This is a genomic window from Micromonospora sp. NPDC127501, assembly GCF_040302185.1.
Lineage (GTDB): Bacteria > Actinomycetota > Actinomycetes > Mycobacteriales > Micromonosporaceae > Micromonospora.
Window position 1 is genome coordinate 53,974 of the sequence record NZ_JBEORJ010000014.1, and the last position, 110,490, is coordinate 164,463.

The window sequence follows — 110,490 nt, forward strand, 5'->3', positions numbered from 1 at the left end:
TCAACACGAAGAACGCGAGGAGAACCAGCGCGCCCGTTGCTTGCCGACGTCGCATCGTGAACCCCCTTGATCCCCTGCGCATATCTGTGGCTTCCTCAGTCCCTCTGCTGCTGCCGGCGGCGCAGCACGTGCACGAGCACGGCAGTCAGGACCAGGATGATGATCACGGCGGATGTGCCCACGAACGCGTCTGGATAGCGCTCACCGATGGTGCTGGCGAGCACGTACCCGATGATGGTGCCCAAGACGATGAGGAGTACGCCGAGAGTCGGTCGTTTCACTGGCCTCACTCCTAAGTGGCAACCGGACCTGACCCTGTTGGTTGTGCTCGAAGTTGTCGTCGGCCAAACCTGTGGGATGGCGGGCGCGTCGAACAGGCTCGTCAGGTGGTCAAGGAGTTGTCGTTCGAGCCTTACGCCGGACGAGTGTGTCGCGGATGGAACTCGGCCAGAATGATCCGCCGCCGGCGGACAACCTCCAGGGTTGCGGCCCAACCCGAAAGACTTGTTGCGAAAGTAGGCCGTGAGGACGTATAAACGAAAGCAGTCTTTCGCTAAGGGGTGCCGATGGAGCAGAACGAGCCAGAACGTCGGGTGCGCGTCCAGGACGCCACCGCGCTGCGCGCCCTCGCGCACCCGTTGCGCCTGCGGCTGCTGCGCTACCTGCTGGCCGCCGGCCCGAGAACCGCCGCGCAGTGCGCCGACGCCCTGGACGACACCGGATCGAACTGCAGCTACCACCTGCGTCAACTGGCCCGGCACGGCCTCATCGAGCGGGTCCCCGCCGAGGGGGCCAACCGGCGTGACCGACCGTGGCGCGCCGCCGCCACCGGGCTCGAACTCCTCCCGGACCCCAATGATGCCGAGGGGCAGCAGATCACCGACGCGCTGACCGCCCTGGAACTCGACGAGGTGTTCCGATCGTTGCAGCGCTACCAGCAACAGCAGCGCAAACTGACCGACGAGTGGCGGGAGAGCGCCACCTTCCACAGCTACACGCTCTCGCTCACTCCGGAGGAGCTGCGGCACCTCGCCCTGACCCTGGACGCCGTCATCCGGCCGTACCTGCGCCCGTTGCGCACCGCACCCCCGAGCGACGCCCGGCCCGTCAGTCTCAACCTTCAGGCGTACCCCACGCCGGAGTTCCTCTGAGATGGTGACTCTGCTGCGACACCGCGGATTCGTCCTGATCTGGGCTGCTGGGCTCTTCTCCAGCGTGGCGAGCTGGTTGCTGCTCACGGGGCTGCCGATCTATGTGTTCGGGGTGACCGGTTCGGCGCTCACCACCTCCGCCGTCTTCCTCGTCGAGCTTCTGTGCGGCATCACGCTGGGATCGTTCGCCGGTGCTCTGGCCGATCGTTTCGACCGGTTCCGGCTCATGAGCTGCGTCGCCGCGTTGCAGGCCGCCGTGGTGGTCCCGCTGCTCGGTCAGCCCGACCACCACCTGTGGCTCATCTCGCTGGTCGCCGGGGCCCAGGCGGTGCTGACGCAGACGTTCGACTCCGCCCGCAACGCCGCGCTGCCACGCCTCGTCGAGCCCGCGCACCTGGTGCGCGCCAACAGCGTGATAGCGCTCAACATGAGTGTGGGACGGCTCATCGGAGGTTCGCTGGGCGGGTTCGCGATCACCCGTGACGGCACCCGTTACCTGGCTGTCGGCGCCGCCGTGGCCTTCGCGATCACGGCAGCCCTGATCGCCGCCGGCCGCCGCGCCGCCCACCACGCAACTGCGCAGCCGGCGCCCCCGGACCGTACGTCGTCGTTCTTCACCGCCTGGCGACACGGCCTCACGGCGATGCTGCGCAACCGTGCCGTGCGGATGACGCTCATGAGTGTGGCGTTGGGCGGCATCGCGCAGGGCCTGTTCGTGGTGCTCTTCGTCGTCTTCGTCAGCCGCGCGCTGCACGCCGACGGCACCCTCACCGGTGTGCTGCGCGGCGTGCAGGCGATCGGTGGCGTGGCGGGTGGGCTCATCGTCGGCATGCTGGGCGCCCGGCTCAGCCCTCGGCTGCTGATGAGCCTCGGGGCGACCACCTTCGCCCTGATCAGCCTGGTCATCTGGAACGGACCGGCGGTCACCCGTCAACCCGAGTGGTACGTCGTGCTGTTCATCCTGGTCGGCGCGCCGGGCATCGCGTACGCCAGCGGAGCTTTCGCGCAGATCCAACAGAGCGTGCCCGACACCGAGTTGGGCCGGGCCTTCGGCGTCTACTACGCGATCTTCAACGCCTCTCAGGGGCTGGGCATGGCGGCTGCCGGCCTGCTCGGCGACGTGCTCAGCGTCGTGCTCGTGCTCAACGTGCAGGCGCTGCTGTACCTGGCTTCGGGTGCGGTCGCCCACCTGGGCCTGCGCTCAGTCCGGCAGCAGCGTCACGCCGTACGGCGGCGCGCCACCGTCGACGTCGGGTAGACCATGCTCGCGGCGGTTCGGCGGCAGGCGTGGTCCACGGCCTCAATCCGGCCGCTGTCGTCGGCGGCCCCGCAGCGGCCGCCGACGCAGCCGCGCCTATGCGGCCGAGATGGCCTTGAGTGCCGTGTCGAGCGCCAGGTCCGCCGGGACGGGTACGTCGGGGACCACTCCGACGCCCTCCCAGTTGGTGCCGGTGACGCTGTTGATGGTCCGGGCGGTCGGCACGGTCACGAGGATGTGTTTGGTGACCGGGTGGCGGGCCGTCGGATGCGCGCCGCCACGCGTCGTCTCACCGACGACGACGGCCCGGCCGTGCGCCTGGAGGGTGTACGCCACGTCCTCGCCCCCGGAGAAGGTCACCGCGCTGGTGAGCACGTGGACCGGGCGGTCCGCGTAGCGCGGCGCGGGCAGGTGCGCTGTCGTCCAGAACTGGCGGGTGGCGCCGGTGGAGCGCTCGTAGAAGTCGTTGAGGTGCACCTGGTCGTCGCGAAAGAAGTAGCTGCACCACATGGCGGCTCCCTCCGGTGTTCCGCCGGAGCAGGCGCGCAGGTCCAGGATGAGCGCGGAGCTGAGGGCGACCAGTTGCATGGCCGCGCCGATCGCGGCGGCGCCTTCGTCGGCGTACGCGATGCGTCGCACGTCGATGAGGCCGACGTTGCCGTCCAGGTGCTCGACCCGGCGGATCCCCTGGTTCTCCGTCCTGAGCAGCGCGAGGAACGCGGCCCGCCCGCCGTCCTCGTCGGCTGGATCCAGCGACTGCGGCTGGTCCGACCACAGCAGCCGCAGATGCTTGTCCGGGCACACCTTCTGAAGGTGAGCGGTCACCGTCTCGCAGAGCGCCGGCCCGTCCAGGTTGTCGTACTCGCCGGCCGCGAGACGCCCTCGGATCGCGGTGTCGATGTCCGCGACCTTCTCAGGAAGGACGTACCCGGCCTCGATCCGGTCCAGGGCCTGCTCGATTATCTGTTCGTTTGAGAGCACGGCGGGCAACGGTAGACCGGAAACAGCCTCACGACGACCGAGTTTCCCGGGGTTCAGGAGCGCGGCAGCATGCCCACGAGCGACGTGATGATGGAGACCCGCAGGGCTGTCCGTAGATCGACATGGTGGATCGCGAGCGCCGGCTCGGACTCGTAGACGGCGAGCAGGCTTGGCGGCGGCGAGGTGTAGGCGGACAACGCGCCACCCATGATCAGGGTGTGCAGGCAGAACAGCTCGGCGTTGTCGCCGAGCTCGGGCAGGTGCCGCCGGACGAGGTCGGCCATCACGGCGAGGTTGCCCAGTGCGGCCCGCTTGTGCCGGCGGACCACCTCGACCGAGACGTTGTGTTCGAGCACCCCGCCCTGCGCGCCGAAGAGATCGCAGAGCACCGTCTGGGCGGCGAGCGACCGGCTGAGCACGTCGGCCGTCTGCTCCGCCCGTTCTATCGGGGACCGGCTCAGGTCGACGCCGTGGGCCAACTCCTGGTCCAGCTCCGCCAGCCAGGTCGTCGTCCGGTCGTCCAGCAGGTCGAGCAGCACCGCCTCGCGGGACTCGAAATAGCGCAGCACCGCCGTCTTGGCCAGGCCGACCCGGCGGCTCAGCTCGTTCAGGGTCACCTCGGCCACCGGCATCTCGTCGAGCATCGCCGAGGTCGTCTCCAGGATGGCCCGGCGTCGGACCTCACGCTGCTCCTCGCTGCGTGCCCGCTGGAACGTCATGACACCAACCCTAGCTTAGGTACCGGCGGTCCCTTGACAGCGTACCGCCGGTACCTTACCGTTTCAGGCATAAGTTACCGGCGGTACCTAAGGAGTCCGAGATGAAGTGGACCGAGCAGCAGATCCCGCGCCAGGACGGCCGGGTGGCAGTGGTCACCGGTGCCAACACCGGGCTGGGCTTCGAGACCGCCCGGCGGCTCGCCGAGCGCGGGGCGTCGGTCGTGCTGGCCGTTCGTGACACGAAGAAGGGCAAGCTGGCCGCCGCCCGGATCAACGGCGACGTCTCCGTACGGGAACTGGATCTGACCTCGCTGGAATCGGTGCGCGCCGCCGCAGCCGGCCTGCGCGCCACCCACCCGCGGATCGACCTGCTGATCAACAACGCCGGCGTGATGTACACCCCGAAGCAGCGCACCCGCGACGGCTTCGAGATGCAGTTCGGCACCAACCACCTGGGCCACTTCGCGCTCACCGGCCTGCTGCTCGACCTGCTGCTGCCCGTGCCCGGCTCCCGGGTGGTCACTGTCAGCAGCGTCGGCCACCGCATCCGCGCCGCCATCCACTTCGACGACCTGCAATGGGAACGGTCCTACGGCCGCGTCGCCGCCTACGGCCAGTCGAAGCTCGCCAACCTGATGTTCACCTACGAGTTGCAGCGCCGACTCTCGGCGCACGGCACCACCGTCGCGGTGGCCGCACACCCCGGCATCTCCAACACCGAACTGGCCCGCAACGCCCCGGCCGTCGTCCGCCGGCCGCTCACCTTGCTCGCCCCGGTGATCACCCAGCCCGCGACGGCGGGCGCGCTGCCCACCCTGCGGGCCGCCACCGACCCGTCCGTCCTCGGCGGGCAGTACTACGGCCCCGACGGCCTCGGCGAGGCGCGCGGCTACCCGAGGCTGGTCACGTCCAGCCCCGACTCCTATGACGTGAGCGTGCAGCAACACCTCTGGGCCGTCTCGGAAGACCTCACCGGCGTGCGGTTCCCGGTGGGCCGGGCGGCCATCGCGGCGTGACAGTGCCCGGGGGCACGCAAATGGTCCGGACGCGGGCAGGGGCCGGCGACCGTGGTCGATCACCGACGGCGGCGGCCCGGCGGGAGGTGTGGCGGTGGTCAGGTGGTCAAGGAGCTGTCGTACCTGCCCTCCGCCGGGTCAGTGCGTCGCGGATGGTGAAGACGACGAGCGAGAGCGGCACGAAGACCCACAGCTGGAGCACGGTGTAGCGGCGCAGCTCCCGGTTGATGTCGGCGCCAGCCAGTTCGGCGTCGAGAGCACCGGGTCGCATCAGCATGAGCGCGTACGTGGACAGCGGTGCGTAGTTGAGACCTGCGCCGGTCAGCCACAGGCCGAACGCCCTGCTGCCGAGGTCGTTCGAGGACGACAGCAGCCAGACGCCCGACGTCACCATGACAACCACGCCGACGAGGAATTCGGCCAGAATGATCCGCCGCCGGCGGGTGGTTCCTCGGCTGCCGTACATGTCGACGGCCGCCAAACGACGAACGTTCATCAGAACGATGGTGCCACCGGCGGACAACCTCCGGGGTGCGGCGGCACAGGCAGCCCGACCAGGCGATCCACTCGCGTTCACGGAAGTCGGGGTGTCCCAGGAGTCCGGGACACCCCGACTTCACGAAACCCGAGTCGATCTTCTGCCACCGGCCGGGAAGCGGGACCCGCGCTGCGGCCAAAGGGCGTTGCCTGCGGGGCGAACCAGGTGAAGGCCTGGTTGTTCGAGGTCGTGTAGCAGGCGGTCGGCGGCTGGCCCCTGGGGCGGGGTTGTCCCGGGCGCTTACGGCTGCGACGGCTCGGGCAGGTTGTGGCGCGCCCAGGCGGCGAAACTCGTGAGGGGAATGCCGAGGGCCCGCGCGTACTCCGGGCGAGCGGGTTGGCCGACAACGTTCATCTGCTCGTGGGAGATGCCGGCCCACTCCGGCATGCCTGCGGCGACCGCCTCCTCCTCGGTCATGTCGGGCGCGGTCAGCTCGGCGCCCAGAGCGTCGGAGAGCGCCTTGGCGATCTCCGTCATCGTCAGGTGGTCGCTCGCCAGCTCCAGCTCGACCCCATGGAACCGATCGGGTTCGGCGATGGCCGCGGCGGCTGCGCGGCCGATGTCGTCGACAGCGACGAGGGAGAGCGAGGTCTGCGGCTTGATGACCGTCGCCAGGCCACCGGCGACGCCCCGGGGGAGCAGGTACGCCACCGAGGGTAGGAAGTTGTCCATGAAGAAGCCCGGCTTGATGAGCGTCCAGTGCGCGAAGCCCGCCTCGCGTACCCGATCCTGGATTCCGGCCTTGGTCGTGTAGTAGGGCTCCATGGTCGCCCAGCGGCCCTCGGCCCAGCCGGGCGCCCCGGTGTGCTGGCCAGCGCCACTGACGGAGGTGTGTACGAACTGCGGCACCTTCGCGGCCAGCGCGCTTTCAATCAGGTTGACGCCCTGGGCCAGCTCGCCGTCGAAGTTGATGGTGTTGCCGTCCATCGCGGGCATCTGCACCGAGAAGACGGCCCGTGCTCCTTGCGCGGCCCGGACCAGCGAGTCGCGATCGTCGAGGTCGCCGGTGACCAGTTCGGCCCCGAGGGCCGCGACCGCCCGCGCGCGGTCGGTCGCAGGATCACGGACCAGTGCCCGGACGGGTACGCCAGCCGCGAGCAGGGCGCGAGCGGTGGCACCGCCCTGCCTTCCTGTGGCGCCGGTGACCAGGACGGGTGCGGGATTGGTGGCCATGCGGGGTCTCCTGTCACAGGGTGAACGATAAACGGCGGGGCCCGCCGTTTATGCTTCGCTAAGATACGGCGGACCCCGCCACTTAGCAACCGTGAGGTGACGCGATGTCCAGCCAGCGTGCGGACGCCCGGCGCAACTACGCGCGCCTGCTGGCCGTGGCCGAGCAGGAGATCGCCGCGCACGGTGCCGACGCGTCCCTGGAGCAGATCGCCCGCATCGCCGGAGTCGGCTCGGCCACGGTGCGCCGACACTTTCCCAGCCGCCACGCGCTGCTGGACGCCGTCTTCCGCGGCGTGATCGACAACCTCGGCGCCCGCGCCCGCGAGCTGTCCGACGCCGCCGACGCGCAGGCCGCGCTGCTGGACTGGCTCGCCGCCGTCAACGGGAACGTCGCCACCATCAGAGGGCTGGCCACCGCGCTGACCCGCGACTGCACGGCCAGCCCCACCGAGGCGCACGAGCACTGCGCCACCGCGCAGCTCACCGAGGCGGGCGAACCACTCGTACTCCGGGCCGCGACGGCCGGCGCGGTGGCACCAGACGTGACCATCGCCGATCTGCTCGCGCTGATCACCGGCATCGCCTTGGCAACCGAGCACCATCCGGATCCCGCCGCCAGCGCGGCCCGACTGCTTGACCTGACGGTAGCGGGAATCAGCCCGTCGTCCTGCTGAAGTACCACCCCGCCCAGCTGCTCACAGTTGGGCGACGACCACCCTTGTGGCCTGGGCGATGACGGCGTCGTCCGGGGTGGCGTCCTTCTTGTCGCGGCTGGACAGCAGGGCGAGCACGATCGGGGCCCGGTCGGGCGGCCAGATCACCGCGATGTCGTTGCGGGTGCCGTACCCGCCGGTCCCGGTCTTGTCCCCGACCACCCAGCCGGCCGGCACCCCGGCGCGGACCAGCGCCGCGCCGGTGGTGTTGCCCCGTAGCCAGCCGATCAGCACGTCGCGGTCCGCCGGTTGCAGGGCAACCCCCACTGTGTACGCCCGGAGGTCGCCGGCCAGGGTCCGCGCGGTGCTGGTGTCCCGCTTGTCGCCCGGCGTTCCCTCGTTCAGCGCGGTCTCGTAGCGGGCGACGTCGGTGACCGTGTCGCCGAGCGCGCGCAGCTTCGCCTCGAACCCCGCTGGCCCGCCGAGGTGGCGCAGCAGCAGGTTGCCGGCAGTGTTGTCGCTGTAGCGCACGGCGGCGTCGGCGAGGGCGCGCAGGCTCATGCCCTCGCCCACGTGCTTCTCGGTGACGGGGGAGTGCGCCACCAGGTCCCGCGCCGAGTACCGCACCACCCGATCGAGTTGGGCGTCGGTGGTGCCGTCGAGCACCTCGGCGGCAGCGAGGGCCTTCCACGTCGAGGCGTACGCGAACCGGTCGTCGGCGCGGTACTCCACAGTGCGGCCGGTGCCCGTGTCGACGGCGTAGATCCCGAGTCGTGCCCCGAACTGCTCCTCCAGCCGCCGGAAATCCTGATCGGCGGCCGGCGACGGGGCGATCGTCACCTGCGGGCTCGGCGTCGTCCGCGCCTCGGTGGCGTCGTCGCCGCCGCTGCCGCACCCCGCCAACGACACCACTGTCGACGCCGTGGCCACCACGATCGCCAGCCGTCGGACCGAAACCGCCATCGTCGTTCCTCCTGTAGCCCCGTCGGTCAGGGCAGGATCTCGACGTACCCGTCGCTGCCGTGTACGCGGATCCGCTGCCCGTCGCGAATCAGCCGGGTGGCGTCGAGCACGCTGACGACAGCCGGCAGGCCATACTCCCTCGCGATCACCGCACCGTGCGTCATCAACCCGCCGACCTCCGTCACCAGCCCGGCGATACCGACGAACAGGGGCGTCCAGCTCGGGTCCGTGTGGGCGGTGACGAGGATGTCACCCGCTTCGAGGTCGGCCTGCGCCATGTCCAGGATGACGCGGGCGCGTCCTTCGACGGTCCCGGAGGACACCGGCACACCGGCCAGGGCTCCGGCCGGCACGTCGTCGCGTCGGTACGCCCCGGTGATCGCCTCGCCGTCGGAGGTCAGCACCCGGGGCGGGGTGAGCGCCTGGTACGACCGGAACGCGTCCCGGCGCTGCCGGATCAGCTCGTCGTCCACCCGATGCGTGCGTACGGCGTCGTGGAACTCCTGGAACGTGAGGTAGAAGACGTCGTCCCGCTCGGCGAGCACACCGGCGCGCACCAGGCGCTCGGCCTCTGCCAGCAGGGCCTGCTTGTAGATGAAGTAGCGGCGGATGATGTCGTACTTCGGGTACTCCCGGTAGCCGATGAAGGTCCGAACCCGGTCGATCATCCGCGCGGTCTCGTCGGCCTTCTGCTCCCCGTCCGGCAGCGCCCGCAGGCGCGTCAACACCTCCTGCGCCTTCTGCTGTGCCTGCTGCTGGCCCTGCTCGAAGCGCTGTCGGGCCACCCCCGGCTCGAAGAGCTTGATGTTGTCCAGGAGCACGGGTACCAGCGTGCCGGGGCGTTCGCTCCACCGCGGCCTGGTGATGTCGATCTCGCCGACGCAGCGCATGCCGTACCGGTCGAGGTACGCCTCGATGGCGGCGCGCGCCTCGGCCCCGCCCGCGACCTTCGGCAGCTCGTCGAGGAAGTCGTCGTGCGCGACGTCGTCGTGCGCGACGTCCTGGAGGAACGCCACCACCTCCGGATACGGACGGAGCACGTCGGCGACGTCGAGCAGCGCCAGCCCCATCTCCGACGTGACGTTGCCGGGGGCGGAGAGGGTGAGGGTGTCGGCGGCGTTCTTCTCGCCCAGCCACTCGTGCAGCCGGTCGTTGAGCCACCAGGTGGCCTCCATGCCGGCCATGATCGCCTGGATGTTCAACGGATCGCCGAGGACCCGCTTGTGCTCCTGGAAGGCATCCAGCAGGAAGTCGAACAGCGCCGTACCGGTCACCGTCGCGATGTCGCGCCGCAGGGCGGCGATGGACGCCTCGCTGCGCTCGATCAGCTCGGTGACGATGGCCGGGTCGGTTTCGATCGAGGTGGACGCGCCGCCGGTCGTCAACCTCGCGGGACCGGCGTCACCGGTGAGCGCCGGGATGAAGTCGGGGCGGTCGAGGAGCGTCTGCAACGCGTCCTTCATCAGTGGATCGGACTTCCCGACCATCTCCAGGAAGCTGCCGCGGCCCGTGGGCGAGGCCAGCAGTCGGGTGGCGTCGACGAACAACCTCCCGCCTGCCTCCCGCATCGGAGCCATCGCCGTCAACTGCCACAGGGAGAGACCCAGCGGCCGCATGGCGTCGGTCATCATCTGCTGGTGACCGACCGACAGGTAGACGTGGTTCTCCTGGTCGTCGGCCGCCGGGATGGGGAACAGCGTGGTGATCGGCCGGCTCTGCACGATCTGGAAGTCGTCGTCGACCAGGCACCACTCGATGTCCTGCGGGCGACCGAAGTGCGCCTCGATCCGTCGCCCGAGCCGCACGAGTCGCACGACCTGCGCCTGCGTCAGCGCCGGCTGCTCCTGCCGCTGCGGGTCGATCGCCACCTCCCGCGTTCCGCCGCCGGGCAGCGCGGCGACGGCACGCTGCTTCGCGGCGACCGTGCCGGCGACGACCTCGCCGTCGCGCACAGTGAAGACGTCCGGGTTCACCAGGCCGGACACCAGGGCCTCGCCGAGGCCGAAGCTGGCGTCCACTGTCGCGACCTTCCGGTTGCCCGTCACCGGGTCCGCCGTGAACAGGATGCCGGAGGCATCCGGAAAAACCATCTGCTGTACGACGACGGCCATCTGAACGGTGCGGTGGTCGATGTCATTGCGCAGGCGGTAGATGACGGCCCGCTCGGTGAACAGCGACGCCCAGCACTGGCTGACGTGCCGCAGGATCGCCTCCGGCCCCACCACGTTCAGGTAGGTGTCCTGCTGACCGGCGAAGGACGCCGTGGGCGTGTCCTCCGACGTCGCGCTGGACCGCACGGCGTAGGCGGCCCGCTCGCCGAACCGGGCGAGCGCGCCGGTGATCGCGACGGCCAGATCGCCCGGAACCGGGGTCTCCTCGATGCTGCGGCGGATCTCCGCGCTGAGCGTGCGAATCGCCTCCCGGTCGTCCGGGCTCAGGCGCGACAGCTGATCGAGCCGATCGTCGATCGACGGCGTCTGCGCCATGATCCGCCGGAAGGCGGCCGTCGTGACGCAGAACCCCGCCGGCACCCGGATGCCGTCGATCCGGGACAGCGCGCCCAGGTGCGCGGCCTTGCCGCCGACGACGGACACCTGCGTCTCGTCGACCTCTCGAAGATCCAACAGCAGTGCCTGGTCGCCGCGGTCCCTGTCCATCGACAACACACCCACGTCTTGCCCCCGTTACCTCGTTTGTGCTGGTCCGGCCGCCGATTCTGCGCCACGACCGGGGTCTTGCCGCAAGCCCCCAGGTGCGGTATACGTTAGAAGTGGCAGGGAGAGTGATCTCCTTGCCGCTTGTTTTCTGTCGGGGCGATCGGGCCCCGTTCAGTCGTAGGGGAGTCGGCGCGGCTCGAATCTCAGCCCTCGGCCGAGCTGCCACGAGGCGGTGGGCCAGGCCGCGACGAAGCCGGCTATCAGCCCGAGCTGACCGGCGAACCAGAACGTCGGGCTGTCGGGTCGCAGGTGTGGCTCCGGAAAGACCACCCGATGCGCGAGGGTCAACCACAGGAACAACGCCACCTCGAACACGGTGATGGTCAGCAGCTCGATCCTGCCGACGCTCGACAGTGCGTGCCATACCTTCGTCAGGGTGCGACCCGGCCCGGCGAAGTACCGGAAGAGCACGGCGATCGTCACCGCCATCAGGTAGTCGCCGGCGTAGGCGACCCACAGCGGGTCCTCGGCCGGGTCGAATCTCACGGCGTACAGGGCGACCTCGGCGATGATGAACCCGAGAGCACAGTGCGCGCCACAGCGGGACACGTGGGTGACGACGATGCCCCGGCGCGGCCGTCGCGGTTGACCCTCCTGCCGCCGTTGCGAGAACGCCTCGGGCCTGCCCCAGTTCCAGTAGAGGCGGACAGCGGCCGGGCCGATGTAGAGGACGGTCACCAGCCAGACGATCTCCATGACCCGGACCGGCTGACGGTTTCCGCGGAGATAGGTGTCGGCCAGCACGACCGCGCAGCTGACGACGCCGACCGTGAGCGAAGCCCACGAGAGCGCTACGAGCCAGGTTGGTTGCATCCCCGCCCCTTCCGCCAGCCGGGCGAGTCTTTCATGGCGTCCTCGTCCGGATCGGCGGATCGGGCGTTCCCGCGTGCCGGCACGGACGGATTCACCCTGCCCGGCCCTGCCCGGACGGAGGAGTGAACCAGCCGGCCGCCGCACTACGTCCTCGCACCCGCCGATGCCATCTCGATCGCGACAACCACGGACCGACTCACGGGTCGTAGGGGCGTCGCCGCGCTGGCACACTCTCGGGCATGGTCGACTGGTATTCGCGGGCCGAAGTGGACGGCGACGTCGTCCGAATCTCGGAACCGCACGTCAACGAGCTGTTGTCGGCGAACTTCTGGTGGTTGCGGGGCAACGATCGGGACATCGTGATCGACGCCGGGCTCGGTGTCGTCGCCCTGCGGCAGGCGATTCCGGGCCTGTTCGAACGCGATCCGATGGTCGTGCTCACCCACGCGCACCTCGATCACGTCGGTGGGGCGTCGGAGTTCGGGGACCGGGCCGCCCACCCCGCCGAGGCGGGGATCTTGGCGGCGGGCGTACCGGCGAGCCTGTACGGCGCGGAACTCTTCGACAAGCTGGGCATCGACGCCGCCGGGGAAGCCGTCCCGGAGCTCATGATCGACGTCCTGCCCGAACCCGGCTACGACCCGGCTGCCTACCGCGTCGCACCCATGACCCTGAACCGCCTGCTCGACGACGGCGACCGGATCGACCTGGGCGGACGGGTGCTGACCGTGCTGCACCTTCCCGGCCACACGCCGGGGAGCATCGCCCTGCTGGAGGAACACACCGGGACCCTGTACCCGGGCGACATCATCTACGAGGGCGCCCTGATCGACGATCTGCCGAACTCCGACGTGACCGCGTACCGGCGAAGCATGGAGTTTCTCGTCGACCTCGACGTGTCCGCCGTCCATCCCGGCCACGGGGACAGCTTCGACCGGACGCGCCTTCGCCAGTTGGCCGAGACCTACCTGCGCAGGACGGCGTAGGGCGCGCCTGCCGATCTTGACAGCGGGTGACGCGGTTAGGGTGTTCGCCATGATCGAGGACGTCGTATGCCGTTGACGAATCCGTGGCTGTCGGAGCCCACGCCAGCGAAGCGTCTCGATCGCGAACGGCTTGAAGAGCGCCTGCTCAACCTGTTGTCGTCGCAGAACATGTGTGTACTCGCGACCACGGGTCCGGACGGGCCGCTGGCCACGCCGGTGCGGTACTACCCACTCGGTTTCGCGGTGCTCTTCACCGCGGCGCCACGGTCGCCGAAGATCCGCAACATCGCCGCCGACCCGCGTGTGTCCATCGGCATCTTCGCGCCGCTGGTCGGGTTGGCCAGCAGCCGCGGTGCCCAACTGTTCGGGACGGCCAGGGTGCTTGCGCCGGAGCATCCGGACCGCGCGCACTACTGGGCGGCGGTTCGATGGGAGAACGAGCACGCCGAGCGGGGGCGGGCGCTGTCCGAGCCGCCCAAGGACACACTCGTGGTCGTCGAGGCGGATCGGATCGTCTACACCGAGCACTGGTTGCGCCGTGAGGGTTTCGCGCCACGCCAGTTCTGGCGTCGCTCCGTCAATGACGAAAGCTGACCTATTGCATAATTCGGTACGTGCCTCCCAAAAGGGAAACTTCACGGCTGACCCGTAACCCGGGCCGCTTGCTGGCCTTCAGCGACGGCGTCTTCGCGATCGCCGTGACGATCCTCGTGCTGGAGATCCAACCGCCCCACGACTTCGGGAACCTCGTCCAGGGGCTCGGTGCGCTGTGGCCGTCGTACCTGGCGTACACGCTGAGCTTCCTGCTCATCGGGCAGGTGTGGGTGAATCACCACGTCATGTTCGACCGCGTCCGGCATGTCGACCGAGGGGTCCTGTTCCTCAACACGTTGCTGCTGATGGTCATCGCGTTCCTGCCGTTCTCCACGTCACTGCTCGCCGACGCGCTGCGCGCCGAGCAGGGGCTGCGCGCGTCGGTCGTCGTCTACGGCGGCACACTGTGGACGGCCGCGGCCCTCTTCAACATCGTGTGGGCGCACCTCCGCCGGGCCGAACTGCTGGACCCCGGCCTCGGTCGCTTCGGTGCGCGAGCCATCGGCCGCCGGTTCGCGCTCGCGCTGGTCTGGATCGGCTCCGGCATCCTCGTCGGCGCGATCGTGCCGATCGCCGGTGTGGCGATCATCGCCGCGTTCCTGCCCGCCTACCACCTGCCCATCCGCGGCGAGTACGGCGAGAACGACGACACCGCCGAGCAACCGGCCGACTAACTAGAGTCGGTGGAATGCGGATCAGGATCGACGGCAGCGATCTCCCAGGTCGGCGTGCCGGTGCGGAGGCCGACGCGCTGCGGCGGGGCAACGTGCACGTCGGGGTTCAGCGCAAGGCCGACGTCGTCGACCAGGTGCCGGCCGACGCGACAAGCGCCACCTGGTCCTTCGAGGTGTCCAGCCGCGAGATCGACGGAGCGCTCGACGTCGGTGGCCCCTGGGTACACGGCCGCCCCGGGGCGCGGTTTCTCTATCTGAGCTGGGGCGCGGTGACCCAGGACGGCTTCGCGATGTTCCGACGAGCCAAGTTGATGTTCACCGACGTGCCGACCGAGCTGCTGCGCGCCGCCCACGAGGGCAACGGGACGCTGGTCGGCCGGCTCGGGTTGACCGATGCCGCCGGTGGGCCGATCTGCGCTCGGGTGCACCCGAGCGCCATCGCCTGGGTCGTGGAGTGAGTGGAGTGGCGGCCATTAATGACACCGGAGGCAGGGACCGCGTCAGTCAGACTCCTCTCTGATGATCTGGCGCGCCACCTCGGTCGACAAATGGAGTGCAGCGGCTGCGTGCGGGACCATTTTGGTGGGATGAACCGTGCCATGTCGATCAACAGGTTCGAAGTTGCGATCGAGATCGAGTTGGACTGCTGCCCGTCCGGTGCCAGGCCGGTATTCCCAGTTGAACGCAAATGGATGCTTGTCCTCATGCTTGGCGCGACCGATCTCAGCGTCGAACCACTTGCTGTCGCGAATGAAAATCAGCACGCATATTTCAGTCCGAAGAGTTAAGAGCGGCACGGTTATTCCGCAGTAGCGCATTTCTACAACGCCGCTCCGGACGGCGTCGCGGAGTCGTCGGATTGGCGGCACGAAGTCGAGCGCCGCATCGATGTGTTGGGTGCTGTCCTCTAGGTCTTTGTATCCGAATAGCTCCTCTGCGTACTCCCGGACGACGGTCTGTTCGATCGAAAATTCGTCCCCCCACTTCCGCCAGTTGCGACTGATGGGTGCGAAGATCCCAGACGGCGCGACGTGCGCGTACCCGGGATGGGTGAGGACCTCCTTGGAGCGAGGTACGAGCAGCGCACTGTAGCTACCGTCGGCGTGGGTGAATATCATTGTGGTTGCGACGGAAAGAGCAGCGGCGCGGAATCTGCCGTCAAAGATTATCGATTGGTCGTGCTCGTCGGTCGTATCATCCCGGGGATGACTGGCAACTTGGTTGTGAAGCCACTCCCGGCGATGAAGCTGAAAGAGGTCGATCTGGTCGTCGGGGGAAGCGCTTTGGGCGTTGATGAATTCCCGCTCAAGCATCTCGGAGGTCGCGACCGAGTCGAAATATGTGCCGGATCGCGCATCGATCCGTAGGTGGCCGTCGACCCGTTTGATGCGCTCGAAGGCGTAGGCGGCACCGTTGTGACTCGACCTCGTTGTGGCCCTACGTTGCAGGTAGTAGTACTCCTCGGCACCTCTTGGGTCGAAGCCGCGTGAGCAAGGCTTGCCAGCGGAGTCCGAACCGAGGTCGTAAGTCGCAAAGGACGGCTCGATCTCATCATCGAGTCGGTCCATTGGGCCATTGCTTTCGTCTAGTCGAGGGCTGCGCTGGCGATCCGTAGATTCCGCCAGGCTCGCCCAAATCGGGAATTCGTGACCGCCGAAGGTCACCAGGTTGTGATCCGGGTACAAGCCGCGCAGCGTCTTCTTCCACCCGTCCGCGGAGAGGACGCGGTGTTCCTTCGCAGGATCAGGGGCGAAGCGCAGAGCGCCGAGGTCCGTCCCGCCCAGGTGTTGGCCCCGCCTAAGTTGGTTATCTTCGGCCTGGCGGGCCACGAGAAGGTCGACCTTTCCCTCCAGGCGAGCGAGGTGGGGTGGCCGATGACGGTCGATGATAAGATGATATGCATCGATGAGGCGCCCGATATGGTCATCGACCGATGGCGGCAAGTGCCCAAAGTCTCCGTTGTCACGATTTCTTTCAAGGCCGTTTCGTACTTCCTTGCGGAAAGCATCCCAGCCCACCTTGGTCGATGCGGCATCTCGAAAAGCTGCCTTAACGTACTGGTCGCGGAACAGTGCGAGAACTGCCTCGGGCTCATCGCGGAAGCACTCGACCAGAGCGGCGACGTAATACTCTTCGTATTCTCGTGAGGGTTGAGTGGGATCATATCCCACAATTTTGGCCACCCGAATGATCGTTTCATTTCGCCGGGCGGCGTTCCCTAGCGGTACGGCAGATGCTTTGGCGAGTATTCCGGCGACTGTCTCCAGGAGGGCCATGTCGCTTCCAAAAGGTCGAGGGGCATGACTGATTCAAGGTATCGGACACGCCACCCGGAGCGGTCCTACGGATGGGGGACTTGACGCACCAACGGGACAGTGATGGCGAACGCAATGACCAGGGTCGCCTACTTCGTTGAGTAGTTGGATCATAACGAAGACTGCGTCTGGTGGATCCTCGGCGAGGCGTTGTTCGAGGCGGCGCCCCTGGTGCGCGCCGTGTCACCAATGGTTGTGACCCGTTCAAGGCACGTCTTAGCTGCCGAAGTCGACGCCACTGAGGGAGACGGAGCGGTACGCGGCGAGGTGTTCGGCCTGCGCGGTGATGGCCTGACGTGTGGCGTCCGACAACCGGTGCCACGGCTGGACCGCGACGGTGAACGTCCTGCCGGACTTGCGGGGACGCCAGGTGCCGACCACCTCGCCGTCGACCAGGACGGCGCCGGGGCGACCCAGCACCGGCCACAGCTCCTTGGCGTGGGCGGTGTCCGGCACCAGCGTTGCCCGGTCCTTGGCCTGCAAGAACAGGTCGAACGGGCCGAGCAGGCGGGTGCACCTGCCCTCGGCGGACTCCAGCGTCTCCTCGTCGGCGACCAGCAGTGAGCGCACCTCGCGGTCGACCGTCACCTCGATCACATCCTCGGGCCAGTGCGCCTTCACGTCCTTCACCGGCGCGTCGAGGTAGTCGGCGACCTGTTTCGGGGTGGCCGGACCGAGCAGGCGAAGATACGCGCGGATGAGGTCGAAGCGGTCACCCGCGGTGGCTGCCTCCCTGAACCCGGTGATGCGGCGCAGGACCGGGGGTGAGGTGTCGAGCTGCAACTCCAGGCCGGCCCGCACGGCGGCGAGCCGGAACGGCATCTCGTAGAGGTGCGTGGCGTCACACGGACGGCAGAACCGCAGATAGGGTTCGGGCAGCATGGTGGCCAGGCGGCCGGAGACCTCGCCCTTGACCGTCGGCGTGCTGACGATGGCACGCATCCGGTCGGCGATCTCGTCCAGGGCTGCCAGGGTGTCGATGCCGGCGGCCCTCAACGGTTTCGCGGCGTCGTAGATGCGCTTGCCCGCGTCGGCCTCGGAGAAGGGTTCCACGGCGGCCGCCACCTTCGCCACGTCGGCCCGGCGGTAGAGGTGGGGAGCGCCCCGTACCGTCCACAGCAGGGCCAGATCGGTGGGGGCCAACCCGGTCACGTCGACCCCGCGTACCGCCAGCGCCCACCGGGCGCCGTCCGGACCGGTGTTCTGCACGCCGAGGTCCAGGACGGTGGTGTCGGCGAGCGTGCCCTCGTCCCGGTCGAGCTGCTGGGCCTGGACCCGGAAGTTCATCACCTGGTGCCGATCGACCATGTCAGCACCCTAGTTGGGGCGGCGCTCCCGGTGGGTCCAGGCGCGCAGCGCCCATTCGACGGGGCCGTACCGGAACCGCCGCAGCCACCACGAGCTGACCATGAGCTGCACCGCGAAGATCACCAGTGCGATCAGCAGTGTCTGTGCCGGTGAGGTGCGGCCGACCAGGCCCCACCCGAGGCCGGTGAAGACGAGCACGCACATGAGCGACTGGGCCAGGTAGTTCGTCAGGGCCATCCGCCCAGCGGGCGCGAACGCGCCCGCGAGGCGCGGCCGCCGCGTGAACAGGCGCAGCAGGGTCGCGGCGTACGCGGCGGCCAGGAACGGCGCGGTGACGATGCTGACCATCAGTCCCGTCAGGTCTGCCGTGGAACCACCGACCGCGAACACGACGGCACCGGCCAGACCGATCGGATACCCCACCCGTTCGCACCGGCGCAGCAGGCCCTCGTGGGCGGGCACGGTGGCGAGAAGCCGGTGCTTGCCGGCGGCGAGGCCGACGAGGAACGCCGCGAACGCCAGGGGCCCCTGCACGGCCAGACCGCCGATCATCGCCGGCATCGACCGCAGGTGCTCCAGGACGACATCGCCGAGGCCGCCGCCCAGGGCCAGCGTCGAACGCGCACCGGCGCTGACCGCGGCGGCCTCGTCCGGAACCAGTGTGGCACCGAGGACAGCGGCGATCCCGACCACGACGGCGATGCCGCCGATGATGGTCGCCGCCGCGACCAGCGCGGTGCGGGGTTGGATCCGCCGGACCGCGAGCAGCACGAGACCGAGCAGCGCGTACGTGGTGAGGATGTCGCCGTGGAACAGCAGCACCGCGTGCAGCGCGCCGAGAACGAACAACCCGGTGAGCCGGCGCAGGAACGCCGGGCGGAACGCCACTCCGCGCCGAGCCGCTGAGTCGAGTTGCAGGGTGAAGCTGTAGCCGAACAGAAAGGCGAACAGCAGGTACGCCTTCATCGCGAACAACAGCTCCACCGCGCCGGCGATCAGCAGGTCGACTGTGCCGTGCGTCGGATCGTCGACCAGGTGGAAGTCGTAGCCGGAGCTGAAGAACGCGATGTTCACCAGCAGGATGAGCAGCAGCGCGCTTCCGCGCAGCGCGTCCACGACGGTGATTCGGGCGAGGGCGTCCCCGGGCGAGGGCTGTGGGTGGCCGTCGCCCGGTCGGTCGAGCCCTGTCACATTCATGGTGTCCAGCCTCCGGAGGGCGACCCGGCGCCGTGAAGTGTTTCCGTCACACGGACTGTCGTGACGAAAAGATGCCATCCCTGCGGTGGGGGAGGCGATGTCCCTCCGCGCGGCGATCCGTCCGTGCCGCCGTTCGGCGACGGTGATCTCGGACGTACCAACGCCCGCCGCTGATGGAGACGACGCCGTGACTCGAACACCACACACGAAGACCATGCCCGCACCACCGCCGTCCTGGGCCCGCCGTGCCGGGCACGTGGCATGGATCGCCCCCGTACTAGGGTTCATCCCGCTGCACGTGCCATGGATTCTCGGCATCCCGCTGTTCGCCAATCCCGACCCGTTCCGCGAGTGGTACCACGGTCGCGGGCCCGGGGTGGGGGATCACCCCGTCGACGGGTTCCTGGGCCTGCCGGCCGGCGCGTTCTACCTGGGCCTGCTCTGCGTCCTGGCCGGGCTCGGCGGCGTTCTGGCGCTGGGACTCATCAAGGACTGGGGGGTGGTCTTCCCCCGGTGGGTGCCGTGGCTGCGCGGACGTCGGGTGCCACAGTGGTTGCCGCTGACGCCAACGGTGCTGGGGTCCGCCCTGATGATCGGTTATTCGGCGACCCTGCCCTGGCAGTTCGCCGCGGACCTGGGGGAGTCCAGCGCGGATGACATCTTCACCCCGACCGGCGTCCTGATCGGCCTCCCACTCCTGCTGGCCTGGGCGGTCGCGTTGCCGCTGACCGGTTGGTCCTACTACCGCCGTACCCGTCGGCCGCGACGCGACCGGCGGCGCCGGTCGGCGGATGACCGACCAGCGTCGCAGGCCGGGTGGCCCAGCATCGGGTGACGGCCTCAGGCCACCAGGGAAACCCGCCCGTTGTCCAGGTCGTAGCGGGCGCCCACCACCCGCAGCGCACCCTCGTGCACCTTCTCGGAGATGATCGTGCTGCGTGCGCTGAGCGCCCGCACCTGGGCGGCGATGTTGGCCCGCACCCCGTTCTCCACGGGGTCGCCGGGCTGATCGAGCACCGGCTCGACGACCGGGCGCAGGGCATCCACGATGGTGCCGATGTGCCCGGGCGCCGTACCGCCGGTGTGGATGGCGTCGATGGTGGCGGTGATCGCGCCGCAGCGTTCGTGGCCGAGGACGACGATCAGCAGGCTGCCGAACTCCTCCACCGCGAACTCGACGCTGCCGAGCAGCAGGTCGTCGACGATGTTGCCGGCCACCCGGTTGTCGAACAGGTCACCCAACCCCTGGTCGAAGAGCACCTCGGGAGCCACCCGCGAGTCCGCGCAGCCGACCGTGATGGCGAACGGGTGCTGCCCGGCGGCGAGCCGGTGCAGGTCGGTCAGGCCCTGGTGCGGGTGCCGGCCGTGGCCGGAGGTGAACCGCCGATTGCCGGCCTGTAGCCGACGCAGCGCCTCCGTCGGCGTGTCGACCGGGTTGTCGGCTGGGGCGGCGGAGGCGGCGGACGGGCTGGCTGCGGCCGCGCCGAGCGCGACGGCGGCCGCGCCACCGGCGGTGAGCAGCGAACGGCGGGACAGGTGGGAACGTGCCACGATCATCTCCCTGAGGTGAGGCATCTCGCCTCTTCCTACCAGCCCGCCGTCCACATAGGTGGTTGCCGTGCGGTGGCCAGTGGGCGACGGTGAAACGCCGCTGACCGCACGCGCAGTGGCGGACGCCGAGCAAATTGATCATCGTCTGGGCATCGGCTATCGTGCGCGTCCGTGAAACCTTCCCGTCTTGCCTCAGCCATGTTGATCCTTGCCGTGTCGACGGCCCTCGCCGCCTGCGGCGACACCGACAAGGCGACGACCGCCGGATCCACCACGCCCGCTCCCACCTCCGCAGCCCCGTCCGCGGCGGCCACCTCCGCTGCCGCCACTCCCGCCTCGCCACCCGCCGGGGGCGCGGCGACCGACAAGCAGCTCTGCGAGGCGGTGAAGAAGGCCAGCGACGAGATGAGGACCGAGATGGTGAAGGTCGTCACGACTGGCGACGCGTCGGCGGCGGACTTCAACAAGATCCTGACTGGGCTGGAGCAGAAGGTGAGCACGGTCGCCTCCACCGGCGGCGGCAAGTTGGCCGACACCCTGCGGACGTTCGCCGCGGAAGCGGCCAAGGCTGCGGCCGCGGCGGACCCGGCGACCGCCGCCGACAACCCGGCCTTCGAGAAGGCCGGCAAGGAGGTCAACGCCGCATGCAAGGCGGCCGGCGTCAGCGTGAATCTCTGACTGACGTGATGTCATGACGGACGGCCCCCACGTCTGAACGTGAGGGCCGTCCGTCGACGACGGAAGCGGTGGTCAGCCGCCGGCGAAGGTCGTGTCGACGCCGCACTTGGCGTTCTGGTTGAGGCAGGACTTCACCAGGTCGCCGAGACGCTCCGGCTCCCAGGCGTTCATGAAGTCGCCGTGCATGGACGACGGCTTGCCGGAGGAGAGGCTGAGGCCGTCACCGCCCAGCGACTCGTAGTTGACCATGAAGGACAGATCCGGCACGGCCACCGGGTACTTGCCGGTGCAGACGCCGTTCACCGGGTCGCCCATGTGCGACTTGTGGTCGGGCGAGTCGATGTTCCTGCCGTCCCAGCAGTCCTTGAACACGAGCTGGAAGATCAGGTTGCCGCCGGGGGCGCACTTCGGCCAGTTGCCGTCGGCGCTGCGGCCGATCTCGGCGCTGCCCGCGCACCAGAACTGGTTGCTACCGGCGTTCTTCGGAGTGTCGACCTGCCGCTTGGCGTCGCCTTCGACCACTACCAGGCCCGGCGGGAAAGGCTTGACCGTCGACGGGTCCTTGACCCGCGAGCCGTAGTAGACGCGCATGCTCTTGATCGGCACGGCCTTGCCGTCCTTGCGCAGCTCCGGGGTCCAGTAGGCGCTCTTGTCCCCGGGGGCGTTGCAGGTGTTCGCCGCGGCGAACAACTTGTCCGTCGTGGTGAAGGCGTCGATCTTCGGGCCGAAGAAGGTGTGCATGTGGGAGGCGCCGGACAGGCCAGGCAGGACGATCGGGTCGTCCGGGGCGGAATTCGCGACGCCGCAGTCGGTGTGGAACTCCGGCACCCGGGTGGTGCCCGGCGGCACCGCCTTCGGCTTGATGGCGTCGAAGGCCGCCAGTTCCTTGCTCCACTTGGCCTGGTCGACGGGCACCCAGCCGCCGGCCGGTGCGCTCGGCGGGACGGACGCCGACGGGGACGCGGTGGAACTCGGCGTGGCCGAAGGGGTGGCCGACGTGCTGGGCGCGGCCGACGTGCTCGGCGAGGTGCCCGTCGCGGGGCCGAACGTGAACCAGTTCAGGTTCACGAAGTCCGACGTCGAGGCGCTCGTCATGACCGCGAAGACGGTCTGCGCGCCGGCTGGCACAGCGGACGCCTCGGCGGTGACGGTGGTCCACTTCTGCCAGCCACCGGTCTGGGTGATCGGGAAGCTGGCCAGCAGTGGACCGTTCTGCGCGCCGAGGCGCAACTCGACTGTGCCGCCGGCGGCGTTGTGCGAGGCGACCCGGGCCGTCAGGTCGACGCCCGTCACCGACACACCGTCGAAGCGCAGCCAGTCGCCGCTGGCCAGCCAGCCAACGTTCCGGCCGCCGTCGGCGTCGCCGGTGCCCTCGGTCTGCGCGCCGGACTGTGCCGCGAAGGCCTCTGCCTGCACCCGGCCGGGCACGGCGACCTCTTCGGCCTGGGCGCCGGCGATGTAGATGCCGCTGCCGGCCAGCGCGGCGACGACCGCTGAGGCGAGCGTGATGCGAGTGAGGCGACGCCGCTTTCGTGCCCGGTCCGGCGGTGCGACGTGCGCGGGGGGAGTCCGCATTGCCAGTGGTTTCCTTCGAGTCGACGATGAAGCTCTGTCGGAAGGAGTATGTGCACGTCAGAGGCCTTCATCAACTCGCCGGAAAAGAATTAAGGAGGCATGTCGACAAGTGTCCTGGCAGCCAGCGTGGCGGCTCCGGATGACAATTTTTTGCCCCCACAGCCTTAAGTTTCTTTTAAATCCCGCCACCCCCTTCTGGTTCGATGATTACGAGTTTTGAGTAACAAATTATGGCCGAATTATCGGCTTCAGTCGCTCACCGGTTCGACGCGGATGGCCGGCGACAGGGCGCGCAGGAAGTCGGGCGCGTCGAACATCTCGCCGGCGGAGGCGACGCCGCTGGTCCTCGTCCGACCATCGAGGACGCGCCGAACCGCCTCCACGGCCAGGGGCGCGCTGACGGCGTAGATGTCCCGGCCGGTGGCCACGAGGCGGCGGCGCGCGTCGCCACGACGCACGATGACGTCGACCGTGAACGTCTGCGCTGACCGGCCCAGCCCGTCGACCGCGACCGGCGCCGCCGCGGCGGCCAGGTCGGTGGTGGCGTCGACCGTCATGTAGGTGCGGACCTCGGGGATGAGCAGGTGACGGGGGATGGTGACGACGTCGGCCATGGTGAACTCACCGAGGACGGTGCGCCGGCCCAGCGGCGCGGGGAAGTCCCAGTCCATTCTCGGCAGCTCCCCGCCGGAGTGGTACTCCAACCGGCCCCCGGTGTAGCGCACCCGACGGCCGGCGCGGCGCTCGCGGGAGACGACTCCCGCGGCGACCGTCCCGGCCGTCGGGTGCCAGCTGCTCAGTCCGTACGCGACGTGTGCCTCGTCGGCCGACGTCCAGTCGCCCATCGCCGTCGTCGCGAGCAGGTCACCGAGCCCGCCGAAGAAGGCCATCGCCGGGACCACCGCGACACCCGCCGCCCGGGCGCGCTCGGTGAAGTGCGTGAACGTGTCGAGGTTGGCCTCGATCTCGGCCGCCACGTCCACGTACGGGATTCCGGCGCGCAACGCTGCCTCGATCACACCGGCGGCGGTCGACGCGAACGGGCCGGCGCAGTTGATGACCGCGTCCACGCCGGTCAGCGCCGCGTCGAGCGAGGCCGGATCGTCGACCGACGCCACCCGGTAGTCGAGCCCGAACGCCGCCAGCTGACGCGCGTCGCGGCCCACCGGCAGGGCCCCGAACCCGCGCTCGACCAGCTCCGCCATCACGAACCGCCCGGTGTGCCCGTACGCCCCGAACACCGCCACGCTGTGGCCCATCGTTGCCTCCTCGAAAGATCGACTGGGACCAGCCTCGCGCAGCGGCCGGCGGCCGACCAGTGTCGGGAACGCCAACCCCCGTACAGTTTCGGACATGGCCCTTGTCGCGATCGCCGCCACCGACGGGATGCTGCACTTCGAACTGGCCCTGGCCTGCGAGGTCTTCGCCCACGACCCCTCCGGCCTGGCCGACCCCTGGTACGACGTGGCGATCTGCGGCCCCGGCCCGGTCCTGGTCGGGCGCTTCCTGGTGGCACCCGACGACGGGTTGGACCGCCTCGCCCGCGCCGACACCGTGATCGTCCCATCGGTCGAGGACGTCGACGCGGACGTACCCCCCGACCTGATCGACGCCGTCCGCGCGGCCCACCGGGCCGGCGCCCGGATGGTCTCGCTGTGCACCGGCGCGTTCGTGCTGGCCGCTGCCGGGGTGCTCGACGGGCTGCGGGCCACCACGCACTGGGCCCACACCGAGGCGCTGGCCGCCCGCTATCCCCGGGTACGGGTCGACCCGGACGTGCTCTACGTCGACAACGGCACCGTGCTCGCCTCCGCCGGCAAGGCCGCCGCGATCGACCTGTGCCTGCACCTGATCCGCCGCGACCACGGCTCGACGGTCGCCAACGCCGTCGCTCGCCGCCTGGTCGTGCCACCGCACCGCGCCGGCGGTCAGGCCCAGTACGTCACCACCCCGGTTCCGGCCCGTGACGACCACCCGCTGGCCGCCCTGTTTCCCTGGGTGCTGGCCCGGCTGGACCGGCCGCTGGCCGTCGAGGACCTGGCCCGGCAGGCGAACATGAGCTCCCGCAACCTGGCCCGCCATTTTCGGTCGGCCACCGGCACCACTCCACTGCTGTGGCTGTCGACGCAGCGGATCCGCCGCGCCCAGGAGTTGCTGGAGCAGACCGACGACAGCATCGACGCCATCGCCCGGGCGGCCGGCATGGGCACCGCCGCGACGCTGCGTCGACACTTCCACCGCACCGTCGGCGTGCCGCCGGACGCGTACCGGCGCACCTTCCGGGCCGCCGGGCCGGCCGTCGGCTGACCGTGCCGTCAGCGCTGGTCGGGGCGTTGGCGGGCGAACGCGTCGCGCTTGCCCCAACGGCCGGGGATGTCCAGGAGCGCGATCCGCCCGAAGGCGGTGGGCAGCGCCGGGTCCACGGCCAGATGGTCTTCGTGCGGGTTGATACCGAGCATGGTGCGGATCAGCAGCATGGTGGCGCCGCTGGACCACGCCTGCGGACTGCCGGCGGTCGGGTACCGGATCGGAAACTTGGTGGTGTCACGGTCGAACCCGCCGAACGCCTCGGGTAGCCGACCCTCGAAGTAGGTGGCGGCGGAGAGGATGCCCTCGGCGATGCGGGCCGCCTCGTTGCCGAACCCGTAGCGGCGCAGACCCCAGGCGATGAACGAGTTGTCGAACGGCCAGACCGTGCCGTTGTGGTAGCCGAGCGGGTTGTAACGGCGCTGCCCCTCGGCGAACGTCCGCACCCCCCAACCGGAGAAGAGCGCCGGACCCATCAGGTGCTCGACCACCCGGGGCGCCCGCTCCGGTGGCACGATGCCGCTCCACAACAGGTGCCCGATGTTGGACGACAGGCTGTCCACGGGGGTGCCGTCGTGGTCGAGCGCGAGGGCGTAGAAACCGCGATCCTCCAGCCAGAAGTCCCGGTTGAACCGCTCGTACAGGGCAGCCGCCTCGCTCTCCAGCCGCTCGGCGAAGGCAGGATCACCCCAGAAGGTACGGGCCAGCCTGGCCCCCCGGATCTTCGCGTCGTAGGCGTACCCCTGGGTTTCGCAGGTGGCCCTCGGGAAGCCCGGCAGCCGGCCGTCGGCGTAGGAGATGCTGTCCCAGGAGTCCTTCCAACACTGATTGTCCAGGCCGGTGGCCCGGTTGCGTCGCTGGTACCAGATGTAGCCGGTGGAGTTCAGGTCCGCGTACAGGTCGATCCAGGCCAGGGCAGCCCGGGCCTCCTGCTCCAACTCCGTCACCAGCGCGGTGTCGCCGCTCCACCGCTCGTACTCGTCGAGCAGCACCACGAACAGCGGCGAGGCGTCCACGGTGCCGTAGTAGGGGGAGTGTGGCTGCTCCTCGAACGCGGCCGACTCCCCGTAGCGCAGCTCGTGCAGGATCCGGCCCGGGTCCTCCTCCAACACGTCGTCGGTCCGAGCGCCCTGCAACGACGCGAGGATCCGCAGTGTCGGTGGGGTCAGCGACGGGGTGACCGGCAGGGTTTGCAGGCAGGTCAACAGGCTGTCGCGACCGAACAGGGTCATGAACCAGGGCAGGCCGGCCGCTGGCACGCTCGCCCCGCCCAGCGAGAGCGGGGCGAAGCGCAGCGCGGCCAGGTCCACCAGGCTGCGGTGGTACACCTGCTGGAGGCCGACGCTGTCGGTGTCCAGGGTCGGGGCCGCCGCGACCCAGGCCTGCACGCTCGTGGGCAGGGTGGAGTCGTCCGGCCGTAGGGCCCGCAGGGCGGACCGCAGGTCGACGCCGTCCGGGCGCAGCGCCAACATGACGGCCTGCAACCGGGTGGACCACTGCTGCCCGGGGCGCAGCCGGACCGCGAAGCCAAGGCCGTCCGGGCCGAACTCCGCGGGCTCGCTGGCCGACACGACGACCTCACGCCGGTAGGTGCCGCGCCGGTAGCCCAGGCGCAACTCGTTCGGGCCGACGTGCGTGTAGTGCGCGCCGCTCTTCTCGCCGACGTCGAACTTGATCTCGAAGATGTCGGCGAAGTCGGCGGCCACCTCCAGACGCACGTCGAGCGTCATGTCCCGCTCGCCGTAGTTGAAGATCGTCAGCGACTCGGTGAGGTCCGGGCCGATGCGCCTGCGCCGAATGGCCGACACGTCGGCCTCCACGTAGTCCACCGCCGCGCCCGGCACCGCGAAGAACGTGACCTCGAAGTACTGGCTGTCGTCCACCGACAACGCGGTCATGCACTCGCCGTTGACGGTGAGCCTCCAACGGGACAGGAAGCGCGTGTCAGCGGCGAAGAGGCCGACCGGGGTGCTCGGGGATGACTGCACGTCGCCGCTGGCGTCGGACACCATGAAGGTGTTCCCGTCGATGCACGCCACGGTGCCCGCGATGTCCCTCACCGGTCACGCCCACTGTCGGGATCGTCGCCCTGAAGCCGCCCTGGCTCTCGCGGAAACAGCCGCCCGATGCGCAACGCCAGGGCGAGATCACCGTCGACCATGATCTCGCCCCGGGTGATCGCCGCCAGCCCGTTCACCTCGCCCCGCGCCATCGCCTCCGCGAGCTGCGCGGACACCTGGATCACCGTGGTGGCGGGGGCATCGCTTCGGGTCACCCGCATCCGGCCATGATCGATGTCCAGCAGCCACTGCTCCAGGTTGCCGTCGTCGCGGATGTCGAATCGCACGCTGCCACAGACCTTGCTGAACCGTGGATCCTGGCCAGCGACCGTCAACCGCTCGAAGAAGGCGCTGGTCTCCGACATCCCACCTCCTCGGGCGCTGGTAAGAGCGCATGCCGGCTACCCGCTGCCGCGTACTCCTAACGCCGGGTGGTGCCCCCTTGTTCAGGGTGCGAGCGACAAGCGGGTCCAGGTGGTCGCGTCCGTGGTGACGAGGACGTGGTCCGGCTCGCCCGCCGACCCGTCGTCACGCCCGAAGAGCCAGGCGTAGCCGGGTGCGACACTGACCGAACCGACGAGCCGGCCGTACTCCCGGGCGACAGTGAAATGCCGCCCGTCGTCGCGGCTGACCAGCAGCCGCGCCCGGCGGTCGGGTTCGGTGCCCCCACCGGGAGTGATGGCCAGCAGGGACCCGTCCAACCCCACCGTGAGGTCGTAGTGCGGCTGCGCCGGCAGCGCGGCACCGGTGTCCGTCCAGGTCTTCGCGCCGTCGGTGGTCCGCAGCAGCCGCACCTCGCCACCCGCCGTCGACGACTGGGTCAGCGCGTACCCTTCCCGGTCGTCGAGCCCGACCGCCGTGATCACCACCGCGTCGTCGCCCGCCTCCCAGGTGGTCCAGGTCGCGCCTCGGTCGGCGCTGCGGGCGACGGTCGACCCCTGGGAGCCGCCTGTCTGGTACGTGGCCCAGATGCTGCCGTCCCCTGCCGGGTAGAGACTGAACAGCGACCGTGACGTGGGCGCCGGGGTGGTGAGGCGGTACACCGTTCCACTCGACGGGTCCACCGCCAGCGGCTCCGACACCGGCGCACAGCCGAATCCGCAGGGGACCGGTCGGGCCGTCACCGGAAACGTGGGTACGGCGACGATCGCGGAATCCGCGTCCCGCCAGGTGCGGCCGTAGTCGGTGGAGAGGTAAGCCAGCCCGGAGTCGGTGACCAGGTAGGACCGCTCACCGAGTACGGAGAAGTCCGTGCTGCTGCCCGGCGTCCCGGCGGCGGTGCCAGCCGCGCATCGGGTGCCCTCGAAGCGCGCCGCGTCCCAGTCCGACCAGGTGCGGCCGTCGTCGCCGGTGTAGGCGAAGCGCAGGACGCAGCCGTCCTGCCGCACGTCGACTCCGGAGTCGGGCCCGGTCAGCGTGAAATCGCTGAACTGCGTACCTGACGGTGTCGGCGGGTCGGCCGGCGCGGCCCGGTCCGGCTCGGCCATCAGCGGTACGACCGTCAGCCCGGCCAGTACGACCAGTGCGGTCGTCATCGTCGCGACCGACCGGCGCTGACGGGATCGGGCGGTGGTTCGCAGCTCGTCGAGGGGCGGCTGCGACACCGCCTCGGTGACGGTGTCGAGGTCGAACCCGGAGAACTCACGACCGGACATCGATCCTCCCGGTTTCCGTAGCGTCGGTGTCGGCGAGCAGCGCCGCCAGGGCGACCCTGCCCCGCGACAACCGGGACTTCACCGTCCCGGACGACACGCCGAGCGTCGCGGCGACCTCGTCCACCGGCAGGTCGACGAGGTAGTGCAGGGCCAGTGCATGTCGCTGCCCCTCGGGCAGCACGCGCAGCGCGGCGAGCAGGGCGAGGTGCTCCGGGGAGTGGTCGGCGACGGCCGGCGGCGGACCGATGCGGCGCAGCAGCCCGTCGAGCACCCGACGGCGGCGGTACCGGCTGCGGGCCCAGTTCACCGCGACCCGACGCAACCAGGCCTCCGGGTTCTCCAGCCCGGCGAACCGCCCTGGCGCCATCAGTGCTCGGGTGAACGCCTCCTGGACCGCCTCCTGCGCCTCGGTCAGGTCGCCGGTCACCGCGTACAGCTGGACGACCAGGCGTCGGAAACAGCTGGCGTAGAGCTCGGAGATCGGATCGCCGTCGGACACCGTCACCTCCCTTCTCCACCACTTCCACCAACGGGCCCGGGAGAAGGTTCCGGCGGCCGGCCAGAATCCGGGTCAATCGAGGACCGGCGGGGTGTACGCGGCAGTCGCAGCGCGGCTTCACCCGCTGCCCGGGGAGGGTAACGGCGTACAGGTAATCCAAATCGGCCAATGTAGCGATGTCGACCGTTGCCGCAGGCGGTCCCGCCCACACCGCCCGCATCGGACGTTCTGCCCCGAACCCGACCCGCGCGGCACCTGTTCGACATAGCGTCACGGTGGCGGCACCGCCGCCCCGCCGGTGGACCGGCGGCGACGCCCACCGGAAGGGACCGGACATGAGTCGTGTCGACACTGTGCTCCTGCCGGAGCTGGACGGGCCGGTGCCGGCGACGCTGCCGAGCGCGCTCGGCCTGCTGAGCCTGGCCCTGGGAGTGGGCGCGCTGGTCGCGCCCGGACCCATCGCGCGACTGACGGGGGTGGACGACTCCCCGGCCGCGCGGTCCGTGCTTCCGGCCATCGGCCTACGAGAGTTGGGCAGCGCCGCCGGCCTGCTCAGCGGCCGCCGCCCGGCCGGCTGGGCCTGGAGCCGGGTGGCCGGCGACGCCATGGACCTCACCCTGCTCGGCCGCGCCCTCGCTGACCGAAGCGGTGAACGCCGCCGCCGGGTCGCGCTGACCACCCTCGCCATCGCCGGCATCACCGCCGTCGACGTGCTCGCCGCCGTGCGCGTCGGGCGGGCTCGACGCGCCCGCGCCCGGGTGATCCGGATGCAGATCGCGGTGACGGTGAACCGGTCGCCCGCCGAGGCCTACCGGTTCTGGCGGGACATGGAGAACCTGCCCCGGTTCATGGCGCACCTGGAGTCCGTCCGCGCCGACGACCTGCGCCGCTCGCACTGGATCGCCCGTGGCCCGGCAGGGCACCGCGTCGAGTGGGACGCCGAGATCATCGACGACCAACCGAACAAGTCGATCACCTGGCGGTCCCTGCCGGGGACCAGGGTGCCCAACGCCGGCCGGGTCTGGTTCGTGCCCGCGCCCGGCGACCGGGGGACCGAGGTGCGGGTGGAGCTGCGCTACGCGCCGCCGGCCGGCGCGCTCGGCCGAGCGGTGGCGAAGCTCTTCGGCGAGGAACCCGAGCAGCAGGTCCGCGACGACCTGCGCCGGTTCAAGCAGGTGCTGGAGACCGGCGAGGTCGTCCGCTCCGAGGGCAGCCCCAACGGCATCTCCGTACGCCAACAGGCCATGCAGCGACCGGCCCAGCCGCTGCCGGCGTCCCGCCGCTGACCGCCCGAGCTCTCCGAAAGGGACCGAGAATGAAGGCCACCGCCTGGATGGGCACCGACAGCGTCAAGGTCATCGACGTACCCGACCCGAAGATCATGAACGCCCGGGACGCGATCGTGCGGATCAGCACCACCGCGATCTGCGGCTCCGACCTGCACCTCTACCACGGCTACATCCCCGCGATGCGCAAGGGCGACATCCTCGGCCACGAGTTCATGGGCGAGGTGGTGGAGGTGGGCCCGCAGGTCCGCAACCTCGCCCCCGGCGACCGGGTGGTGGTGCCCTTCCCGATCGCCTGCGGGCACTGCTCGTCGTGCCAACGCGGCCTCTACTCGGTCTGCGAGAACTCCAATCCGAACGCCGGCATCGCCGAGAAGATCATGGGGCACTCGCCGGCCGGCATCTTCGGCTACTCGCACCTGCTCGGCGGCTACGCCGGTGGTCAGGCCGAGTACGCCCGGGTGCCGTTCGCCGACGTCGGCCCGGTCAAGGTGCCCGACGAGATCAGCGACGACCAGGCGGTCATGCTGGCCGACGTGTTCCCGACCGGCTACATGGGCGCCGAGATGTGCGACATCAAACCGGGGCAGGTGATCGCCGTCTGGGGCGCCGGGCCGGTCGGGCTGCTCGCCGCGGCCAGCGCCCGGTTGCTCGGCGCGGAGCGGGTGATCGTCATCGATCGGTTCCCCTACCGGCTGCGGCGGGCCGAGGAGCACATCGACGCGGAGACGATCAACTACGAGGAAGTCGACGTGTTGGACACCCTGAACGAGATGACCGCCGGCCGGGGCCCCGACGCGTGCATCGACGCGGTGGGCCTGGAGGGCCACCACGGCAACGCCGCCATGTACGCGTACGACCGGGCCAAGCAGGCCGCGCGAGCCGAGACGGAACGACCGTTCGCGCTGCGGCAGGCGATCCTCGCCTGCCGCTCCGGCGGGGTGGTCTCGGTCGTCGGCGCGTACGGCGGCTTCGTCGACAAGTTCCCGATGGGCGCGTTCATGAACCGCTCGCTGATCATGCGGACCGGTCAGTGCCACGTCCAGCGCTACACCCGGCCGCTACTGGAGCGCATCCAGCGCGGCGAGATCGACCCGAGCTTCATCGTCAGCCACCGGATGCCGCTGCGTGACGCCCCGAAGGGCTACAAGATCTTCCAGAAGAAGCAGGACGATTGTACGAAGGTGCTGCTCAAGGTCTGAGCGGCGGCCAGGTCTGCCGGCGGGGGAGTTTCTTCGCGCGCTGCCTTTGGAGCTGATGTCGCAAACGATTCAGCCCGGCTGGCTCGGCTGCCTCTGCCGGAGAGTCCGGCCGCTGGGCCGGGCTGGGCCGGGCTGGGCCGCGCTGGGCCGGGGTGGGCCCGGGCGGGCCGGGGTGATGTCGTTAACGATTCAGCTCCAAAGGAGCGGTCGCGCGGCATGGAGACGACCCCCCGGTGGTCCTCGCCGCCGTCCCGGAGACCCGACCAGAACCTCGGCTGTCACCGCCGGTCGCTCTGTGTGCCCACGGCGCCGAACCCAGCCTTGGCTCTGCGCGAGCTAGCGTGTCCGCCATGGAAAGTGGCGGTATGTCGGTGCCCGTCTCGGTCGACAGCACTGTCCGGCTACGGCCGGTTGCCGAGCCCGACCTGGCGATGTTCCGGAGGTTCTGCACCGAGCCGGGCCTGATCGGTCTGGACTGGGCCGGCTTCCGGGATGCCGGGGTGCCGGCGCGGCGGTTCGCCGCCGACGGCTACCTCGGCGACGACGACGGACGGCTCGTCGTGGAGGTCGAGCAGGAGCAGGCCGCCGCCGGCGTCGTCAGCTACACCGCTGGGCGTTACGCCGGACGGGCGTCGTACTGGGAGATCGGCATCGCCCTGCTGCCGCAGTGGCGGGGGAGGGGCATCGGCTGGCGCGCCCAGGCGTTGCTCTGCGACTACCTCTTCCACCACAGCCCGGCCCAGCGCATCCAGGCCGGTACGCACCCCGAGAACGTCGCCGAGCAACGGGCGCTGGAAATGGCCGGCTTCCAGCTCGAGGGCGTCGTGCGGGCCAGCGAGTTTCGGGCTGGCCAGTGGCGCGACGGCTACCTGTACAGCCGGTTGCGCGACGACCCGTCCCCCTGGGGCCCGACGCCGCAGGCCTGAGCCCCTAGCGCGGGCGGACCCCCGGCTCCACAGTCAGGGTCCCTGCCGTGGCGTCGATCGTGGCGCGCGAGCCCAGCGGAACGGTGAGCTGCCCCTCGCCGTGCCCCAGCCGTAGCCCGCCCAGGACCGGCACGCCAAGGTCGTACAGGCGGTCCTTGAGCACTGCCGCCGCGTCCCACTCGCCCGGTTCACCGACACTGTTGGTGATCTGGCCGATGACCACACCGGCGACCCTGCGCAGCACGCCCACGCGGCGCAGTTCGGTCAGCATGCCGTCGATGCTGTAGGGAGCCTCGTCCACGTCCTCGAAGAAGAGGATCGCGCCGTCGAACTTCGGGGAGTCCTCCGCGCCGAGCGAGGTGGAGATCAGCGTCAGGCAACCGCCGAGCAGGGGCCCCGATGCCCGCCCCGGCACCACCACGGAAGCGGCTGTCTCGGCCGGGTCCCGGGAGATCGTGACCGATGCGGTGGTCATCACCGCCCTGCGGAGCGCCTCGGCCGACTCGGGGCCGGTGCGGTCGTCACTCCAGTTGACCATGGGGCCGTAGAAGGTGACCAGGCCCGTTTCGCGCCAGAGCTTGCCGTGGATGCTGGTGATGTCGCTGAAACCGACGACCACCCGGGGGTCTCGGCGCAGAACGGACACGTCGATCTGATCGACGATCCGTTGTGTGCCGTAACCACCTCGGGCGGCGAAGACAGCCCGGACGCCCGGGTCGGTGAGTGCGGCGTTCAGGTCGGCCAGCCGCTGCGCGTCGGTGCCGGCCAGGTAGCCGTACTTGGTGAAGACGTGCCTGCCCAGCTCGACCTCCAGGCCCCAGCTCCGCAGGATCTCGATGCCGCGGGCCATGTTCGTGGGGTCGGGCGTGCTGCCGGGCGACACGACCCGGACCCGGTCACCGGGCGCCAGCGCCGGTGCCCGCAGGACGCGCTTCGCACCGACCGGCGCGGCCTGCGCGGACGTGGCCTCCGCCGAGCCGACGAGCACCGCGCCACCGGCCGCCGCCGCTCCCATCCGCAGCATGTGTCGACGGGACAGGGGCACTCGCGCGGGCCCCTGGATCGCGGCTGGGTCTGTTCCGGAAGTGGCCACGGGCGTCCCCTCATCGTGATCAGACGATGTGTGCGAGCTGCCACAGCCTACGACAGTCATCGATCGATATGGGGGTCCACAGGGACGAGGGCCCGATCCGGCTCACCTGGCAACCCGGGTGGCGCTACTGGCATGTTTTGCGAGGCCTCGCCCGCCGACGGCGGAAAGTCCGGGTCCGCGCGCGACCCCGTTTGTCGCCAGGGAGCCTGGGAACTCGCCCCGTTCGTCCGCAGGCAGGCCCGACGGCATGCCGACGAGACCGAAGGAGCAGGGCATGGAGTACGAGCAGATGATCGCCACGGTACGACAGCGCGCGGGCCTCGGTGAGAACGAAGCCGTACGGTCCATACAGGCCGTCCTGTCGGTGCTCGGTGAGCGGCTCGCCGGACAGGAGGCGGACAACCTGGCGGCACAGCTACCGGAGCGGCTGAACGGGTCCGTCACCCGCAACCCGCAGGGCCGCCGGTGGGACGTCGGCGAGTTCCTGAAGAACGTCGGGGACCGCGAACAGGTCGCGAATGCGGACCAGGTGCGTCAACACGCCCAGGCGGTGTTGCGTACCGTCGCCGAGGCGCTGAACGACGACGAGCGACACGACCTGCTCGCCCAGCTTCCCGGCGGCATCATCGATCTCTTCGGTGTTCCCACTCCGCGAGGCTGAGCCCCGCGCCGATCGGGCTACCCGTCCGGAGTGCTCACGGGATCGGCCACTCGTGCACCGGTCGGTTGCTGTGCATCAGGTCGACGTAGTGTCGGACCACTTCGCGCAGCGCCTCCGGCCGGTCCAGGTGGTCGGCCGACTCCAACCGGTGCAGCGTCTCCACCTGCCAGGTCGCGCCGTTGCGGCCAGTCAGGCAGCGCTGCTCAATGATGCCGAGCAACCGGTCACGCTCGGCCGGGTCGAGCCCCCACCGGTCCAGGCCGTGATGCGCCATCGGCAGCAACCGGCGCAACACCAACTCGGTGACGGGCAGGTAACCGAGACCGGGCCAGAAGACCTGCGCGTCGATGCCGTGCCGGGCGCAGCTGGTGAAGTTCTCCTCTGCGGCGCTGAACGACATCTGCGACCACAGTGGCCGGTCCGATTCGGCGAGGGCGCGCACCAACCCGAAGTAGAAGGCGCCGTTGGCGATGGTGTCCAGCACGGTCGGGCCGGCGGGCAGCACCCGATTTTCCACCCGCAGGTGCGGCCGGCCCCGTGACACGTCGTACACCGGGCGGTTCCACCGGTAGACGGTGCCGTTGTGCAGGCGCAACTCGGCCAGATTGGGCACCTCACCGGCCGCGAGTGCCTGCGCCGGGTCCTCCGGGTCGCAGACCGGCAGCAGCGCCGGGAAGTAGCGCACGTTCTCCTCGAACAGGTCGAACACGCTGGTGATCCAACGTTCGCCGAACCAGACCCGGGGGCGTACCCCCTGGGCCTTGATCTCCTCAGACCGGGTGTCGGTGGCCTGCTGGAACAACGGAATGCGGGTCTCGCGCCACAGCTCCCGGCCGAAGAACAGCGGCGAGTTCGCGCCGACCGCCACCTGGACGCCGGCCACCGCCTGGGCGGCGTTCCAGTAGTCGGCGAACTGGGCCGGGCTGACCTGGAGATGGAACTGGGTGCTGGTGCAGGCCGCCTCCGGGGTGATCGTGTCGGCGGTGACCGCCAACCGTTCCACCCCGCTGATGGCGATCGGCAGATCCTCGCCGCGGGCCGCGAAGATCTGCTCGTTGAGCAGCTTGTAGCGGGGGTTGGCCGACAGTGTCTCGGCGGTCAGGTGCTCGGGGCGCAGCGTCGGCAGGATGCCGATCATGACCATGTGCGCACCGATCGCCCGAGCCTTCACCTCGGCGGCGTTGAGGCTGGCCCGCACGTACTCCTCGAAGTCGGCAGTGCCGCTGCCGGTCAGCCGGCGCGGCGGCACGTTGATCTCGATGTTGAACTGGCCCAGCTCGGTCTGGAAGCTCGGATCGGCGATGGCCGCCAGCACGTCGGCGTTGCGCATCGCCGGATTCGACGCCTCGTCGACCAGGTTCAGCTCGATCTCCACGCCGGTCATCGGCCGGTCGAGGTCGAAGCGGGACTCGCGCAGCATCTCGGCGAAGACATCCAGGCAGCGGCGGACCTTGTCGCGGTAGCGGGCTCGATCCTCTCGACTGAAGGTTCGTACGCCGACGTCCTCGCCCATGGTCACCACCCCGTCACCGCTGGTCCCCCTAACCTCGCACGTGATCGGCGGGCGGGGGAAGACCCGAGGACCCTTTCCTACCCAACTGCCCGCCCCGTTAGCCCAGCCAGAGCGGACCGATAGCATTGCGGGCCGAGAGGTGGTGGCGTGCGGATGCGCGAGAAGGTGACCCGGCTGTTCGTCGCGGCGGCGATCGCCGAGGCCTGCTCCTGGCTGGCCCTGCTGGTCGGCATGCTGGTCAAGTACGGTCCGCCGGACAACGAGCTGGGCGTCAAGATCTTCGGGCCGATCCACGGCGGCTTGTTCGTCGCGTACGTCCTGCTGGTGCTGGCCGTGGCCCGGCTGCACCGGTGGAGCCTGCTGGCCACGGCGGTGGCCCTGGCCAGCGCGGTGCCGCCGTTCGCCACCCTCGCCTTCGAGCGCTGGGCCCGCCGCCGGGGCATGCTCGGCGTCGACCGGCAACCGGCCCGCGAGCCCGCCCCGGTCGGCTGAACCACCGACCCGCCCGCACGCCCGCCCCGGTCGGCTGAACCACCGACCCGCCGGGGCCGGTCAGGTCAGCGCGGAGCAGGCCGCGATGCCGGCCACCAGCAGCGTGCCCAGGAACGCCTGCAACAGCAGTGGCGGCCCGAGATGCGACCAGAGGGTCGCCGTACGCGGGGTCAGCAGCTGCCCGGTGGTGAGGTTGACGATCCGCTCGATCCGGGGCGGCAGGTCCGGGTCGCGTTGCGGGCGCAGGGTGAGCTGCACCTGGTCTGCCGGGTGCAGGGCGCTCTGCGGCAGGTGGCCGTGCAGTTCCACCTCGCAGAGCTGACCGGCGGTGTTGCGTAGCCGCACCGGGGTGACCAGGTATTCCGGGCCCTGCTTCAGCTCCTTCCAGCGACGGCGGGTGCCGCCGCCGCCGAACGAGAAGAGCGAGCGCAGCAGCAGGGCGGGCAACCGGGCGAAGGCCGCTGCCGCGAGCACCGCCACCAGCACCGGCTGACCGATGCGTACCTCACGGGTGTAGCCGTCGAGCAGGCGGACCAGCCGCCCGGTGACGATTCGTTCCGTCGGGTGCACGATCCGTCGGGTATCGAGTCCGCTGTCCATTCCCACCACCGAGAGTCCGCTTGTGTTCACAGATCGTATCGACGTCCTCGGTTGAACGACGTGAATGAAACCTGGTCACGGGCTCACGACCGCGAGGTGACATCCCCGGCGACCCGGGTAAGCGGGGGGCCGAGCTGGAAAGGGGTCGAGCATGCAGCTGTCCTTCCTGCGCCCGCTCTACGACCGTCCCGGGCCGTGGTGCTCGGTGTATCTGGACGCCTCCGCGGACACGGAGGACGCCCATCCCGCGTTGGATCTGCGCTGGCGCGCCCTGGAGCGCAGCCTGGCCGAACAGGGGGCGGACGAGGCGAACATCGCCGCGCTGGACCGGGTGGTCCGAGGTCATGATCCGATGGTCGGGGACTACGGCCTGGCGGTCTTCGCCAGTCACGGCCGGGTGGTGCTCTCCGAGTTCCTGTCCGCGCCGCCACTGCGGGACCTGGCCCACGTGGGGCCGTTGCCGCACGTGATGCCGTTGCTCGCTCAACGCGGCGAGCAGGTGGCCTGGGTCCGTGTGGTCGCCGACCGGCTCGGTGCCGACGCCATGGCGGTCAGCGCCGGGGGAGTGCCCCGGCGGGCGCACGTCGCCGGCCGGGACGAGTTCCCCCTGCGGCGGGCGAAGCCCGGCGGCTGGTCCCAGTCGCGCTACCAGCGGGCGGCCATGGAGGCGTGGCACCAGAACGCCGGCGACGTCACCGCGGCGACGGTGCAGCTGGCCGACCAGGTCGGCGCGGACGTGGTGGTGGTCGCCGGTGACGTCCGGGCCACCGGAATGATCGCCGCCCAGATGCCGGAGCGCTGGCAGAACCTGGTGGTCCGTACCGACGCCGGGTCGCGGGCCGGCGGCGCCGACCAGACCATGCTGGACGACCTCACCGTGCAGACCATCGCGGAGGTCGCCGACCAGCGGATCAGCGCCGCGTTGGACAAGTTCGGCGTGCAGGAGGACGTGGGCGGCGGCCTCGACGCGGTCGTCTCGGCCCTGCAACGCAACCAGGTCGACACGATGATCATCGTGGACGACCCGTCGGCCAACGGTGAGCTGTGGATCGGCGCGCAGCCCACCGAGATCGCCGTCGACCCGGGGCAGCTGGCCGCGATGTCGGTCGCCGACCCGCAGCGGGTACGCGCCGACGCGGCGCTGGTCCGGGCGCTCGTGGGTACCGACGCGGAGTTGACCGTGCTCGGCCCCGACGAGGCGCCCGACCTCACCGACGGCGTCGGCGCGGTACTGCGCTACGTCGACCCCAGCACACCGGGGCGCGGCAATGGTTGACCGAACGGTCGCGGACGTCGTGGTGGAGCGGCTCCTGGCCTGGCGGGTGCCCCGCGCCTTCGGGTACCCCGGCGAGGCGATCGCTCCACTGGTCGACGCGCTGGACCGCACCGGCGGCGAGCCGGCGTTCATCCCGGCCCGGCACGAGGAGACCGCCTCGTTCATGGCCACCGGGCACGCCAAGTTCACCGGCGGCATCGGGGTCTGCCTCGCCACCCAGGGCCCCAGCGCCGTCCAGCTGCTCAACGGCCTCTACGACGCCAAGCTGGACAGCAAGCCGGTGGTGGCCATCGTCGGGGAGGACATCTCCGGGCCGCTCGGCGGCGCGCACCAGGAGATCGGGCTGAGCCGGCTCTTCGGGGACGTGTGCAACCAGTTCGTCCGGTACGGGCGCAGCCCCGATGAGGTGGGTGCGCTGCTGGACCAGGCGTTCCGGACGGCGGCGGCGACCCGCAGCCCGACGTGCGTGGTGCTGCCGCGACAGTTGCAGGAGGCGCTGGTACCCGACCTGCAGTCGTACGGCGCGGGGGTGATCACGGCGACCCCCGGCGAACCGCTGGCCCGGGTCCTGCCGCACGAGGTGGACCTGGACGCCGCCGCGCAGCTGCTCAGCGGCGGCCAGCGGACCGCGATCCTGGTGGGCCAGGGGGGTCGGGACGCGGCCGCCGAGATCATCGAGATCGCCGACCGGCTGGGCGCCGGTGTGGCCACCTCGCTGCTCGGCAAGCCGGTGCTCGACGAGCGGTTGCCGTTCCACACCGGGGTGCTCGGCGAGGTCGGCACCCCGGCGGCGGCCGAGCTGATGGGTGGGTGCGACACCCTGCTGATGGTCGGCACCAACGACCCGTGGACCGACTACTTCCCGATGCCCGAGCAGGCGCGCACTGTGCAGATCGACATCGACGGCCGCCGGATCGGCACCCGTTACCCGGCCGACGTGCCGCTGGTCGGTGACGCCGCCGAGACGCTGCGGGCGCTGCTGAGCCGATTGCGCGGCCGGCCCGAACAGCAGTGGCGCGCCACGGTGGAGAGTTCGGTGGACCGCTGGCGGGAGGTCGCCGCCGAGCGCGTCGCCGCCGCCGCGGACCCGGTCAACCCGCAGCTCGTCCTGCAGGAGTTGTCCGCCCGGATGCCGGGCACCGGCGCGGTCGCCGTCGACGTCGGCTCGGTCCTCTACTGGTACGCCCGGCACCTCACCCTGCCACCAGGGGTCAACGCGCAGCTGTGCGGAACCCTCGGCTCGATGGGCTGCGCCCTGCCGTACGCGGTGGCGGCCAAACTCGCCGCGCCCGACCAGCCGGTGATCGCGCTGGTCGGTGACGGGGCGATGCAGCTCAACGGGCTCGCCGAACTGATCACGGTCTCGCACCTCTGGCAGCAGTGGCGCGACCCGCGGCTGGTGGTGCTGGTGCTCAACAACCGGGACCAGAACGGCATGGGTGGCGGGCGACAACCGTCGTCCGACCCGACCCGCCGCCGCCCCGACGTGCCGTACGCCGGGTGGGCCCGGCTGCTGGGGCTGCACGGGGTGCGGGTGGACCGTCCGGAGCTGGTCGGCGCGGCCTGGGACGAGGCACTCGCCGCGGACCGCCCCTGCGTACTGGAGGCGGTCGTCGACCCGGCGGTGTCGCTGGCGCCGCCGGAGCCCGCCTTCGCCGACCTGCGGGGCCTGTACGCCGAGGGCGCTCCGGCCCGGAAGGTCCGCGAGCAGGTGGAGGTCACCGCGAACGCGGACGACTTCGTTTAGCCACCCCGGACCAGGGCATGAGTAGCGGCCCGACGACGCTGGAGGTCCCATGTCCGAGCCCGCCGACCGCCGCTACGGTCCCGCGACCCTGCCGACGGCACGAGGTCCGCTCTCCGCAGCGGTCGTGGAGGCTCTGCGGCACCCGCCGCACGACCTGCCGGTCGATCTCGGCGTCGACCTCCACCCGGCGGACCCGATCACCGACGAGGACCTGCAGCTGACGCTGTTCCTCTGCTACGAGCTGCACTACCGGGGCTGGCTCGGGGTGGACGAGTCGTGGGAGTGGCAGCCGACGTTACTGGCGCTGCGTGCCCGCTGCGAACGGGTCTTCGAGGCGGCGCTGCGTCGGCTGGTCGGCGCGCCGTCGGTGCCCGCCGCCGGGGTGGCGGCCGGCCTGGCCGAGCTGGTCGCGGCCGACGACGGTCCGTCGCTGGCCGCGACGCTGCAACGCCGCGCCGACCTCACCCAGTTCCGCGAGTTCGTCACCCACCGTTCCGTCTATCACCTGCGGGAGGCGGACCCGCACAGCTGGGCGCTGCCCCGCCTCGGCGGCCCGGCCAAGGCCGCGCTCGTGGAGATCCAGACCGACGAGTACGGCAACGGGCGGCTGGACCGGATGCACGCCGAGCTGTTCCGCAGCACCCTCGACCGGCTGGGCCTGGACACCGCCTACGGCGCCCACATCGACGTGGCGCCGGCGGTGACGTTGGCGACCAACAACCTGATGTCGCTGTTCGGGCTGCACCGACGGCTGCGCGGCGCGCTGCTCGGGCACCTGGCCGCGTTCGAGATGACCTCCTCGCTGCCCAACCGTCGCTACGGCAAAGGGTTGCGCCGGCTCGGCTTCGACGAGGTGGCCACCCGCTTCTACGACGAGCACGTCGAGGCCGACGCGGTGCACGAGCAGATCGCCGCGCACGACATGTGCGGCGGCCTGGTCCGCGTTGAGCCGGCCCTCGCCTCCGATGTGCTCTTCGGTGCCGCGGCCGGGCTCGCGGTGGACCGGCTGTTCGCCGCGCACCTGCTGGACAGCTGGGCCGCCGGCCGCAGCTCGCTGCGCGCACCGGCCCCGCCGGCCGTGCCGCCCAAGGTCTCGCTTGTCGCGGCGCCCGCGGTCGCCCCGCCCGCGCTCGTCTGATCCGAGGGGCTTGTCCGCCCTTGCTCTGCACCCGCCCGCGCACCACGCGGTCCGTAACTGGCGCGTCGGCGGGTGCAGAGCTAGGGCGGCTTGCCTCTGGTGCGGTCCTCCGCGTCCTCCCGCTGCGTGACGCGGCGACCTGGGGTCAGCCCTCGCGGGTGGTGCCCGCGCGGAAGTTGATCGCCTTGTGAGTGCCGTCGCAGAACGGCTTGAGCGCCGACTTGCCGCACCGGCACAACGCGACGGTGCCCCGCCGCGCGTCGATGCGCTCGCCGTCCGGGGTGACCAACGCGAAGTCGCCGCGGACCAGCAGCGGTCCGTCCTCGTACGGGGTGATCGTGGCGGCGGCTGGCTCGCTGGTGTCGTCGGTGCGCATGGCCCCGGAAGTGCCCGTCCTGGCCCTGGCGAAACCCGAGCCGCCGAACGCCGGTGATGACCGGGGCACTCCGCTGACCAGCGGAATGTGCCGCCGGGTGGGTGATGCCCCGTTTGAACCCCATCGGGACGGGAAGCCGGGCCGCGTGGTGAGCGAACGAGGCAAGGTGGGGCCGGTGCACAAGGTGCACAAGGGGCTCACGGCCGATGGCGCCGGTCTGGCCGGCGACCGGGTCGTGGCCGCGGGCAGCTCCGCCCGGGTGCTGGTCGCCGCCACTGCCCGGGCACTGCGCGGGGTCGACTGCGCCGACCTCGGGCACACCGGGCCGACGTCGCGGTTCCCCGGTGCCCCCGAGCCGGTACGCCGTGCCGCGGTCACCCGCGCCGCCGGCCGGGTCGCGCTCACCGTCGCCCAGATCGACGAGGTGGACGCCGCGAGGGTGGCCCGCTGGTTCGTCGACCAGTACCCCCGCCGGCGTTACCCCGGGGTGCTGATCGGCTCTCCGCACGGCGCGGCCGCACACCTCGCGGTGGCCCTCGGCGTGCCGTGGCTGCCGGCGGGCTTCGAGATGACCGTGCACTGGTCCGACGGCGGGGTGGACCGCCCGGCGGACGCCGCGGAGCACGGCGCGGCACTCGCCAGCCGGTTGCTCGCGGGCAACGCCGACCTGCACCTGCGCCAGGTGCACTGCCCGGCCAGCCGTGGCGCGCTGGCCGGGGCGACCGTGTCGCTGACAGCCGCGTGGAGGGCCCTACCGGCCGCGTACGCGCGGTTCCTGGCCGACCGGCTGGTGCCGGGTGCCCCCGTGCTGCTGGTCCGCGACGCGCGCACCTGGCCGGCGCTGGAGCGTGGGCCGGGGCACAGCTTCCAGGTCGGCTGCCCGGGCAGTGGGCTGGACCCGGTGGACTTCCACCCGGACAGCCACGCGCTGCGGCAGGTGCTGCGCTCCGTCGGGGGCGACGCGACCCGGTGGGAGCCGCCGGAGGTGTCCGTGCCGTCGGCGTACGCCGAGCACGGCGTCGAGTCGGGCTTCGAGTTGGCCGCGCGGGACTGGTCCACCCGGAACCAGCACCCGCTGCACCGGGTGTTGGTGCCCCGGCCGGCGGCGCTGAGCGCGGGCGTGGCCGACCTGTACCGGCGGTGGCTGCGGCGCGCCGGCAAGACCGGTGACCGGTTGGTGGTGGAGTGCGGTCGACTGCTCGACCCGTGGCAGGTGGTGCGGGCGGGGCTGGTGCCGTACTGGTGTGAGAACGCCACCCGCCGCAGCGTCGACGAGGCCGAGTGGTGGCTCGCCGGCAGCGAGGCGTTCAGCTCGGTGGACGTGTTGCCCGAACCGCCCGGGGTGCGCTCACCCGCGCTGGCCGGGTTGCCGCAGTGGCTGGCCGTCGCCGGGTTCGGCCGGCGGCGTCGGGCGCTGGACCGCACCACCGCCCGGGGTTACCCGGTCACCTCGGTGCCCACCCGCCGCGCCACCGAGGTGCTGCGCGCCCAGCCGTACGACCTGCCCGCGCCGCCCCCGCTGGGGGTCGCCGAGGCACTGGCCGTGCTCCGCGACAGCGGCGGCCACCAGGGGTTGTTGGTCTCCTGAGACGGAGGACGCCGAAACATCCTCGCGAACCCGGGGTCTCGTGATTGAGTACCTACGGAGCGGGAACATCGCTGGCTGCGACGGCCTGATTGCGCTGCGTAGAGGCGGTGTCGCCCGCTGGCATCCCAGTCACTGACCCACTTTCCGGCCCGGTGCGTGGCTCGACCACGCGCACGACCGGTTTCCCGATCCGGGCGGGGGACCTTCCTGAGGGAGGCGCGGATGTTCGGACAGACGAGCACGACCACGACCACGACCCCACCACCACCCACCGATCGAGGTCTGGAGGATCTCGACGCGGCGGCGATGGCGTACGCGGCCCGGATCGCCGGGCTGCCGCCGGAGCGGCGGGGGGAGGCCCGGGACGATTTGGTGCGCTTCGCGCTGCCGTTCGCCGGCCGGCTGGCCCGCCGGTACCGGGGGCGGGGGGAGCCGCTGGAGGACCTGGAGCAGGTGGCCCGGCTGGGCCTGGTCAACGCCGTCGACCGCTATGACCCGGAACGGGGCTCGTTCACCGCGTACGCCGCGATCACCATCGTGGGCGAGATCAAACGGCACTTCCGGGACCGTACCTGGGGTGTGCACGTGCCCCGCCGGCTGCGGGACCTGATCCTCGAGGTGGGTCAGGCGACCGCCGCACTCACCAGCGAGCTGTCCCGGGCCCCGTCGGTGGCCGAGCTGTCGGCCCGGCTGGAGACCCCGGAGGAGGAGATCCTCGCCGCCCTGGAGTCGGCGGCCGGCTACAGCCCGGCCTCACTGAACGCGCCGGTGGGTGGGGAGAGCTCCGCCGAGTTCGGGGACCTGGTCGGCGAGTCGGACAACGCGTTGGAGTCGGTCGACGACCGGGTGACGGTGAGCGGCCTGCTGCACCGACTGCCCTGGCGTGAGCGACGGATCCTCGCGATGCGCTTCTACGGCAACCAGACCCAGGCGGAGATCGCCGCCCGGTTCGGCATCTCGCAGATGCACGTGTCCCGGCTGCTGTCGCGGGCGCTCACCTGGCTGCGCCAGGCGATGCTCGCCGACGCGCCGCCGCCGTGGCAGAACGGCGCCGCCGAACCCGACCCGGGCAAGACCCGAATCTCGGTCAAGCAGAACGGCGACTCGGTGGTGGTCGAGGTCGGCGGCGAGATCGACCGCGACGGCGCGGACCAGCTGCGCCGGGCCATGCTGGAGGCGGTCACCGGTCAGCCCAGCGAGGTGGTCGTCGACCTGGTCGGCGCGGGTGGCTTCGACGCCGGTGGGATCGCCGCGCTGATGGCCGGTCGGGACGCGGCCGAGCGGACCGGGGTGCCGCTGCGGCTGACCCGGGTCCAGCCCGCGGTACGCCGTTCGCTCACCGCCGCCGGCCTGGCGCCGGCCCGGGACTGACGCACACTGACGAGCGAAGGGCCGGCACCCCGCTGGGTGCCGGCCCTTCCGCGCGTACCCCTGGTCAGTGCTCTTCGGGGTTGCCCTCGCTGTGCGGGTGGCGCCAGCGCTCGTGCGGCTTCGGCGCGTCCTCGGCGTCCTTCGGTGGGTCGCTCTGCTCGAAGCTCGGCCGGCGGACGCCCTCGGGCTCCGGCACGTCCACCGGTCGGGCGCCGGAGCGCGGCGCCGGTTGGTAGTCGACCGCGTCGCGTGCGCCGTGCGCGCCCTCGGCGGACGGCGACTCCGGGGCGTGGTGCTCCATCCGGAACTCCTCGGCGAGGTGCTGTGGCGGCTTGGTGGTGCGCTGCGGCAGGTCGCGGCCCAGATCGGCGACGAGCGGGCCGTACTTCAGGTCGAACGCCGGACGTTCGGAGCGGATCCGGGGCATCCGGTCGAAGTTGCGCAGGGGCGGCGGGCAACTCGTGGCCCATTCGAGGGAGTTGCCGAAGCCCCAGGGGTCGTCCACCGTCACCATCGCCCCGTACCGCCAGGACTTCCAGGCGTTGTAGATGAAGAACAGCGTGGACAGGCCGAGGATGAACGAGAAGATCGTGGAGATGGTGTTCAGGGTGGTGAAGCCGTCGGTGGGCAGGTAGTCGGCGTACCGGCGTGGCATGCCCTCGTTGCCCAGCCAGTGGTGCACGAGGAAGGTGCCGTGGAAGCCGATGAACATGGTCCAGAAGTGCGCCTTGCCGAGCCGCTCGTCGAGCAGCCGTCCGGTCATCTTCGGCCACCAGAAGTAGTAGCCGCCGAACAGGGCGAACACCACGGTGCCGAACACCACGTAGTGGAAGTGCGCCACCACGAAGTAGCTGTCGTGGGTGTGCCAGTCGACCGGCGGGCTGGCCAGCAGGACGCCGGTGAGGCCACCGAGCAGGAAGGTGACCAGGAAGCCGATGGCGAACAGCATCGGCGTCTCGAAGGTGAGCTGACCCTTCCACATGGTGCCGATCCAGTTGAAGAACTTCACACCGGTGGGCACCGCGATCAGGTAGCTCAGGATGCTGAAGAACGGCAGCAGCACCTGGCCGGTGGCGAACATGTGGTGCGCCCAGACCGTCATCGACAGCACGGTGATGGCGATGGTGGCCAGCACGATCCCGGTGTAGCCGAAGAGCGGCTTGCGGGAGAAGACCGGGATGATCTCGGTGATGATGCCGAAGAACGGCAACGCGATGATGTAGACCTCGGGGTGGCCGAAGAACCAGAAGAGGTGCTGCCAGAGCATCGGGCCGCCGGTGGCCGCGTCGTAGACGTGCGCGTTGAGCAGCCGGTCGGCGGAGAGCGCCAGCAGCGCGGCGGCCAGCAGCGGGAAGACGAGGATCACCAGCACGCTGGTGAACAGCATGTTCCAGGTGAAGATCGGCATTCGGAACATGGTCATGCCGGGGGCGCGCAGGGTCAGGATCGTGGTGATCAGGTTGACCGCGCCGAGGATGGTGCCGAGCCCGGAGACGACCAGGCCGAGCACCCACATGTTCGCGCCCACCCCGGGGGTGTTCTCGACACTGCTGAGCGGGACGTACGCGGTCCAGCCGAAGTCCGCCGACCCCTGCGGGGTGAGGAAGCCGCCGATCACCATCAGCCCGCCGAAGAGGTACAGCCAGTAGGCGAGCGCGTTGAGGCGGGGGAACGACACGTCCGGCGCGCCGATCTGGATCGGCACGATGTAGTTGGCGAACCCGAACGCCGCAGGCGTGGCGAAGAGCAGCAGCATCACCGCGCCGTGCGAGGTGAAGAGCTGGTTGTACTGCTCCGGGGAGAGGATCTGCATCCCCGGGCGGGCCAGCTCGGCCCGCATCACCATCGCCTCCAGGCCGGCCAACACGAAGAAGCCGAAGGAGGTCAGCAGATACAGCAGGCCGATCTGCTTGTGGTCGGTGGTGGCGAGGAACTTGATCAACGAGTTGCCGGGGACCGGTGCGCGTACCGGTCCCGGGAAGCCCCCGAAGCGGGCCGGTGCCAGGATCGCCGGGCCCCGATCTCGACCGGGTTCTGTGGTTACCCGCTTGGGCATGGCTGCTCACCCCGTCGTGACGGCAGAAAGGACGGGCGTGCTCTACCCACCCTCACACCATGTAACCAGCCAACGACGGTAATTTCGGTCAGATCGCCAGGACCGGGGCAAGCACCTCGAACGCTCAGGTTGCCGGCAGCATCGCCCAGACGGCCTTGCCCTGACCGGCCGGCACGCTGCCCCACCGCTGGGTCAGCTCCCGGACCAGCATCAACCCTCGCCCACCCTCGGCGTGCAGGTCCGTCCCGCCCGCACGGGCCTGGGCGCTGCTGCCGTCCACCACCGCCAGGTGCAGGTACGGCCGGCGCAGGGTCACCGTCACCTGCATCGGCGTGCCGGCGTGGCGCACCACGTTTCCCACCAGTTCGCTGAGCACCAACGCGGCCGGGCCGGACGCGTCGGGCAGGTTCCACCGCGCGCACGCGTCGGTGACCAACTCCCGGGCCCGCCGACAGGCCCCGGCCACCGGCTCCAGCCGGGCCCGCATCCGCAACGGGGACGTCGTGCCGGCCAACCGGGTCGCCTCCGCGCAGTCCGCGGAGACCGGCAGCACCCGGCACGTGGTCGACTCGGCCAGCCATCGTGCGGCGACCGGCGACGGGGCGCAGAGCAGCACCGGCACGGCCGGCCACTCCTCGGCCCGGCGGGCGGTCGCGGCGAACACGGACAGCGCCAACCGGTCCTCCACGCTCACCCCGGCCATGTCGACCACCAGCGCCTCCGGCTGGTCGACCAGCGCGTCACAGAGCGCCCGGTGCACCGAGCGCATCGTGCCGAGGTGCAGCGGACCGGTGAGCCGGACGACCGCCACCGGTGCTGTGGCACGCACCTCGCAGGTGATCCCGCTCGACATCGGCGCCTCAATTCGCTGCTGGGTCGGGATCTGCCAACTACCCGAGGCCGTACCCGATCAAACCGGACCGACGGCGGGGCGAGGCAGGTCACGTCCCGCAACCCCAGGTCAGGACGGGGCCGGCCGGTCAGGCCGGGGTCGGCGGTCAGCGACGGGGCCGGCCGGTCAGGACGCCCAGTGCGATCATGCCGACGCCGAGCCCCAGGTGCAGCCAGTTGTCGGCGTCGTTGACCGGCAGCACGTTCGCCCCGGTGTCGTGGTCCACCGCCAGCCCGTAGAGCCAGAGCACCAGGTAGACCGCGCCGCCGCCGATCAGGAACGCCCGAGCGCCGGTGACCGTCCGGGCCAACAGCAACCCCACCACCCCGTACGCCAGGTGCACCAGGTTGTGCAGCACCGACACCTGGAAGACGCCGAACAGGTACGCGCCCGAGTCGTGGCCGGCGAAGCGCAGCGCGTCCATGCCGGTGGTGATCCCCGGCACGAAGCCGAGCACCCCGACCAGCAGGAACAGCACCCCCACCGTCGCCGCCGCGCGACGGACCGGCGGTTTGCCGTCGGCCGGGTTGGGTCGGGCCCGGGAGTGCGCCATCGGTCCGACCATTCCCGGCTCCTCGTCGCGCGGCGGGCATGAGCGCTGCCGCCTACCCGCTGACGCGACCGGCAAACCGGCCGGCCCGCTGTCGGTCAGGCCGGCAGCAACCTCGGCGCGCTCGCCGACTGCCGGACCCGCTCGTACAGTTCGACGTAACGCTGCGCCATCACCGCAGGCGTGAACCGCTGCGCGGCCACCCGCCGACACTCGTCGGGGTCGAGCAACTCGGCGGCGAGGACAAGGTCACCCAACTCCTCCTCGTCGGTGGTGAGCAGCCCGGTACGGCCGTGCTCGATCAGCTCCGGCAGGCAACCCCGGGCGGTGGCCACCACCGGCGTACCGAGGGCGAGCGACTCGACGACCGCCGTGCCGCCCGGCTCCTCCCACCGCAGCGGGAACAGCGACGCGCGGGCGCTGGCGAGCAGGTCGTCGCGCTCCTGGCCGGCGACGGTGCCGATCCAGCGAACGAGGTCACCGTCGACGTGCGGCGCCACCTCGTCGAGGAAGAACCGCACGTCCGGATTCTGCCGGGCCTCGTCGCCGGCGGCGGCCAGGTCGGCCGGCCGGTGGTACGGACCGACGGGGCCGGCCAGCACCAGCGGAATACCGACCCGGTGCGCGAGCCGGGCACCCACGTCCTGCCCCTTGCCCGGGTTGATCCGGCCCAGGATGAGCAGGTGCTCGCCCTTGTCCGGTCGGGGCCGCCGGTCGGCGTCGACGGCGAGCGGCGTGGACAGGTGCACGTGCCCCACCGAGTGCTCCCGCAGAGCCAACGGGGCGCGGGCCAGCTGCGACGCGGAGACACCGTTGACCCGGACCCGGTCGCCGCCGTCCAGGCTGCCGTAGAGAGCCGGGTGCTTGGCCAGGTCCCAGTGCAGGGTGTGCAGGGTCGGCGGTCCGGCCGGCCCCATCGCGGCGAGGGTGGCCAGCCCGACCGCCTCGACGTGATCGTGCACCAGGTCGATGTCGTCGCGGGAGTGCAGCTCCCGGACCACGCCGGCCAGGTGCGCCTGGGCGATGCCGCAGACCTGGTTGTACGGCCGCTGCAACGCGGCGAACTGCCCGTCGGCGAAGACCGAGATCTGCTCGTCCACCGGCAGGGTGCTGCTGCCCACCGAGGCGAGCACCACCCGTACACCGAGTCGCCGCAGCTCCGGCACCAGCGTGGCGATGACGTTCTCGATGCCGCCGTAGCCGGGCGGTGGCACCGACAGCCACGGGCCGGCGTTCATCAGCACGGTGAGGCTCATCGGTCTCGTCCCTTCCGGCCGGTCGCTGTGCCGCAGGTCAGCGACTGCGGGGCTCGCAGAATCGGCGCACTCCTCGCGCTCACGCGGCGGCCACCCGGCGACGGGGCACCCGGTGGCGCAGTTCGGCCAACGGTGGGCGCTCCTCGATGGACACGTCGCTGACCACGATCTCGCGGTCCAGGTTCGGCAGGGTGTCCGAACCACCGCGCCGAAACTGGGTCAGCAACGCCTCCGGCGCGAAACCGGGGGTCGCCCAGCCGCGCCGTTGCAGCCGGGACCAGGCGGTCAACATGATCTGCGCGGACATCCGGCCCAGGGCCGCGGTGTCCTGGTGGCGGTGCTTGCGCTCACCGAGGTCGACCTGCGCCAGCGCGTCCAGCCCGACCAGCTCGAGCAGGTCGATCATCATGGCCGTCTCCACCCCGTACCCGGAGACGAACGGCACCTGGGCCAGCACCTCCCGGCGAGCCGCGTACTCGCCGGCGAGCGGCTGCACGAAGCCGGCCAGCTCGGGCCAGAAGAGGTTGAGCAGCGGTCGGGCCATCAACTCGGTCACCCGACCCCCGCCGTCCTGCTCCACGCTCGCGGTGCCGACCAGGGGCCGGTGGTAGAAGCCCTTCACGAAGTCGACCGACGGGTCGGTCAACAGCGGGCCGAGCAGCCCGCTCACGAAGTGCGGCCGGAACTCCCGCAGGTCGGCGTCGATGAACGCCACCACGTCCCCCTCGGCGGCGGCCAGCCCGGCCCAGAGCGCGTCGCCCTTGCCGGTGAGCCGGGGCAACCCCCGGGTCATCGCGTCCTGACTGACCACCTCCGCGCCGGCGGCACGGGCCACCTGGGCGGTCCGGTCCGTCGAGCGGGAATCCACCACGATCAGTTCGTCGACCAGGGCCACCCTATCCATCAGGTGCTCCCGGATGGTCGACACGATAGCGCCGACGGTGGCCTCCTCGTTGCGGGCCGGCAGCACCACGCTGACCCGGGTCTCACCCTTGGCACGCAACAGCCGACGGGTCGGCCAGTCCGCCGCCGACGTCGTCCGGTACGTAGCCCACGCCTCCACCACCGGCGACACACTCGATGTCGTATCCCGCACGGGCACCCCTCCGTTCGTGCGTGGAAAAACCAAATTTGGTTGTTCCCATTCCTCATCGCGCGCTAACCGCATTCTCGGCAACAGCTTGATCACAGTGGTGACGACAATGCGTTCCCGGGTGATGAACGTTTGATTGCGCACAGCCCAGGGGACTGCTCCCACCGCAGATGAAAAGTCTTCGAAGGGGTGTCGGAATGCGGAACTGCCGGGTGGGTCTGGTCGGAGCCGGCGGCGTGGCACAACGCCACGCGCGGGTACTGGCCGGGTTCGACGACGTCGAGGTGGTGGGCGTCACGGACGTCGCGCCGGAGGCCGCGTCCGCGCTGGCCGCACAGCACGGCGGGCGGGCCTGCGCCGACGTCGCCGAGCTGCTGGCCACCGAGCTGGACGCCGTGTACGTCTGCGTGCCACCGTTCGCGCACGGTCCCGCCGAGGAGGCGGTGATCGAGGCCGGGTTGCCGATGTTCGTGGAGAAGCCCGTCGCGGTCGACCTGAGCACCGCCGAGCGGATCGCCGACCTGGTCGCACGGCGGGGGCTGCGCACCGCCGTCGGCCACCACTGGCGTTACCTGAGCGTGCTCGACCAGGCTCGCGACCTGCTCGCCGACCGGCCGGTGCGGATGGTCAGCGGGGCCTGGCTGGACAAGGTGCCCCCGGTGGCGTGGTGGTCGCGGCGGGACCGCTCCGGCGGGCCGGTGGTCGAGCAGGCCGCCCACGTGCTCGACCTGATCCGGGTGCTGGCCGGCGAGGTCACCGAGGTCACCGCGTACGGCAACGGCACCCCACCGCCGGTCGACGGCGCCGACATCGACTCGGTGACCACCGCCGCGCTGCGCTTCGCCGACGGCGCGGTCGGCACGCTCAGCGCCGCCTGCGTCCTCGGCTGGAAGCACCGCGCCGGCCTGGAGATCCTCGCCGACGGGCTGGCCCTCGCGATCACCGAGGACGGGCTGTCGATCCGCGACGCCGACGGCGAACGACACGTCCCCGCCGACCCGGAAGCCGCCCGGGTGGCGGTGGACCGCGCCTTCGTCGACGCCGTCCGCGGCATCGGCGACGACGTGCGCGTCCCGTACGCCGAGGCCCTCGCGACCCAGCGCCTGGCCCTCGCGGTGGCCGACTCGGCCCGTACCGGCGCCACCGTGCGGCTCGCCGCCGCGACCGCGCCGACGGTGCTCGCCACCGGGGTGACCGTCGATGCGTGACAAGGTCGTGGTGGTCACCGGCCCCGGCCGGGTCGACCTCGTCGAGCAGGACGCCGCCCCGCTGCGCCCCGGCACGTTCCGGGTCGAGACGCTGTTCAGTGGTGTCTCCGCCGGCACCGAGCTGAGCTACGTCAAGGGCACGAACCCCTACCTGAACGTCACCTGGAACGCCGACCTGGGCCTGTTCCAGCCGGGCGAGGCCAGCACGCCCTACCCGGTGACCCGACTCGGCTACATGCAGGTCGGCCGGGTGGTGGAGAGCGAGACCCCGGCCATCGCGGTGGGCACGGTCGGCGCGATGACGTACGGGCACCGCACCGGCTGGCTGGCCGACCCGGTCGCCGAGCGGTTCGTGGCGCTGCCCGACGACCTGGACCCGCTGCTCGGTGTCTACGTCGCGCACATGGGCCCGATCTGCGCCAACGGTCTGCTGCACGCCGCCGCCGACCTGCACGGCACCGACGTCCGCGCGCTCGGCGACGGGGTACGCGGCCGACGGGTCGCCGTCGTCGGCGCTGGTGTCGTGGCGCTGCTGACGGCGTTGTTCGCCCGGCGCAACGGCGCCGCGTCGGTGGTGGTGCTCGACCCCACCCCGCAACGCCGCCAGGTCGCCGAGGCGCTCGGTCTGGAAACCCTCGACCCCGACGCGGACGACCCGGCGGTGGTGCTCAAGACCCGTTGGGCGCACACCGCCGGCGACCGGGGCGCCGACGTGGTGTTCCAGTGCCGGGGGCAGGCGTGGGCGCTGCACCTCGCCCTGCGGCTGCTGCGGCCCCAGGGCACCGTCATCGACCTCGCCTTCTACCAGGGTGGCGCGGACGCGGTCCGCCTCGGTGAGGAGTTCCACCACAACGGGCTGTCGTTGCGCTGCGCCCAGATCGGTCGGGTGCCGCGCGGGCTCGCCCCCACCTGGGACCGCGAACGGCTCTCCGCCGAGACCGTCGACCTGCTCAGGACGTACGGCGACGCGATCCGCAAGCACCTCGTCTCGGCGGTGGTGCCGTTCGACGAGGCGCCCACCCTCCTCACCGACCTGGCCGACCGTCGCCGCCAGGAGCTTCAGGTGGTGCTCGCCGCCTGACCCGCCTTCGCCGCGTGCCGGGGGCGGCTACCGTTCGCGCCATGAGCACCGTGCAGGACCGGCCGCTTTCCGGCGACACCTCGACCGACCGACCGGCCGGCGGCAACCCCGCGGGCCGGTCGGTCGGCCTGTCCGCGTTGCTGCCCTACCTGCGGGAGCACCGCGGCACCCTGGTGGTGGTGGGCGCGTTGTCGCTGATCGGCTCGGCGGCGTCGTTGGCGCAGCCGCTGCTCACCCGGTCGGTGCTCGAGCGGATCGGCGCCGAGCAGGGCGTGTCCCGGCTGGTGGCGGTGCTGGTGGCCCTCGTGGTGCTCGGCGCGGCGATCGGTGGGCTGCGTGACTACCTGCTGCAACGCACCGCCGAGGGAGTGGTGCTGGGCACCCGGCGCCGGCTCGCCGGCCACCTGCTGCGGCTGCCCATCGCCGAGTACGACCGCCGACGCACCGGCGACCTGCTCTCCCGGGTCGGCTCGGACACCACACTGCTGCGCGCGGTCGTCACCTCCGGGCTGTTCGAGACGGTCACCGGGGCGGTGACGGTGGTCGGCGCCGGCACGGCCATGGTGCTGCTCGACCCACTGCTGTTCGGCGTCACCCTGCTCGGGGTGGCGCTGGGGCTGGCCTTCGCCGCCACCTTCGCCCGCCGGGTGCGGGCGCTGGCCCGAGTCGCCCAGGAGCGCATCGGCGAGATGACCTCGGCGGTGGAGCGGGCCATCTCGGCGGCCCGGACCATCCGGGCCAGCCGCGCTGAGACCCGGGAGACGGAGACCGTCACCGGCAGTGCGCGGGAGGCGTACGCGGCGGGGCTGCGGGTGGCCCGGGTGCAGGCGTTGGTCGGCCCGATCGGCTCGGTCACCGTGCAGGGCGCGTTCCTGCTGGTGCTCGGCATCGGTGGCGCGCGGGTCGCCGCCGGGGCGATCTCCGTCGGCGACCTTGTCGCGTTCGTCATGTACCTGTTCCTGCTGGCGCTGCCGTTGGGTCAGGTGCTGAGGGCGTACACCCAGTTGCAGTCCGGCCTGGGCGCCCTCCAGCGGATCGAGGAGATCCTGGCCGTACCCGCGGAGGGCGCGGACGACCGACCGGCGCCCACCGCCGCGACGGCGACCGCGCGCCGCCCGACCCCGATGATCGAGTTCGACCGCGTCGGCTTCGGCTACCCGGGCGGCGAGCCGGTGCTGCACGAGGTCAGCTTCGCGGTCCCCGCCGGCACCCGGACCGCCCTGGTCGGTCCCTCCGGCGCCGGCAAGTCCACAGTGCTGGCCCTGGTCGAACGCTTCTACGAGGTGAGCGCCGGCGCGGTCCGACTCGACGGCACCGATGTACGGGACCTGCCCCGTGACGCGCTGCGGGCCCGGCTCGGCTATGTCGAGCAGGAGGCTCCCGTGCTGGCCGGCACGCTGCGGGAGAACCTGCTGATCACCACCCCGGACGCCACCGACGACCGGTTGCGCGACGTCCTCGACGAGGTCAACCTCGGCCACCTGGTGCAGCGCACCCCGCTGGGCCTCGACGTGCAGGTGGGGGAGGGCGGCGTGCTGCTCTCCGGAGGTGAGCGGCAGCGCCTGGCCATCGCCCGCGCGCTGCTCGCCGGCCCGCCGGTGCTGCTGCTCGACGAGCCGACCAGCAACCTCGACTCCCGCAACGAGGTCGCGCTGCGCCGCGCCATCGACGCCGTGGCCGTCCGCCGGACCCTGTTGATCGTGGCGCACCGGCTGGCCACCGTGGTCGACGCCGACCAGATCGTCGTCCTCGACGGCGGCCGGGTGGTGGCCGTGGGCACCCACGCCGAACTGACCGCCACCGACCCGCTGTACCGGGAACTCGCCAGCCACCAGCTGCTGGTCGGCTGACCGCGCCCCAGGAAGGCCAACTTGCCGGCCGGCCGGGCCGCGCGCACCGCCCGGAATCGCGTACCGTTGCCGCTCATGGGTGTGTCGCAACGGTTCAAGAGCAAGTTCCGGCGGTTCCTCCAGCGCCCCGGCTCGACCGTGGATCTTGCTCCGCTGGAGAAACTGCTCCCGGCGATCGAGGCGCGCGAGGCTGAGCTCACCGCGCTCGACGACGCCGAGCTGACCGCGGCCGCGGGTGCCGCCGCCGGTTACGAGGAGATCTGCGCCGTCGGCCGTGAGGCCGCCCGCCGTGGCCTCGACCAGCGGCCGTACGACGTGCAGCTGCTCGGCGCGATGTCGCTGCTCTCCGGCAAGGTCGCCGAGATGGCCACCGGTGAGGGCAAGACACTGACCGCCACGATCGCCGCGTACGGGCACGTCCGGCTCGGCAACGGCCCGGTGCACGTGCTCACCATCAACGATTACCTGGCCCGCCGCGACGCCCAGTGGATGGAGCCGGTCTACACCCTGCTCGGCCTCACCGTCGGCTGGGTCAACGAGGCCTCCACCCCGCAGGAGCGGCGCGACGCGTACGCCTGCGACGTCACCTACGTCTCGGTCAGCGAGGCGGGCTTCGACTACCTGCGCGACCAGCTGGTCACCGACGTGGAAGACCGGGTGCAGCCGGCGCTGACCACCGCCATCGTCGACGAGGCCGACTCGATCATGATCGACGAGGCCCGGGTGCCGATGGTCCTGGCCGGCGCGGTGCCGGGCGAGCAGGACCCGGTGCACGCCGCCGCCGCGCTCGTTCGCGGCCTGCGCAAGGGCAAGCACTACACGGTCGCCGAGGACGGGCGCAGCGTGGCGTTCACCTCCGCCGGCCTGGCCGCCATGGAGGCCAAGCTCGGCATCGACCTGTACGACGAGGAGCACGTCGCGCAGCTCTCCGCGGTCAACGTGGCGCTGCACGCGCACGCCCTGCTGCACCGTGACGTGGATTACATCGTCCGGGACGGCTCCGTCGAGCTGGTCGACGAGATGCGCGGCCGGGTGGCCCAGCGCCGCCGCTGGCCGGACGGTCTCCAGGCCGCGGTCGAGGCCAAGGAGGGGCTGGACGCCACCGCCGAGGGCGAGGTGCTCGGCACCATCGCCATGCAGGCGTACATCGCGCTCTACCCGAAGGTCTGCGGGATGACCGCCACGGCGGTGCTGGTCGGCGACCAACTGCGGGAGTTCTTCGACCTCGAGGTCGCGGTGATCCCGCCGAACACCCCGTGCATCCGCGAGGACGAGCCGGACCGCATCTACGCCACCCGGGCGGAGAAGGACGAGGCGCTGATCGACGAGATCCAGCGCTGGCACGCCAAGGGGCGGCCGGTGCTGGTCGGCACCCTGGACGTCAAGGAGTCCGAGGGGCTGGCCGCCGGGCTGAACGCCGCCGGCGTGCCCTGTGTCGTACTGAACGCCAAGAACGACGACGAAGAGGCCGCGATCATCGCCGAGGCCGGCGCGTACGGCGCGGTGACCGTGTCCACCCAGATGGCCGGCCGTGGCGTCGACATCCGCCTCGGCGGCAGCGACCAGACCGACCAGGAGCGGGTCGCCGAGCTGGGCGGGCTCTACGTGATCGGCAGCGGCCGGCACGACAGCCGCCGGGTGGACGACCAGCTGCGCGGTCGGGCCGGCCGCCAGGGCGACCCGGGCGGTTCGGTCTTCTTCGTCAGCCTGGAGGACGACCTCGTCGTCCGGCACGCCGCCGACTCGGTGCCGGCCTCGCCGCGGATGAACGCCGACGGTCTGGTGACCGACGAGCAGGTCGACTACGCGGTGGAGCACGCCCAGCGGGTCGCCGAGGGCGTCAACCACGAGATCCACCGCAACACCTGGCGCTACAGCGTGGTGATCGAGCAGCAGCGCAAGGCCCTCGCCGCACGCCGGGAGCGGCTGCTGACCAGCGACGTGGCCGCGGTGATGCTGCTGGAGAAGGAGCCCGAGAAGGCCGGCGAGATGGACGAGGACCTGCTCGCTCGTGCCGCCCGGTCGATCGCGCTCTACCACCTGGACCGGCTCTGGGCCGAGCACCTGGCCGAGCTGTCGGAGGTCCGCGAGGGCGTGCACCTGCGCGCGCTGGGCCGGCTCGACCCGCTGGACGAGTTCCACCGGGCCGCGGTGCCGGCCTTCAACGACCTGATCCCGGAGATCGAGGCCCGCACCATCGCCACCTTCACCGAGACCGAATTTGATGAGGACTGGCAGCCCGACGACGGCACCCTGGTCCGGCCCACCGCCACCTGGACGTACCTGGTGCACGACAACCCGTTCGGGTCCGAGCTCGACCGTCTGATCGCGTCGATCGGGCGGCGGCTCAGCGGCGCCTCGCGCTGACGTATCGACCGTCGGGGCCCCGATCGCGCCTCCGTGCGCGACCGGGGCCCCGATTTACGCCGTTTCGACCCAGGATTCCCAGGGTAGTAGGGCTGGTCGGTCGAGTCGGGAGAGAGCAGACGATGACACAGGTGACGATGCGCGCCGGGCAGGCGCGAGGCGGCACGGAGGCTGCGAACCGGTGAACCTCGACACGCGGGAACCGGTGGTGCACACCCTCGGCGTCCTGGAAGCAGCGGCACTGTTACGGGAGCTGACCGCCGGGCTGATCGCCCTGACCGACTTTGATGAGGCGCTGCTGGCCCTGGTCCGGGTCACCCGGGACGCCGTCGCAGGGGTGCGCTGGTGCGGGTTCACCGCCCTGCGGGCCGGCGAGCCGGCCGGGGTGGCCGCCTCCGACGAGGGGCTGGCCGGGCTGGACGACCTGCGACACGGGCCGGACACGCCCGCGATGAGCGCGATCCACCGCCGCGAGATGATCCTCGCCGCCGACCTGACCGGTGAGCTCCGCTGGCCGGCCTGGACGGCGCACGCCCGCGACCTCGGCGTACGCGGGGTCATCTCCGCACCGGTCGACATCGACGACCAGGTCATCGGAGCGATCAACCTGTACGCCGCCGCGCCGGACCTGCTGACCCCGCAACACCAGTTGACCGCCATGCTGCTCGCCGAACACGCCGGTCTGCTGCTCGCCGCCGTCCGCGACCGTGGCCGGCAGATGACCCTCGCCGGTGAACGGGACGCCTCGCTCCTGCACGACGGGGTGGTGGGCCAGGCCGTCGGCGTGATCATGACGCAGCGCGGATGCCTGCCGGCCGAGGCCCTCGACGTGCTGCGGACCGCCGCCTCGTCGCTGGACATCCCGCTGCGCGAGGTGGCCGAGCGCCTGGTCCGGACGGTCTCCCGCCAACGCGACAACTGACCCCGGCCGCCAGGGCCGCTTGGATCGCTGGCCGCTGGGGTCGGGTCGTCCGCTCGGGCCGTGCGGTCGATCACCCGTCGGTCTGGCCGTCCGGCCTCGGCGGGCGCGGCCACGGTGCCCGTTCTCCCTGCCGGCGGCGAGTCGGGCGGCATCGTTTCGTCTCGACCGGCCCCGGGTAGCACTCTGGTCACGTGAACTGCGCCGACCTGGGGGAGGACCGATGCAGAGCCGGCTGCGGGTGCAGGGGCACCCGATCCAACCGATGCTGGTGACGTTCCCGCTCGGGCTCTTCGTCAGCGCCACCGTCTTCGACCTCACCGACGTGATCGGGGGGCCCGCGTTCCTCGGCGAGGTCGGCTACTGGACCGGCGTCGCCGCCCTGGTCGCCGCCGCGCTGACCACCATGGCCGGCATGGTCGACCTGTGGGACGTGCCGGGCGACCGTACCCGCCGCACCGCAGTCGCCTTCAACCTGGTGAACGCGGTGATGGCCGCCATGTTCCTGCTCACCTGCCTGGTCCGGTCACACTCCCCGCAGCGCGGCGCGTCGGTCGCGATCCTGGTCACCGAACTGGTCGCGTTGGCCGTCGGCGGGGTCGGCGTGCACCTGGGCGCCCGGCTGATGCGTCAGTTCGACAGCGGCCGCGCCGAGGCCGGCGGCCTGGACGCGCTCGCCGGCTCCACCGGCGAGATCGCCCGCCCCTGACCCACCCGTCGGGCCGGCCCGCCGTCACCCGACCGCCGGACGCGCCCGACCCGCTGGGCGCGTCCCCCGACTCGCGAGGTACGCACCCGACCCGCCGCACCTGACCCGCCCGACGCGCCCGACCCGCCGGACACGGCGCCCGGCCGGCGAGTGGCCCTGGTCTGCGGGGCCGGCATCCCTGCGACTGGTCGGTCTAGCATCCCGGGATGACCTCCTCTCTGGACACGCTCCCGAAGATCGGCGCGCCCGCCACCAGGGCACTGCACGGCGCCGGCTACACCGCGCTGCGCCAGCTCGCGGGCGTTCCCCGGGCGGACCTGGCCAGGCTGCACGGCATGGGCCCGAAGGCGCTCGGAATCCTCCAGGCCGCCCTCGAAGAGCACGGGCTCGGCCTCGGCTGAGATCCACCCCGGACACCCCCGGCCGGGCGGCGGCAAATGGGTTGCCGGCCGGGTGGCCGGCCGCGAAGCTGGCCGCCATGACCGCTGAGCGTGACGCCGAGGACCTGATCGCGGAGGCCGCCGCCGCGCCCGTCGATGGTTGGGGCTTCGGCTGGCTGGCCGGCCGGGCCACCGAGGAGCGTCCACCCTGGGGGTACGCCCGGCTGGTCGCCGACCGGATGGCGCGGGCCGACGCGGCGCTGGACGTGGACACCGGCGGCGGGGAGGTGCTCGCCGAGGTGCCGCGTCCACCGAAGCTGCTGACGGCGACCGAGGCATGGCCGCCGAACGTGGAGGTTGCCCGCCGGACCCTACGTCGGGTCGGCGCGTCGGTGGTCGCGGTCGCGCCGGACGGGCCGCTGCCGTTTCGCGACGCCTCGTTCGACCTGGTGGTCAGTCGGCACCCGGTGCGTACCGACTGGGTTCAGACGGCGCGGGTGCTGCGGCCGGGCGGGACGTTCCTGTCGCAGCAGATCGGGGCCGGCACCATGCGGGAGCTCAGCGAGGCGATCCTCGGGCCGTTGCCCCCGCCGACCCAGCGGCACCCCGAGCACGCGGTCGCCGCCGCCGAAGCCGCCGGCCTGCGGGTGGTCGACCTGCGCCGGGCCACGCTGCGGGTGACCTTCGCCGACATCGGCGCGGTGGTCTGGTTCCTGCGCAAGGTGATCTGGACGGTGCCCGGGTTCACGGTCGACCGCTACCGCGCACCACTGCGCGACCTCCACCACCGCATCGCCAACGAGGGTCCCTTCGTTGCCCACGCCCAACGCTTCCTCATCGAGGCCACCCGCCCCTGACGGCCACCCCTGACGGCCACCCCCTGACGGCCACCCCCTGACGGCCACCCGCCCCGGACGGGCACCCCCACCCGTCGATCTTGCACTTTCGGTGCCGGCGAAAGCCACCAACCGGGCAACTCGACCGCCGAAACTGCAAGATCGGCGAGGGCGAGGGCGAGGGCGAGGGCGAGGGCGAGGGCGAGGGCGAGGGCGAGGTGCGGGCTAGGGCGGGCGCGGGGTCAGTGGGGGTGGGTTTGGTGGTGGGTTGCTAGGACGTCGGCGCCGAAGTCGCTGGCGGGGCGGCGCAGCACGGTGTGTGCGTGGTTGCCGTCCGCGGTGGTGTTGTCGTACTCGATCAGCAGGTCGTCGCCCTGCACCCGGTAGTAGTGCCGTCGCCCGGGGTGGGTCGGGCCGGCCCAGGCGAAGTGCAGCGGGCCGGCGTCCAGTCGGGTCGCCTCCCGGATGGCCAGCTCGGGTGGCAGCCGGTCGAGGTAGAGGGCGACCACCTGGTCGAGCAGCGCGCGGCCGGTCGGTCCCAGCCGCTCCGCCGGGACGCCGAGGGGCTCCAGCGGCGCGTCGACCCGCCCGCGGGTGGCGCTGATGATGTCCGCCGGTGCCTCGTCGGCGATGATCGCGGCCGCCCGCTCGGCGGGGCCCAGCGCGTCGAGCAGGGCGCGGGCCAGGTCCTCCTCGACACCGAGGGGGCGGGAGACCGGACGGCCGGCGTAGCGGACCGCGGCCGGATTGGCGCCGAAGAAGATCGGCGCGGGGGAGACCTGACCGTCCACCACTGTCATGTTCACCGACAGGTGGTGCCCTTCGAGTCGCCACGCCCAACGGTCGTCGCGCGCCGGGTCGCCGAACACGGCCACCCAGTAGTCGGCGCTGTGCCGCCCGCGCTGCCAGCCCTCGGCCCGGTCCAGCACCTCCTCCAGCGAGATGATCGCCATCGCCTGTGCGTACGCCGAGGGGCTGAGCGCGGTGGCCAGCAACCGGTGGGCGGCCTTGCGGGCGGTGACGTCGAGCTCGGCGAGGCAGACGCCCGGTCGAGGTCGGGGCCGGTACTCCAGCCAGCGTCGGGCCGCCTCGTCGTCGAACGAGTGCACGGCGCTCTCGCGGGCGGCGGGGTCGAGCGCGGTCAGCAGCGCGGTGGCGGCTGCCCGCATCTGCTCCGGCAGAGGATCTTCCACCGACCCTGTATACCGGCCGGGCGTGCCGGTGTCAGCCGACGCGCAGCAGCTCGGCCATCTCCGGCAGGTCGAAGAAGCGCGCGGTCTCGACGGCCGACGGCTTGCCGTGTGCCGGATCCGCGCCGGCGGCGAGGAGCGCGCGGACCGCTTCGGTGCTGCTGCGGAAGACCGCCGCTGCCAACGCGGTCTGACCTCGGTCGTTTGCCCGGGTGTGGTCGGCGCCGCGGCTGAGCAGGGCGGCGACCGTGTCCGGGTGGGCGTGGTACGCGGCCAGGATGAGCAGCGTGTCGCCCTTGTCGTTGGTGAGGTTGACCGGCAGGCCGGCGTCGATCTGCGCCGCCAGTTCGTCGGTGGCGCCGGCTCGGGCCAGGTCGAACATCCGGTGGGCGAACGCCAGCGTCTCGGCGTCGAGGTTCTCGGTCACCGCTCCAGGATAGGGCGTGTCTCCCGGATCTTCGCCGGCCTACGACGGGCCCGGAGGACGCCCGGCGGCGTTGGCTGGACGTCCGGATACCGGTGTTGTATCCGGACGTCCAGCCGCCTTGCCGGATCGCCGTCGGGGCCTCGTCTCGGCTCGACGAGATCCGGGAGACACGCCCTAGCCACACCGGTCCTGATAGGTTGCTCGGCCGGCGCGCTGGGGGAGGGGTCCGATGGGTGAGACGGTGTACGTGGGCAACGCGGGCGTCGACGGCGCCACCAACGCCGGTTGGCTGCTCGGGCACTTCGCGCCGCCGGGGGAGATCCGGCACAGCACCGACGTCGAGGTGAAGTGGGGCGTGCATCCGCCCGGGGAGGCCCGGTCCCGGTGGGCGACCGGCGAGGTACGCACCACTCTGCTCGTACTCGTCGAGGGGTGTTTTCGGGTGGAGTTGCCGGACCGGACGGTACGGCTGGCCGCGCCGGGCGACTACGTGGTGTGGGCACGTGGGGTGGACCATTCCTGGTTCGCCGAGCGCGCGTCGGTGGTGTTGACAGTGCGCTGGCCCTCGTTGCCGGGCTACCGCGCTGACCCGCCCGTCCTGCGCTGATTCACCCGAGCGGCTGACCTGCGTCCCACCAGACGGAATTACCTACTAAACCTATAGGGTTTGCCGTCTAGAGTACGAGGGCACCCCGCCGAACGACCCGCGAGGAACCGCCATGACGCACCACCGTCCGGAGCCCGACCTGCTCACCGTTGCCGCCGGATGGGCCGACCCGGCCGGCTGGCCGGTCGCGCTGCGTTTCGACAGCGCCGAGCGCTGGTACGCCCGCCTCGCCGTCAGCGACGAGCACGAGGTGTGGGCGCTGAGCTGGCTGCCCGGGCAGGGCACCGACCTGCACGACCACGGCGGATCCTCCGGAGCGTTCCGGGTGGTCAGTGGGGTGCTCACCGAGGAGACGGTCGGCGCCGGTCGACTACGCCCCCGACTGCTGCCGGCCGGCGCGGGCCGCCGTTTCGGCCCCCGGCACGTGCACCAGGTCACCAACCGGGGCTCGGCGCCGGCGGTCAGCGTGCACGTCTACCGGCCGGCGCTGCTGCGGATGACCCGCTATCACCTCCTGGACGGGCGGCTGCGGGTCGCCGAGGTCGCCGAGGCCGGCCGGTCCTGGTAGCCGCGCCCACCGAGAACCCCTGTCACCGGAAGGAACCGAGAATGCAGACAACCGCCGAGCACTGTCCCGCCCCCGTGCCACCACCGGGCTCCCGGGGCATCGACGAGATCCTGGCCGCCGCGCGGGCCCGGCTGCGCCGGCTGGACCCGGAGCGGGCGCACCTGGCGTACCGGGCCGGAGCGCTGCTGGTCGACATCCGCCCGGCTGCGCAGCGGGCCGCGCACGGCGTGGTGCCGGGCTCGCTCATCGTCGAACGCAACGTGCTGGAGTGGCGCTTCGACCCACGCTGCCCGGCCCGGCTGCCGCAGGCCGTCGACTACGACGTGCCGGTAATGATCCTCTGTCAGGAGGGATACACCTCGTCGCTGGCCGCCGCCGCGTTGCAGGACGTCGGCCTGCACCGGGCCACCGATGTGGTCGGTGGGTTCGCGGCCTGGCGGATCGCCGGGCTCCCGGCCCTCGGCCCGACCCCACTGCACCACCCATCTCCCCTCGCGTCCCCGGTCAACGCCGGCTGGGCGCGCCGCTGACCGTCACGCCACACCCGGCGTGGCGCGCGTACCGCCACTCAGGAGGCACCATGTCCGTCGTCGCCATCCCCACGCGCCGTCACCCCGGCGTGCGCCCGCCGGCCCGTCCGCGCACCAGCCCGACCCTGACCATCACCCTCGATCTCGTCCCCGGGCCGCTGAGCCCTCGGCTGGCCCGGCTGGTGCAGCTGCTCGGCGAACTGGCCGAGTCGGGGGAGGGGCAACTGCGTGCCGTGGAGGAGCCCGCGTCGGGGCCGCGACCGGCCCCACGCCCCGCCGCGCCGCCCGCCGCACCGGACCACGTCCGCATCCTGGCCGGCTCGCGGATGGTCCGCCAGGGCGACCGGGTCATCGCGCTGACCCGCATCGAGTACGAGCTGCTGCTGTTCCTGGCCGAGCGGCCCCGCCGGGTCTTCACCCGCCTGCAACTGCTCTCCAGCGTCTGGGGCTACGAGCACGCGGTGGCCCGGACGGTGGACGTGCACGTCCGCCGGCTGCGCGCCAAGCTGGCCGGCTCGGAGGTGGTCACCACCGTCTACGGCGTCGGCTACCGGCTGGCCGACGAGGCCCCGATCAGCGTGGATCACAGCAGCTGAGCCCTGGTCCGGCGGCGATGTGACCGCCTGGTGAACCGGTCGGGGACCCCCGTAACGGGGCATCTCGACGACTCTGCTGTAATCATCAGGCCTCGTACGCAGAGCGAGCATCTGGCTCCGATGTGTTCGTCAATTGTCACATTCATGCAACGCAGCCGCCTCTTGACCCTCGCCCAGGCGCCGGGAAGCATCGATGAAGCGGCGTCCCGGGCCGTGGGGAGATACCCGGACCAGCCCAAGGAGGACCATGTCGGTCAGCCCCGCCTCGTCGCGCGCCGGATGGCATACGTCCCAACCCGCGGTGCCCGGTCGACCTCCCGGCGGTCAGCGTCGCCCGGCGAACACCGCCGCGCCCGTGCTCACCGTGACGCTGTCCATCCCGCTGGCCTGTGAGGAGTCGCTGACCCCGGCTGCGCGCCGGCTGTTGGAGGCCGCTCGCGAGATGCTGGAGCGGGGCGAAGGCGTGATCATCGGCTCGGTTCCGGCCGAACGCCGCCCCGACCAGGCGCCCGCCAACCGGTCGCCGGCCCGCCCGATCAGCCCGACCATCCCCGCCCTGCACATCCTCGCCTCGTCGCGCTCGGTGCTGCGCGACGAGGAGCCGCTGCCGCTGACCCGGCTGGAGTTCGACCTGCTGCTGCACCTGGTCGCGCACCCGCGCCGGGTGTTCACCCGGCTGCAACTGCTCAACGCCGTCTGGGGCTACGAGCACGCTGGCGTGCGCACCGTCGACGTGCACGTGCGTCGGCTGCGCGGCAAGGTCGGCGTGGACGTGCCACTGGTCACCACCGTCTACGGCGTGGGCTACCGGCTGGCCGACGACGCCCGGGTCACCATCGACCGCAGCGGCTGACCGGCGGCACCCACGTAGCCGGCGCGGGGCAGGATGGTCCGGTGCGCATCCGCCCCATCTCGCCCGACCTGCTCGTCACCGAGCTGACCGGCCGGCTGGCCGACGCGGCGACCCGCGCCGCGAGCGCCGCCGCCGGGCCCGCGCGGCTGCGGGTGGCCGTGGACGGCGCCCCCGCCGCCGGCGCCGACGAGCTGGCCGCGGCGCTGGTCGACCCGCTGCGCGCCCAGGGCCACCCGGTGCTGCACGTCCGCGCCACCGACTTCCTGCGCCCCGCGTCGCTGCGCTTCGAGTTGGGGCGCACCAACCCGGACTCCTTCTACGAGGCCTGGGTCGACGAGGCCGGGCTGCGCCGCGAGGTGCTCGACCCGGCCGGTCCGGGCGGCAGCGGCCGGCTGCTTCCGTCGCTCTGGGACGCCGACGCCGACCGGGCCAGTCGCGCCCGCTACGTCGACCTGGCACCCGGCGGCGTCGTTCTGGTCAGCGGCTCGCTGCTGCTCGGCGGCGGTCTGCCCTTCGACGTGACCGTCCACCTGGAGTTGTCCCCGGCGGCGCTGCGCCGGCGCACCGAACCGGCCCAGCAGTGGGCGCTGCCGGCCTTCGACCGGTACGCCGAGGAGGTCGTCCCGGCGAGCTTCGCCGACGTCGTGGTACGCGCCGACGACCCCCGCCGACCGGCGCTCGTGGAACCCGGCGGCGGCGACTGACAACAACCGAGAATTCGTCGGTTTGCGCGCCTGATCCGGCGGGTACTCGCCCGGCTCACAGAGCGCGGGTGATCGCCCGCGCACCGAACGCGACCGTGACCGGGGCCCCGCGCCGCCGGCACCCGGTTCACCTTGAGCCACAGGCCCAGGAAAGGCAGGCAGCGATGCTCGTCCACGACACGGTCGGTACGACCCGGTCCCAGACGGAGATCGATCAGATCCGGCAGTCGCTCCAGGCGCGCTACGACGAGCTGACCGCGGAGTACGACCAGGCGGTGCTCCAGAGCCAGGTGCTGCGGCTGGTGGAGGTCGGCGACACCGCCGGCGACGACCAGGCCGACAGCGGCACCAAGACCGCCGAGCGGGACACCGCCCAGTCCCTGTTGCGCACCATCCTCGACCGCCGCGCCCAGTACGAGCACGCCCTCGGCCGGCTCGAGGAGGGCACCTACGGCTGGTGCGAGGGCTGCTCGGCGGCGATCCCGGTGGAGCGGCTGGAGATCTTCCCGTCCGCCACCACCTGCGTGACGTGCAAGCAGACTCGCGAGCGGCGGGCGGCCTGAGCCACCCCAGCGGTTGCCGGTCGGTCCGCGACGCGATGGACTTCCACAATGGGTGACATCCTCGTGGGCACCGCGTCCTGGACCGACCGCACACTGCTGGACTCGGGCTGGTATCCGCAGACCGCCGATACCCCGGAGAAGCGGCTGGCCTACTACGCCCGGCAGTTCCCGCTGGTCGAAGTGGACGCCACCTACTACTCGCCGCCCGCCGAGGCGACCGCGCGGCTGTGGGCCGAGCGCACCCCGGCCGGCTTCACCTTCAACATCAAGGCGTTCAGTCTGCTGACCGGGCACCCCACCCGGGTCAGCGCGCTCTACAAGGACCTGCGCCCCGAGACCGACAAGAAGAACGTCTACCCCGACGACCTGCCCGCGCAGTCGTACGAGGAGGTGTGGACGCGCTTCTTGTCCGCGCTGGACCCGCTGGTCGAGGCCGGCAAGCTGGGCGCGCTGCTGTTCCAGTTCCCGCCCTGGTTCACCATCAAGCGGGCCAACAAGCAGTACCTGCTGGAGGTGGCGAAGCGCTGCGCGCCGCTGCGCCCGGTGTACGAGTTCCGGCACGCCTCCTGGTTCGACGGCGACAACGCCGACGAGACCCTGGCGTTCCTGCGCGAGCACAAACTGCCGTACGTCTGCGTGGACATGCCGCAGGGCCACCGCTCGTCGCTGCCTCCGGTGCTGGCCGCCACCGCGGACCTCGCTGTCATGCGCTTCCACGGGCACAGCGACAAGTGGACCAGCAAGGACATTCACGAGAAGTTCGGCTACCACTACTCCAAGCGGGAGTTGGCCGACTGGGCGCCGAAGCTGCGCGAGCTGGCCGACGAGGCCGGGCAGACCCACGTGCTCATGAACAATTGCTACCGCGACTACGCGCAGACCAACGCGAAGACCCTCGCGGGTCTCCTCGACGCCGGCTGACCTCACCCGATCCGGGTGGGGACGACTCACCCCACCCGCAGGGAGTGTGGACGCGGTGGGTACGGCCGCCCGAGGACGGCCGACGCCGGAGACGACACGGAGGTGACGGGGATGACGGTTCGAGTGGTGACGGATCGACGGCGTGGTGCCGTCCTGCACGTGGTCGGCGCGGCCGACAACGCCCGGCGCGCCCCGCAGGGCAGCCCGGTGCGGCCCCGCCGTGGCCCGGTGGGGCCGCCGCGCCGCGCCGACGACCGACGGTGGGACACCACGGAACGGGGGTCGACCGATGGCTGACTCGATGATCTCAGCGTTCGAGTCCTCGCTGGACAAGACGAACCTCATTCTCAAGGACATCGAGAACGCCTACGGCTGGCCGAAGGAACGGCGCAACCAGTCGTACGCGGCCCTGCGCACGGTGCTGCACCTGCTGCGCGACCGGCTGCCGGTGGACGAGAGCGTGGAGTTCGCCCAGCAGTTGCCGGTGCTGGTGCGGGGCATCTACTTCGACGGCTGGGTGCCGTCCGACGTGCCGATCAAGCTCAACCGTGACGACTTCCTCTACGAGGTGCGGCAGGGCTTCCCGTACGACGCGGAGGGTGGTCCGGAGCGGGTGACCCAGGTGGTGTTGGACACGCTGCGCCGCCACGTCACCCAGGGTGAGTGGCAGGACGTGAAGGACACCATGCCCAAGGACCTCGCGACGATGATGCCGTGACGGCCTGACAGCGCGAGCCCGCCCGATCGCCGTCGGGCGGGCTCAGTCGTCGGCAGCCTCGGCGGCGGTGGGCACCCGCGACACCGGGTGCCCGGCCCGACGGGCCAGCGCGGCGAACGCCACGGCGTCCACGATCGCGGCCCCGCCCGGATCGTTGTTGAAGTAGACGTACGCCGGCTCGTCCGCGCCGAAGGCGTCGGTCAGCCGACCCACCCAGGACCGCAGCGCGGCCCGACCGTAACGCGGCCACGGCCGCGCCCGCCCCTCGTGCAGCCGCAGGTAGCCGAAGTCGGTGGTGCGCCAACGGGGGGCGACCGGGCGGCCCAGCCGGTCCGCCCAGACCAGCGCGGCCCTACGCCGCTCCAGCACCGCCCGGGTGGCGTCGGTCCACCAGGAGGGGTGCCGGGGCTCGACCGCCACCCGCACCTGCGTCGGGAACAGTCGCAGCGTCGCGTCCAGCGCCTCGACGTCCGCCCGCAGGTTCGGTGGCAGTTGCAGCAGCACCGGGCCGAGCCGGTCACCGAGCGCGGTGGCGCGGTCGAGGAACCGGGCCACCGGCTCCTCCGGGTCACGCAGTCGCTTGATGTGGGTGAGGTAGCGGCTCATCTTCACCGCCACGCAGAAATCCGCCGGGGTGCGCGCCCGCCAGGCGGCGAAGGTGTCCCGCTCGGGCAGCCGGTAGAAGGCGTTGTTGACCTCGACCGTGGCGAACCCGGCCGCGAAGTGCTCCAGCCAGAGCCGGTGCGGCAGCCCCTGCGGGTAGAAGCGGCCGCGCCAGTCCCGGTACTGCCAGCCGGACGTGCCCACCAGGATCACCACCCCATCCTGGCACTCTCCGCCGCCGCTCGCGAACTGCCCGTGTCGCCCCGGTTCGGCGTCTACGGTGAGGGTTAGAGAAGATCGCGCGTGGGGTACCACCCGCAGCACGACGGACCCCGGCGTACGGCGGGGCGGCACACCCGAGGGAGTACCGATGGCACTCAACGATGACGACATGCAGACCACCGGCGGCGGCGGCGCGGAGGGTCCGGCCGACGGCGGCGCGACCCCCGGTCAGCACGACGGTGGCGCCGATGGCGGCGCGGAAGGCCCCGCCGACGGTGGTGCCACCCCGGGTCAGCACGACGGTGGCGCCGACGGCAGCGCGGAGGGTCCCGCCGACGGCGGTGCCACTCCCGGTCAGCACGACGGTGGCGCTGACGGTGGTGCGGAAGGCCCCGCCGACGGTGGCGCCACTCCGGGGCAGCAGGACGGTGGCGCTGACGGCAGCGCCCGGTAGCGGCTCGCCATGACGTATCTCGACCCGCCGGGCGGCCACCACGGCCGCCCGGCGGTTCCGTCCGCCGAGGCCACCGCGGCGCTGGCCCGCTGCGTCTCGGTCGAACCGGCCAAGTTCGCCGCCGCGCACTGGGGGCACACCCCGCTGCTGTCCCGCGCCGCCGAACTGCCCGACCCGGCCGGCTTCACCGACCTGCTCAGCCCCGCCGACGCCGACGAGCTGCTGAGCCGGCGCGGCCTGCGTACCCCGTTCCTGCGCGTCGCCAAGGACGGCCAGTTGGTCGCGGCGTCGCGCTGGACCGGCGGCGGCGGCGCGGGCGCCGAGATCGGCGACCAGGTGCTCGACGAGCGGGTCCTGGAGCAGTACGCGTCCGGCGCCACCCTTGTGTTGCAGGGGCTGCACCGGATCTGGCCGCCGCTCGTCGACTTCGCCCGCGACCTGGGCCTCGCGCTCAACCAGCCGTTGCAGATCAACGCCTACCTGACCCCGGCCGGCAGCCAGGGCTTCGCCACCCACTACGACACCCACGACGTGTTCGTGCTCCAGGTCGACGGCCGCAAGCACTGGCGGATCCACCCGCCGGTGCTGCCCGATCCGCTGGAGAAGCAGCCGTGGGGTGGGCGCGCCGACGAGGTCGGTGCCACCGCGCAGGGCCCGGCGGCGCTGGACGTGGTGCTCGCCCCCGGTGACGCCCTCTACCTGCCGCGGGGGTGGCTGCACAGCGCGCAGGCACAGGACGCCAGCTCGCTGCACCTGACCGTGGGGATCCGCGCGCTCACCCGCTACGCCCTGGTCGAGGAGTTGTTGGCGTTGTCCGCCGAGGACCAGCGGCTGCGGGCCAGCCTGCCGTTCGGCACCGACGTCGCCGACCCGGACGCCATCGAGCCGGAGCTGACCGAGACCGTGGAGGCGTTGCGGGACTGGCTGCTGCGCGCCGACCCGGGCGCGGTCGCCGCGCGGCTGCGTCAGCGCGCCTGGCCGGCAGCCCGTCCGGCACCCATCCGACCGCTCGCCCAGGCCGACGCGGTGGCCGCGCTGGACGCCGACGCCCGGGTCACCCTCCGGCCGGGCCTGCGCTGGCAGTTGGTACCGCACGGGTCGGACACTGTGGCGCTGCGGCTCTTCGACCGCACCATCACCCTGCCCGCTTCATGCGAGGCGGCGGCTCGGGTCCTGCTCAGCGGCGCCGTCACCCGGGTCGGTGACCTGCCCGGCCTGCCCGACGACGCCGACCGGGTCACCCTGACCCGCCGGCTGCTCCGCGAGGCCGTGCTCGTCCCGGCCTGAGGCCGGCGGTTGATCGACTCGGTTTTCAGGAAGTCGCGGTGTCCGAACGGCGAGGACAGCGCGGTTTTCAGAAAGCCGAGTGGATCACCTCGTCAGCGCGCGGCAGGGCCGACCCGGCGGGGGCGACCAGTGCACCGGCCGGGTCGGGCGCAGGGTCAGCGGCCGAGGATGAGCAGCAGCACGGTGGTCAGCAGACCGGCGCCGAGCACCACGGTGATCGGCCGGGGGCCGAGCACCGCGTGCCGGCGGTCGGCCAGCACCCGGGCCGGCACCAGGCCGACCAACGGCCCGAGCAGCGTCACCACCAACGCCAGCACCGGTAGTCCGACCGCCAGGTCCCCGCCGTATCCGACGCCGAGCGCGCGGGCGCCGGCGCCCAGCGCGTACGCCAGCACACCGCCGGCCACCCCGCAGAGCGCCAGCAGCGGGTTGACCGAGCCCGGCAGCTCGCCCGGCTGACCGGCCCGGTCCAGCAGGTCACGAGCCTTGGCGAGCAGCAGCACCGGGTCGGTGGCCCCGACGCCGTTCGCCGGGGCGGGCGGGCCGCCGAGGCGGCGGGCACCGAGGCGCGAGCGGACCTGCTGCCACAGGTGGGCCACCTCGGCGTCGACCCGTTCCTGCTGCTCGCGGGCGGCGACCAGCTCCTCCTCGGCGCTTCGGAGCTGCTCGGCCGCCTCGGCGACGGCCCGCTCGGCGGCACCGCACTGCCGCTCGTGCCAGGTGTGCGCCTCGGCGCGCTGCTCGCGCACCCGCGCGGTGAGGTCGGCCAGCCGCCGCAGCTGCGCCGCGTACGTCTCACTGGTCACCGGTTCGTTCATCGTGTCGGTCCATACGGGATGATGACCTGTCCGGTGCGGTGCACCGCCCGGTCGAAGAAGAGCCCCCGCCAGGGGCGGGGATACCAGTCCGGGCCCCCGGTGCCCGGGTAGAGCGACGAGCCCAGCTCGCCGCCGTGCGCGTCCAGGGCCACCCAGGCGCCGATCTGGTCGGTACGGGCGGCCGGCCCACCGAGATCGGCGCGCATCCGGGCCACACCACGCCACCAGGCCAGCACGTGCGTGCGTCGTTCCGGCCCGTCGTGCATGATCCGGCGCAGCTGCTCCAGGCCGGTACGCCGACCCGCGCGGGCGGCCAGCGCACCCGCTGCCGCGTCGACCGCGAACAGCAGCAGGTAGTGCGGGCTTCCCGGGCCACTGAGCCCGTCGGCCGTCTCGGCCATCAGCTCCCCGACGGTCTCCTCGTCGTACCAGGCGGCGTCGTCGGCCAGGTCCTCGTAGAGGGCGCGGGCGATCGGGTCGGCGTCCGGGTCGAGGCAGGCGATGGAGAACCGGGCGGTGCCCGGCGGGTGCTGACGGGCCAGCGACCGGGCCGCCGCGTCGAGCACCGCGCACGCCTCGTCGACGCGGGTGCCGAGCACCGCGAGGTTGCGGCCCGGGGCGCGCGGCAGCCGCAGCGACGCCGAGCGGGACTGCACGTCGATGATCTCGCCGAGCAGGGCCACCGGGTTGCGAGGCACGGTCCCGTCCGGCGGTACGGCGAGCGCCCGGAAGTCCGGGGCGTCGGCCAGCCGGGGGATCGCGTCGCCGTCGAAGAGCCGGGCGGGTGCCGCGTCGGGGGCGCGCATCCGCCACAGCCGGTGCTGCAACCCGCTCCAGGTCTCCCAGTCGCTGGCCGACGGGATGCGGGCCACCTCGTTGCCCTCCACCATGCCCGACTCGGCGTTGACCACCGCGTGCCAGCGCGGCAGCGACTGCGCGGCGTCGTTGCGCTCGGCGAGGATGCGCAGCGCCTTGGGCAACGCGATGCGCAGAGTGAACTGGGCGACCAGCGCGGGGCGGCCCCACAGCGCCTCGATGCCCCGCACGTCCTGCGAGGCGAGGACCAGGTGGATGCCCTGGGACCGGCCGCGGCGGGCCAGGTCCTCCAGCAGGTCGGCCGCCTCCCGGGCGACCACGTCCCGGCCGGCCAGCAACATCTGGAACTCGTCCACCACGGCGACGATGCGTGGCCAGTGCCCGGTCGGGTCGACCGCCCGCAGCTCGGCCAGCTTGGTCACCTCGTGTTTCTTGGCCGCGTCGGCGCGTCGGCGCAGCTCCTCGGTGAGGAAGCGCAGCAGCGCCAACCCGAACTCCCGGTCGGTGTTGACGTTGATGCCGACCAGCCGCATGTGCGGCAGCCAACTCGGATCGCGCCGGCCCTGCGCGAACCGCGCGAAGGAAACCCCCTCCTTGAAGTCCAACAGGTAGAACTCCAGCTCGGCGGGGGAGTACCGGGCGGCGAGGGCACCGATCCACGCGAAGATCAGATTGGTCTTGCCGGTGCCGGAGGGCCCGCCGATCAGCGCGTGCGGTGGATAGTCGCCAAGCGTCAACCGCACCGGCCGGCCCTGGGGGCCCTCACCGATCGGCGCGGTCAGCCCGTCGGCGGAGTCCTCCCGCCACATCAGCTCGGGCGGAGGCAGCAGGTCGGTGAAGGGGGTCGGCGGCGGGCCCGCGTTCACCCGGGCGGCGACGTCCCGGCAGGTCTCGGTGACCAGCGCCGCCGGTGGTGGTGGATCCAGCCGGACCGGCAACCCGGCCGAACCGCCGATCCGCGCGCCGGACACCCCGGCCACCACCCGCGTCACCGTCGGATCCTCCGGCAACGGCACACCGTGCACCACCAGGTGTACGCCGCAGGCCGCGCCAGCCCGCACCACCCGGTCCAGTTGTCCGCGCTCGTGCCGGTTCAGCTCCTCACCGCCGAGCAGCACCGCCACCCGCCACGGCTCGGGTCGTCGGCCGGTCGCCGCCGCCAGTTCGCGCAGCGACGCGTACTCGCCGGCCAGGACCGTCTCGTTGATCCGGCGGATCTGCTCCACCAGGTCGTCCAGCAACGGTCCCAGCCCACCCGGGCCGACGAAGGTGAGCAGCCCCGCCGTGCCCAACGGGGCGAACCCGGCCAGTCCGCCGCCGAGCTGGTCCGGGTCGTACCCGATCAGTCGTACCGCCCCGGGGTCGGCGCGGCCGACGGCCCGCAGCAGCAACGCGGACACCACCGCGTCGCAGCCGGCGCGGTCGTCCCCGGAGAGGTGGACGTGCCCGGCGTCGAGCAGCGGCACCAGCGCGGGCACCGGGTCGACGCCGTCGATGCCGACCGTGCCGACCCGCAGCGCGCCGGGCGGCTCGGCCCGACGGGCGGGCGTCGGCGTCCACCCGGCCCAGTCGGCCCCCGCGCAGCCGGGCGCCTCCTGCCGGGCCGCGTCGGCGGCCCGCCGGGCCAGCTCCGCGATCCTTGTGGAGTAGCGGGCGTCGATCTCGGCGATGCGGCGGTCCCGTTGGGCGCCCACCCGCTCCGGTACGGCGGCCGCCGCCCGCTGGACCCGGGCCAGTCGTTCCCGACCGGCGGTCAGGTCGGCCTGGGCCGCGGACAGCCGGGAACGGGTGGCGCCCAACGCCTCGGCGAGGGTTTCCCGGACACGGCTGGCCAGCTGACCGCGCCGGTCAGCCATCGGAGCCCCGGCGCGTCGGCGCGTCCCGCCAGGGGCTGCCCGAGCGTGGGGGCAGCCCACCGGAGCGCTGCGTGGTGGTGCCCGGCCGCTGCACCGCACCGTTGGCGCGGGGAGCCGCGCCCGGCCGCCCGGCCCCGCTCGGTTGCTGCGCGCCCGCCTGCTGCCCGGCCCGCGCCGGCTTTCCCACGTCGCCTCGCTGCCCCACGCTCGCCGGTTCTCTCGCGCCGGCCGGCAGGTCCCGGCCGAGGCGGGCGAGCAGCAGCCCGGTCGCCACCCCGGCGGTGACCGCGGAGTCGGCGGCGTGCGGCGGCTCCCCGGAGGCGCGCGGCGGCGGCATCCGGCACACCCGGGTCAGCAGCGTCTCCAGCACCGGCGGCGGCAACCCGGGAAGCAGGTCACGGACGCGCCCGTCCAACTCGCCGCGCAGCCGCCCGAGGTCGGTGGCGCGCGGCGGGTGCCCGAGCAGCTCACCGGCCAGCTCGCGCAGCAGCGGCGGCGCCAGCGCCGCCATGCCCAGCCCCACGTCGGCCGGGGCTCGGCGCAGCTCCTTGCGGAGCCGGTCCCGGTCGCCGGAGCGGACACCACCCACCACTCGGCGCAGCAACTCCTGGGAGTCGTCCACCCGCTCGTCGGGTTCGTCGTCGGTGCCCTCGCGCCCGCCGGTCAGCTCGGCCACCCGCACCGACCACCAGCGGCGCATCCGCACCTGCTCGACCGGCTCCGGCGCGACCGCGGCGGGCCCGGACGCCGGTGGCGTGTCGTGTCGGGGAGCGCGTTGCTCAGGGCGGGGTGCCGGGGAGCCGTCCGCGCCGAGCCCGATCGCCGTCAGGTAGGCCGACAGCTGTTCCTGGGCCACCCGCAGCGCGTAGCCGGCGCTCTCGGCGTGCTCGGTGGCGGCGGACAGCTCGGGCACCCCCATCGGGTTGGCCGACTCCTGTCGTACCCAGCGCAGCCGCTCCGCGGCCAGGCCGAACTTCTCCAGCGCCTGCCCGAGCAGGGCCACCGGGAACTCCTCGGTGGCGGCACGGACCTGAGCGCCGACATCCTCGATGATGGACATGGCGGCCTACAGGGTGGAGACGTAGAGCTGCGCCTGCTCCACCGCGACAAGTGTCGCGGCGAGACACTCCTCCAGTTCCTGGCTGGCCTGGGTCAGCGACGCCTGGGCCGCCTCCACCGTCTCGTGCCCGCTGCCCTCCAGCGCCCCGGCCAGGGTCTGCTGGGCCTCGGTGAGCTTTTCGCCGGCCGCCTGCACGGCTGTCTGCCCGTCTCCGATCTGTTGGAGGGCGACATCGATGGCAGCCTTCAGCTCGGCGACGCTCGCCACGGCGGAACCTCCTGGGGGCGGGGAGATCTCCATTAGAGCCTATCGGCGGTTCCGAAAGAACATCCGCCCTGTCGGTGTTCCTGCCCGCCTGTCCGGAAGACCCTCGGAAGTGCCGGGAGTCCGATCTGTGGGAGTCCCAGTGCGAGAATTTCTCAGTTGCTGGTCGGGTTCTCGCGGAGCCAGCGCGGGCCGTACACCTCGGCGCCCAGCGCCGTCACCCGCCCGCGCAACTCCCGGTCGGCGGTGATCACCAGCCGCCGACGCCGCGGCGCGCCCTCCACCAGCTCGACCACCGTGTCGTCGCCGGAGCCGGCGGCGGAGACCACCCGGACGCCCTCGGTGCCCGGCACGTCCCGCGCGGCCCCCTCGACCACCAGGACCACCTCCACCGGGGCGGTCAGCCGGGCCGGCAACCCGATGGTCGCCACCGGGGCGAGCGAGTCGCGCAACCGGGCAGCGGCCCCGGCACGGTCGCGCCACCACCCGTTCGGGCGCGAGCCCACCACGTTGGCGCCATCCACGATCAGCAGCGGGGTCTCATCCATCCCGCCAGCCTGCCACCATCGGCCGGCCCTGACCCGACGCCACTCCCGGAATGCCGGTCCTCCGCCACCTGCGGCGTTTGTCGGGGCGCGCGCCGGGTAGCCCCTGCCGACCGTGCCGAGCCCTACTGCGGAGGACAGACATGATGGGACCCGGTGACATCGGCTCCGACCCGTGGGACGAATTCCTGGCCAGGTACTTCGGCCGGGGCGAGGGAGGGCGCCGACCGCCGCACCGGGTCGACATCACCCGACTGATGACGGCCGACGCCCGGGAGATGCTGGCCGACGCGGCCCGGCGGGCCGCGCAACGGCAGAGCAGCGACCTGGACACCGACCACCTGCTCTGGGCGGCGCTGCAACGCGAACCGCTGCGTGACCTGGTACGCCGTGCCGGGGCTGACCCGGACACCCTGCTCAACGCCCTCGGCGGTAAGGGCGACGGTGCGCCGCGCGGGGAGGTGCCGCCCAACCTGTCGTTGACCCCCGCCGCCAAGCGGGCGCTGCTCGACGCCCATCAGCTGTCCCGGGCGATGGGCGCCAACTACATCGGCCCCGAGCACATCCTGATGGCGCTGCCGCTCAACCCGGAGTCGCCGGCCGGGCGGATGCTGGCCGCCGGCCGGATCCAACCCGAGTCGTTGCAGGCCGCCAACGCCGAGCGGGGGCCGATGACCGGGCCGAAGCCGGACCGCGGCACGCCCACCCTGGACCAGTACGGGCAGGACCTCACCGACCTGGCCCGCAACGACCAGATCGACCCGGTGATCGGGCGGGCCGACGAGATCGAACAGGCCGTGGAGATCCTGTCCCGGCGGACCAAGAACAACCCGGTGCTGATCGGCGAGGCCGGCGTCGGCAAGACCGCCATCGTCGAGGGTCTGGCCGAACGGATCTGCGACGGCGACGTACCGCAGACCCTGCTCGGCAAGCGGGTCGTCCAGCTCGACCTGGCCGGTCTGGTCGCCGGCACCCGCTACCGGGGCGACTTCGAGGAACGGCTGAAGAAGGTGATCGACGAGATCAGGGCGCACCGGGACGAGCTGATCATCTTCATGGACGAGATCCACACCCTGGTCGGGGCCGGTGGCGCCGGCAGCGAGGGCGGGATGGACGCGTCCAACATGCTCAAGCCCGCCCTCGCCCGCGGCGAACTGCGGGTGATCGGCGCGACGACGCTGGACGAGTACCGCAAGAGCATCGAGAAGGACGCCGCCCTGGCCCGGCGCTTCCAGCCGGTGCTGGTGCCCGAGCCCAGCGTCGACGACACCATCGCCATCCTGCGCGGGCTGCGCGACCGGTACGAGGCCCACCACCAGGTGCGCTTCACCGACGAGGCGCTGGTCGCCGCCGCCGAACTGTCCGACCGGTACGTCACCGACCGGTTCCTGCCGGACAAGGCGATCGACCTCATCGACCAGGCCGGCGCCCGGGTGCGGCTGCGTACCCGCACCCCCGCGTCCGACGTGCGGGAGCTGGAGCAGGAACTCGACGAGGTACGCCGGGACAAGGAACAGGCCGTCACCGACGAGCAGTACGAGCGGGCCTCCGCGCTGCGCGACCGGATCGCCGAGTTGGAGGAGGACATCCGTCGGGCGAACGGCGAGGACGGTTCGTCCGGCTCCCAGGTGCCCGAGGTGGGCCCGCAGGAGATCGCCGAGGTGGTCTCCCGGGCCACCGGCATCCCGGTCAGCCAGCTCACCGAGGAGGAACGCGACCGGCTGCTGCGCCTGGAGGGTCACCTGCACCAGAAGGTGGTCGGTCAGGACGACGCGGTCACCGCGGTCGCCGAGGCGGTGCGCCGCTCCCGGGCCGGGCTGGCCGACCCGGAGCGGCCGATGGGCAGCTTCCTGTTCCTCGGCCCGACCGGTGTCGGCAAGACCGAGTTGGCGCGGGCCCTGGCCGAGGCGTTGTTCGGCGAGGCGGACCGGATGGTCCGGGTGGACATGAGCGAGTTCCAGGAGCGGCACACGGTCAGCCGGCTGGTCGGCGCGCCGCCCGGATACGTCGGCTACGAGGAGGCCGGTCAGCTCACCGAGGCGGTGCGGCGCCGCCCGTACGCGGTGGTGCTGCTCGACGAGATCGAGAAGGCCCACCCGGACGTGTTCAACATCCTGCTCCAGGTGCTCGACGACGGGCGGCTCACCGACAGTCAGGGTCGCACGGTGAACTTCAAGAACACCGTCCTGATCATGACGAGCAACCTCGGCTCCGAGCTGATCACCGGCGCCCAGCGCTCGGTCGGCTTCGGCACCGGGGACGTGGGCAGCGAGCAGGAGAGCAACGAGCTGCGGGAGCGGCTCATGCGCCGCCTGCAGGAGAACTTCCGCCCGGAGTTCCTCAACCGCATCGACGAGGTCATCATCTTCCGCCGGCTCGAGGCCGAGCAGCTGCGCGACATCACCGCGCTGCTGCTGGAGGAGACCCGCCGCCGGATGCACGCCCAGGACCTCCAGGTGGAGTTCACCACCGCCGGCATCGACTGGCTCGCCGAGCACGGCTACCAGCCGGAGTTCGGTGCCCGCCCGCTGCGCCGGGTGATCCAGCGGGAGGTGGACAACCACCTGTCCCGGATGCTGCTGGAGTCGGCGATCTCGCCGGGGCAGAAGGTCACTGTGGACGTCCGCGACGGCGCACTCACCTTCGACGTGACCGCGGGCGAGCGGGGGTACACCGCCGCCACGACCACACACCCGCGATGAGCGGGCCGGCGCGGAAGGACGAACACGAGGACCCGCACCAGCCCGCGGAGTCCGCGAAACCCCGGGACGAGGACGACCATCCCGACCCGATCCTGGCGCCGCCCACCGCGAACCCCCGCCGGACGCGGGTGCCCGCGGAGGGCCTGCATCCGAAGACCGACCAGGACGACCCGGAGACGTCCGGGCCGCCGCCCGGAGAGGAGACCTGATGGTACGCGAAGCGCGGCTCGACCCCGAGGTGGAAGTGCTCTGGGAGGACTTCCACGCCGAGGTCAACGTCCCGTCGGAGCAGCTGCGGACCTGGCTGCTGACCCGGGGTTCGGGGGAGGAGTCGTTCAGCCCGAACCCGAACCTCGACCTGCCCCAGCCCGGCCGGGAGATCCTCAAGGTGCTCAACAAGCGCAAGGTGGACCTCACCCCGGAGGACATCGAGGTGATGCGGGAGGCGGTCGAGCGGATCCGCGAGCTGATGGACGCCAAGCCGTCGCGCGGAAACGCCGACGACAGTTGGCGGCACTCCCTGCTGGACCTGGGTCACGACCCGCTCGTCGAACGCTGAGCGACCGCACGACGGTGCCGTCCCGGGCAGGGACGGCACCGTTCGGCGTCCTGCTACTGGCCCTTGTCGGATTCCAGGCTTGCGATGGTCAGGCCCGCCGCGTCGGCGGCGGCGTCCCGGTCACCGCGGGTCTGGTCCTCCCGGGTGAGCAGGTTGGCGTACTCGGTCACGTCGGCCGGGTCGGGCACCGCCGGTAGGCGGCGCAGGAAGGCCTCCACCTCGCGGGTGGCGGCGGTGTGCGCGGCAGCCGCCTGGCGCAGCAGTTCGCGGTCGTCGGCGGGCGGGTAGAGGTCGGTCATGTCCGCCAGATACCCGGCCCACGGCGGTTCGCACCGCCAGCGGCCGGGAATACCGGCCGCTCACGGCCGTACCCCGGTGGGGTGCCGGACGCCGAACCCCGGGTTGCGGGGCAGCCAGGCCAGGTAGGCCGGGTGCGGCGCCAACGAGTCGACGTACGCCGCCTTGGCCGTCTCCAGCACCAGCTCCGCACCCTGGGCGGCGGGAGAGTCCGGATGCCAGCCGAGGAGCAGCCGCCAGCGCAACGGCGTCCCGGCGAGTTGACGGGTGACCAGACCGCTCACCGGGCGAAACGTCGCCTGGCACAGGGCCACCGCCACGCCGGCTTCCACCAGGTCGACGCAGCCGCGGATGTCGGTCTCGTACACCTTGCGGGGGGTGAAGCCGGCGCGGGCGCAGGCGGCGGCGAAGCAGTCGGCGAAGCAGCCGTCACCCGGCGCGGCGACCCACTGCTCGTGGCGCAGGTCGGCCAGGCGGACCTCGTCCTGCGCCGCGAGGGGATGGGTCTCCGGCAGCAGCACCAGCACCGGGTCGACGGCCACCTCCTGCCAGCTCAACCCGAACCCGGCCGACGGGCTGGCGTCGCCGCACACGCCGGCCAGCGCGAAGTCCAGCCGACCGCCGGCCACCAGCTGCGCCAACTCGTCCACCGACCAGGACGCGTACGTGGTGATCTGGGCGGGCGGCTGCTCGGCCGCCAACCGGTGCACCAGCCGACCCAGGATCGGGCTGTTCACCCCACCGAACCGGTAGCACGGCGGCGTGTCGCCCGACCCGGCCAGCCGGGCGGCCTCGTCCTGCAGCCCCTTCATCGCCGGTAGCAGCACCCGGGCGCGGGCCAGCACCAGCTCACCGAGCGCGGTGGGTCGAGCCCCGCGCCGGTCCCGGTCGAACAGCGGGCCGCCCAGCGTCCGTTCGATGCGTTGGAGCTGGGCGGTGAGCGCCGGCTGGGCCAGGCCGAGCGCCGAGGCCGCCTTCGTCACACTTCCCGTCTCCGCGATCGCGCAGACCACCCGCAGGTGACGCAGCTCCAGGTTCATAGGGTGACGGTAGGACTACGCGTCTGCTGGCGGAATAGCCCGAGCGGATCGGTGATAATGAATGCATTGCCGGCGGCCGCCGGTCACCTGTCGCGCGGTGGCTCCGGCAGGTCCGCCAGGTACGTCGGCCGGCGGGTCACCGCGTCGAGGACCTTGTCGACCACCCCGACCGCCGGCTCCACGATCCGGTTCCACGGAGGGGTGGCCGGCGTGCCCGGGTGCGGTCGGGTCGGCGCGGCCTCCTCGGCGATCTCCAACCGGTTGCCCAGCCGGATCAGCTCCTCCTCGGTCGCGACCGCGCGCAGCTCGGTGACCAGCGCGCCCACCCCGTCGACATGCCGGCGGACCCGCTCGGCGATCTCGGTCAGCGCCTCGTCCGTCAGCCCCTTCAGGGCGCTCAGCAGGGCCGCGTCGGCGTTGATCTCCGCGTCCACCCGCTCGGTGGCTGTCGGCAGCGCCGCGCGGACCGCCGGCAGCAGGTACTGCTCCTCGGCGGACAGGTGCCGCGACAGCGCGGCGGTGAGCACCGCCAACCCCTCCTGCGGCGTGGTGTCCGGGCCGGAGAGCTGGTCCAGCAGCGCCAGCAGTTGCCGGTGCTCCCGGTCGACGATGTCGGCGATGCTGCGACCGGCGGGTCGGTAACCATCCTCGGATGCGGGCGCGGGCGGCAGCGGCGGCAGGGGAACAGCGGACATGGTGCCCTCCTCGACTGGCGGGCGGAAGCTCCGGCAGGGACGTACGGTCGTGGGCGGCGGTACCCGAACGCGACCAACGCGAAACCGGCCCGTCGATGCGTCCACCCGCGCCGGCCTGTCGAGCGGCCCGGGCTGGTATGAAGAGGCGATGACGAGCGATGCCGCCTCCGCCCTGCCCGACCCCACCGCAGAGGTCGTGGACCTCTGCCGCGACCTGCTGCGCATCGACACCACCAACACCGGTGACAACGACACCAGCGTCGGCGAGCGCCGCGCGGCCGAGTACGTGGCGGAGAAGCTCGCCGAGGTGGGCGTGGAGTCCGTCCTGCACGAGTCCGCGCCGGGCCGGGCGAACGTGGTGGCCCGCATCCCGGGCACCGACCCGAGCCGGGGCGCGCTGCTGGTGCACGGCCACCTGGACGTGGTGCCCGCCGACGCCGACGAGTGGTCGGTGGGCCCGTTCTCCGGCGAGCTGCGCGACGGCTACCTCTGGGGCCGGGGCGCCATCGACATGAAGGACTTCGACGCGATGGTGCTCGCCGTGGTGCGGCACTGGCAGCGCACCGGCGTACGACCCCCGCGCGACATCGTGCTCGCGTACACCGCCGACGAGGAGGCGGGCAGCGACTACGGCGCGCGCTTCCTGGTGGACAACCACCGGGGCCTCTTCGACGGTTGCACCGAGGCGATCGGTGAGGTCGGTGGCTTCTCCTACTCGGTCAACGACAACCAGCGGCTCTACCTCATCGAGACCGCCGAGAAGGGCATCGACTGGCTGCGGCTGCACGCCAAGGGCCGCCCCGGGCACGGCTCGATGATGCACGACGACAACGCCGTGACCGCGCTCGCCGAGGCGGTCGCCCGGATCGGCCGGCACCGCTTCCCGGTGGTGGTCACCGACACCGTGCGGGCCTTCCTGACCGAGGTCTCCGACCTGCTCGGCATCGAGTTGGACCCGGACGACCCGGAGACGGCCATCGCGAAGCTCGGCCCCATCGCCAACATCATCGGCGCGACCATCCGTAACACCGCCAACCCGACCCGGTTGAGCGCCGGCTACAAGGACAACGTCATCCCCGGCCGGGCCACCGCCACCATCGACTGCCGCAGCCTGCCCGGCCAGTCCGAGCTGCTGGAGCGGCAGCTGCGCGAGTTGGTCGGCCCGGACATCGCGATCGAGTACGTCCAGCGGCAGCCGGCGCTGGAGACCACCTTCGACGGTGACCTGGTCGAGGCCATGTCGGCGGCCCTGCGCGCGGAGGACGCGGGGGCGCGGCCCGTCCCGTACATGCTCTCCGGGGGCACCGACGCCAAGGCGTTCTCGCAGCTCGGCATCCGCTGCTTCGGGTTCGCCCCGCTGCGGCTGCCCGCGGACCTGAACTTCTCGGCGTTGTTCCACGGCATCGACGAGCGCGTTCCGGTGGACGGACTACAGTTCGGCGTGCGGGTTCTCGACCGGTTCCTCCGCACCTGCTAGTCGTGTCCGGCGGTTGCCGCCGGCGCGCAACCTCCCCATCGTGAAGGGACTGCCCCACATGACCGACCAGCATGGTGAGCTGGACGCCGCTCTCGAGCGGGTGATCGAAGCGGCCCGCCACCACCTGGCCGCCGTACGCGCCGCGCAGGGCCGCGTCGACGACGACGACGTCTGGCAGGCGTACGTGGCGTTGAACAACGCATCCTTCGCGTACGACGAGCGACTGCTCGACGCCTTCGGCGAGGTGACGCCGTGGGATGTCGACTCGATCGACCCGGACGAGGCCGACGAGCGTTTCGGCGGCGGCGAGGGTGCCGAGGCCAGTGATCCGCACCCCCGGGTGATCTCGGTGCGTCAGCGTCGTGACTACCGGGTGCCGAGCGTCGCCGCGCTGCTGCGGGTGGCCGAGGCGGCGCGCCGCGAGGGCACCCCGGAGGACGACGAGCCGGCACCGGTGGAGGGCGTCGGCGAGGCGGTGCTGGAGCTGCTGCAGAGTGGTGACGGCTCGCTCGGCGCGTTGGACGTCCCCGAGTTGGAGCCGCTCGACGGGGTGGTCATGGTCAGCGAGGTGGGTACCCCGGTCGATCTGGAGTCGTTCGACGACGACGACGCGGTCGGCCCGTTCCAGCCGGCCGCCGACGACCGGCTGGTCGGTCGGCTCGACGAGCACCCGTTCCTGGAGCTCGACGACGACCACGACCACGCCGGGCACCAGCACTAGGCCGGGTGCCGCCCGGGGCCGGCTCCGGCCTCGGGCGGCACCGCCCGGTCCTCAGTACGACAGACCCGGCTGCGGCTGGTTGACCCGCCGACGACGCAGCACCACCTGCCGCGTGCCGTCCCGGTACAGCCGCACCCGGGCCAACTCCCATCCGGAGAACTCCGCCTGGATCGCCAACTGCGCCGCGGCGGTCAGCCGGTCGACGTTCGGCGGCAGCCGCAGTGGCGCGTACTCGTAGTCCATGCCCTCCATGCTGCCCAGCCCAGCGGCCGTCCGCCACCCCCTCGGCGGTGACCAACGACGCCACCGCGGCCGGTTCGTGCCGCCCCGTCCCTCCGTGCCGCCCCGCGTCCCCGTCGCGCCGATCTTGCGGTTTCTGTCGCCGAGATGAGTGGAACGCCCCCTTCTGTCGCGACAGCAACTGCAAGATCGCGGGAGAGGGGGCGTCGTCGCGGCTGGGCAGGGGCGTCAGGCGGTAGGGATGTTCGCCGTCAGCAGGGCGGTGAGGGTTGGCGCGGACAGGGCGACCGCCCGAGGGCTGCCCGGGTCGACAGTCAGCCCCCAGGACGGGTCCGGCCAGTCCTCGAACAGCTCGGCGCAGGGCAGCGCGACGAACGGCACCCCGTCCCCGGCGAACGCGGCGAGCGCCCGGGGTGAGGTGAAGACCGGCAGCAGCGGCGCGCCGGTCGCGTCGCCGACCACCGTCCACGGGAAGTCGGCGTCCGGCGCCGGCTCCCCGGAGAGCGGGACGCACACCGTGGCACCGGCCAGCGCTCCGAGGTAGCCGGGCAGGTCACGCCGGCCGACAGCCGCGGCGAGCTGCGTCACCACCGCCGGCTCCGCGTCGAGGGGTGGCGCCTCGGCGGGTGCCGCTCCCGTCGGAGTCGCCTTGGCCGGAGTCGCCCCGGCCGGAGTCGCCTCGACCTGGGTTACCTCGACGGGCGCCGGCCGGTCGATCGACAGCGCCGCCGGGCCGGGACGCGCGGCCGGCGGCAGCGCCCGGCAGGAGAGCGTGCCGGGTTCGTCGGTCAACACCTCGGCGGCGGTACGGATCACGAACACACTGAGCCGCTCCACCTGCTCCGGAGTGCGCGCCGCCTCGTACCACCAGCCCTCGTCGCCGGTCGGGCGGTGCCAGCCGAGCGCGGCCAGGCGTGCCTCGTCGTGGTCGGGGCAGATCACCCGCACCACCTGGCGGCGCACCAGCAGCCGGATCGCGCGCGGACCGGCGGAGAGCTCCAGGTCGGTGTCCCGGTCGCAGCGGGCGACGGTGTCCCGCAGTCGAGCGGCGATCTCCGGCCAGGTCGGCGACGGCGACGTCACGCCGGCGCGCCGGGAAGGCGGTCGTCCAGCCGCCCGAGCCGGGCCACGGTCTCCTCCAGTCGGCCCAGCGCGGAGAAGTCCCCCGGAGTGCCGAACAGGTCGCCGAGCCCCGCGCCGAGCGCTACGTCCAAACCCTCGGTGTGCTCGTCGACGTGCCCGGAGGCGACCTCACGAGCCCGCCGGTACGCGTCGAGCACCAGCTCGGCCACCCCCTCGGTGCCGGCGCGCAGGGCGGCGGGCGCGAGGGTGAGGCCGGTCAGCGCGCCGGTGGCGTCGACCGTCGCCGAGACCAGCCCGCTCTCGTCGACCGCGGTGCCGGACAGCTCGGCCAGGTCGTCGCGGAGGCCCGCGAACCGGCGTTCGATGTCGGCGATCCGCCCGGCGAGCGCGTCGAACGCGGACGTCGGGTCCGTCATGAGATTCCTCCCCGTGGATCGTGCGACCGGGTGGTGCCCGGCGGCCGGGAGATCGTATCGTCGGTGCGCTCGACTCATGGGGGAGGAACGGCATGCCGCCGGATATCGATGTCGACGTGCAGGCGGTCCGTCGACTGGAGACAGCTGCCCAGCAGGTCGCCAGCTCGCTGGCCGCACTGGAGCGGCAGATCGTCTCGGCCGGCGACGTGCCGTCGGACGCCTTCGGCCACCTGCCGTTCGCCAGTGACATGCTCCGCGACAAGTACGCCGAGCAGGTCACCGGCGGCAAGGAGTTGTTCGCCGCCGCGAACGCCGCGTTCGGCCGGGTCGCCACGGCGCTGGGCGACACGGTCGAGGCGTACGAGCACAACGAACGGGACCTCGACGCCGGGTTCAAGGCCATCCAGTCGGGGCTGCCCGGATGAGCGGCCCGGCCGGCAGCGCCGTCCAACTGTGGAACGGCCTGGACAGCGCGCTCTCCGGGGTGCAGGACGCCGTCGACAGTGTCTGCCGGACCCTGGCCTGGCCACTGATCCAGCTCGTCGACCTGGTCGACGGCGAGCCCGCCGTGCTGCGGGCGAAGGCCGCCGAGTGGGACGCGCTGGCCGGGCAGGTGCGGGAGCTGGCCCAGGGCCACCGCGGCACCCGGGAGTCCGCGCAGGCCGGCTGGCGCTCACCGTCCGGTGTGGCGTACGGCCAGCGGTTGGCCGAGGTGGAGCAGCAGCTCCTCGACGTCGCCGAGCAGTTCGCCGCGACAGCGGAATACCTGCGCAGTGTCGCCGACGGCCTGCAGACCGTGCACGACGTGCTCGTGGACCTCTGCGTGGAGTTCGTGAACTTCCTCCTGGTGACGCTGGTGACCGCGTTGCTGATGGCGCCGGTGACCATGGGGGCGTCCTGGGCGGTCGGCGTGGGCGTGACAGTGACCAGGGCCCTGGTCGTGGTCACCCGGATGTTGAAGGTCATCCGGCCGCTGGCGGTGCACCTGCAGAAGGTCATCCGCCTGCTTCAGCGGGTCATGCTGTACCTGCGCAAGCTGCAGGCACACCTCGACAAGCTGGTCACGATGCAGGACAAGCTGCGCACCGGCAAGAAGTACGCCGACAAGCGGCACGCCGCCGGCAAGGCCGACAAGTGGTTCCACAAGATTTTCGACCCCACGAAGGGCACCTACAAGCTGGGCAAGTCCGGTTCCCCGTTCGACATGGGCGCCCTCGACCGGGCCGCCGCGCTGCGGGCGCACGGGGTCGCCGACGGGGCCCGGGTGATCGCCCGGGACTGGGCGACCCACCTGCCGTGGAACGTGCCGAACTCGGTCGTGCACGGTGTCACCTGGGGGACTGTCGCGTTGACCAGCGGGCTCTCCGTTCCCGGCAGCGAACAGGTCGGCGACCAGATCGACCAGGCGGTGCAGGGCGGCGCGGACTGGATCGACCAGAATGTCTTCGGGCAGCCGCCGGCGGGTCAGCCGGCGGGTCGCTAGGGAGGGGCGCGTGATGTCAGGGGAGCGAGGTCGGCTCGGTCGGTTCACCGACGCGGTGCTCGGCGGCGCGCGGGCCGCCCGGGACAAGGCCCGTGAGCTGCGCGACGAGTTCCGCACCAGCGACGAACCCGAACGTGCTCTCGTCGCGCCACTGCTGCCCGGGCAGGAGCTGCGCTATGTGGGGCTCGGCCCGGTCCGCGTCCCGCAGACCCACAAGGCCGGTCGTCAGCTCGCCGATGTGATGGCCGACGAGTTTGTCGACTCGCTCGACCCGAAGGTGCTGTTCGGGCTGCTCAACATCGTCAACCCGGTGGTCTGGGTGGACGCGGTGCTGACGCCGGTCCGGCTGGCCGCGGGCGTGCTGCTGCTGCCCGGCAAGGCCGGTGCCATCGCCGCCGGTGTGCCGGAGGCGGCCGAACCGGAGCCGGCCCCACCACACCAGCGGGTGCAGCGGGATCCCATTCCGCTCACCGAGGAGCAGGAGGCGTTCCGCGCCCTGTTCCGGCTCAGCCTGTACCGCCCGCTCGCCGAGCAGCTCGCCGAGATCGCCTACCGTCGCCGGTTCGTCTTCAGCGGCGACCTGGCCACCCTCGCCGGCAGCCTGCTGCTCTTCCTGGAGCGTTACAGCGGCACCCCGCTGGCGGTGACCGACACCCACCTGCACCTGCTGCGGATGGGCCCCCGCCCGGACGCCGACCGGCCCGACCGACGGCAACCGCGGGTGCTGTGGAGTGTGCGACGCGACCGGGTGGCCCGGGTCGACTCGGAGCGCGGCGCGACCGGGCTCGTGCAGCTGACGTCCACGATCGTCTTCGACGACGGCTCGTGGATCCGGCTCACCCAGCCCGCGCTCCGCGACGACCAGTCGCGCTTCCTGACCGCGATCCACGACCTTCCCGGACAGCGCCCAACGCCGTGATCCGGCGCGCGGGGCCAACCGTGAACCCGCACGCGGGGCCAACGGTGATCCGGCGCGCGGGGCCAACCGGGACCCGGCCCGCCGGTCAGCCGTCGCGCTCGGGGTAGCCGACCGGTACCGCGGAGACGTCGTCCAGCGCCGTGGTGATCTCCTCGGGCAGAGTGATCCGTTCCACTGCGAGCGCGCCGAGCAGCTGCCCGACCGTCCGCGCGCCGAGGATCGGCGCGGTCACGCCGGGCCGGTCCCGGATCCACGCCAACGCCACCTCCAGCGGCGACACCCCCAACCCACCGGCCGCGGTGGCAACCGCTTCCACGATGCTGGAGCAGCGCGGCTCCAGGTAGGTCGAGACGAACCGCTCGAAGTGCGGCGACGCGGCCCGGGAGTCGGCCGGGCGGCCGTGCCGGTACTTGCCGGTGAGCACGCCCCGGCCCAGCGGCGACCAGGGCAGCACGCCGAGGCCGAGCGCGTCGCACGCGGGCAGCACCTCGCGCTCCACGCCCCGCTCCAGCAGCGAATACTCCACCTGGGACGCGACCACCGGCGCCCGCCCCGGCCAGGCGGTCTGCCAGGCGGCGGCCCGCGCGGTCTGCCAGCCGGAGAAGTTCGACACCCCGACGTAGCGGACCTTGCCGCTGGCCACCGCGTGGTCCAGGGCGGCCAGGGTCTCTTCGAGGGGGGTGTCCGGGTCGTACCCGTGCACCTGGAACAGGTCGACGTGGTCGGTGCCGAGCCGGCGCAGCGACGCGTCCAACGTGCGCAGCAGGTGCCCCCGGGAGCCGTCCCGACGTCTGCCACTGCCGGGGCGCAACCCGGCCTTGGTGGCGATCAGCAGCTCCTCACGGGGGACGAGGGAGCCCAGCAGCGAGCCGATCACCGACTCGGCGTCGCCGTCGCCGTACACGTCGGCGGTGTCGATCAGGTTGCCGCCCGCGTCGAGGTAACTCTTCAGCTGAGCGGCCGCATCGTCGGCGTCGGTGTCCCGGCCCCAGGTCATGGTGCCGAGCGCGAGCCGGGAAACCGCCAGCCCGCTTCGGCCGAGCGGTCGCTGTTGCATGGGTGAACCTTATTTCGAACCTGCCGCCACGGATATCCTCGCTCCCGTATCTCTGCCGGTTCTGCCGGTTCCGCCGCCCCGGGCTGCCCCGATGGAGGGGGGATCAAAGGGGTCGAGCCGGTGATCGAGTCCGTTATCGGCATTGCGTAACCTGGGGCGACCTGTGCCACGGATGGGGGAGGACCAGTGCGACTCGGGCTCAGTCTCGGATATCAGACGGCGTGGAGCACACCGGCCGACCACCTGGCGCTGGCCCAGGAGGCGGACCGGCTGGGCTATTCGGTGGTGTGGGCGGCGGAGGCCTACGGCTCCGACTCGCCCAGCATGCTCGCCTGGATGGCGGGGCAGACCGAACGGATCGACGTCGGCGCCGCGGTGATGCAGATCCCCGCCCGTACGCCGGCGGCCACCGCCATGACCGCCGCCACGATCGACGCGCTCTCCGGCGGTCGGTTCCGCCTCGGCCTGGGTGTCTCCGGCCCGCAGGTGTCCGAGGGCTGGCACGGCGTGCGCTTCGCCAAGCCGCTGGCCCGGACCCGCGAGTTCGTCGACATCGTCAAGCTGGCCATCGCCCGCAAGGAGGTGGCGTACGACGGCGAGCACTACACGCTTCCGCTGCCGGACGGCCCGGGCAAGGCCCTGCGGCTGGGCTTCCACCCGCCCCGCGAGCACATACCGATCTACCTGGCCGCGGTCGGCCCGAAGAACCTGGAGCTGGCCGGCGAGATCGCCGACGGCTGGCTGGCCGTGTTCTACGCCCCGGAGTTCGCCGAGGAGCAGCTCGCCTCGGTGGCCGCCGGACGGGCCAAGGTCGGCAAGGAGTTGGCCGGGTTCGACGTGGTGCCGTCGGTGCCCGTGGTGATCGGCGACGACGTGGCCTCCTGCGCCGAACTCGTCCGCTGGTACGCCGCTCTCTACGTGGGTGGCATGGGCAGCCGGCAGCAGAACTTCTACAACCAGCTCGCCACCCGGATGGGTTACGGCGACGCCGCCCGCGAGGTGCAGGACCTGTACCTGGCCAAGCGGCAGCGCGACGCCGCCGCCGCGGTGCCCATGGAGTTCATCGACCGCACCTCGCTGCTCGGCCCGAAGGAGCGCATCGCCGAGCGGATGCGGGAGTACGCCGCGGCTGGCGTCACCACGCTGTCGGTGACCCTCTTCGTGGCCGACCGGGACAGCGGTGTGCAGACCCTGCGTACCGTCGCCGAGGCTCTCGACCTCTCGGGAGTCGGCGAGTGACCTGGGTCGAGGCCATCGTCCTGGGCATCGTCCAGGGACTGACCGAGTTCCTTCCGGTCAGCTCGTCGGGGCATCTGCGGATCACCTCGGCGATCTTCTTCGACCGGGACGCCGGCGCGTCGTTCACCGCGGTCACCCAGCTCGGCACCGAAGCGGCCGTGCTGATCTACTTCGCCAAGGACATCTGGCGGATCACCCGGACCTGGCTGGTGGGCATCCGGGACAAGTCGGTCCGCTCCAGCCTCGACTACCGGATGGGCTGGTACGTGATCGTCGGCTCGATCCCGATCGGGCTGTTCGGTTTCGTGTTCAAGGACCAGATCAAGACCGCCGGGCGCAACCTGTGGGTGGTGGCGACCACGCTGATCGTGTTCGCCTTCGTGTTGGCGTTCGCCGAGTACTGGGGGCGGCAGACCCGCACCCTGGAGAACTTCCGGATGAAGGACGGCATCGTGATGGGCTTCGCCCAGGCCATGGCGCTGGTTCCCGGGGTGTCCCGCTCCGGCGGCACGCTCACCGCCGGTTTGCTGCTCAACCTGACCCGGGAGGCGGCGGCACGGTACTCGTTCCTGCTGGCCATCCCGGCGGTGGTGATGTCCGGCGTGTTCAGCCTCGGGGACGTCTTCGAACCGTCCGCCCCGGGCACGTCCGTGCCCTCCGTGGCCCAGACGATCGTGGCCACCCTCATCGCGTTCGGCATCGGCTACGCGGCCATCGCCTGGCTGCTGCGCTACGTCGCCCACCACACCCTGTACGTCTTCGTGCTGTACCGGGTCGCGCTGGGCACCCTGGTCCTGGCTCTGCTGCTGACCGGCACGATCAGCGCCACCTGAACCGCCCCGACCCTGGCCCTCGTCCCTCGCAGAGGGGGCGGGGGCGGGTCCGTGTCCGGGGCGGGACGAGTCGGTCGTTCCCGCTCTCCCGCACAACAGGGACTTGACGGTTCTATCCTCCTGATATCGGGCTGTCTCTCCGGGTGGGATCTGTCGGTGGCTCGCGTCGGAGGAGGCGACCGTGACTGGCAGTGCGGGCCTGAAGCGCGGCCGGGGACGTCCACCGAGACGCAACCTCGTCGCGGTCATCTCGATCGTCGTGCTCTCCGGTGCGTTCTTCGGCTACGACCAGGGCGTCATCAGCGGTGCGCTCCGTGACATTCGCCAGACCTTCCACGCGGACACCTTCGCCGTCGAGGTGGCGGCGAGCTGGGTGACCCCCGGGGCGCTGGTGGGTGCATTACTGGGTGGTCACCTGGCGGACCGGATCGGTCGTCGGGGCGCGCTGTGGGTCGCGGCCGCCACGTTCGCGGTGGGCACGATCTTGCAGGCGACCGCGCCGGTGATCGGGGTCATGTTCGGGGCGCGGTTGATCCTGGGGCTGGGCATCGGGGTGGCCTCGGTCGCCGGGCCGATGTACGCGGCGGAGGCCGCGCCGGAACGGATCCGTGGCAGTCTGCTGGCGGTCTACCAGTTCTCCACCACGTTCGCCATCTTCATCGGTTACCTGGCGGACGAGTTGTTCGAGGCCGGCAACTCCTGGCGTTTCCTGCTGGTGGCGGCGGCGCTGCTGGGTGTGGCCCTCGCCCTGGTCACCACCGTGATCCCCGACTCGGCCTTCTGGTATTTCGGACGGGGGGACAGGCGCCGGGCGGAGGCGTCCCTGCGGGCGACCGTGCCGGAGCGGAAGGTGCCCCAGCGGCTGCACGCCATCGAGGAGAGCCTCTCGGCCGGCAAGGCGGGTTGGCGGGAGGTGCTGACGCCGCAGTGGCGGCGCCCGTTGGCGCTCGGTGTCGGCATGGCACTGTTCCAGCAACTGACCGGGATCAACGGGATCATCTACTACGCCGATGAGATCTTCGCGTCCGCCGGGTTCCACACCCCGCAGGCGCAACTGGCCGCGACCACCTGGGCCATCGGCGGGGTCGACTCACTCTTCACGCTGGTCGCGGTCGCCTTCCTGGATCGGCTCGGTCGCCGGCCGCTGCTGCTGGTCGGGCTGCTGGGCATGGCGGTCTCGCTCGTCGTGGTCAGCGCCAGTTTCGCCAAGCTGGAGCCGGCGGCGCGTACGGCCGCAGCGGCCGGGCACCATCCCACCGACGCGGGCATCTTCCTGCTGATCGGCGTGGTCATGTTCGTGGCGTTCTATGCGATGTCGATCGGACCGACCGCCTGGACCGTGATCAACGAGATCTTCCCGGGCCGCATCCGGGGCCGGTGCGTCGCGATCGCCTCCGCCACCCACTGGGGGACCGAGTACCTCATCACGCAGTTCTTCCTGAGCATGCTCGACGCCCTGGGGAGATCAGGGGTGTTCGCCCTCTTCGCCGGCACCTGTGTGCTCGGCTTCCTGTTCGTCTGGCGGTACCTGCCGGAGACCAAGGGCAGGACCCTCGAACAGATTCAGCAGATGTGGCAGACCGACGCTCGTGCTCGGCGCCCTCACCGCGCCGACGACCGGTCGTCCGGTACGGCCTGATTCTTGGCTTCTGACCCGCGACGCAGCGGGCCCGGCGTACCGTTCGCTTGAAGTCGCCTAAACCGGATCTATTGGATTAATAGCCTCATTCGGGTCGAGCTTGGTGCTCACCCTGTGGCGAATCCGCTCAGCGGGCTGGCGGCTCCCGACCGACAGTCGCGAAGGACCAGGACGTGCATCTGACACCAAGGGAATTCGACAAGCTGACGATCCTCTCGATGGCGATCGTCGCCAACGCGCGCAAGGCCAGAGGGATCAAGCTGAACCACCCCGAGGCCGTCGCGGTGATCTGCGCCGCGGCCCTGGAGGGGGCCCGCGAGGGCAAGACCGTCGAAGAGGTCATGAACGAGGCCCGCAGCACCCTCAGCGCCGACGACGTGATGCCGGGCGTGCCGGACATGCTGCCCATGATCCAGGTCGAGGCGGTCTTCACCGACGGCTCACGACTGGTCACCGTGCACTCACCGATTCGATAGGCGCAGCCAGCCCAGAGGTGACCCCAGGAAGGTGGAGCAGGAAATGGCCAAGCAGCATCCCGGTCCCAACTCGAAGCACGTGCGACCCATCGGGGGCTACGTGCTGAGCGACCAGCCCCTGGAGTTGAACGCGGGGCGGCCGGTCACCGAGGTCGTCGTCCACAACACCGGTGATCGACCGATCCAGATCGGCTCACACTTCCACTTCTTCGAGGCCAACCGGATGCTCGCCTTTGATCGTGAGGCCGCCTTCGGCCGGCGGCTGAACATCCCGGCGACGACCTCCATCCGCTTCGAGCCGGGCGACAAGAAGACCGTCGAGCTCATCCCCTTCGGCGGGCAGCAGCGCGTGTACGGGTTCAACGGCCTGGTGCAGGGGTGGAGCGGCAGCGAGTCGACTCCCAGCTACCGACCGGACCGCACCGAGGCGATCCACAACGCCAGGACCCGGGGATTCAAGTTCGGCCCGGAGCAGCAGGACGACCCCAAGGGCAAGAAGAAGTAGATCGACTAACCCGCAGGGCTGCGCGCCTCGGGCAGGAGAGATGAATCGATGAGCCAGATTTCCCGGCAAGAGTATTCCGGCATGTACGGCCCGACGACGGGCGACCAGATCAGGCTCGGCGACACCGACCTGTACATCGAGATCGAGAAGGATCTCCGGGTCCTCGGCGACGAGGTGATGTACGGCGGGGGCAAGACGCTGCGCGACGGCATGGGGGTCAACAACCAGTACACCAACGCGCAGGGTGGCCTGGACCTGGTCATCACGAACGTGACGATCGTCGACGCGACCCTCGGCGTCATCAAGGCCGACGTCGGTGTCAAGGACGGCAAGATCGCTGGTATCGGCAAGGCGGGCAACCCGAACATCATGGACGGGGTCACCCCCGAGCTGGTCACCGGTCCGGGCACCGAGGCCATCTCCGGTGAGCATCTCATCCTGACCGCCGGGGGCATCGACACGCATGTGCACCTGGTGACGCCGCTACAGGCGTACGCCGCCCTGAGCAACGGCGTGACCACCCTCTGGGGCGGCGGCACCGGCCCGACCGACAGCACCAACGGCGTGACCATCACCCCGGGTCCGTGGAACATCCACGCGATGATGCGGGCCTTCGAGACCATCCCGATCAACATCGGCCTGATGGCGAAGGGCAACAGCACCGGCCGTGCGCCGCTGGTGGAACAGATCATGGCCGGCGCGCCGAGCTTCAAGATCCACGAGGACTGGGGCGCGCCGCCGGCGGTGATCCGGGCCTGCCTGGACGTCGCCGACGAGTTCGACGTACAGGTCAGCATCCACACCGACACCCTCAACGAGAGCGGATACCTCGAGGACAGCATCGCCGCGTTCGAGGGCCGGACGATCCACACCTTCCACACCGAGGGCGCCGGTGGTGGGCACGCGCCGGACGTCATCAAGGTCGCCAGCCAGATGAACGTGCTGCCGAGCTCGACCACGCCGACCGTTCCGTACGGCATCAACAGCCAGTCCGAGCTGTACGACATGATCATGGTCTGTCACAACTTCAACCCGCAGGTCCCCTCGGACGTGGCCTTCGTGGAGAGCCGGATCCGGACCGAGACGATCGCGGCCGAGGACGTCCTGCTCGACGAGGGCGTCATCTCGATGATGCAGAGCGACTCGCAGGCCATGGGGCGGGTGGGTGAGACCTGGCTGCGGACCATCCAGCTCGCCGGGCAGATGAAGACCGCGCGCGGCAAGCTCGCCGAGGACTCCAGCGCCAACGACAACTTCCGGGTGCTGCGGTACGTCGCCAAGATGACCATCAACCCGGCGATCACCCAGGGGATCTCGCACGTGCTGGGCTCGGTCACGCCGGGCAAGATGGCCGACCTCGTGCTCTGGGAGCCGGCCTTCTTCGGGGCGAAGCCGAAGCTCGTCCTCAAGGGCGGCATGATCGCCTGGTCGATCATGGGTGACCCGAACGCCTCGCTGCCGACGCCGCAGCCGGTCTACTACCGGCCCTCGTTCGCCGCGTACGGCAGCCAGCTCGCCCAGACCTGCGTGACCTTCGTGTCCCGGGCCGCGCACGAAGCTGGCATCGCCGAGCAGCTCGGCCTGCAACGGCAGGTCATGCCGGTGTACCGGACCCGGGGCCTCACCAAGCGGGACATGGTCCGCAACGACCGGCTTCCCAAGCTCGAGGTCGATCCGGAGACCTTCGCCGTGAAGATGGACGGCGTCCACGCGACGGTGCCGCCGGCCCGGAACCTGCCCCTGAGCCAGCTCTACTTCTTCAGCTGACCCGTCGGGACCGTCTCGTACACGTGCCTGGTCCCGGCACACCGACCGAAAGGAGAGGCCCGTGCTCGTCGAGACGGTGCTGGGCAACATGAACGAGCCCGACTGGACGCTCCGCCTGCGGGAAGCGCGCATCGACGACCTGGTCCTCGACCAGTGGGACGCCCAGAAGAGCCGCATCCGCAAGATGACCAGCTCCGGGGCGGAGCTGTCGGTGGCGCTGGCGCGTGGCGTCCGGCTGCGCGACGGCGACGTCCTGGCCTGGGACGACCTCACCGCCACGGCGGTGGTGGCCCGGGTGCAGCTGGGCGAGGTGATGGTGGTCCACCTCGACAAGCTGCGCGGCGAGTCAGCCGAGCTGCTCATCCGCTCCGCCGTCGAGCTCGGTCACGCCATCGGCAACCAGCACTGGCCGGCCGTGGTCAAGGGCACCAAGATGTACGTCCCGCTGACGGTGGACCGCAAGGTCATGGACTCGGTGATGCGCACCCACGCCTTCACCGGGATCACCCACGAGTTCGTACCCGGCACCGAGGTCATCGCATACCTCGCGCCGCACGAGTCGCGGCGGTTGTTCGGTGGCGCCGACTCGACGCCGCACTCCCATCTCCCCGCCGACCTCAACTGAGCGGGGCGGCACGGTGCGCACGATGGCCGAAACCCTGAAGCTGCTGCAGTTCGGTGACTCGGTCTTTCCGGTCGGCGCCTTCTCCTTCTCCAGCGGCCTGGAGATGGCCGTCCAGCACGGTGTCGTCCACGACCGGGCGACCCTCCAGGACTACGTCCGGACGGTCACCCGGCTCGCCGCCACCGGCGACGGCGTCGCCCTGCTCGTCGGGCACCGTGCCGCCACCGCCGGGGACCTCGACCGGATCCGGCGCGCCGACGAGGCCGTCCACCTGCGCAAGATCAACGAAGAGATGCGGACGATGTCCGTACGCATGGGGCGCAAGCTGGCCGAAGCCGCGACCCGGATCGTCGGGGAGACCCTGCTCAAGAAGCGGCTCGTCGAGTCGGCGATCGGCGCGCCGGTCACCTACCCGGTCGCGCTCGGGGTGGTCTTCGCCGACCTCGGGGTGCCCGAGGAGGACGCCTTCGCCGCCCACCAGTACGGCGCCGCCTCGACGGTGCTCAGCGCCGCCATCCGGTTGATGCGCGTCGACCACCTCGACGCGCAGTCGATCCTCTTCGCGGTCAACGAGAAGGTCACCGACGACTACCGCGACGTGCGCACCGCCGACCTCGACGACATGCAGACCTTCGGACCGCACATCGACGTCCTGGCCGGCGCGCACCAGCACATCCACGTGCGGATGTTCATGAGCTGAGGGCTGACCTCCGCGATTCACACGTTTCTGACCCTCAACACGTCTCCCAGAAGGACTGGTCACATCATGAAGTCGGCAAGTCGTATCGGCGTAGGCGGCCCGGTGGGCAGCGGCAAGACCGCGATCATCGAGGCTGTCGTGCCCCGTTTCGTGGACAACGGGCTGCGCGTACTGGTGATCACGAACGACGTCGTCACCACGGAGGACGCAAAGCACGTGCGACGCGCCCTGACCGGGGTCCTCGTCGAGGAACGGATCCTCGGGGTGGAGACCGGGGCCTGCCCGCACACCGCCGTGCGTGAGGACCCGAGCATGAACCTGGCGGCGGTGGAGGACATGGAGTCCCGGTTCCCGGACAGCGACGTGGTGCTCATCGAGAGCGGCGGGGACAACCTCACCCTGACGTTCAGCCCCGCCCTGGTCGACTACTTCATCTACGTCATCGACGTGGCGGCCGGCGACAAGATCCCGCGTAAGAACGGTCCGGGGATCTCCAAGTCCGACATCCTCGTGATCAACAAGACCGATCTCGCGCCCTACGTGGACGCCGACCTCGACCTCATGGCGCGGGACGCGGACATGATGCGCAACGGCAAGCCGGTCGTGTTCACCAACTGCAAGACCGGCGAGGGTATCGACGAACTGGTCTCGCTGATCCGCCGCAACGCGCTCTTCGACGCCGAAGTGGTCGCATGATCACACTGGACAGCGCGCGGGAGCTGGAGGCGTACCAGGACCAACCGGCGCAGCTGCCCGCGGCGTCCAACGGCAAGGTCGGCATCCTGCGGCTCGGGTTCGAACGCCGTGGTGACCGGACGATCCTGCACGACCTCTACCGGCAGTCACCGCTGCTGGTCCAGCGGGCGCTCTACTGGGACGAGGAGATGCCGCAGCTGCCCTGCGTCATGATCCTCACCACCTCCGGCGGTGTGCTCCAGGGTGACCGCCTGCACATGGACGTCGACCTGGCACCGGGCAGCCAGGCGCACCTGGTCACCCAGGCCGCCACCAAGATCCAGGAGATGGACGCGAACTACGGCTCGCAGATCCAGCGCTTCACCCTGGCCGAGGACACCTACCTCGAATACCTCCCGGAGCCCGTGATCCCGTACCGGGGCAGCCGGTTCGTCACCGACACCCGGGTGCGGCTCCCGGAGAGCGCCACCATGCTCTACGGCGAGGTCCTCCAACCCGGCCGGAAGTACTACCGCGACGGCGAGCTCTTCGCCTACGACCTCTTCTCCTCCTCGCTGCGCGCGGAACGCCCGGACGGCCGGCAGTTGTTCGTGGAGAAGTTCGTGGCGGCTCCCGGGCAGTTTCCGGTGGCGCGACTCGGCGTCATGGACCGCTTCCACATCTTCGGCAACGTCGTACTCCTCACCAGCCCGGAGCGGGCCGCCCGCGTCTTCGAACGCACCTCGACGCCGGTGTGGGACGAGGAGACGCCGCTGGCCAGCGCCGTCAGTCGGCTGCCCAACGACGCGGGCCTCGTCTTCAAGGTCCTCGGCCAGGAGACCGAGCCGGTGCGTGCCGCGGTCCGTGCCTTCTGCGTGGCCGCCCGCGAAGAGGTGACCGGCCGGACCTTCCCGCCGGCCTTCAGCTGGCGATGACGGACTGAGGAGATGCCGTGCCGAGCGTGACCCGCAGCTGGGACAGGCTGAGTGACCACAACCCGCTGATCGGGTTCGTCGACGCCTGCCTGCGCGGGCCCGCACAGGTCGTCCTGCAGAACAACCCGCTCACCGGGCTGCTCGTCCTCGTCGCGATCGCCTGGGGAGCGTTCGAGGACGGGCAACCACGGATCCTCGGGGGAGCGGTCCTCGGTCTCGTCGTCGGCACCGCCACGGCGGTCGCCCTGCGGGTGGACGAGCCCTCGTTGCGCAAGGGACTGTTCGGCTTCAGCCCGCTGCTGACCGGGATCGCCGTTCCGACATTCCTCGACGACCGGCCGCTGATGTGGCTCTACCTGGTGCTCGGCGCAATCGCCACGACGGTGGTCACCCTGGCCCTGAACGCGATCTTCAAGACCTGGGGCCTGACCGCCTTCACCATGCCCTTCGTGCTGACCACCTGGGTGCTGCTGCTGGGCGCGTACCAGTTCGACCGGTTCACCGTGCTGACCAACCTGAAGCCGATGTTTCCCGGTGAGGGGCAGTTGACCGATGGTCGCTTCAACTGGGACCTGGTTCCCACCTTTCTCCGCGGGGTGTCCCAGGTCTATCTGATCAACAGCTGGGTCGCCGGGTTGATCATCCTGGTCGCGCTGCTGGTCAACTCCCGCTGGTCCGCGCTGTTCGCGGTGATCGGCAGCGTCGGGGCGACCCTGCTCGCGCTCTGGTTCGGCGCCGACGCGACCTCGCTGGACAAGGGCCTGTTCGGCTTCAACGCGGTGTTGACGGCGATCGCCGTGGGCGCGGTGCTGCACCGCCCCGGTGCGCTGGTGACCGTGTACACCCTCTTCGGCATCGCCCTGACGCTCTTCGTTCAGATGTCCCTGACGAGCATGCTCACCCCGCTGGCCATCCCGGTGCTGACCGCGCCGTTCAACATCGCCACCTGGCTGCTGTTGCTGCCCAAACGGCACTTCGCCCCGGTGGCCAACCACGAACGCGCCAAGGAGACCGTCGTGTCGACGGTGAAACACACCGTCTGACCGTACCGAGAGGAGAGGTGAGCTTCCGTGCTCGCTCAGGACGCGGTGAACCCGGGCGACACCGCCTGGGTGCTGGTGTGCGCCGGCCTGGTGTTGTTCATGACGCCCGGCCTGGCCGTCTTCTACGGCGGAATGGTCCGCACCCGCAACGTGCTCGCCATGCTCCAGCAGAACATGGTCGCGCTGGGCGTCGTCAGCCTGACCTGGGTGCTGGTCGGCTACACCATCGCCTTCGGAGACGACGCCGGCACCGGCCTCTTCGGCAACCTCGAACTCTTCGGGCTCAACGACCTCCGGGTCCCGCCCGCGCCGCACCTGCACGTGGTCACCGGCCAGGTGACCATCCCGACCCTGGCGTTCGTCGCGTACCAGATGATGTTCGCGGTGATCACCCCCGCGCTCATCACCGGCGCCACGGCGGGCCGACTGAGGTTCGCCGGCTGGGTCGCGTTCCTGGCGATCTGGTCCATCGTGGTCTACGCGCCGGTCGCGCACTGGCTCTGGCACCCCGACGGCTGGCTGGCCAAGTTCGGCACCCAGGACTGGGCCGGTGGAATGGTCGTGCACGCCTCGGCGGGAGCCGCGGTGCTGGGCACCCTGCTGGTCGTCGGACGCCGCCGTGGTTGGCCACGTACCGCCTCCCCGCCGAACTCGATCCCGCTGACCATCCTCGGGGCGGGCATCCTCTGGTTCGGATGGTTCGGGTTCAACGGCGGCGACGGACTCCAGGCCAACGGTCTGGCCGCCCAGGCGTTGATCAACACCCACCTCGCGGCCGCCGCCGGCATGCTCGTCTGGCTGGTGGCGGAGCGGTTGAAGGACGGTCACAGCACCGTCGTGGGCGGCGTCTCCGGTGCGGTCGCGGGGCTCGCGACCGTCACCCCCGCGGCCGGGTACGTCAACGCGCTCTCCGCCGTCGCCATCGGAGCGATCGCCGGCATCGTCTGCCACTTCGCGCTGCGGTTGAAGTATCTGCTCCGGCTCGACGACGCGCTGGACGTTCTCGCGGTCCACTTCGTCGGCGGCATGCTCGGCTCGCTGCTGGTCGGCTTCTTCGGCGACAGCGGTGTCAACCCGCTCGGCAAGGACGGCCTCTTCTTCGGCGGCGGGGCATCCCTGCTCTGGCACCAGATCGTCGGCGTGGTCGCCGTGGTGGCCTTCTCCTTCGTGCTCAGTTGGGCGATCGCGGCCGCCGTGCAGGCCGTCCTCGGGCTCCGTGTCCCCGCCGACGAGCAGGACAACCTCGACCACACCCAGCAGGACGCCGACGCGTACCACCTGGGCGGCGTGGCGGGCCTCAACGGCACCGGCGCACCGCAGCGTCGGCGCGAACCCGGGCGGGAACGCGGCGCCGAACGGCCCGCCCGGCCGGTCCAGGACGCCCGGCTGGTCACCGCGACGGTCAATCCGACGCTGCTGCCGACGACCCGGGAGCTACGGGACGCCCTGGTCGGTGCGGGAGCCACCTCGATCGTGCTCTTCGACGCCACGGTCTCCACCGCCGAACCGACCGCGCGTTCGCTGCCTCGGGGCTACTGGCAGGACCAGGACCTCGTGGGCCGCGCCCGGGTCGAGGTCGTGGTGGAACGAGAGGCGGTGTCCGCCGTGCTGGACGTGCTGGTCCGTTACGGTGCCGAGCGCTCGGAGTGCTTCGTGCAGGACGTCCAGGTGGCGACGGACCTGCGCTGAGCTGGTGCACGTCGGCGGGGGCGATTGCGGCCTCGGTCACCTCCTGGAGCGGCGGGACCGGACCAGGAACGACAGTGTGGACAGGGCGAGCGCTCCCCAGGCCGGCACCCACAGTGGTTGTTCCTGCGCCACTGTTCCGATGCCGCCCCCGGCGGCGTAACAGATCAGCGCCAGGAGCCCGAGGAAGGTCCCCTGCCGGGCCTGCTTCCGGCGGGCGTCCGGTCCGGCGAGCCAACGCCCGACGCGTTCGCCGATCTTCGCCACCGTGCCCGACTGGTAGGTGATGGCGGTGGTGATCCCGGCCGTGCGGACGAACAGGGTTGCCAGCGCGCCCATGGCGAAGCCACCCGCGGCGGCCAGCGCGATCCGCGACGGCCCGCCCTGCCGGCCGTGGTGGAGCAGGACGTTGAGCACCGCCCAGAGCGCCAGCGTGACCACGGCGCAGGCGAGCCCTCGCAGCGACGGCGACCACAGGCTCCGTGCCGCGCGTACCTGTGAGACCACGCCCGTCCCGGCGGCGAACGCGACCAGTGAGGCCGCGGACTCGGGCCAGGCGGCGTGTCGTCCGGCCAGTCCGATGCCCAGGAGGACGGCGTTGCCCGACTGGTTGGCGACGAATGCGCCGTAGCGCAGGAAGGCGAAGGCGTCCACGAAGCCGGCGATGCCGGTGGTGAGGGCGAGGACCAGGAGCGGCTGCCGGAACTCCCGGTACACGTCCTGCGGGTCCGACGTGATCGAGGGCCGCGCGGATGCCGCCGAGTCGCCCATCGTGTTCCACACCCTCCCAGCGGAACCCGGACAAGCCAGGCATCGGGAATTTTACCGATCCACTGGTCCGCCGTGCCGCTTTCGCTCCGGTACGGCGCCCGGCGCGGACTGTGCGCACACCGGAGCGCCGCGCTCCCGGTCGGACGCAGGTCATAGGGTGGTCCCCGTGGCGACCCTTCTGCTTCTGCGACACGGCCGGACGACCGCGAACGCCGACGGCGGCCTGGCCGGCCGCCAGCCGGTCGAGTTGGACGACACCGGGCGCGCCCAGGCCACCGCGGTCGGCGAGCGGTTGCGGGCGGTGCCGCTGGCAGCCGTGGTGACCAGCCCGCTCATCCGGTGCCGGCAGACCCTGGAGTTGGCGCTCCCGCAGGCCGCCCCGGTGGTCGAGGACGGGCTGATCGAGTGCGACTACGGCAGCTGGGAGGGGCAGCCGCTGAAGAAGCTGGCCAAGGAGCCGCTCTGGCCGGTGGTCCAGCAGCACCCCAGCGCGGCGGTCTTCCCGGGTGGGGAGGCGATGGCGGCGATGGCGGCGCGTGCCGTGGCGGCGGTGCGTACCTGGGACGCCCGGGTGACCGCCGAGCACGGGCCCGAGGCGGTCTGGTTGGCGTGCAGCCACGGCGATGTGATCAAGGCCATCGTGGCGGACGCGCTCGGCGTACACCTGGATGCCTTTCAGCGGATCCAGGCCGACCCGGCGTCGGTGACGGCGATCCGGTTCACGCCGCTGCGTCCTTTTCTGGTGCGGCTCAACGACACCGGTGGCGACCTGGCGGCGCTGGTGCCGCCGCCGGCCAAGCGGCGTCGGCGCGCGAACCGCGTGGCCGACTCGGACGCGGCCGTCGGCGGTGGGGCGGGTGCGTCGCGGTGAGGCGCGTCACGACACCGCCCCCGGCCGGAGCGTCGGCGCACGCCAGAAAGGCCGCCACGCCCGGGTTTAGGCCCTGGTACGCCGGGCGCGCCGCTGCTGCGGCGATTCGCGTCGGTGGGGTGCGCGATGCCAAGGCGGGCCGGATAGGGTCGTGGGTATGACCCACCAGGTGCACGCCTTCGAACCGCCGGAGCGGTTCGTCGCCGGGACTGTCGGGCCGCCGGGGGAGCGCACGTTCTTCCTGCAGGCCCGCGGCGGCGGCAGGCTGGTCAGCGTCGCGCTGGAGAAGGTCCAGGTGTCCCTGCTCGCCGAGAAGCTTGAGGAGCTGCTCACCGAGGCGCAGCGTCGCTTCGGGGTGGACCTGCCCGAGCTGGCGCCGGTGATCGGCGACAACGAGCCGCTGGACACTCCGGTCGACGAGGAGTTCCGGGTCGGGACGCTCGGGCTGGCCTTCGACGTGGACACCGCGACCGTGGTGATCGAGGCGATCGCGGCGGGCGAGGTGGAGCCCGAGGTCGAGCTCGGCGACGAGGACGACGACGAGGACGACGACGAGGACGACGACGAGGACGAAGAGCCGGACGAGGACCTGGATCGGCTCCGGGTCCGGCTCACTCCGCAGGCGACCCGCCAGTTCATCGAGCGGGCCCGGCGAGTGGTCAACGCGGGCCGGCCACCGTGCCCGCTCTGCGGCCAACCGTTGGACCCCGCCGGGCACCTCTGCCCGCGGCACAACGGTTATCACCGGTGACCTCGTCCGGCCTCCAGCCTCGCCAGGACGGCGACGCCGCGCTGCGGCTGCTGCGTGACGGCGTCCTCGACCTGGAGGGTCGGCTGGTCGACGCGTCGAACACGACGCTGCGCGGCATCCTGACACTGGACGGGTTAACCGCCCGCTGCGTCTACAAGCCGGTCCGTGGCGAGCGCCCACTCTGGGACTTCCCCGACGGCACCCTGGCCGGTCGGGAGGTTTCGGCGTACCTGGTCTCCCGGGCCACCGGATGGGATCTGGTGCCGCCCACCGTGCTGCGGGACGGCCCGTTCGGCCCCGGCTCCTGCCAGCTGTGGATCGACGAGCCGGAGGACGCCGAACCGCTCGTCGGGTTCCTGCCCGCCGGGGAGTTGCCGCCGCGCTGGATCCCGATCGCCGCGGCCCGCGACGACGACGGGGCCGCGTACGCCCTCGCCCACGCCGACGACCCGCGCCTGGCCCGGCTCGCGGTGCTCGACGCGGTGCTCAACAACGCCGACCGTAAGGGCGGTCACGTGCTCGTCGGTGCCGACGACCGGATCTACGGCGTGGACCACGGAGTGAGCTTCCACGTGGAGGACAAGCTGCGCACGGTGCTCTGGGGCTGGGCCGGTAAGCGGCTGCCCGCGGACGCCGTGGAGATGCTCGACGCGCTGGCCGGGCAGGTCGCCGGTGCGCTCGGCGCGGAGTTGGCCGAGCACCTGACGATCAGCGAGGTGGCCGAGGTGGCCGCCCGGGTCGACCGGCTGCGCGAGACCGGCTGCTTCCCCCAGCCTCCCGAGGACTGGCCGGCGATGCCCTGGCCGCCCATGTGACCCGCTGTCATCTTGATCACCCGTGGGGCGCTCCGGCGTCGTCGTCGGGCTGGCTAGGCTGATCCCATGGAGTCTTGGGCGGGACACGAGGTGCCACGGCTGCCGGGCAGGGGCGAGCCACTGGCGTTGTACGACTCGGCGCGGCAGGGTGTCCACCCGAGTGAGCCGGCCGACGCGGGAAGCATGTACGTCTGCGGCATCACCCCGTACGACGCCACGCACCTCGGTCACGCCGCCACCATGATCACCTTTGACCTCGTGCAGCGGATGTGGCGCGACGCCGGCCGCCCGGTGCGCTACGTGCAGAACGTCACCGACATCGACGACCCACTGCTGGAGCGGGCCGCCCGCGACGGCGAGGACTGGGTGGTCCTGGCGATGCGCGAGACGGCGCTGTTCCGGGAGGACATGGAGGCGCTGCGGATCATCCCGCCGGTGCACTACGTGGGCGCGGTCGAGTCGATCCCGGACATCGCCGACAAGGTCGAGGTGCTGCTCAAGGACGGCGCCGCGTACCGGCTCGACGACGGCACCGGCGACGTCTACTTCGACATCTCCGCCACGCCCCGCTTCGGCTACGAGTCGAACCTGACCCGTGAGCAGATGCTGGAGATCTTCCCCGAGCGCGGCGGCGACCCCGACCGGGCCGGGAAGCGGGACCCACTGGACCCGCTGCTGTGGCGCGGCGCCCGCGAGGGCGAGCCGTCCTGGCCGGGTGGCGAGTTGGGCCCCGGCCGCCCCGGCTGGCACATCGAGTGCGCGGTGATCGCGCTCAACCTGCTCGGCGACCGGATCGACGTGCAGGGCGGCGGCAACGACCTGCTGTTCCCGCACCATGAGGCCTCCGCCGCGCACGCCGAGCGGCTCACCGGCCAGGCGCCGTTCGCCGAGCACTACGTCCACGCCGGCATGATCGGTCTGGACGGCGAGAAGATGTCCAAGTCCCGCGGCAACCTGGTCTTCGTGTCCCGGCTGCGCGCCGACAAGGTCGACCCGATGGCGATCCGGCTGGCGCTGATCTCCGGGCACTACCGCAGCGACCGCACCTGGACCGATGACCTGCTCACCGCCGCGTACGAGCGCCTGGACCGTTGGCGGCGGGCCGCCGCCGCGCCCGCCGGGCCGTCCGGGGCTGAGCTGCTGTCCGAGGTACGCGCACGCCTGGCCGACGACCTGGACACCCCCGGAGCCCTGGCCGCGGCCGACCGCTGGGCCGAGGCGACCCTCGCCGGTGCCACGGACGACCCCGAGGCGCCCGCCCTTTTCGCGAAGACGGTGGACGCCCTCCTGGGAGTCCGCCTCTAGGGCTTGTTGGGGCAGACGGGGTGGCGGGCTTTCAACGCTCGCCGTTGGCTGCGAAGCGACTTCGATCGACGAGTGGCGGTGACCAGCGGGCTTAAGCCAGCTCCGAGGACGCGCGCTCGGTCCCGGCATTACGCCGATGGACCGCCCCTTGCCTCGCCGTCGATCTTGCAGTTTTTGTCGTTACGAAAGGCGCTAATCGCGGCGAAGCGGTGACAGAAAGTGCAAGATCGCCGAGGCGAGGCGAGGCGAGGCGAGGCGAGGCGAGGGGAGCCGGAGCGGAGCGGGGCTGGCCTTAGCCCAGGACCAGGCCGGAGTCGGGTTCCGGGTCGGGGGTCGGGCCGGGGATCTTGTACTCCTCGGTGAGGGTGGTCATGGGGCCGGGCCAGGTCGCCTGGGACACCTCGATCGGCTTGCGGTGCGCGTCGTACGCGACGTGCAGCAGGTGCAGCACCGGGGTGTCCGGCCGGATCTGGAGGGTCTCGGCCTCCTCCCGGCTCGGCTGCCGGGCGCTGATCGTGTCGGTGGCCGAGACGTAGCGCCGTCCGGTCGCCTCCTCGGCCTCCTGGTAGAGCGGCCGGCCGAACGCCTCGGCGCGCTCCAGCGAGGTGCCGGCGGTGTCGCGGGGCAGGAACCAGGAGGCGCCCACCTCGACGGGGGAGTCGTCGGTGCGGACGAGGTGCCTGCGGCAGAGCAGGTTGGTGCCGTCGGACACGCCGAAGGCGTCGGCCACCTCGGCGGGGGCGGGGGCGAGCCCGACGGAGACGAGTTGCTGCCGGTACCGGGCGGCCAGGTCGGTGTGGTAGCCGCGGAAGCCGCCGTACCGGCCTCGGGAGAGGCGGTTGAGGCGGCGGCGGGTGCCCCGGACGTACGTACCGGAGCCGGGCTTGGTGATCAGGATGCCCTCGACCCGCAGCTGGTCGACGGCGCGTTGCACGGTCTGCTTGGCGACGCCGAACATCTCGGCGATGGCCGGGATGGACGGAAGCCGCTCACCCGGCCCCCAGTCGCCGCGGCGGACCTGGGCCTTGAGCTGCGCGGCGATCTGTCGATGCGGGAACTCAGCGGCCCCGGGATTGATCTGCACACCCGCCTCCTTGATCACATCTAGGTTCCTAGGATGCCCTAGCGGGTGTGACGGCGCCACCCTGGACACGCGAAAACGGGCCCCCGGACCACAAAAGGTCCGAAGGCCCGCAACGAACGGTTGCTACCAGGAGCCAGCGGTGGGGCCGGCCGAACCGCCCCGGCGGCGCAGGTACTTCTCGAACTCCTGGGCGATCTCGTCACCGGTCAACGGAGTGATCCCCTCGTCGCCGACCCGTTCCTCCAGCTCGCGGACGTACTCGCCCAGCTCGGCGTCCTGCTCGGCGGCGCTGCGCACCCGCTGCTCCCACTCGGCGGACTCCTCGGCCAGGTCGGCCATCGGCACCGGCAGGTCGACGACCTCCTCGACCCGGTGCAGCAGGGCGAGGGTGGCCTTCGGGCAGGGCGGGTTGTTGGCGTAGTGCGGCACGTGCACCCAGAACGAGACGGCGTCCACCTCGGCGCGGGTGCAGGCGTCGTGCAGCACGCCGACGATGCCGGTCGGCCCGTCGTACCGGGTGGGGGTGAGCTGGTAGCGCTCGGCGGCCTGCGCGTCGGAGGCGCTGCCGCTGATCGGCAGCGGCCGGGTGTACGGCACGTCGGCCAGCAACGCGCCGAGCAGCACCACCCGTTCCACCTCCAGGCTGTGGCAGATCTCCAGCACCTGCTCGCAGAACGTCCGCCAGCGCATGCTCGGCTCGATGCCACGGATCAGCACCACGTCACGGTCGGTGCCCTCCGGGCTGGCCACCATGAACCGGGTCGTCGGCCACTCCACCCGGCGGGTCTCCCCGTCGGCCATGGTGATGGTGGGCCGGCTGACCTGGAAGTCGTAGAAGTCCTCCGGATCCAGCTCGGCGATCTGCCGGGCGTTCCAGACCTGCTCCAGGTGCTCGACCGCGGCGGTGGACGCGTCGGCGGCGTCGTTCCAGCCCTCGAACGCGGCGATCGCCACCGGGGACCGCAGCACCGGCAGTCCGTCGAACTCGGTCACGCCGTCACCTCACCCTGCTCGTCGCGGCTGGCGCCGGGACCGCGCCCGGTCGTCATACCGTGTGGCACGGCGGCGTCCCTGTTGTCCTTCACGTCCGTCAGCCTACGTGCAGGGCGAGGGTGCGGCCCGTCGGCCGCGCCGGTCGGCCGCTCCGGCAGCAGGTCATACCCGAACGAACCAGACAGGGTGATCCCCGTGACACAATAGGGGATCGCTCGAGGATGGTCGTGGAGTCCGGCCGAATCGCACTAACCTGAACGGGTGCGGACTTCATTGATGGATGTGCTGGCTGATCGCATTCTCATCGCCGACGGCGCGATGGGCACGATGCTTCAGGCCGCGGACCTCACGCTCGACGACTTCGACGGGCTGGAGGGGTGCAACGAGATCCTCAACGTCACCCGCCCGGACGTGGTGCGCGGGGTGCACGACGCCTACCTGGCCGTCGGTGCCGACTGCGTGGAGACCAACACCTTCGGGGCCAACCTCGCCAACCTCGCCGAGTACGACATCCCGCACCGCATCCGCGAGTTGTCCGAGGCGGGTGCCCGGATCGCCCGGGAGGCCGCCGACGCGGCCAGCACCCCGGAGCGGCCCCGGTTCGTGCTCGGCTCGATCGGGCCGGGCACCAAGCTGCCCACCCTCGGGCACGCCGCCTACTCGACCCTGCGCGACGCCTACCAGGAGAACGCCGCGGGTCTGATCGTCGGCGGCGCGGACGCGCTGATCATCGAGACCTGCCAGGACCTGCTCCAGGTCAAGGCGGCCGTGGTCGGGTCGAAGCGGGCGATGGCCGAGCTGGGCCAGTCGGTGCCGATCATCTGTCACGTGGCGGTGGAGACCACCGGCACCATGCTGGTCGGCAGCGAGATCGGGGCGGCCCTCGCCGCGATCGAGCCGCTCGGCGTGGACCTGATCGGGCTCAACTGCTCGACCGGCCCGGCCGAGATGAGCGAGCACCTGCGCTACCTGTCGCAGCACTCCCGCATCCCGCTGTCGGTGATGCCGAACGCCGGCCTGCCGGTGCTGACCGCCGACGGGGCGTACTTCCCGCTGACTCCCGTGGAGCTGGCCGAGGCCCTGGAGCGGTTCATCACCGAGTACGGCGTGGGGCTGGTCGGCGGCTGCTGCGGCACCACCCCGGAGCACATCCGGGTGCTGGCCGAGCGGCTGCACGGCGTCACCGCCCCGGCCCGCGAGCCTCGCCACGAGGCGGGCGTCTCCTCGGTCTACCACCCGGTGCCGTTCGCCCAGGACGCGTCGGTGCTGATGGTGGGGGAGCGGACCAACGCCAACGGCTCGAAGGCGTTCCGGGAGGCGATGCTCGCCGGTGACTGGCGGGCCTGTGTGGAGATCGCCCGCAGTCAGGCGCGCGACGGCTCGCACCTGCTCGACCTGTGCGTGGACTACGTCGGTCGCGACGGCACGCAGGACATGCGGGAGCTGGCCGGCCGGTTCGCCACCGCGTCCACCCTGCCGATCATGTTGGACTCCACCGAGCCGAACGTGGTGGAGGCCGGCTTGGAGATGCTCGGCGGCCGCTGTGTGGTCAACTCGGTGAACTTCGAGGACGGCGACGGCCCCGAGTCCCGGTACGCGCGGGTGATGCCGATCGTCCGTGAGCACGGCGCGGCGGTGGTGGCGCTGCTCATCGACGAGGAGGGCCAGGCCCGTACCCAGGAGTGGAAGGTCCGGGTCGCGGCGCGGTTGATCGACGACCTGACCGGCCGGTGGGGCATGGACCGCTCCGACATCCTGATCGACGCGCTGACCTTCCCGATCGCCACCGGCCAGGAGGAGACCCGCCGCGACGGCATCGAGACGATCGAGGCGATCCGGGAGATCTCCCGCCGCTACCCCGGTGTCAACTTCACCCTGGGCATCTCGAACATCTCGTTCGGGCTCAACCCGGCGGCCCGGCAGGTGCTCAACTCGGTGTTCCTGCACGAGTGCGTGCAGGCCGGCCTGACCTCGGCGATCGTGCACGCCAGCAAGATCCTGCCGATGTCGAAGATCCCCGACGAGCAGCGCGAGGTCGCCCTGGACCTGGTCTACGACCGGCGTCGCGAGGGGTACGACCCGGTGCAGCGTTTCCTGGAGCTCTTCGAGGGCGTCGACGTGACCAGCGCCCGGGCCAGCCGCGCCCAGGAGTTGGCGGCGCTGCCGTTGGACGAGCGGCTCAAGCGGCGGATCATCGACGGTGAGCGCAACGGCCTGGAGGCCGACCTGGACGAGGCGATGGCCGGCGGCCGGTCCCCGTTGTCGATCATCAACGACATCCTGCTGGACGGCATGAAGGTGGTCGGTGAGCTGTTCGGCTCGGGCCAGATGCAGCTGCCGTTCGTGCTCCAGTCCGCCGAGGTGATGAAGACCGCGGTGGCCTACCTCGAACCACACATGGAGACCGCGGAGGACGGCGGCAAGGGCCGCATCGTGCTCGCCACCGTTCGCGGCGACGTGCACGACATCGGCAAGAACCTGGTCGACATCATCCTGTCCAACAACGGCTACGAGGTGGTGAACATCGGCATCAAGCAGCCGATCAGCGCCATCCTGGACGCCGCCGAGCAGCACCGCGCCGACGCGATCGGCATGTCCGGGCTGCTGGTGAAGAGCACCGTCATCATGAAGGAGAACCTGGCCGAGATGGCCACCCGCGGGGTCGCGGAGCGGTGGCCCGTCCTGCTGGGTGGGGCGGCGCTGACCCGCGCGTACGTCGAGGACGACCTGCGGTCGACGTTCCCCGGGCAGGTGCACTACGCGCGGGACGCGTTCGAGGGCCTGTCCCTGATGGACCGGGTGATGACCGCCAAGCGCGGCGGCGCCCCGGTGATCGACCCGGAGCGTGAGGCGGCCCTCGCGGCCCGGCGGGCGCGTCGGGAACGGCAGCGGTCCATGGTCACCACGTCGCTGCCGGAGCTGCACGACTCCTCGGTCCGCTCCGACGTGGCCGCCGACGTGGCGGTGCCCACCCCGCCGTTCTTCGGCACCCGCGTCGTCAAGGGCGTGCCGATGGCCGACTACGCGGCGCTGCTCGACGAGCGGGCCACCTTCTCCGGGCAGTGGGGGCTGCGCGGAGCCCGGGGCGGCAGCGGACCGTCCTACGAGGAGCTGGTCGAGACCGAGGGCCGGCCGCGCCTGCGGTACTGGCTGGACCGGCTGATCGCCGACCAGGTTCTTGAGGCAGCCGTGGTGTACGGCTACTTCCCCGCGTACTCCGAAGGCAACGACCTGGTGGTGCTCGACGAGAACGGGCACGCGGAGCGCGCCCGGTTCTCCTTCCCCCGGCAGCGGCAGGAGCGGCGGCTCTGCCTGGCGGACTTCTTCAGGCCCCAGGGCGACCAGCTCGATGTGGTCGCGTTGCAACTGGTCACCGTCGGCCAGCCGGTCAGCGAGTACGCGGCGAAGCTGTTCGCCCGCAACGAGTACCGGGACTACCTGGAGGTGCACGGCCTCTCCGTGCAGCTCACCGAGGCCCTCGCCGAATACTGGCACCAGCGCATCCGGGCCGAGATGACCCTGCCCGACGGTCGTCCGCTGGGGCACGACGACCCGACGGACCTGGCCGGCATCCTGCACAACGACTACCGGGGCTGCCGGTACGCGTTCGGCTACCCGGCCTGCCCCGACCTGGAAGAC

At 71.6% G+C, this 110,490-nt stretch carries 112 protein-coding genes (2 of these 112 cut by a window edge); 66 read left to right on the top strand and 46 right to left on the bottom strand.

What is annotated here, in order from left to right; genetic code table 11:
* Nucleotides 1–55, bottom strand: partial view of a hypothetical protein gene (locus ABTW72_RS27430; protein WP_350863338.1) — the beginning only. The gene continues 137 nt to the left of window position 1, outside the view; only the first 55 of its 192 coding nucleotides appear in the window; its start codon is at nt 53–55; its stop codon lies off the left edge, out of view.
* A gap of 40 nt (nt 56–95) precedes the next feature.
* A complete protein-coding gene (locus ABTW72_RS27435; RefSeq protein ID WP_350863341.1) occupies nt 96–281 on the bottom strand; it encodes a hypothetical protein in 186 nt (61 codons plus the stop codon).
* A 285-nt stretch (nt 282–566) separates the two neighbouring features.
* Between ABTW72_RS27435 and ABTW72_RS27440 the strand changes: the two genes are divergently transcribed.
* Both ABTW72_RS27440 and ABTW72_RS27445 read left to right on the top strand, forming a co-directional pair.
* Nucleotides 567–1,151, top strand: coding sequence for a winged helix-turn-helix domain-containing protein (locus ABTW72_RS27440; RefSeq protein WP_350863344.1), 585 nt, complete (start codon nt 567–569; stop codon nt 1,149–1,151).
* A gap of 1 nt (nt 1,152) precedes the next feature.
* Nucleotides 1,153–2,409, top strand: coding sequence for an MFS transporter (locus tag ABTW72_RS27445; protein ID WP_350863347.1), 1,257 nt, complete (start codon nt 1,153–1,155; stop codon nt 2,407–2,409).
* A 96-nt stretch (nt 2,410–2,505) separates the two neighbouring features.
* Here ABTW72_RS27445 and ABTW72_RS27450 read toward each other — a convergent pair whose 3' ends face one another.
* Together ABTW72_RS27450 and ABTW72_RS27455 are read right to left on the bottom strand one after the other, a co-directional pair.
* The gene (locus ABTW72_RS27450; RefSeq protein ID WP_350863350.1) at nt 2,506–3,390 is read right to left on the bottom strand and encodes a S41 family peptidase; all 885 of its coding nucleotides are present in this window, start codon (nt 3,388–3,390) and stop codon (nt 2,506–2,508) included.
* Between the two features lie 53 nt (nt 3,391–3,443).
* Nucleotides 3,444–4,109, bottom strand: coding sequence for a TetR/AcrR family transcriptional regulator (locus tag ABTW72_RS27455; RefSeq protein WP_350863353.1), 666 nt, complete (start codon nt 4,107–4,109; stop codon nt 3,444–3,446).
* Between the two features lie 101 nt (nt 4,110–4,210).
* Between ABTW72_RS27455 and ABTW72_RS27460 the strand changes: the two genes are divergently transcribed.
* Nucleotides 4,211–5,125 (top strand): SDR family NAD(P)-dependent oxidoreductase, encoded by a 915-nt coding sequence (locus ABTW72_RS27460; RefSeq protein ID WP_350863356.1) that lies wholly within the window; start codon nt 4,211–4,213, stop codon nt 5,123–5,125.
* Between the two features lie 106 nt (nt 5,126–5,231).
* Here the strand turns inward: ABTW72_RS27460 and ABTW72_RS27465 are convergent, their stop codons facing one another.
* Nucleotides 5,232–5,621: a hypothetical protein gene (locus ABTW72_RS27465; protein WP_350863359.1), complete on the bottom strand. Its 390-nt coding sequence runs from the start codon at nt 5,619–5,621 to the stop codon at nt 5,232–5,234.
* Nucleotides 5,622–5,903: 282 nt separating this feature from the next.
* Nucleotides 5,904–6,836 carry an NmrA/HSCARG family protein gene (locus tag ABTW72_RS27470; RefSeq protein WP_350863362.1) on the bottom strand — a complete coding sequence of 311 codons (933 nt, stop codon included), beginning with the start codon at nt 6,834–6,836 and terminating at the stop codon, nt 5,904–5,906.
* Between the two features lie 104 nt (nt 6,837–6,940).
* Here ABTW72_RS27470 and ABTW72_RS27475 point away from each other — a divergent pair, with 104 nt between their 5' ends.
* Nucleotides 6,941–7,510 carry a TetR/AcrR family transcriptional regulator gene (locus ABTW72_RS27475; protein ID WP_350863365.1) on the top strand — a complete coding sequence of 190 codons (570 nt, stop codon included), beginning with the start codon at nt 6,941–6,943 and terminating at the stop codon, nt 7,508–7,510.
* A gap of 21 nt (nt 7,511–7,531) precedes the next feature.
* On the opposite strand, the gene bla is transcribed toward ABTW72_RS27475, so the two are convergent.
* The 3 genes from bla to ABTW72_RS27490 all read right to left on the bottom strand — a co-directional run bounded on the left by bla (nt 7,532) and on the right by ABTW72_RS27490 (nt 11,982).
* Nucleotides 7,532–8,452 (bottom strand): class A beta-lactamase, encoded by a 921-nt coding sequence (bla, locus tag ABTW72_RS27480; protein WP_350863368.1) that lies wholly within the window; start codon nt 8,450–8,452, stop codon nt 7,532–7,534.
* A gap of 26 nt (nt 8,453–8,478) precedes the next feature.
* A complete protein-coding gene (gene rph, locus ABTW72_RS27485; RefSeq protein ID WP_350863370.1) occupies nt 8,479–11,109 on the bottom strand; it encodes a rifamycin-inactivating phosphotransferase in 2,631 nt (876 codons plus the stop codon).
* A gap of 171 nt (nt 11,110–11,280) precedes the next feature.
* Nucleotides 11,281–11,982 carry a DUF4396 domain-containing protein gene (locus ABTW72_RS27490; RefSeq protein WP_350863373.1) on the bottom strand — a complete coding sequence of 234 codons (702 nt, stop codon included), beginning with the start codon at nt 11,980–11,982 and terminating at the stop codon, nt 11,281–11,283.
* Nucleotides 11,983–12,221: 239 nt separating this feature from the next.
* On the opposite strand from ABTW72_RS27490, the gene ABTW72_RS27495 reads away from it, so the two are divergent.
* From ABTW72_RS27495 to ABTW72_RS27510, 4 genes are all read left to right on the top strand, one after another.
* Complete coding sequence (locus tag ABTW72_RS27495; protein ID WP_350863376.1) at nt 12,222–12,968, top strand: MBL fold metallo-hydrolase; 747 nt, start codon at nt 12,222–12,224, stop codon at nt 12,966–12,968.
* 66 nt (nt 12,969–13,034) lie between these two features.
* Nucleotides 13,035–13,562 (top strand): pyridoxamine 5'-phosphate oxidase family protein, encoded by a 528-nt coding sequence (locus tag ABTW72_RS27500; protein ID WP_350863378.1) that lies wholly within the window; start codon nt 13,035–13,037, stop codon nt 13,560–13,562.
* A 20-nt stretch (nt 13,563–13,582) separates the two neighbouring features.
* Nucleotides 13,583–14,236, top strand: coding sequence for a TMEM175 family protein (locus tag ABTW72_RS27505; RefSeq protein ID WP_350863381.1), 654 nt, complete (start codon nt 13,583–13,585; stop codon nt 14,234–14,236).
* Nucleotides 14,237–14,250: 14 nt separating this feature from the next.
* Nucleotides 14,251–14,694, top strand: coding sequence for a DUF5990 family protein (locus ABTW72_RS27510; protein ID WP_350863384.1), 444 nt, complete (start codon nt 14,251–14,253; stop codon nt 14,692–14,694).
* Between the two features lie 42 nt (nt 14,695–14,736).
* Here ABTW72_RS27510 and ABTW72_RS27515 read toward each other — a convergent pair whose 3' ends face one another.
* The 3 genes from ABTW72_RS27515 to ABTW72_RS27525 all read right to left on the bottom strand — a co-directional run bounded on the left by ABTW72_RS27515 (nt 14,737) and on the right by ABTW72_RS27525 (nt 19,056).
* Entirely contained in the window at nt 14,737–16,512 is a 1,776-nt protein-coding gene (locus ABTW72_RS27515) for a hypothetical protein (RefSeq protein WP_350863387.1), read from the bottom strand.
* A gap of 255 nt (nt 16,513–16,767) precedes the next feature.
* Nucleotides 16,768–17,859: a winged helix DNA-binding domain-containing protein gene (locus ABTW72_RS27520; protein WP_350863390.1), complete on the bottom strand. Its 1,092-nt coding sequence runs from the start codon at nt 17,857–17,859 to the stop codon at nt 16,768–16,770.
* Between the two features lie 9 nt (nt 17,860–17,868).
* Nucleotides 17,869–19,056, bottom strand: a complete 1,188-nt coding sequence (locus tag ABTW72_RS27525; RefSeq protein WP_350863393.1) for a DUF418 domain-containing protein — start codon at nt 19,054–19,056, stop codon at nt 17,869–17,871.
* Between the two features lie 187 nt (nt 19,057–19,243).
* On the opposite strand from ABTW72_RS27525, the gene ABTW72_RS27530 reads away from it, so the two are divergent.
* Entirely contained in the window at nt 19,244–19,891 is a 648-nt protein-coding gene (locus tag ABTW72_RS27530; protein ID WP_350863395.1) for a hypothetical protein, read from the top strand.
* A 5-nt stretch (nt 19,892–19,896) separates the two neighbouring features.
* Here the strand turns inward: ABTW72_RS27530 and ABTW72_RS27535 are convergent, their stop codons facing one another.
* On the bottom strand, nt 19,897–20,607 hold the full coding sequence (locus ABTW72_RS27535) for a carbonic anhydrase (protein WP_350863397.1): 711 nt from the start codon (nt 20,605–20,607) through the stop codon (nt 19,897–19,899).
* Between the two features lie 198 nt (nt 20,608–20,805).
* On the opposite strand from ABTW72_RS27535, the gene ABTW72_RS27540 reads away from it, so the two are divergent.
* Entirely contained in the window at nt 20,806–21,285 is a 480-nt protein-coding gene (locus ABTW72_RS27540; RefSeq protein ID WP_350863399.1) for a hypothetical protein, read from the top strand.
* A 72-nt stretch (nt 21,286–21,357) separates the two neighbouring features.
* Here ABTW72_RS27540 and ABTW72_RS27545 read toward each other — a convergent pair whose 3' ends face one another.
* On the bottom strand, nt 21,358–22,860 hold the full coding sequence (locus tag ABTW72_RS27545) for a DUF1996 domain-containing protein (RefSeq protein WP_350863401.1): 1,503 nt from the start codon (nt 22,858–22,860) through the stop codon (nt 21,358–21,360).
* 248 nt (nt 22,861–23,108) lie between these two features.
* Nucleotides 23,109–24,119: a saccharopine dehydrogenase NADP-binding domain-containing protein gene (locus tag ABTW72_RS27550; protein WP_350863404.1), complete on the bottom strand. Its 1,011-nt coding sequence runs from the start codon at nt 24,117–24,119 to the stop codon at nt 23,109–23,111.
* Between the two features lie 94 nt (nt 24,120–24,213).
* Here ABTW72_RS27550 and ABTW72_RS27555 point away from each other — a divergent pair, with 94 nt between their 5' ends.
* Nucleotides 24,214–25,167 carry a helix-turn-helix domain-containing protein gene (locus tag ABTW72_RS27555; protein ID WP_350863407.1) on the top strand — a complete coding sequence of 318 codons (954 nt, stop codon included), beginning with the start codon at nt 24,214–24,216 and terminating at the stop codon, nt 25,165–25,167.
* Between the two features lie 8 nt (nt 25,168–25,175).
* Here ABTW72_RS27555 and ABTW72_RS27560 read toward each other — a convergent pair whose 3' ends face one another.
* The 4 genes from ABTW72_RS27560 to ABTW72_RS27575 form a co-directional block, all read right to left on the bottom strand.
* The gene (locus ABTW72_RS27560) at nt 25,176–27,227 is read right to left on the bottom strand and encodes an amylo-alpha-1,6-glucosidase (RefSeq protein ID WP_502892253.1); all 2,052 of its coding nucleotides are present in this window, start codon (nt 27,225–27,227) and stop codon (nt 25,176–25,178) included.
* Nucleotides 27,224–27,592, bottom strand: coding sequence for an SCP2 sterol-binding domain-containing protein (locus ABTW72_RS27565; RefSeq protein WP_350863410.1), 369 nt, complete (start codon nt 27,590–27,592; stop codon nt 27,224–27,226). Before ABTW72_RS27565 ends, ABTW72_RS27560 begins: the two co-directional genes overlap by 4 nt.
* A gap of 81 nt (nt 27,593–27,673) precedes the next feature.
* Nucleotides 27,674–28,882, bottom strand: a complete 1,209-nt coding sequence (locus tag ABTW72_RS27570; protein ID WP_350863413.1) for a hypothetical protein — start codon at nt 28,880–28,882, stop codon at nt 27,674–27,676.
* Complete coding sequence (locus ABTW72_RS27575) at nt 28,869–29,381, bottom strand: RNA polymerase sigma factor (RefSeq protein WP_350863416.1); 513 nt, start codon at nt 29,379–29,381, stop codon at nt 28,869–28,871. Before ABTW72_RS27575 ends, ABTW72_RS27570 begins: the two co-directional genes overlap by 14 nt.
* Before the next feature lie 335 nt (nt 29,382–29,716).
* Here ABTW72_RS27575 and ABTW72_RS27580 point away from each other — a divergent pair, with 335 nt between their 5' ends.
* From ABTW72_RS27580 to ABTW72_RS27590, 3 genes are all read left to right on the top strand, one after another.
* Nucleotides 29,717–30,667 carry an SRPBCC family protein gene (locus ABTW72_RS27580; protein ID WP_350863419.1) on the top strand — a complete coding sequence of 317 codons (951 nt, stop codon included), beginning with the start codon at nt 29,717–29,719 and terminating at the stop codon, nt 30,665–30,667.
* A gap of 29 nt (nt 30,668–30,696) precedes the next feature.
* A complete protein-coding gene (locus tag ABTW72_RS27585; protein WP_350863422.1) occupies nt 30,697–31,869 on the top strand; it encodes a zinc-dependent alcohol dehydrogenase in 1,173 nt (390 codons plus the stop codon).
* A gap of 350 nt (nt 31,870–32,219) precedes the next feature.
* The gene (locus tag ABTW72_RS27590) at nt 32,220–32,795 is read left to right on the top strand and encodes a GNAT family N-acetyltransferase (RefSeq protein WP_350863425.1); all 576 of its coding nucleotides are present in this window, start codon (nt 32,220–32,222) and stop codon (nt 32,793–32,795) included.
* A 4-nt stretch (nt 32,796–32,799) separates the two neighbouring features.
* Here the strand turns inward: ABTW72_RS27590 and ABTW72_RS27595 are convergent, their stop codons facing one another.
* Nucleotides 32,800–33,819, bottom strand: a complete 1,020-nt coding sequence (locus ABTW72_RS27595; protein ID WP_350863428.1) for a S66 peptidase family protein — start codon at nt 33,817–33,819, stop codon at nt 32,800–32,802.
* Nucleotides 33,820–34,162: 343 nt separating this feature from the next.
* On the opposite strand from ABTW72_RS27595, the gene ABTW72_RS27600 reads away from it, so the two are divergent.
* Nucleotides 34,163–34,549: a DUF2267 domain-containing protein gene (locus ABTW72_RS27600; RefSeq protein WP_350863431.1), complete on the top strand. Its 387-nt coding sequence runs from the start codon at nt 34,163–34,165 to the stop codon at nt 34,547–34,549.
* A 34-nt stretch (nt 34,550–34,583) separates the two neighbouring features.
* On the opposite strand, the gene ABTW72_RS27605 is transcribed toward ABTW72_RS27600, so the two are convergent.
* Nucleotides 34,584–36,062, bottom strand: coding sequence for a glutamate-cysteine ligase family protein (locus ABTW72_RS27605; protein ID WP_350863433.1), 1,479 nt, complete (start codon nt 36,060–36,062; stop codon nt 34,584–34,586).
* Between the two features lie 153 nt (nt 36,063–36,215).
* On the opposite strand from ABTW72_RS27605, the gene ABTW72_RS27610 reads away from it, so the two are divergent.
* Nucleotides 36,216–36,554, top strand: coding sequence for a DUF3817 domain-containing protein (locus ABTW72_RS27610; RefSeq protein ID WP_112602008.1), 339 nt, complete (start codon nt 36,216–36,218; stop codon nt 36,552–36,554).
* A gap of 60 nt (nt 36,555–36,614) precedes the next feature.
* On the opposite strand, the gene ABTW72_RS27615 is transcribed toward ABTW72_RS27610, so the two are convergent.
* On the bottom strand, nt 36,615–37,163 hold the full coding sequence (locus ABTW72_RS27615) for a hypothetical protein (RefSeq protein ID WP_350863674.1): 549 nt from the start codon (nt 37,161–37,163) through the stop codon (nt 36,615–36,617).
* Nucleotides 37,164–37,305: 142 nt separating this feature from the next.
* On the opposite strand from ABTW72_RS27615, the gene ABTW72_RS27620 reads away from it, so the two are divergent.
* From ABTW72_RS27620 to ABTW72_RS27630, 3 genes are read left to right on the top strand one after another with little or no spacing between them, the layout of a single operon-like run.
* The gene (locus ABTW72_RS27620) at nt 37,306–38,430 is read left to right on the top strand and encodes a baeRF2 domain-containing protein (protein ID WP_350863435.1); all 1,125 of its coding nucleotides are present in this window, start codon (nt 37,306–37,308) and stop codon (nt 38,428–38,430) included.
* Nucleotides 38,423–40,177 carry a thiamine pyrophosphate-binding protein gene (locus ABTW72_RS27625; RefSeq protein ID WP_350863438.1) on the top strand — a complete coding sequence of 585 codons (1,755 nt, stop codon included), beginning with the start codon at nt 38,423–38,425 and terminating at the stop codon, nt 40,175–40,177. The genes ABTW72_RS27620 and ABTW72_RS27625 overlap by 8 nt, the downstream gene beginning before the upstream one ends.
* A 49-nt stretch (nt 40,178–40,226) precedes the next feature.
* The gene (locus ABTW72_RS27630; RefSeq protein WP_350863441.1) at nt 40,227–41,315 is read left to right on the top strand and encodes an iron-containing redox enzyme family protein; all 1,089 of its coding nucleotides are present in this window, start codon (nt 40,227–40,229) and stop codon (nt 41,313–41,315) included.
* A 145-nt stretch (nt 41,316–41,460) separates the two neighbouring features.
* On the opposite strand, the gene ABTW72_RS27635 is transcribed toward ABTW72_RS27630, so the two are convergent.
* Entirely contained in the window at nt 41,461–41,691 is a 231-nt protein-coding gene (locus ABTW72_RS27635) for a CDGSH iron-sulfur domain-containing protein (RefSeq protein WP_112587484.1), read from the bottom strand.
* A 145-nt stretch (nt 41,692–41,836) separates the two neighbouring features.
* Between ABTW72_RS27635 and ABTW72_RS27640 the strand changes: the two genes are divergently transcribed.
* Complete coding sequence (locus ABTW72_RS27640) at nt 41,837–43,279, top strand: hypothetical protein (protein ID WP_350863444.1); 1,443 nt, start codon at nt 41,837–41,839, stop codon at nt 43,277–43,279.
* Between the two features lie 222 nt (nt 43,280–43,501).
* Nucleotides 43,502–44,650: a SigB/SigF/SigG family RNA polymerase sigma factor gene (locus ABTW72_RS27645; protein ID WP_112587482.1), complete on the top strand. Its 1,149-nt coding sequence runs from the start codon at nt 43,502–43,504 to the stop codon at nt 44,648–44,650.
* A 64-nt stretch (nt 44,651–44,714) separates the two neighbouring features.
* Here ABTW72_RS27645 and ctaD read toward each other — a convergent pair whose 3' ends face one another.
* The 5 genes from ctaD to ABTW72_RS27670 form a co-directional block, all read right to left on the bottom strand.
* Nucleotides 44,715–46,706 (bottom strand): aa3-type cytochrome oxidase subunit I, encoded by a 1,992-nt coding sequence (gene ctaD, locus ABTW72_RS27650; RefSeq protein ID WP_350863447.1) that lies wholly within the window; start codon nt 46,704–46,706, stop codon nt 44,715–44,717.
* A 124-nt stretch (nt 46,707–46,830) separates the two neighbouring features.
* Nucleotides 46,831–47,559, bottom strand: coding sequence for an ATP-binding protein (locus tag ABTW72_RS27655; protein ID WP_350863450.1), 729 nt, complete (start codon nt 47,557–47,559; stop codon nt 46,831–46,833).
* A gap of 145 nt (nt 47,560–47,704) precedes the next feature.
* Nucleotides 47,705–48,163, bottom strand: a complete 459-nt coding sequence (locus ABTW72_RS27660) for a DUF4383 domain-containing protein (RefSeq protein WP_350863453.1) — start codon at nt 48,161–48,163, stop codon at nt 47,705–47,707.
* Between the two features lie 83 nt (nt 48,164–48,246).
* A complete protein-coding gene (locus ABTW72_RS27665; protein WP_350863456.1) occupies nt 48,247–49,404 on the bottom strand; it encodes a glycosyltransferase in 1,158 nt (385 codons plus the stop codon).
* Nucleotides 49,405–49,483: 79 nt separating this feature from the next.
* Nucleotides 49,484–50,467: a glucosyl-3-phosphoglycerate synthase gene (locus tag ABTW72_RS27670; RefSeq protein ID WP_350863677.1), complete on the bottom strand. Its 984-nt coding sequence runs from the start codon at nt 50,465–50,467 to the stop codon at nt 49,484–49,486.
* 227 nt (nt 50,468–50,694) lie between these two features.
* Between ABTW72_RS27670 and ABTW72_RS27675 the strand changes: the two genes are divergently transcribed.
* From ABTW72_RS27675 to ABTW72_RS27710, 8 genes are all read left to right on the top strand, one after another.
* The gene (locus ABTW72_RS27675; RefSeq protein WP_350863459.1) at nt 50,695–51,705 is read left to right on the top strand and encodes a Gfo/Idh/MocA family protein; all 1,011 of its coding nucleotides are present in this window, start codon (nt 50,695–50,697) and stop codon (nt 51,703–51,705) included.
* Nucleotides 51,698–52,786: a zinc-dependent alcohol dehydrogenase gene (locus tag ABTW72_RS27680; protein WP_350863461.1), complete on the top strand. Its 1,089-nt coding sequence runs from the start codon at nt 51,698–51,700 to the stop codon at nt 52,784–52,786. Before ABTW72_RS27675 ends, ABTW72_RS27680 begins: the two co-directional genes overlap by 8 nt.
* Before the next feature lie 41 nt (nt 52,787–52,827).
* The gene (locus tag ABTW72_RS27685; protein ID WP_350863464.1) at nt 52,828–54,636 is read left to right on the top strand and encodes an ABC transporter ATP-binding protein; all 1,809 of its coding nucleotides are present in this window, start codon (nt 52,828–52,830) and stop codon (nt 54,634–54,636) included.
* 75 nt (nt 54,637–54,711) lie between these two features.
* Nucleotides 54,712–57,003 (top strand): accessory Sec system translocase SecA2, encoded by a 2,292-nt coding sequence (secA2, locus tag ABTW72_RS27690; protein WP_091408348.1) that lies wholly within the window; start codon nt 54,712–54,714, stop codon nt 57,001–57,003.
* Nucleotides 57,004–57,184: 181 nt separating this feature from the next.
* Nucleotides 57,185–57,925 carry a GAF and ANTAR domain-containing protein gene (locus ABTW72_RS27695; RefSeq protein WP_350863467.1) on the top strand — a complete coding sequence of 247 codons (741 nt, stop codon included), beginning with the start codon at nt 57,185–57,187 and terminating at the stop codon, nt 57,923–57,925.
* A gap of 220 nt (nt 57,926–58,145) precedes the next feature.
* Nucleotides 58,146–58,631 (top strand): DUF2231 domain-containing protein, encoded by a 486-nt coding sequence (locus ABTW72_RS27700; RefSeq protein ID WP_350863469.1) that lies wholly within the window; start codon nt 58,146–58,148, stop codon nt 58,629–58,631.
* Nucleotides 58,632–58,837: 206 nt separating this feature from the next.
* Nucleotides 58,838–59,032 carry a helix-hairpin-helix domain-containing protein gene (locus ABTW72_RS27705; protein ID WP_350863472.1) on the top strand — a complete coding sequence of 65 codons (195 nt, stop codon included), beginning with the start codon at nt 58,838–58,840 and terminating at the stop codon, nt 59,030–59,032.
* A gap of 77 nt (nt 59,033–59,109) precedes the next feature.
* The gene (locus ABTW72_RS27710) at nt 59,110–59,868 is read left to right on the top strand and encodes a class I SAM-dependent methyltransferase (RefSeq protein WP_350863474.1); all 759 of its coding nucleotides are present in this window, start codon (nt 59,110–59,112) and stop codon (nt 59,866–59,868) included.
* Between the two features lie 221 nt (nt 59,869–60,089).
* On the opposite strand, the gene ABTW72_RS27715 is transcribed toward ABTW72_RS27710, so the two are convergent.
* Nucleotides 60,090–61,040, bottom strand: coding sequence for a DUF3500 domain-containing protein (locus tag ABTW72_RS27715; protein WP_350863477.1), 951 nt, complete (start codon nt 61,038–61,040; stop codon nt 60,090–60,092).
* Nucleotides 61,041–61,071: 31 nt separating this feature from the next.
* Nucleotides 61,072–61,419, bottom strand: a complete 348-nt coding sequence (locus tag ABTW72_RS27720) for an ankyrin repeat domain-containing protein (protein WP_502892255.1) — start codon at nt 61,417–61,419, stop codon at nt 61,072–61,074.
* A 274-nt stretch (nt 61,420–61,693) separates the two neighbouring features.
* On the opposite strand from ABTW72_RS27720, the gene ABTW72_RS27725 reads away from it, so the two are divergent.
* From ABTW72_RS27725 to ABTW72_RS27770, 10 genes are all read left to right on the top strand, one after another.
* Nucleotides 61,694–62,071: a signal peptidase I gene (locus ABTW72_RS27725; protein ID WP_091408370.1), complete on the top strand. Its 378-nt coding sequence runs from the start codon at nt 61,694–61,696 to the stop codon at nt 62,069–62,071.
* Nucleotides 62,072–62,183: 112 nt separating this feature from the next.
* Nucleotides 62,184–62,639, top strand: a complete 456-nt coding sequence (locus ABTW72_RS27730; protein ID WP_350863483.1) for a cysteine dioxygenase — start codon at nt 62,184–62,186, stop codon at nt 62,637–62,639.
* 41 nt (nt 62,640–62,680) lie between these two features.
* Entirely contained in the window at nt 62,681–63,169 is a 489-nt protein-coding gene (locus ABTW72_RS27735) for a rhodanese-like domain-containing protein (RefSeq protein ID WP_350863486.1), read from the top strand.
* A 50-nt stretch (nt 63,170–63,219) separates the two neighbouring features.
* Nucleotides 63,220–63,765, top strand: coding sequence for a winged helix-turn-helix domain-containing protein (locus tag ABTW72_RS27740; RefSeq protein WP_112625602.1), 546 nt, complete (start codon nt 63,220–63,222; stop codon nt 63,763–63,765).
* A gap of 247 nt (nt 63,766–64,012) precedes the next feature.
* Nucleotides 64,013–64,618, top strand: a complete 606-nt coding sequence (locus tag ABTW72_RS27745; RefSeq protein WP_112587450.1) for a winged helix-turn-helix domain-containing protein — start codon at nt 64,013–64,015, stop codon at nt 64,616–64,618.
* A gap of 41 nt (nt 64,619–64,659) precedes the next feature.
* Nucleotides 64,660–65,322, top strand: a complete 663-nt coding sequence (locus ABTW72_RS27750; protein WP_350863489.1) for a nucleoside/nucleotide kinase family protein — start codon at nt 64,660–64,662, stop codon at nt 65,320–65,322.
* Nucleotides 65,323–65,486: 164 nt separating this feature from the next.
* A complete protein-coding gene (locus ABTW72_RS27755) occupies nt 65,487–65,885 on the top strand; it encodes a TraR/DksA family transcriptional regulator (RefSeq protein WP_091408390.1) in 399 nt (132 codons plus the stop codon).
* Nucleotides 65,886–65,933: 48 nt separating this feature from the next.
* Nucleotides 65,934–66,806 carry a DUF72 domain-containing protein gene (locus ABTW72_RS27760; RefSeq protein WP_112587446.1) on the top strand — a complete coding sequence of 291 codons (873 nt, stop codon included), beginning with the start codon at nt 65,934–65,936 and terminating at the stop codon, nt 66,804–66,806.
* A 111-nt stretch (nt 66,807–66,917) separates the two neighbouring features.
* Entirely contained in the window at nt 66,918–67,103 is a 186-nt protein-coding gene (locus tag ABTW72_RS27765) for a hypothetical protein (protein WP_350863492.1), read from the top strand.
* A complete protein-coding gene (locus tag ABTW72_RS27770; protein WP_347661067.1) occupies nt 67,096–67,524 on the top strand; it encodes a DUF2267 domain-containing protein in 429 nt (142 codons plus the stop codon). Before ABTW72_RS27765 ends, ABTW72_RS27770 begins: the two co-directional genes overlap by 8 nt.
* A gap of 42 nt (nt 67,525–67,566) precedes the next feature.
* Here ABTW72_RS27770 and ABTW72_RS27775 read toward each other — a convergent pair whose 3' ends face one another.
* On the bottom strand, nt 67,567–68,340 hold the full coding sequence (locus ABTW72_RS27775) for a DUF72 domain-containing protein (protein ID WP_350863496.1): 774 nt from the start codon (nt 68,338–68,340) through the stop codon (nt 67,567–67,569).
* A gap of 157 nt (nt 68,341–68,497) precedes the next feature.
* On the opposite strand from ABTW72_RS27775, the gene ABTW72_RS27780 reads away from it, so the two are divergent.
* Both ABTW72_RS27780 and ABTW72_RS27785 read left to right on the top strand, forming a co-directional pair.
* Nucleotides 68,498–68,803, top strand: a complete 306-nt coding sequence (locus ABTW72_RS27780) for a hypothetical protein (protein ID WP_091408405.1) — start codon at nt 68,498–68,500, stop codon at nt 68,801–68,803.
* Nucleotides 68,804–68,812: 9 nt separating this feature from the next.
* The gene (locus tag ABTW72_RS27785; protein ID WP_350863499.1) at nt 68,813–70,090 is read left to right on the top strand and encodes a cupin domain-containing protein; all 1,278 of its coding nucleotides are present in this window, start codon (nt 68,813–68,815) and stop codon (nt 70,088–70,090) included.
* A 155-nt stretch (nt 70,091–70,245) separates the two neighbouring features.
* Here ABTW72_RS27785 and ABTW72_RS27790 read toward each other — a convergent pair whose 3' ends face one another.
* The 5 genes from ABTW72_RS27790 to ABTW72_RS27810 form a co-directional block, all read right to left on the bottom strand.
* Nucleotides 70,246–70,908, bottom strand: a complete 663-nt coding sequence (locus tag ABTW72_RS27790) for a hypothetical protein (protein WP_350863502.1) — start codon at nt 70,906–70,908, stop codon at nt 70,246–70,248.
* The gene (locus ABTW72_RS27795) at nt 70,905–73,580 is read right to left on the bottom strand and encodes an FtsK/SpoIIIE domain-containing protein (protein ID WP_350863505.1); all 2,676 of its coding nucleotides are present in this window, start codon (nt 73,578–73,580) and stop codon (nt 70,905–70,907) included. Before ABTW72_RS27795 ends, ABTW72_RS27790 begins: the two co-directional genes overlap by 4 nt.
* On the bottom strand, nt 73,573–74,640 hold the full coding sequence (locus tag ABTW72_RS27800) for a hypothetical protein (RefSeq protein WP_350863507.1): 1,068 nt from the start codon (nt 74,638–74,640) through the stop codon (nt 73,573–73,575). The genes ABTW72_RS27795 and ABTW72_RS27800 overlap by 8 nt, the downstream gene beginning before the upstream one ends.
* 6 nt (nt 74,641–74,646) lie before the next feature.
* A complete protein-coding gene (locus ABTW72_RS27805; RefSeq protein WP_350863510.1) occupies nt 74,647–74,907 on the bottom strand; it encodes a hypothetical protein in 261 nt (86 codons plus the stop codon).
* A 152-nt stretch (nt 74,908–75,059) separates the two neighbouring features.
* The gene (locus ABTW72_RS27810; RefSeq protein ID WP_350863513.1) at nt 75,060–75,452 is read right to left on the bottom strand and encodes a PIN domain-containing protein; all 393 of its coding nucleotides are present in this window, start codon (nt 75,450–75,452) and stop codon (nt 75,060–75,062) included.
* A 140-nt stretch (nt 75,453–75,592) separates the two neighbouring features.
* On the opposite strand from ABTW72_RS27810, the gene ABTW72_RS27815 reads away from it, so the two are divergent.
* From ABTW72_RS27815 to ABTW72_RS27825, 3 genes are read left to right on the top strand one after another with little or no spacing between them, the layout of a single operon-like run.
* Entirely contained in the window at nt 75,593–78,151 is a 2,559-nt protein-coding gene (locus tag ABTW72_RS27815; RefSeq protein WP_350863515.1) for an ATP-dependent Clp protease ATP-binding subunit, read from the top strand.
* On the top strand, nt 78,148–78,360 hold the full coding sequence (locus ABTW72_RS27820) for a hypothetical protein (RefSeq protein ID WP_350863518.1): 213 nt from the start codon (nt 78,148–78,150) through the stop codon (nt 78,358–78,360). Before ABTW72_RS27815 ends, ABTW72_RS27820 begins: the two co-directional genes overlap by 4 nt.
* On the top strand, nt 78,360–78,710 hold the full coding sequence (locus ABTW72_RS27825; RefSeq protein ID WP_091408434.1) for a DUF3140 domain-containing protein: 351 nt from the start codon (nt 78,360–78,362) through the stop codon (nt 78,708–78,710). The genes ABTW72_RS27820 and ABTW72_RS27825 overlap by 1 nt, the downstream gene beginning before the upstream one ends.
* 53 nt (nt 78,711–78,763) lie before the next feature.
* Here the strand turns inward: ABTW72_RS27825 and ABTW72_RS27830 are convergent, their stop codons facing one another.
* The 3 genes from ABTW72_RS27830 to ABTW72_RS27840 form a co-directional block, all read right to left on the bottom strand.
* Nucleotides 78,764–79,009, bottom strand: coding sequence for a hypothetical protein (locus ABTW72_RS27830; protein WP_053655798.1), 246 nt, complete (start codon nt 79,007–79,009; stop codon nt 78,764–78,766).
* Between the two features lie 60 nt (nt 79,010–79,069).
* Nucleotides 79,070–80,047 (bottom strand): LysR family transcriptional regulator, encoded by a 978-nt coding sequence (locus ABTW72_RS27835; RefSeq protein WP_350863522.1) that lies wholly within the window; start codon nt 80,045–80,047, stop codon nt 79,070–79,072.
* Between the two features lie 83 nt (nt 80,048–80,130).
* Nucleotides 80,131–80,742: a hemerythrin domain-containing protein gene (locus tag ABTW72_RS27840; protein WP_350863525.1), complete on the bottom strand. Its 612-nt coding sequence runs from the start codon at nt 80,740–80,742 to the stop codon at nt 80,131–80,133.
* A gap of 148 nt (nt 80,743–80,890) precedes the next feature.
* Between ABTW72_RS27840 and ABTW72_RS27845 the strand changes: the two genes are divergently transcribed.
* On the top strand, nt 80,891–82,219 hold the full coding sequence (locus tag ABTW72_RS27845; protein ID WP_350863528.1) for a M20/M25/M40 family metallo-hydrolase: 1,329 nt from the start codon (nt 80,891–80,893) through the stop codon (nt 82,217–82,219).
* A 58-nt stretch (nt 82,220–82,277) separates the two neighbouring features.
* Nucleotides 82,278–82,940 carry a hypothetical protein gene (locus ABTW72_RS27850; protein WP_091408864.1) on the top strand — a complete coding sequence of 221 codons (663 nt, stop codon included), beginning with the start codon at nt 82,278–82,280 and terminating at the stop codon, nt 82,938–82,940.
* A gap of 51 nt (nt 82,941–82,991) precedes the next feature.
* Here ABTW72_RS27850 and ABTW72_RS27855 read toward each other — a convergent pair whose 3' ends face one another.
* From ABTW72_RS27855 to ABTW72_RS27865, 3 genes are all read right to left on the bottom strand, one after another.
* Nucleotides 82,992–83,183 carry a DUF5703 family protein gene (locus ABTW72_RS27855; protein ID WP_013734349.1) on the bottom strand — a complete coding sequence of 64 codons (192 nt, stop codon included), beginning with the start codon at nt 83,181–83,183 and terminating at the stop codon, nt 82,992–82,994.
* A gap of 225 nt (nt 83,184–83,408) precedes the next feature.
* Nucleotides 83,409–84,263 carry an SseB family protein gene (locus ABTW72_RS27860; protein WP_350863531.1) on the bottom strand — a complete coding sequence of 285 codons (855 nt, stop codon included), beginning with the start codon at nt 84,261–84,263 and terminating at the stop codon, nt 83,409–83,411.
* Nucleotides 84,260–84,679, bottom strand: coding sequence for a YbaB/EbfC family nucleoid-associated protein (locus tag ABTW72_RS27865; protein ID WP_158629563.1), 420 nt, complete (start codon nt 84,677–84,679; stop codon nt 84,260–84,262). Before ABTW72_RS27865 ends, ABTW72_RS27860 begins: the two co-directional genes overlap by 4 nt.
* A 92-nt stretch (nt 84,680–84,771) precedes the next feature.
* Here ABTW72_RS27865 and ABTW72_RS27870 point away from each other — a divergent pair, with 92 nt between their 5' ends.
* Genes ABTW72_RS27870 through ABTW72_RS27880 form a run of 3 tightly spaced genes read left to right on the top strand, consistent with a single transcriptional unit; the run spans nt 84,772 to nt 87,081 of the window.
* A complete protein-coding gene (locus ABTW72_RS27870) occupies nt 84,772–85,104 on the top strand; it encodes a hypothetical protein (protein ID WP_350863535.1) in 333 nt (110 codons plus the stop codon).
* Nucleotides 85,101–86,162, top strand: coding sequence for a WXG100 family type VII secretion target (locus ABTW72_RS27875; RefSeq protein WP_350863538.1), 1,062 nt, complete (start codon nt 85,101–85,103; stop codon nt 86,160–86,162). Before ABTW72_RS27870 ends, ABTW72_RS27875 begins: the two co-directional genes overlap by 4 nt.
* Before the next feature lie 13 nt (nt 86,163–86,175).
* The gene (locus ABTW72_RS27880; protein ID WP_350863541.1) at nt 86,176–87,081 is read left to right on the top strand and encodes a hypothetical protein; all 906 of its coding nucleotides are present in this window, start codon (nt 86,176–86,178) and stop codon (nt 87,079–87,081) included.
* An 85-nt stretch (nt 87,082–87,166) separates the two neighbouring features.
* Here ABTW72_RS27880 and ABTW72_RS27885 read toward each other — a convergent pair whose 3' ends face one another.
* The gene (locus tag ABTW72_RS27885) at nt 87,167–88,138 is read right to left on the bottom strand and encodes an aldo/keto reductase (protein WP_112587412.1); all 972 of its coding nucleotides are present in this window, start codon (nt 88,136–88,138) and stop codon (nt 87,167–87,169) included.
* A 186-nt stretch (nt 88,139–88,324) separates the two neighbouring features.
* Here ABTW72_RS27885 and ABTW72_RS27890 point away from each other — a divergent pair, with 186 nt between their 5' ends.
* The 12 genes from ABTW72_RS27890 (at nt 88,325) to ABTW72_RS27945 (ending at nt 100,264) form a co-directional block, all read left to right on the top strand.
* Complete coding sequence (locus ABTW72_RS27890; protein WP_091408471.1) at nt 88,325–89,377, top strand: LLM class F420-dependent oxidoreductase; 1,053 nt, start codon at nt 88,325–88,327, stop codon at nt 89,375–89,377.
* On the top strand, nt 89,374–90,210 hold the full coding sequence (locus ABTW72_RS27895; protein ID WP_350863546.1) for an undecaprenyl-diphosphate phosphatase: 837 nt from the start codon (nt 89,374–89,376) through the stop codon (nt 90,208–90,210). The genes ABTW72_RS27890 and ABTW72_RS27895 overlap by 4 nt, the downstream gene beginning before the upstream one ends.
* Nucleotides 90,211–90,391: 181 nt before the next feature.
* Complete coding sequence (locus ABTW72_RS27900; protein ID WP_350863549.1) at nt 90,392–91,849, top strand: sugar porter family MFS transporter; 1,458 nt, start codon at nt 90,392–90,394, stop codon at nt 91,847–91,849.
* 173 nt (nt 91,850–92,022) lie between these two features.
* Nucleotides 92,023–92,325, top strand: a complete 303-nt coding sequence (locus ABTW72_RS27905) for an urease subunit gamma (RefSeq protein WP_088948057.1) — start codon at nt 92,023–92,025, stop codon at nt 92,323–92,325.
* Nucleotides 92,326–92,368: 43 nt separating this feature from the next.
* The gene (locus ABTW72_RS27910; protein WP_502892254.1) at nt 92,369–92,830 is read left to right on the top strand and encodes an urease subunit beta; all 462 of its coding nucleotides are present in this window, start codon (nt 92,369–92,371) and stop codon (nt 92,828–92,830) included.
* Between the two features lie 48 nt (nt 92,831–92,878).
* Nucleotides 92,879–94,597, top strand: a complete 1,719-nt coding sequence (locus ABTW72_RS27915) for an urease subunit alpha (protein WP_350863552.1) — start codon at nt 92,879–92,881, stop codon at nt 94,595–94,597.
* Between the two features lie 61 nt (nt 94,598–94,658).
* The gene (locus ABTW72_RS27920; RefSeq protein WP_350863555.1) at nt 94,659–95,222 is read left to right on the top strand and encodes an urease accessory protein UreE; all 564 of its coding nucleotides are present in this window, start codon (nt 94,659–94,661) and stop codon (nt 95,220–95,222) included.
* 22 nt (nt 95,223–95,244) lie between these two features.
* On the top strand, nt 95,245–95,922 hold the full coding sequence (locus ABTW72_RS27925; RefSeq protein WP_350863557.1) for an urease accessory protein UreF: 678 nt from the start codon (nt 95,245–95,247) through the stop codon (nt 95,920–95,922).
* A gap of 66 nt (nt 95,923–95,988) precedes the next feature.
* Nucleotides 95,989–96,618 carry an urease accessory protein UreG gene (gene ureG / locus ABTW72_RS27930; protein WP_350863560.1) on the top strand — a complete coding sequence of 210 codons (630 nt, stop codon included), beginning with the start codon at nt 95,989–95,991 and terminating at the stop codon, nt 96,616–96,618.
* A complete protein-coding gene (locus ABTW72_RS27935; RefSeq protein WP_350863563.1) occupies nt 96,615–97,532 on the top strand; it encodes an urease accessory protein UreD in 918 nt (305 codons plus the stop codon). The genes ureG and ABTW72_RS27935 overlap by 4 nt, the downstream gene beginning before the upstream one ends.
* 17 nt (nt 97,533–97,549) lie before the next feature.
* On the top strand, nt 97,550–98,575 hold the full coding sequence (gene yut / locus ABTW72_RS27940) for an urea transporter (RefSeq protein WP_350863565.1): 1,026 nt from the start codon (nt 97,550–97,552) through the stop codon (nt 98,573–98,575).
* 27 nt (nt 98,576–98,602) lie between these two features.
* The gene (locus ABTW72_RS27945) at nt 98,603–100,264 is read left to right on the top strand and encodes an ammonium transporter (RefSeq protein ID WP_350863568.1); all 1,662 of its coding nucleotides are present in this window, start codon (nt 98,603–98,605) and stop codon (nt 100,262–100,264) included.
* Nucleotides 100,265–100,300: 36 nt separating this feature from the next.
* Here the strand turns inward: ABTW72_RS27945 and ABTW72_RS27950 are convergent, their stop codons facing one another.
* Entirely contained in the window at nt 100,301–101,044 is a 744-nt protein-coding gene (locus ABTW72_RS27950; protein WP_350863570.1) for a YoaK family protein, read from the bottom strand.
* A 145-nt stretch (nt 101,045–101,189) separates the two neighbouring features.
* Here ABTW72_RS27950 and ABTW72_RS27955 point away from each other — a divergent pair, with 145 nt between their 5' ends.
* The 4 genes from ABTW72_RS27955 to mshC all read left to right on the top strand — a co-directional run bounded on the left by ABTW72_RS27955 (nt 101,190) and on the right by mshC (nt 104,774).
* Nucleotides 101,190–101,903 (top strand): MSMEG_4193 family putative phosphomutase, encoded by a 714-nt coding sequence (locus tag ABTW72_RS27955; protein ID WP_350863572.1) that lies wholly within the window; start codon nt 101,190–101,192, stop codon nt 101,901–101,903.
* Nucleotides 101,904–102,060: 157 nt separating this feature from the next.
* Nucleotides 102,061–102,654: a DUF3090 domain-containing protein gene (locus ABTW72_RS27960; RefSeq protein ID WP_350863575.1), complete on the top strand. Its 594-nt coding sequence runs from the start codon at nt 102,061–102,063 to the stop codon at nt 102,652–102,654.
* Nucleotides 102,651–103,469, top strand: coding sequence for an SCO1664 family protein (locus tag ABTW72_RS27965; protein ID WP_350863578.1), 819 nt, complete (start codon nt 102,651–102,653; stop codon nt 103,467–103,469). The genes ABTW72_RS27960 and ABTW72_RS27965 overlap by 4 nt, the downstream gene beginning before the upstream one ends.
* Before the next feature lie 66 nt (nt 103,470–103,535).
* Nucleotides 103,536–104,774 (top strand): cysteine--1-D-myo-inosityl 2-amino-2-deoxy-alpha-D-glucopyranoside ligase, encoded by a 1,239-nt coding sequence (gene mshC, locus ABTW72_RS27970; RefSeq protein ID WP_350863581.1) that lies wholly within the window; start codon nt 103,536–103,538, stop codon nt 104,772–104,774.
* 292 nt (nt 104,775–105,066) lie between these two features.
* Here mshC and ABTW72_RS27975 read toward each other — a convergent pair whose 3' ends face one another.
* The gene (locus tag ABTW72_RS27975) at nt 105,067–105,858 is read right to left on the bottom strand and encodes a GntR family transcriptional regulator (RefSeq protein WP_350863584.1); all 792 of its coding nucleotides are present in this window, start codon (nt 105,856–105,858) and stop codon (nt 105,067–105,069) included.
* Nucleotides 105,859–105,981: 123 nt separating this feature from the next.
* Nucleotides 105,982–106,851, bottom strand: a complete 870-nt coding sequence (locus tag ABTW72_RS27980) for a PAC2 family protein (RefSeq protein ID WP_030332815.1) — start codon at nt 106,849–106,851, stop codon at nt 105,982–105,984.
* Between the two features lie 276 nt (nt 106,852–107,127).
* On the opposite strand from ABTW72_RS27980, the gene metH reads away from it, so the two are divergent.
* Nucleotides 107,128–110,490, top strand: partial view of a methionine synthase gene (metH, locus tag ABTW72_RS27985; RefSeq protein WP_502892256.1) — the 5' portion only. It continues 138 nt past the right edge of the window; 3,363 of the gene's 3,501 nt are visible here — the first part of the coding sequence; the start codon lies at nt 107,128–107,130; its stop codon lies off the right edge, out of view.

Bases quoted from the DNA above. Each gene is read 5' to 3' on its own strand.
- ABTW72_RS27440 (WP_350863344.1), top strand. From the start codon at position 567: ATGGAGCAGAACGAGCCAGAACGTCGGGTGCGCGTCCAGGACGCCACC.
- ABTW72_RS27445 (WP_350863347.1), top strand. From the start codon at position 1,153: ATGGTGACTCTGCTGCGACACCGCGGATTCGTCCTGATCTGGGCTGCT.
- ABTW72_RS27455 (WP_350863353.1), bottom strand. From the start codon at position 4,109: ATGACGTTCCAGCGGGCACGCAGCGAGGAGCAGCGTGAGGTCCGACGC.
- ABTW72_RS27460 (WP_350863356.1), top strand. From the start codon at position 4,211: ATGAAGTGGACCGAGCAGCAGATCCCGCGCCAGGACGGCCGGGTGGCA.
- ABTW72_RS27465 (WP_350863359.1), bottom strand. From the start codon at position 5,621: ATGAACGTTCGTCGTTTGGCGGCCGTCGACATGTACGGCAGCCGAGGA.
- ABTW72_RS27470 (WP_350863362.1), bottom strand. From the start codon at position 6,836: ATGGCCACCAATCCCGCACCCGTCCTGGTCACCGGCGCCACAGGAAGG.
- ABTW72_RS27475 (WP_350863365.1), top strand. From the start codon at position 6,941: ATGTCCAGCCAGCGTGCGGACGCCCGGCGCAACTACGCGCGCCTGCTG.
- bla (WP_350863368.1), bottom strand. From the start codon at position 8,452: ATGGCGGTTTCGGTCCGACGGCTGGCGATCGTGGTGGCCACGGCGTCG.
- rph (WP_350863370.1), bottom strand. From the start codon at position 11,109: ATGGACAGGGACCGCGGCGACCAGGCACTGCTGTTGGATCTTCGAGAG.
- ABTW72_RS27490 (WP_350863373.1), bottom strand. From the start codon at position 11,982: ATGCAACCAACCTGGCTCGTAGCGCTCTCGTGGGCTTCGCTCACGGTC.
- ABTW72_RS27495 (WP_350863376.1), top strand. From the start codon at position 12,222: ATGGTCGACTGGTATTCGCGGGCCGAAGTGGACGGCGACGTCGTCCGA.
- ABTW72_RS27500 (WP_350863378.1), top strand. From the start codon at position 13,035: ATGCCGTTGACGAATCCGTGGCTGTCGGAGCCCACGCCAGCGAAGCGT.
- ABTW72_RS27510 (WP_350863384.1), top strand. From the start codon at position 14,251: ATGCGGATCAGGATCGACGGCAGCGATCTCCCAGGTCGGCGTGCCGGT.
- ABTW72_RS27515 (WP_350863387.1), bottom strand. From the start codon at position 16,512: ATGGCCCTCCTGGAGACAGTCGCCGGAATACTCGCCAAAGCATCTGCC.
- ABTW72_RS27520 (WP_350863390.1), bottom strand. From the start codon at position 17,859: ATGGTCGATCGGCACCAGGTGATGAACTTCCGGGTCCAGGCCCAGCAG.
- ABTW72_RS27525 (WP_350863393.1), bottom strand. From the start codon at position 19,056: ATGAATGTGACAGGGCTCGACCGACCGGGCGACGGCCACCCACAGCCC.
- ABTW72_RS27540 (WP_350863399.1), top strand. From the start codon at position 20,806: ATGTTGATCCTTGCCGTGTCGACGGCCCTCGCCGCCTGCGGCGACACC.
- ABTW72_RS27545 (WP_350863401.1), bottom strand. From the start codon at position 22,860: ATGCGGACTCCCCCCGCGCACGTCGCACCGCCGGACCGGGCACGAAAG.
- ABTW72_RS27550 (WP_350863404.1), bottom strand. From the start codon at position 24,119: ATGGGCCACAGCGTGGCGGTGTTCGGGGCGTACGGGCACACCGGGCGG.
- ABTW72_RS27555 (WP_350863407.1), top strand. From the start codon at position 24,214: ATGGCCCTTGTCGCGATCGCCGCCACCGACGGGATGCTGCACTTCGAA.
- ABTW72_RS27565 (WP_350863410.1), bottom strand. From the start codon at position 27,592: ATGTCGGAGACCAGCGCCTTCTTCGAGCGGTTGACGGTCGCTGGCCAG.
- ABTW72_RS27570 (WP_350863413.1), bottom strand. From the start codon at position 28,882: ATGTCCGGTCGTGAGTTCTCCGGGTTCGACCTCGACACCGTCACCGAG.
- ABTW72_RS27580 (WP_350863419.1), top strand. From the start codon at position 29,717: ATGAGTCGTGTCGACACTGTGCTCCTGCCGGAGCTGGACGGGCCGGTG.
- ABTW72_RS27585 (WP_350863422.1), top strand. From the start codon at position 30,697: ATGAAGGCCACCGCCTGGATGGGCACCGACAGCGTCAAGGTCATCGAC.
- ABTW72_RS27590 (WP_350863425.1), top strand. From the start codon at position 32,220: ATGGAAAGTGGCGGTATGTCGGTGCCCGTCTCGGTCGACAGCACTGTC.
- ABTW72_RS27595 (WP_350863428.1), bottom strand. From the start codon at position 33,819: ATGCTGCGGATGGGAGCGGCGGCGGCCGGTGGCGCGGTGCTCGTCGGC.
- ABTW72_RS27600 (WP_350863431.1), top strand. From the start codon at position 34,163: ATGGAGTACGAGCAGATGATCGCCACGGTACGACAGCGCGCGGGCCTC.
- ABTW72_RS27605 (WP_350863433.1), bottom strand. From the start codon at position 36,062: ATGGGCGAGGACGTCGGCGTACGAACCTTCAGTCGAGAGGATCGAGCC.
- ABTW72_RS27610 (WP_112602008.1), top strand. From the start codon at position 36,216: ATGCGCGAGAAGGTGACCCGGCTGTTCGTCGCGGCGGCGATCGCCGAG.
- ABTW72_RS27620 (WP_350863435.1), top strand. From the start codon at position 37,306: ATGCAGCTGTCCTTCCTGCGCCCGCTCTACGACCGTCCCGGGCCGTGG.
- ABTW72_RS27625 (WP_350863438.1), top strand. From the start codon at position 38,423: ATGGTTGACCGAACGGTCGCGGACGTCGTGGTGGAGCGGCTCCTGGCC.
- ABTW72_RS27630 (WP_350863441.1), top strand. From the start codon at position 40,227: ATGTCCGAGCCCGCCGACCGCCGCTACGGTCCCGCGACCCTGCCGACG.
- ABTW72_RS27635 (WP_112587484.1), bottom strand. From the start codon at position 41,691: ATGCGCACCGACGACACCAGCGAGCCAGCCGCCGCCACGATCACCCCG.
- ABTW72_RS27645 (WP_112587482.1), top strand. From the start codon at position 43,502: ATGTTCGGACAGACGAGCACGACCACGACCACGACCCCACCACCACCC.
- ctaD (WP_350863447.1), bottom strand. From the start codon at position 46,706: ATGCCCAAGCGGGTAACCACAGAACCCGGTCGAGATCGGGGCCCGGCG.
- ABTW72_RS27655 (WP_350863450.1), bottom strand. From the start codon at position 47,559: ATGTCGAGCGGGATCACCTGCGAGGTGCGTGCCACAGCACCGGTGGCG.
- ABTW72_RS27660 (WP_350863453.1), bottom strand. From the start codon at position 48,163: ATGGTCGGACCGATGGCGCACTCCCGGGCCCGACCCAACCCGGCCGAC.
- ABTW72_RS27665 (WP_350863456.1), bottom strand. From the start codon at position 49,404: ATGAGCCTCACCGTGCTGATGAACGCCGGCCCGTGGCTGTCGGTGCCA.
- ABTW72_RS27675 (WP_350863459.1), top strand. From the start codon at position 50,695: ATGCGGAACTGCCGGGTGGGTCTGGTCGGAGCCGGCGGCGTGGCACAA.
- ABTW72_RS27680 (WP_350863461.1), top strand. From the start codon at position 51,698: ATGCGTGACAAGGTCGTGGTGGTCACCGGCCCCGGCCGGGTCGACCTC.
- ABTW72_RS27685 (WP_350863464.1), top strand. From the start codon at position 52,828: ATGAGCACCGTGCAGGACCGGCCGCTTTCCGGCGACACCTCGACCGAC.
- secA2 (WP_091408348.1), top strand. From the start codon at position 54,712: ATGGGTGTGTCGCAACGGTTCAAGAGCAAGTTCCGGCGGTTCCTCCAG.
- ABTW72_RS27700 (WP_350863469.1), top strand. From the start codon at position 58,146: ATGCAGAGCCGGCTGCGGGTGCAGGGGCACCCGATCCAACCGATGCTG.
- ABTW72_RS27705 (WP_350863472.1), top strand. From the start codon at position 58,838: ATGACCTCCTCTCTGGACACGCTCCCGAAGATCGGCGCGCCCGCCACC.
- ABTW72_RS27710 (WP_350863474.1), top strand. From the start codon at position 59,110: ATGACCGCTGAGCGTGACGCCGAGGACCTGATCGCGGAGGCCGCCGCC.
- ABTW72_RS27720 (WP_502892255.1), bottom strand. From the start codon at position 61,419: ATGTTCGACCTGGCCCGAGCCGGCGCCACCGACGAACTGGCGGCGCAG.
- ABTW72_RS27725 (WP_091408370.1), top strand. From the start codon at position 61,694: ATGGGTGAGACGGTGTACGTGGGCAACGCGGGCGTCGACGGCGCCACC.
- ABTW72_RS27730 (WP_350863483.1), top strand. From the start codon at position 62,184: ATGACGCACCACCGTCCGGAGCCCGACCTGCTCACCGTTGCCGCCGGA.
- ABTW72_RS27735 (WP_350863486.1), top strand. From the start codon at position 62,681: ATGCAGACAACCGCCGAGCACTGTCCCGCCCCCGTGCCACCACCGGGC.
- ABTW72_RS27740 (WP_112625602.1), top strand. From the start codon at position 63,220: ATGTCCGTCGTCGCCATCCCCACGCGCCGTCACCCCGGCGTGCGCCCG.
- ABTW72_RS27745 (WP_112587450.1), top strand. From the start codon at position 64,013: ATGTCGGTCAGCCCCGCCTCGTCGCGCGCCGGATGGCATACGTCCCAA.
- ABTW72_RS27755 (WP_091408390.1), top strand. From the start codon at position 65,487: ATGCTCGTCCACGACACGGTCGGTACGACCCGGTCCCAGACGGAGATC.
- ABTW72_RS27760 (WP_112587446.1), top strand. From the start codon at position 65,934: ATGGGTGACATCCTCGTGGGCACCGCGTCCTGGACCGACCGCACACTG.
- ABTW72_RS27765 (WP_350863492.1), top strand. From the start codon at position 66,918: ATGACGGTTCGAGTGGTGACGGATCGACGGCGTGGTGCCGTCCTGCAC.
- ABTW72_RS27770 (WP_347661067.1), top strand. From the start codon at position 67,096: ATGGCTGACTCGATGATCTCAGCGTTCGAGTCCTCGCTGGACAAGACG.
- ABTW72_RS27780 (WP_091408405.1), top strand. From the start codon at position 68,498: ATGGCACTCAACGATGACGACATGCAGACCACCGGCGGCGGCGGCGCG.
- ABTW72_RS27785 (WP_350863499.1), top strand. From the start codon at position 68,813: ATGACGTATCTCGACCCGCCGGGCGGCCACCACGGCCGCCCGGCGGTT.
- ABTW72_RS27790 (WP_350863502.1), bottom strand. From the start codon at position 70,908: ATGAACGAACCGGTGACCAGTGAGACGTACGCGGCGCAGCTGCGGCGG.
- ABTW72_RS27795 (WP_350863505.1), bottom strand. From the start codon at position 73,580: ATGGCTGACCGGCGCGGTCAGCTGGCCAGCCGTGTCCGGGAAACCCTC.
- ABTW72_RS27800 (WP_350863507.1), bottom strand. From the start codon at position 74,640: ATGTCCATCATCGAGGATGTCGGCGCTCAGGTCCGTGCCGCCACCGAG.
- ABTW72_RS27810 (WP_350863513.1), bottom strand. From the start codon at position 75,452: ATGGATGAGACCCCGCTGCTGATCGTGGATGGCGCCAACGTGGTGGGC.
- ABTW72_RS27815 (WP_350863515.1), top strand. From the start codon at position 75,593: ATGATGGGACCCGGTGACATCGGCTCCGACCCGTGGGACGAATTCCTG.
- ABTW72_RS27820 (WP_350863518.1), top strand. From the start codon at position 78,148: ATGAGCGGGCCGGCGCGGAAGGACGAACACGAGGACCCGCACCAGCCC.
- ABTW72_RS27825 (WP_091408434.1), top strand. From the start codon at position 78,360: ATGGTACGCGAAGCGCGGCTCGACCCCGAGGTGGAAGTGCTCTGGGAG.
- ABTW72_RS27830 (WP_053655798.1), bottom strand. From the start codon at position 79,009: ATGACCGACCTCTACCCGCCCGCCGACGACCGCGAACTGCTGCGCCAG.
- ABTW72_RS27835 (WP_350863522.1), bottom strand. From the start codon at position 80,047: ATGAACCTGGAGCTGCGTCACCTGCGGGTGGTCTGCGCGATCGCGGAG.
- ABTW72_RS27840 (WP_350863525.1), bottom strand. From the start codon at position 80,742: ATGTCCGCTGTTCCCCTGCCGCCGCTGCCGCCCGCGCCCGCATCCGAG.
- ABTW72_RS27845 (WP_350863528.1), top strand. From the start codon at position 80,891: ATGACGAGCGATGCCGCCTCCGCCCTGCCCGACCCCACCGCAGAGGTC.
- ABTW72_RS27850 (WP_091408864.1), top strand. From the start codon at position 82,278: ATGACCGACCAGCATGGTGAGCTGGACGCCGCTCTCGAGCGGGTGATC.
- ABTW72_RS27855 (WP_013734349.1), bottom strand. From the start codon at position 83,183: ATGGACTACGAGTACGCGCCACTGCGGCTGCCGCCGAACGTCGACCGG.
- ABTW72_RS27865 (WP_158629563.1), bottom strand. From the start codon at position 84,679: ATGACGGACCCGACGTCCGCGTTCGACGCGCTCGCCGGGCGGATCGCC.
- ABTW72_RS27870 (WP_350863535.1), top strand. From the start codon at position 84,772: ATGCCGCCGGATATCGATGTCGACGTGCAGGCGGTCCGTCGACTGGAG.
- ABTW72_RS27875 (WP_350863538.1), top strand. From the start codon at position 85,101: ATGAGCGGCCCGGCCGGCAGCGCCGTCCAACTGTGGAACGGCCTGGAC.
- ABTW72_RS27880 (WP_350863541.1), top strand. From the start codon at position 86,176: ATGTCAGGGGAGCGAGGTCGGCTCGGTCGGTTCACCGACGCGGTGCTC.
- ABTW72_RS27885 (WP_112587412.1), bottom strand. From the start codon at position 88,138: ATGCAACAGCGACCGCTCGGCCGAAGCGGGCTGGCGGTTTCCCGGCTC.
- ABTW72_RS27910 (WP_502892254.1), top strand. From the start codon at position 92,369: ATGGCCAAGCAGCATCCCGGTCCCAACTCGAAGCACGTGCGACCCATC.
- ABTW72_RS27915 (WP_350863552.1), top strand. From the start codon at position 92,879: ATGAGCCAGATTTCCCGGCAAGAGTATTCCGGCATGTACGGCCCGACG.
- ABTW72_RS27925 (WP_350863557.1), top strand. From the start codon at position 95,245: ATGGCCGAAACCCTGAAGCTGCTGCAGTTCGGTGACTCGGTCTTTCCG.
- ureG (WP_350863560.1), top strand. From the start codon at position 95,989: ATGAAGTCGGCAAGTCGTATCGGCGTAGGCGGCCCGGTGGGCAGCGGC.
- ABTW72_RS27935 (WP_350863563.1), top strand. From the start codon at position 96,615: ATGATCACACTGGACAGCGCGCGGGAGCTGGAGGCGTACCAGGACCAA.
- ABTW72_RS27960 (WP_350863575.1), top strand. From the start codon at position 102,061: ATGACCCACCAGGTGCACGCCTTCGAACCGCCGGAGCGGTTCGTCGCC.
- mshC (WP_350863581.1), top strand. From the start codon at position 103,536: ATGGAGTCTTGGGCGGGACACGAGGTGCCACGGCTGCCGGGCAGGGGC.